Source organism: Streptomyces sp. NPDC059875, assembly GCF_042731085.1.
In the GTDB taxonomy this organism is placed as follows: Bacteria; Actinomycetota; Actinomycetes; order Streptomycetales; family Streptomycetaceae; genus Streptomyces.
Map to the genome: position 1 here is coordinate 155,757 of NZ_JBHWJZ010000009.1, position 84,443 is coordinate 240,199.

General features: G+C 72.1%; 71 protein-coding genes (1 of these 71 only partly in view). 47 read left to right on the plus strand and 24 right to left on the minus strand.

The window, feature by feature from the left end:
* The 6 genes from ACFV9D_RS14380 to ACFV9D_RS14405 form a co-directional block, all read left to right on the plus strand.
* A protein-coding gene (locus ACFV9D_RS14380; protein WP_385145185.1) for an NAD(P)H-hydrate dehydratase crosses the window boundary here: on the plus strand, positions 1-588 show its 3' end. 846 nt of this gene lie to the left of the window's left edge; the window shows 588 of its 1,434 coding nt (coding positions 847-1,434); its start codon lies beyond the left edge, outside the window; it ends in the stop codon at positions 586-588.
* A 205-nt stretch (positions 589-793) separates the two neighbouring features.
* Positions 794-1,714 carry a L,D-transpeptidase gene (locus ACFV9D_RS14385; RefSeq protein ID WP_385145187.1) on the plus strand — a complete coding sequence of 307 codons (921 nt, stop codon included), beginning with the start codon at positions 794-796 and terminating at the stop codon, positions 1,712-1,714.
* 20 nt (positions 1,715-1,734) lie between these two features.
* Complete coding sequence (gene alr, locus ACFV9D_RS14390) at positions 1,735-2,883, plus strand: alanine racemase (RefSeq protein WP_385145189.1); 1,149 nt, start codon at positions 1,735-1,737, stop codon at positions 2,881-2,883.
* Between the two features lie 25 nt (positions 2,884-2,908).
* Entirely contained in the window at positions 2,909-4,081 is a 1,173-nt protein-coding gene (locus ACFV9D_RS14395) for an alpha/beta fold hydrolase (protein ID WP_385145191.1), read from the plus strand.
* 10 nt (positions 4,082-4,091) lie between these two features.
* Positions 4,092-4,583, plus strand: coding sequence for a tRNA (adenosine(37)-N6)-threonylcarbamoyltransferase complex ATPase subunit type 1 TsaE (gene tsaE / locus ACFV9D_RS14400; protein WP_385145193.1), 492 nt, complete (start codon positions 4,092-4,094; stop codon positions 4,581-4,583).
* Between the two features lie 110 nt (positions 4,584-4,693).
* Positions 4,694-4,864 (plus strand): hypothetical protein, encoded by a 171-nt coding sequence (locus tag ACFV9D_RS14405; RefSeq protein ID WP_385145195.1) that lies wholly within the window; start codon positions 4,694-4,696, stop codon positions 4,862-4,864.
* A 109-nt stretch (positions 4,865-4,973) separates the two neighbouring features.
* Here ACFV9D_RS14405 and ACFV9D_RS14410 read toward each other — a convergent pair whose 3' ends face one another.
* A complete protein-coding gene (locus ACFV9D_RS14410; protein WP_385145322.1) occupies positions 4,974-5,513 on the minus strand; it encodes a hypothetical protein in 540 nt (179 codons plus the stop codon).
* 158 nt (positions 5,514-5,671) lie between these two features.
* Between ACFV9D_RS14410 and tsaB the strand changes: the two genes are divergently transcribed.
* The 8 genes from tsaB to ACFV9D_RS14450 all read left to right on the plus strand — a co-directional run bounded on the left by tsaB (position 5,672) and on the right by ACFV9D_RS14450 (position 11,574).
* Positions 5,672-6,325: a tRNA (adenosine(37)-N6)-threonylcarbamoyltransferase complex dimerization subunit type 1 TsaB gene (gene tsaB / locus ACFV9D_RS14415; protein WP_385145197.1), complete on the plus strand. Its 654-nt coding sequence runs from the start codon at positions 5,672-5,674 to the stop codon at positions 6,323-6,325.
* Positions 6,326-6,357: 32 nt separating this feature from the next.
* The gene (gene rimI, locus ACFV9D_RS14420) at positions 6,358-6,825 is read left to right on the plus strand and encodes a ribosomal protein S18-alanine N-acetyltransferase (RefSeq protein WP_385145324.1); all 468 of its coding nucleotides are present in this window, start codon (positions 6,358-6,360) and stop codon (positions 6,823-6,825) included.
* The gene (gene tsaD, locus ACFV9D_RS14425; protein WP_385145199.1) at positions 6,815-7,924 is read left to right on the plus strand and encodes a tRNA (adenosine(37)-N6)-threonylcarbamoyltransferase complex transferase subunit TsaD; all 1,110 of its coding nucleotides are present in this window, start codon (positions 6,815-6,817) and stop codon (positions 7,922-7,924) included. The genes rimI and tsaD overlap by 11 nt, the downstream gene beginning before the upstream one ends.
* Positions 7,921-8,175 carry a hypothetical protein gene (locus ACFV9D_RS14430; protein WP_385145201.1) on the plus strand — a complete coding sequence of 85 codons (255 nt, stop codon included), beginning with the start codon at positions 7,921-7,923 and terminating at the stop codon, positions 8,173-8,175. Before tsaD ends, ACFV9D_RS14430 begins: the two co-directional genes overlap by 4 nt.
* A gap of 99 nt (positions 8,176-8,274) precedes the next feature.
* Positions 8,275-9,066 carry a polysaccharide deacetylase family protein gene (locus tag ACFV9D_RS14435; RefSeq protein ID WP_385145326.1) on the plus strand — a complete coding sequence of 264 codons (792 nt, stop codon included), beginning with the start codon at positions 8,275-8,277 and terminating at the stop codon, positions 9,064-9,066.
* A gap of 108 nt (positions 9,067-9,174) precedes the next feature.
* Positions 9,175-9,534 (plus strand): YciI family protein, encoded by a 360-nt coding sequence (locus ACFV9D_RS14440; protein ID WP_385145202.1) that lies wholly within the window; start codon positions 9,175-9,177, stop codon positions 9,532-9,534.
* A gap of 68 nt (positions 9,535-9,602) precedes the next feature.
* The gene (locus ACFV9D_RS14445) at positions 9,603-10,853 is read left to right on the plus strand and encodes an RNA polymerase sigma factor (RefSeq protein ID WP_385145204.1); all 1,251 of its coding nucleotides are present in this window, start codon (positions 9,603-9,605) and stop codon (positions 10,851-10,853) included.
* A 58-nt stretch (positions 10,854-10,911) separates the two neighbouring features.
* Positions 10,912-11,574, plus strand: coding sequence for a hypothetical protein (locus ACFV9D_RS14450; protein WP_385145206.1), 663 nt, complete (start codon positions 10,912-10,914; stop codon positions 11,572-11,574).
* Here the strand turns inward: ACFV9D_RS14450 and ACFV9D_RS14455 are convergent.
* Complete coding sequence (locus tag ACFV9D_RS14455) at positions 11,519-12,694, minus strand: SAM-dependent methyltransferase (RefSeq protein WP_385145208.1); 1,176 nt, start codon at positions 12,692-12,694, stop codon at positions 11,519-11,521. The genes ACFV9D_RS14450 and ACFV9D_RS14455 overlap by 56 nt on opposite strands.
* A gap of 154 nt (positions 12,695-12,848) precedes the next feature.
* On the opposite strand from ACFV9D_RS14455, the gene ACFV9D_RS14460 reads away from it, so the two are divergent.
* The 3 genes from ACFV9D_RS14460 to groL all read left to right on the plus strand — a co-directional run bounded on the left by ACFV9D_RS14460 (position 12,849) and on the right by groL (position 16,200).
* On the plus strand, positions 12,849-13,739 hold the full coding sequence (locus ACFV9D_RS14460) for a polysaccharide deacetylase family protein (protein WP_385145210.1): 891 nt from the start codon (positions 12,849-12,851) through the stop codon (positions 13,737-13,739).
* Between the two features lie 405 nt (positions 13,740-14,144).
* Positions 14,145-14,453: a co-chaperone GroES gene (gene groES, locus ACFV9D_RS14465; RefSeq protein ID WP_016434667.1), complete on the plus strand. Its 309-nt coding sequence runs from the start codon at positions 14,145-14,147 to the stop codon at positions 14,451-14,453.
* A gap of 118 nt (positions 14,454-14,571) precedes the next feature.
* On the plus strand, positions 14,572-16,200 hold the full coding sequence (groL, locus tag ACFV9D_RS14470; protein WP_361667637.1) for a chaperonin GroEL: 1,629 nt from the start codon (positions 14,572-14,574) through the stop codon (positions 16,198-16,200).
* An 82-nt stretch (positions 16,201-16,282) separates the two neighbouring features.
* Here groL and ACFV9D_RS14475 read toward each other — a convergent pair whose 3' ends face one another.
* From ACFV9D_RS14475 to ACFV9D_RS14500, 6 genes are all read right to left on the minus strand, one after another.
* Positions 16,283-16,981: an ester cyclase gene (locus ACFV9D_RS14475; protein ID WP_385145212.1), complete on the minus strand. Its 699-nt coding sequence runs from the start codon at positions 16,979-16,981 to the stop codon at positions 16,283-16,285.
* Positions 16,982-17,132: 151 nt separating this feature from the next.
* Positions 17,133-18,161 (minus strand): hydroxyacid dehydrogenase, encoded by a 1,029-nt coding sequence (locus tag ACFV9D_RS14480; RefSeq protein WP_385145214.1) that lies wholly within the window; start codon positions 18,159-18,161, stop codon positions 17,133-17,135.
* A 26-nt stretch (positions 18,162-18,187) separates the two neighbouring features.
* Complete coding sequence (locus ACFV9D_RS14485) at positions 18,188-19,042, minus strand: carbohydrate ABC transporter permease (protein ID WP_385145216.1); 855 nt, start codon at positions 19,040-19,042, stop codon at positions 18,188-18,190.
* Positions 19,039-19,929, minus strand: coding sequence for a carbohydrate ABC transporter permease (locus ACFV9D_RS14490; RefSeq protein ID WP_385145218.1), 891 nt, complete (start codon positions 19,927-19,929; stop codon positions 19,039-19,041). Before ACFV9D_RS14490 ends, ACFV9D_RS14485 begins: the two co-directional genes overlap by 4 nt.
* A gap of 4 nt (positions 19,930-19,933) precedes the next feature.
* A complete protein-coding gene (locus tag ACFV9D_RS14495) occupies positions 19,934-21,250 on the minus strand; it encodes an ABC transporter substrate-binding protein (protein WP_385145220.1) in 1,317 nt (438 codons plus the stop codon).
* A 110-nt stretch (positions 21,251-21,360) separates the two neighbouring features.
* The gene (locus ACFV9D_RS14500) at positions 21,361-22,470 is read right to left on the minus strand and encodes a substrate-binding domain-containing protein (protein ID WP_385145222.1); all 1,110 of its coding nucleotides are present in this window, start codon (positions 22,468-22,470) and stop codon (positions 21,361-21,363) included.
* 177 nt (positions 22,471-22,647) lie between these two features.
* Between ACFV9D_RS14500 and ACFV9D_RS14505 the strand changes: the two genes are divergently transcribed.
* The gene (locus ACFV9D_RS14505; protein WP_385145224.1) at positions 22,648-24,465 is read left to right on the plus strand and encodes a DUF2264 domain-containing protein; all 1,818 of its coding nucleotides are present in this window, start codon (positions 22,648-22,650) and stop codon (positions 24,463-24,465) included.
* Between the two features lie 110 nt (positions 24,466-24,575).
* On the opposite strand, the gene ACFV9D_RS14510 is transcribed toward ACFV9D_RS14505, so the two are convergent.
* Together ACFV9D_RS14510 and ACFV9D_RS14515 are read right to left on the minus strand one after the other, a co-directional pair.
* Positions 24,576-25,349 carry an SDR family NAD(P)-dependent oxidoreductase gene (locus ACFV9D_RS14510; RefSeq protein WP_385145226.1) on the minus strand — a complete coding sequence of 258 codons (774 nt, stop codon included), beginning with the start codon at positions 25,347-25,349 and terminating at the stop codon, positions 24,576-24,578.
* Between the two features lie 39 nt (positions 25,350-25,388).
* On the minus strand, positions 25,389-26,066 hold the full coding sequence (locus tag ACFV9D_RS14515) for an MOSC domain-containing protein (protein ID WP_385145228.1): 678 nt from the start codon (positions 26,064-26,066) through the stop codon (positions 25,389-25,391).
* Between the two features lie 79 nt (positions 26,067-26,145).
* Between ACFV9D_RS14515 and ACFV9D_RS14520 the strand changes: the two genes are divergently transcribed.
* Complete coding sequence (locus ACFV9D_RS14520) at positions 26,146-27,039, plus strand: LysR family transcriptional regulator (RefSeq protein WP_385145230.1); 894 nt, start codon at positions 26,146-26,148, stop codon at positions 27,037-27,039.
* A gap of 156 nt (positions 27,040-27,195) precedes the next feature.
* Here ACFV9D_RS14520 and ACFV9D_RS14525 read toward each other — a convergent pair whose 3' ends face one another.
* Positions 27,196-27,537, minus strand: a complete 342-nt coding sequence (locus ACFV9D_RS14525) for a WhiB family transcriptional regulator (RefSeq protein ID WP_385145232.1) — start codon at positions 27,535-27,537, stop codon at positions 27,196-27,198.
* 453 nt (positions 27,538-27,990) lie between these two features.
* Between ACFV9D_RS14525 and ACFV9D_RS14530 the strand changes: the two genes are divergently transcribed.
* From ACFV9D_RS14530 to ACFV9D_RS14545, 4 genes are all read left to right on the plus strand, one after another.
* The gene (locus ACFV9D_RS14530) at positions 27,991-28,602 is read left to right on the plus strand and encodes a response regulator transcription factor (protein WP_003948568.1); all 612 of its coding nucleotides are present in this window, start codon (positions 27,991-27,993) and stop codon (positions 28,600-28,602) included.
* 270 nt (positions 28,603-28,872) lie between these two features.
* On the plus strand, positions 28,873-29,448 hold the full coding sequence (locus ACFV9D_RS14535; protein ID WP_137993884.1) for a sigma-70 family RNA polymerase sigma factor: 576 nt from the start codon (positions 28,873-28,875) through the stop codon (positions 29,446-29,448).
* Between the two features lie 168 nt (positions 29,449-29,616).
* Positions 29,617-31,119, plus strand: a complete 1,503-nt coding sequence (gene guaB, locus ACFV9D_RS14540) for an IMP dehydrogenase (RefSeq protein ID WP_385145234.1) — start codon at positions 29,617-29,619, stop codon at positions 31,117-31,119.
* 106 nt (positions 31,120-31,225) lie between these two features.
* Positions 31,226-32,350: a GuaB3 family IMP dehydrogenase-related protein gene (locus tag ACFV9D_RS14545; RefSeq protein ID WP_385145236.1), complete on the plus strand. Its 1,125-nt coding sequence runs from the start codon at positions 31,226-31,228 to the stop codon at positions 32,348-32,350.
* Positions 32,351-32,502: 152 nt separating this feature from the next.
* Here ACFV9D_RS14545 and ACFV9D_RS14550 read toward each other — a convergent pair whose 3' ends face one another.
* Positions 32,503-33,744 carry a nucleotide sugar dehydrogenase gene (locus tag ACFV9D_RS14550; protein ID WP_385145238.1) on the minus strand — a complete coding sequence of 414 codons (1,242 nt, stop codon included), beginning with the start codon at positions 33,742-33,744 and terminating at the stop codon, positions 32,503-32,505.
* Positions 33,745-33,969: 225 nt separating this feature from the next.
* Here ACFV9D_RS14550 and ACFV9D_RS14555 point away from each other — a divergent pair, with 225 nt between their 5' ends.
* The 7 genes from ACFV9D_RS14555 (at position 33,970) to ACFV9D_RS14585 (ending at position 48,608) form a co-directional block, all read left to right on the plus strand.
* Positions 33,970-35,676, plus strand: coding sequence for a glycerol-3-phosphate dehydrogenase/oxidase (locus ACFV9D_RS14555; protein ID WP_385145240.1), 1,707 nt, complete (start codon positions 33,970-33,972; stop codon positions 35,674-35,676).
* Between the two features lie 266 nt (positions 35,677-35,942).
* Complete coding sequence (locus ACFV9D_RS14560) at positions 35,943-38,147, plus strand: protein kinase (protein WP_385145242.1); 2,205 nt, start codon at positions 35,943-35,945, stop codon at positions 38,145-38,147.
* Positions 38,148-38,301: 154 nt separating this feature from the next.
* Positions 38,302-41,184 (plus strand): protein kinase, encoded by a 2,883-nt coding sequence (locus ACFV9D_RS14565; protein ID WP_385145244.1) that lies wholly within the window; start codon positions 38,302-38,304, stop codon positions 41,182-41,184.
* 135 nt (positions 41,185-41,319) lie between these two features.
* Positions 41,320-42,933 carry a protein kinase gene (locus tag ACFV9D_RS14570; protein WP_385145246.1) on the plus strand — a complete coding sequence of 538 codons (1,614 nt, stop codon included), beginning with the start codon at positions 41,320-41,322 and terminating at the stop codon, positions 42,931-42,933.
* Between the two features lie 154 nt (positions 42,934-43,087).
* A complete protein-coding gene (locus tag ACFV9D_RS14575; RefSeq protein WP_385145248.1) occupies positions 43,088-44,722 on the plus strand; it encodes a succinic semialdehyde dehydrogenase in 1,635 nt (544 codons plus the stop codon).
* Between the two features lie 43 nt (positions 44,723-44,765).
* Positions 44,766-46,580 (plus strand): GMC oxidoreductase, encoded by a 1,815-nt coding sequence (locus ACFV9D_RS14580; protein ID WP_385145250.1) that lies wholly within the window; start codon positions 44,766-44,768, stop codon positions 46,578-46,580.
* Between the two features lie 315 nt (positions 46,581-46,895).
* The gene (locus ACFV9D_RS14585) at positions 46,896-48,608 is read left to right on the plus strand and encodes a peptidase (protein ID WP_385145252.1); all 1,713 of its coding nucleotides are present in this window, start codon (positions 46,896-46,898) and stop codon (positions 48,606-48,608) included.
* 563 nt (positions 48,609-49,171) lie between these two features.
* On the opposite strand, the gene ACFV9D_RS14590 is transcribed toward ACFV9D_RS14585, so the two are convergent.
* The gene (locus ACFV9D_RS14590) at positions 49,172-49,462 is read right to left on the minus strand and encodes a chorismate mutase (protein WP_385145254.1); all 291 of its coding nucleotides are present in this window, start codon (positions 49,460-49,462) and stop codon (positions 49,172-49,174) included.
* Positions 49,463-49,795: 333 nt separating this feature from the next.
* On the opposite strand from ACFV9D_RS14590, the gene guaA reads away from it, so the two are divergent.
* From guaA to ACFV9D_RS14610, 4 genes are all read left to right on the plus strand, one after another.
* Complete coding sequence (guaA, locus tag ACFV9D_RS14595; protein ID WP_385145256.1) at positions 49,796-51,397, plus strand: glutamine-hydrolyzing GMP synthase; 1,602 nt, start codon at positions 49,796-49,798, stop codon at positions 51,395-51,397.
* A gap of 160 nt (positions 51,398-51,557) precedes the next feature.
* A complete protein-coding gene (locus tag ACFV9D_RS14600) occupies positions 51,558-52,346 on the plus strand; it encodes a class II aldolase/adducin family protein (RefSeq protein WP_385145258.1) in 789 nt (262 codons plus the stop codon).
* Positions 52,347-52,472: 126 nt separating this feature from the next.
* Positions 52,473-53,750 (plus strand): hypothetical protein, encoded by a 1,278-nt coding sequence (locus ACFV9D_RS14605; protein ID WP_385145260.1) that lies wholly within the window; start codon positions 52,473-52,475, stop codon positions 53,748-53,750.
* Positions 53,751-53,869: 119 nt separating this feature from the next.
* On the plus strand, positions 53,870-54,415 hold the full coding sequence (locus ACFV9D_RS14610) for a DoxX family protein (RefSeq protein WP_385145328.1): 546 nt from the start codon (positions 53,870-53,872) through the stop codon (positions 54,413-54,415).
* Here the strand turns inward: ACFV9D_RS14610 and ACFV9D_RS14615 are convergent.
* Together ACFV9D_RS14615 and ACFV9D_RS14620 are read right to left on the minus strand one after the other, a co-directional pair.
* Positions 54,325-54,585 carry a hypothetical protein gene (locus tag ACFV9D_RS14615; protein ID WP_385145262.1) on the minus strand — a complete coding sequence of 87 codons (261 nt, stop codon included), beginning with the start codon at positions 54,583-54,585 and terminating at the stop codon, positions 54,325-54,327. The two genes, ACFV9D_RS14610 and ACFV9D_RS14615, sit on opposite strands and share 91 nt — an antisense overlap.
* Positions 54,572-55,927, minus strand: a complete 1,356-nt coding sequence (locus ACFV9D_RS14620; RefSeq protein ID WP_385145263.1) for a PspC domain-containing protein — start codon at positions 55,925-55,927, stop codon at positions 54,572-54,574. The genes ACFV9D_RS14615 and ACFV9D_RS14620 overlap by 14 nt, the downstream gene beginning before the upstream one ends.
* A gap of 170 nt (positions 55,928-56,097) precedes the next feature.
* Between ACFV9D_RS14620 and ACFV9D_RS14625 the strand changes: the two genes are divergently transcribed.
* Complete coding sequence (locus ACFV9D_RS14625; protein ID WP_385145264.1) at positions 56,098-57,366, plus strand: PspC domain-containing protein; 1,269 nt, start codon at positions 56,098-56,100, stop codon at positions 57,364-57,366.
* Positions 57,363-58,070 carry a LuxR C-terminal-related transcriptional regulator gene (locus tag ACFV9D_RS14630; protein ID WP_385145266.1) on the plus strand — a complete coding sequence of 236 codons (708 nt, stop codon included), beginning with the start codon at positions 57,363-57,365 and terminating at the stop codon, positions 58,068-58,070. The genes ACFV9D_RS14625 and ACFV9D_RS14630 overlap by 4 nt, the downstream gene beginning before the upstream one ends.
* A gap of 30 nt (positions 58,071-58,100) precedes the next feature.
* Here ACFV9D_RS14630 and ACFV9D_RS14635 read toward each other — a convergent pair whose 3' ends face one another.
* Positions 58,101-58,508: a DUF3291 domain-containing protein gene (locus tag ACFV9D_RS14635; protein ID WP_385145268.1), complete on the minus strand. Its 408-nt coding sequence runs from the start codon at positions 58,506-58,508 to the stop codon at positions 58,101-58,103.
* Between the two features lie 80 nt (positions 58,509-58,588).
* On the minus strand, positions 58,589-59,671 hold the full coding sequence (locus ACFV9D_RS14640) for an NlpC/P60 family protein (protein ID WP_385145270.1): 1,083 nt from the start codon (positions 59,669-59,671) through the stop codon (positions 58,589-58,591).
* Between the two features lie 346 nt (positions 59,672-60,017).
* Between ACFV9D_RS14640 and ACFV9D_RS14645 the strand changes: the two genes are divergently transcribed.
* Positions 60,018-60,371: a hypothetical protein gene (locus ACFV9D_RS14645; RefSeq protein WP_385145272.1), complete on the plus strand. Its 354-nt coding sequence runs from the start codon at positions 60,018-60,020 to the stop codon at positions 60,369-60,371.
* 9 nt (positions 60,372-60,380) lie between these two features.
* Here ACFV9D_RS14645 and ACFV9D_RS14650 read toward each other — a convergent pair whose 3' ends face one another.
* Complete coding sequence (locus tag ACFV9D_RS14650; protein WP_385145274.1) at positions 60,381-61,544, minus strand: NlpC/P60 family protein; 1,164 nt, start codon at positions 61,542-61,544, stop codon at positions 60,381-60,383.
* Between the two features lie 272 nt (positions 61,545-61,816).
* Between ACFV9D_RS14650 and pcrA the strand changes: the two genes are divergently transcribed.
* A complete protein-coding gene (pcrA, locus tag ACFV9D_RS14655; RefSeq protein WP_385145276.1) occupies positions 61,817-64,273 on the plus strand; it encodes a DNA helicase PcrA in 2,457 nt (818 codons plus the stop codon).
* 66 nt (positions 64,274-64,339) lie between these two features.
* On the opposite strand, the gene ACFV9D_RS14660 is transcribed toward pcrA, so the two are convergent.
* Together ACFV9D_RS14660 and ACFV9D_RS14665 are read right to left on the minus strand one after the other, a co-directional pair.
* Positions 64,340-65,827: a M23 family metallopeptidase gene (locus tag ACFV9D_RS14660; RefSeq protein WP_385145278.1), complete on the minus strand. Its 1,488-nt coding sequence runs from the start codon at positions 65,825-65,827 to the stop codon at positions 64,340-64,342.
* Between the two features lie 291 nt (positions 65,828-66,118).
* Positions 66,119-66,928, minus strand: a complete 810-nt coding sequence (locus tag ACFV9D_RS14665) for an esterase/lipase family protein (protein ID WP_385145280.1) — start codon at positions 66,926-66,928, stop codon at positions 66,119-66,121.
* Positions 66,929-67,229: 301 nt separating this feature from the next.
* Here ACFV9D_RS14665 and ACFV9D_RS14670 point away from each other — a divergent pair, with 301 nt between their 5' ends.
* Positions 67,230-67,637, plus strand: a complete 408-nt coding sequence (locus ACFV9D_RS14670) for a cobalamin B12-binding domain-containing protein (protein WP_385145282.1) — start codon at positions 67,230-67,232, stop codon at positions 67,635-67,637.
* A gap of 171 nt (positions 67,638-67,808) precedes the next feature.
* Here ACFV9D_RS14670 and ACFV9D_RS14675 read toward each other — a convergent pair whose 3' ends face one another.
* Positions 67,809-69,395 carry a DUF5691 domain-containing protein gene (locus ACFV9D_RS14675; protein ID WP_385145284.1) on the minus strand — a complete coding sequence of 529 codons (1,587 nt, stop codon included), beginning with the start codon at positions 69,393-69,395 and terminating at the stop codon, positions 67,809-67,811.
* Between the two features lie 38 nt (positions 69,396-69,433).
* Positions 69,434-70,798 carry an SWIM zinc finger domain-containing protein gene (locus ACFV9D_RS14680; RefSeq protein ID WP_385145286.1) on the minus strand — a complete coding sequence of 455 codons (1,365 nt, stop codon included), beginning with the start codon at positions 70,796-70,798 and terminating at the stop codon, positions 69,434-69,436.
* Positions 70,799-70,915: 117 nt separating this feature from the next.
* On the opposite strand from ACFV9D_RS14680, the gene ACFV9D_RS14685 reads away from it, so the two are divergent.
* From ACFV9D_RS14685 to sucD, 5 genes are all read left to right on the plus strand, one after another.
* The gene (locus tag ACFV9D_RS14685) at positions 70,916-72,094 is read left to right on the plus strand and encodes an AAA family ATPase (RefSeq protein ID WP_385145288.1); all 1,179 of its coding nucleotides are present in this window, start codon (positions 70,916-70,918) and stop codon (positions 72,092-72,094) included.
* Complete coding sequence (locus ACFV9D_RS14690; RefSeq protein WP_385145290.1) at positions 72,091-74,403, plus strand: DUF5682 family protein; 2,313 nt, start codon at positions 72,091-72,093, stop codon at positions 74,401-74,403. The genes ACFV9D_RS14685 and ACFV9D_RS14690 overlap by 4 nt, the downstream gene beginning before the upstream one ends.
* Complete coding sequence (locus ACFV9D_RS14695; protein ID WP_385145292.1) at positions 74,400-75,578, plus strand: VWA domain-containing protein; 1,179 nt, start codon at positions 74,400-74,402, stop codon at positions 75,576-75,578. Before ACFV9D_RS14690 ends, ACFV9D_RS14695 begins: the two co-directional genes overlap by 4 nt.
* Positions 75,579-75,983: 405 nt before the next feature.
* A complete protein-coding gene (gene sucC, locus ACFV9D_RS14700; protein ID WP_385145294.1) occupies positions 75,984-77,162 on the plus strand; it encodes an ADP-forming succinate--CoA ligase subunit beta in 1,179 nt (392 codons plus the stop codon).
* Positions 77,163-77,182: 20 nt separating this feature from the next.
* Positions 77,183-78,067, plus strand: coding sequence for a succinate--CoA ligase subunit alpha (gene sucD / locus ACFV9D_RS14705; RefSeq protein WP_260229316.1), 885 nt, complete (start codon positions 77,183-77,185; stop codon positions 78,065-78,067).
* A 101-nt stretch (positions 78,068-78,168) separates the two neighbouring features.
* Here the strand turns inward: sucD and ACFV9D_RS14710 are convergent, their stop codons facing one another.
* Complete coding sequence (locus tag ACFV9D_RS14710) at positions 78,169-79,665, minus strand: sigma factor-like helix-turn-helix DNA-binding protein (protein ID WP_385145297.1); 1,497 nt, start codon at positions 79,663-79,665, stop codon at positions 78,169-78,171.
* Positions 79,666-79,784: 119 nt separating this feature from the next.
* On the opposite strand from ACFV9D_RS14710, the gene ACFV9D_RS14715 reads away from it, so the two are divergent.
* The gene (locus ACFV9D_RS14715) at positions 79,785-81,233 is read left to right on the plus strand and encodes a DUF6350 family protein (protein ID WP_385145299.1); all 1,449 of its coding nucleotides are present in this window, start codon (positions 79,785-79,787) and stop codon (positions 81,231-81,233) included.
* Positions 81,234-81,243: 10 nt separating this feature from the next.
* Here ACFV9D_RS14715 and ACFV9D_RS14720 read toward each other — a convergent pair whose 3' ends face one another.
* The gene (locus ACFV9D_RS14720; protein WP_385145301.1) at positions 81,244-81,969 is read right to left on the minus strand and encodes a hypothetical protein; all 726 of its coding nucleotides are present in this window, start codon (positions 81,967-81,969) and stop codon (positions 81,244-81,246) included.
* 243 nt (positions 81,970-82,212) lie between these two features.
* On the opposite strand from ACFV9D_RS14720, the gene purN reads away from it, so the two are divergent.
* Together purN and purH are read left to right on the plus strand one after the other, a co-directional pair.
* Positions 82,213-82,827, plus strand: coding sequence for a phosphoribosylglycinamide formyltransferase (gene purN / locus ACFV9D_RS14725; RefSeq protein ID WP_385145303.1), 615 nt, complete (start codon positions 82,213-82,215; stop codon positions 82,825-82,827).
* Complete coding sequence (gene purH, locus ACFV9D_RS14730) at positions 82,824-84,386, plus strand: bifunctional phosphoribosylaminoimidazolecarboxamide formyltransferase/IMP cyclohydrolase (RefSeq protein WP_385145305.1); 1,563 nt, start codon at positions 82,824-82,826, stop codon at positions 84,384-84,386. Before purN ends, purH begins: the two co-directional genes overlap by 4 nt.
* Positions 84,387-84,443 lie beyond the last annotated feature (57 nt).

Sequence of the window (84,443 nt, forward strand, 5' to 3'; positions counted from 1 at the left end):
CCAGAGACGCTGGTGCATGCGGGGCCGCCGGGGAAGGCGGGGCGGGTGCAGGCGTGGGTGGTCGGGCCGGGGCTGGGTGACGGGCCGGGGGTCGCGGACGTCCTGGCCTCGGACGTGCCGGTTCTGGTGGACGCGGACGGGCTGCGGGCCCTGGAGGCGTCGGTGGTACGGGAGCGGGCGGCGCCGACGCTGCTGACCCCGCACGCGGGGGAGGCGGCGGCGCTGCTCGGTGTCTCCCGGGAGTCGGTGGAGTCGGAACGCCTGGCGGCGGTACGGGAGCTGGCGGGGCGGTACGGGGCGACGGTGCTGTTGAAGGGCTCGACGACGCTTGTGGCGGAGGCGGGGGGTTCGGGTCCGGTACGGGTGAACCCGACGGGCACGTCGTGGCTGGCGACGGCGGGGAGCGGGGACGTGCTGTCGGGCCTGGCGGGGTCGCTGCTGGCGGCGGGGCTGCGGGCCCTGGACGCGGGGTCGGTGGCGGCATACCTGCACGGGCTGGCGGCGCGGCGGGCGTCGGGGGGCGCGCCGGTCGCGGCGGGGGATGTGGCGTCGGCGTTGCGGGGCGCGTGGCGCGACGTGACGTCGTAGGGCGTTGAGCCCCCACCCGACGTCGTGGGACGGGGGTTGCCCCGGCCCCTCACGGCCCCCCGGCCCATCACGGCCCCCCGGCCCCCCACGGCCCCCACCCCCGGTTGGGCGAACCCGTTGGACCAGGCGTGGGGTTGGGCGGGCGGGGTGGGGTGGGGGCGGGTTGGCTGGGTGGGTGATCAGATGGACCGCGCCCTCTCGTGCCGTGACGCTGCCGCTTCTGCTCGTGGCCGCAATCGCCCTTCCGCTTGCCCCCGCGCCTGCGCTCGCGCTCGCCGAGCCCGTGTCCCCCGCCGCCGCCGACTCCGCGCCCCCGGCCATCGCCGACTCCGCGTCCCCGGCCTCCGCCGAGCCCGCCCCCGCCGACCCCGACCCCCTCGTTCCCGGGGTCGCCGGGGCCGGGAAGGCCGAGTACCCCATGGATACGCCCGACCAGGTGTTGCCGCCGCTTCGCGAGGTGGGGGAGGGGGTTCCCGTGCCCGAGCCCGAGGAGGTCGTCGACGAGCTGGTCGAGTATCTGCCGCGCAGCGCTCTCGCCGCCGCCTGCACCACCCAGACCGGGTCCCATCAGCGGCGCGTCGAGCAGTTGCTCAAGCTCAAGGTCGACGGCAGGCAGTCCGCCGCCGACTGCAAGGTCATCCGCGCGTTTCAGGTACGCGAGAAGATCAAGCCCGCCCTCGGCTACGCCGGCCCCGTCACCTGGGCCCGCGCCGAGCTTCTCGCCGCCCGCGCCAACCCCAACGCCGCCGGGAAGTGCCCGGTCAAGACGTACACCGTCGTCTGCGTCGACCTGAACCGCGAGCTCCTGTGGGTACAGAAAGGCAGGAAGGTCACCTTCGGGGTGGTCAACATGCGCAGCGGGCGCCCCGGCTACCGCACCCGCACCGGCTGGAAGACGATCTACTGGCGCAACAAGAACCACTGGTCGTCCATCTACAAGACCCCCATGCCCTACGCCCAGTTCTTCGACGGCGGGCAGGCCTTCCACGCCGTCTACGGCCAGCTCGCCACGCCCACCGGCAGTCGCGGCTGCGTGAATCTCAGCCACGCCCACGCCAAGAAACTCTGGGACCTCCTGCGCAAGGGTGACCGGGTCTACATCTGGGGAAAGCGGCCCGGGAGCTGACACCTGAGAGACTGGGCGCGATGACTGAGACACCGCCGCCCCGCAGAGCCCGCGCCGAGATCGACCTCGGTGCGCTGCGTGCGAACGTCCGCACGCTGCGCGCCCGCGTCGCGCCCCACGTCCAGGTGATGGCCGTGGTCAAGGCGGACGCGTACGGACATGGCGCGATCCGTTGCGCCCGCGCCGCCCTCGACGCGGGCGCCGACTGGCTCGGTACCGCGACCCCGCACGAGGCGCTCGCCCTGCGCGCCGCCGGGATCACGGACGCGCGGATCCTGTGCTGGCTCTGGACCCCCGGCGACCCCTGGGCCGAGGGCATCGAGGCCGGTCTCGACATGGCCGTCAGCGGGATGTGGGCCCTGAGCGAGGTCGTCCAGGCCGCCAGAGAGACCGGGAAGCCGGCCCGTATCCAGCTCAAGGCCGACACCGGACTCGGGCGCAACGGCTGCCAGCCCGCCGACTGGCCCGAACTCGTCGGCGAGGCCCTCAAGGCCGAGAAGGACGGACTCGTCACCGTCACCGGACTCTGGTCGCACTTCGCCTGCGCCGACGAGCCCGGCCACCCCTCCATCGCCTCCCAGCTCGACGTCTTCCGCACGATGCTCGACTACGCCGAGAAGGCCGGTGTCGAGCCCGAGGTCCGGCACATCGCCAACTCCCCGGCCACCCTCACCCTGCCCGAGGCCCACTTCGACCTGGTCCGGCCCGGCATCGCCATGTACGGCGTCTCGCCCAGCCCCGAGCTCGGTACGCCCGGAGACTTCGGGCTGCGGCCCGTGATGTCCCTGATCGGCAGTGTCGCCCTCGTCAAGCAGGTACCGGGCGGGCACGGCGTCAGTTACGGGCACCACTACGTCACCGAGGGCGAGACCACCCTCGGGCTGATCCCGCTCGGGTACGCCGACGGCGTCCCGCGCCACGCCTCGGGCCGCGGCCCCGTTCTGGTCGGCGACCGGGTCCGCCGGGTGGCCGGGCGGGTCGCCATGGACCAGTTCGTCGTCGATCTCGGCGGGGACGAGCCCGAACCGGGTACGGAAGCGGTGCTCTTCGGGCCCGGCGACCGGGGTGAGCCCACCGCCCAGGACTGGGCCGAGGCCGCCGACACCATCGCGTACGAGATCGTCACCCGCATCGGGGCACGCGTCCCGCGCGTCTATGTGAACGGCTGAGCACCGACCGAACAGGGGAGCGGCAGTGAGCGAGTCCAGCACCGACAACTGGCGGCGAGCCGGGTTCGCCGGCGCCGCGATAGGCGTGCTCGCCGCCGGTGCGGCGGCCGGCGTCGCCATCGAGCGGCTCACGGTCGGGCGCGGTATGCGACAGAGGGCACGGCTCGCCCTCGACGCCTCCGGCCCCTACGGCTCCCTGCGCGGCACCTCCGGCAAGGCGCTCGCCGACGACGGCACCGAGCTGTACTACGAGATCGACGAGGTCGAGTCGGACGCGCCCGCCCCCCGTCGCCGGCGGCTCTTCGGCCGCAAGGCGCCCGCGCCCGTCACCGTCGTCTTCAGCCACGGCTACTGCCTCGGCCAGGACTCCTGGCACTTCCAGCGGGCGGCGCTGCGCGGCCTGGTCCGCACCGTCCACTGGGACCAGCGCAGTCACGGACGCTCGGCCCGCGGGGTCGCCCAGTCCGGGCCGGACGGCGTGCCCGTCTCCATCGACCAGCTGGGCCGCGACCTCAAGGCCGTCATCGACGCGGCGGCGCCCGAGGGGCCGCTGGTCCTCGTCGGACACTCGATGGGCGGCATGACGATCATGGCGCTCGCCGACCGCTACCCGGAGCTCGTCCGCGAGCGTGTCGTCGGTGCGGCCTTCGTCGGCACCTCGGCCGGCAGGCTCGGCGAGGTCAACTACGGGCTGCCGGTCGCCGGGGTCAACGCCGTGCGGCGCGTCCTGCCGGGCGTGCTCAAGGCGCTCGGTTCGCAGGCGGAGCTCGTCGAGCGGGGCCGCCGGGCCACGGCCGACCTGTTCGCCGGGCTGATCAAGAAGTACTCCTTCTCGTCCAGGGACGTGGACCCGGCGGTCGCCCGGTTCGCGGAGCGGATGATCGAGTCGACGCCGATCGACGTGGTCGCGGAGTTCTACCCGGCCTTCGCCGAGCACGACAAGGCGGCGGCGCTCGAGGTCTTCCGCGAGATCCCGGTGCTCGCCCTCGCGGGTGACCGCGATCTCGTCACCCCCAGCGCGCACACCGAGGCCATCGCCGACCTGCTGCCGGAAGCGGAGCTGGTCATCGTGGACGACGGCGGCCATCTGGTGATGCTGGAGCACCCCGAGGTGGTGACGGACCGGCTCGCCGACCTGCTCGCGAAGGTCGGAGCGGTGCCCGCGGCGGCGGCGAAGGCGGGTTCCGGCAGCAGTTAGGTTGGGCCGTATGGAACAACCGCACTCCACCGCCACCCTCGACATCGACTCCCCGGAGGAGATGCAGGAGATCGGCCGTCGCCTGGCCAAGCTGCTCCGCCCCGGCGACCTCGTCATGCTCACCGGTGAGCTCGGCGCCGGGAAGACGACGCTGACCCGCGGCCTGGGAGAGGGCCTCGGCGTGCGCGGCGCCGTCACCTCCCCGACCTTCGTCATCGCCCGCGTCCACCCGTCCCTGGTCGGCGGACCCGCGCTGGTCCACGTCGACGCGTACCGCCTCGGCGGTGGCCTCGACGAGATGGAGGACCTCGATCTGGACGTCTCGCTGCCCGAGTCGGTGGTCGTCGTGGAGTGGGGCGACGGCAAGGTCGAGGACCTGACGGACGACCGGCTGCACGTGCTGATCCACCGGGTCGTCGGCGACACGGACGACGACCGGCGCACGGTCGTTCTGCGCGGGATCGGTGCGCGGTGGGCCGACGAGAACCTCGGGCTGAGCTGAACGTACGTAGGTTCCGACAAGGTGTCGGGAAGATGTTGCGTCGGTCGTACGAGCCGTGGTGACATGGATGCACGAGCTGGTTAGGTGCACCTAACCTACGGGAGGCATGCATGGCGACGCCAGAGCGCGAGCGCGCGGACGAGAGCATCTCGATGAGTGAGCTGCTGGCGTCCTGTGCCGCGGCGAGCGCGGTGTCGACACCCCCGCGCGCGACGGACCCGGAAGCCGCCGCCGAGCAGGACGCGGAGCGGGACGACACCCTCCGCCGCGAGGCCGCGTAGGCGCGTAACCCGAATGGGGGACGGGTGAGGCGTGCCGCGCACGGCCCCCGAGTCAGGCGTGGCGCCGTACGGCCCCGCGCACCACGCGTGCCCGCGTACGGGCCCCGCGTTACGCGACGACCACGACCTTCGCGCCGATCGATGCGAACGTCCACATCGCGTCGCCGTCCGCCCGCTTCATGCGGATGCCGCCCGTCTTCCGCGCCGGGTCCGGTGTCGGCAGCGTGCCGTCGACCGCCGCGCTGAAGCCGATCGAGACGTCCTGCACGGTCGTGAACCGCACCACGTGCTCGATCTGCACCCCGTCCGAGCCGCGGACCGTGCCCGAGCGCGAGGACACGGTGTACGCCCCCGGTACCGGGTGGACCGTGCTCGGCATGACCGAGAAGGTGTGCGTGGCCTGACCCTTCGTGTCCACCAGCCACACCCGGCGCTCGGCCAGCGCGTACACCACGCGCGCACCGCTGCCCGAGTCCGCCGGGACGGCGAGGGGGTCCTTGGCGGGCTTCTCGGGGCCGCCGGTCACGGAGGCCGCCGGGGCCGAAGCCGTGGTCCTCGGCTTGGCCGACACGTCGGCGGGCGCGTTCGCCGACGCCTGGTAGGCGAGGAAGGCGACCGCGGCGACCGCCGCCGCCGTGAGCCCGGCCACGAATCCCGAGCTGCTCCGTGCCACCGTGCTGCCCACCTTCCTCCCCCGGAGCCTTCGGCCCGGGAGGTACCCCCATACATGTTCGACGTGACGGTAGCAGTCGCGGGCGACCGGGACGGGGCGCCGTGCGGACCGGCCGGGAGCCGTAGGCTGTTTGCGTGCTCTTGCTCGCCATGGATACCGCCACGCCCGCCGTCACCGTCGCCCTCCACGACGGCGAATCCGTCGTCGCCGAGTCGCGGCAGGTCGACGCCCGCCGTCACGGGGAGCTCCTGCTGCCCGCCGTCGACCGGGTCCTCAAGGAGGCCGGGCTGGCCCTCGACGCGGTCACCGGTGTCGTGGTCGGCGTCGGACCGGGGCCGTACACCGGACTTCGAGTGGGTCTGGTCACCGCCGCGACCTTCGCCTCCGTGCTCGGCGTGCCCGTGCACGGCCTGTGCACGCTGGACGGGCTCGCGTACGCCTCCGGGATCGAGGAGCCGTTCGTCGTCGCGACGGACGCGCGCCGCAAGGAGGTCTACTGGGCGCGGTACGAGAACTCCCGTACGCGCGTGACCGACGCGGCCGTCGACCGGCCGGCCGAGATCGCCGAGCAGGTCGCCGGACTTCCGGTCGTCGGCGCCGGCGCGCGCCTCTACCCCGAGGTCTTCCCGGACGCCCGCGACCCCGAGCACCAGTCGGCGGGCGCCCTGGCCGCCCTGGCGGCGGAACGGCTCGCGGCGGGCGCCGACTTCCTCGACCCGCTGCCGATGTACCTGCGCCGGCCCGACGCCCAGGTGCCGAAGAACTACAAGGTGGTCACCCCCAAGTGACCGCCGTGACCACCGCCGCGACCCTGCGCGAGATGCGCTGGTGGGACATCGAGCCCGTGCTCGTCCTCGAGCACGAGCTGTTTCCCGAGGACGCCTGGTCCGAGGGGATGTTCTGGTCCGAGCTGGCGCATGCCCGCGGGCCCCGGGCCACCCGCCGCTATGTCGTGGCGGAGGCCGAGGGGAAGCTCGTCGGGTACGCGGGGCTCGCCGCCGCCGGCGGCCTCGGCGACGTCCAGACGATCGCCGTCGCCCGCGACCAGTGGGGGACCGGGCTCGGCGCCCGGCTGCTCACCGATCTGCTCCAGCACGCCACCGCCTTCGAGTGCGACGAGGTGCTGCTGGAGGTACGGGTGGACAACACCCGGGCCCAGAAGCTGTACGAGCGCTTCGGCTTCGAGCCCATCGGCTTCCGGCGCGGCTACTACCAGCCGGGCAATGTCGACGCGCTCGTGATGCGACTGACCGTTCAAGGAACAGAGACTGATTCTGATGGCTGCTGACGAACCGCTCGTACTCGGCATCGAGACCTCCTGCGACGAGACCGGGGTCGGCATCGTCCGTGGCACGACCCTGCTCGCGGACGCGGTCGCCTCCAGCGTGGACACCCACGCCCGTTTCGGCGGAGTCGTGCCCGAGATCGCCTCGCGCGCGCACCTCGAGGCGATGGTCCCGACCATCGAGCGCGCACTGAAGGACGCCGGGATCTCCGCCCGCGACCTCGACGGCATCGCCGTGACGGCCGGACCCGGCCTCGCGGGGGCCCTGTTGGTCGGTGTCTCGGCGGCGAAGGCGTACGCGTACGCGCTCGGCAAGCCGCTGTACGGCGTGAACCACCTCGCCTCGCACATCTGCGTGGACCAGCTGGAGCACGGCCCGCTGCCCGAGCCGACGATGGCGCTGCTCGTCTCCGGCGGCCACTCCTCGCTGCTGCTCGCGCCCGACATCACCGCCGACGTCCGGCCGATGGGCGCCACCATCGACGACGCGGCCGGCGAGGCCTTCGACAAGATCGCGCGCGTGCTCGACCTCGGCTTCCCCGGCGGTCCGGTCATCGACCGGCTCGCCAGGGAGGGCGACCCGAACGCGATCGCCTTCCCGCGCGGTCTGACCGGCTCGAAGGACCCCGCGTACGACTTCTCCTTCTCGGGTCTCAAGACCGCCGTGGCCCGCTGGATCGAGGCCAAGCGGGCGGCGGGCGAGGAGGTGCCGGTGCGGGACGTGGCGGCCTCCTTCCAGGAGGCGGTCGTCGACGTGCTGACCCGCAAGGCCGTCCGGGCCTGCAAGGACGAAGGCGTCGACCACCTGATGATCGGTGGCGGTGTGGCGGCCAACTCGCGGCTGCGGGCGCTGGCCGAGGAGCGGTGCGAGCGGGCGGGGATCCGGCTGCGGGTGCCGCGGCCCGGGCTCTGCACGGACAACGGCGCGATGGTGGCGGCCCTGGGCGCGGAGATGGTGGCGCGCAACCGGCCGGCCTCCGACTGGGAGCTGTCGGCGGACTCGTCGCTTCCGGTGACGGACCCGCACGTGCCGGGCACCCACGGGCACTCCCACGACCACGACCACGTGCATGAGGTGAGCAAGGAGAACCTCTACTCATGAGGGTCGTCCTGATGTGGGAGGCGCGCGCGGTCCAGGGCCGTGGCGCCGAGCTCCTGGAGTGGGCGCGGGGGCAGATCCTGCCGTACGAGCCGCTGCGGCGCGAGACCTTCCGCGCCCCGCAGGACCGGGTGCTCGTGCTGACCTGGTGGGAGGCGCCCGCGCTCGACGCCGAGCTGCCCGAACTGCCGGAGCCGGCGGGGGACCTGCTCACCCGTCCGGTGCATCGTTGGCGTTTCGAGTCCGTGGACTGAGGCAACCTCCGGTCATTTTGTCGCATCATCCACCACGTGACACTCGGCGTGGACAAGAAGATCGTGACGTGGGCGGCGCTGACCGTCGCGGCCCTGCTGATGACGGGCTGCACCTCCGGTGCGGACGCCACTCCGCGTGAGGCGGGGGGCGGCGCTCCCGCGGCGGCGGCCCCCGAGGCGCCGAAGGCCCCCGACAAGGCGGCCCAGGCCGCCGCCGCGTACCGGAAGTGGGGCCTGAAGCCCTTCGCCGCCCCGCCCGCCCCGCCGAAGACCAAGCCGGTCAAGCGGGCCGTCGGCGGACCGGTCCCGGTCATCAGCGAGATCCCGACCGAGGACAAGGTCGTCTTCATCACGATCGACGACGGGGCCGAGAAGGACCCGGAGTTCGTGCGGATGATGGAGGACCTGAACGTCCCGGTGACGATGTTCCTCACCGACTCCGCCATCCGCGCCGACTACGGCTACTTCAAGCCGCTCACCGCCCTCGGCAACGGCGTCGCCAACCACACCCTCACCCACCCGAACCTGCGCACACTCGGCCCGGCCGCCCAGCGCCGGGAGATCTGCGGTCAGCAGGAGAAGCTGGCGAAGGAGTACGGGACGCCCCCGCGGCTCTTCCGTCCGCCGTACGGCAACTGGAACGAGGACACCCGCGCCGCCGCGGGCACGTGCGGGGTGGACGCGATCGTGCTGTGGCGCGAGTCGATGCAGATCAAGAACATGCAGTACCAGCGCGGCGACAAGAAGCTGCACCCGGGCGACATCATCCTGGCGCACTTCCGCGGCCCGTCCGAGCTCAAGGGCACGACGATGACCCGGATGACGGCCAACATGCTGCGCCACATCCAGGAGCAGGGCTTCACGGTGGCCCGCCTGGAGGACTACGTCTGAGACGTTCCCGGAAATTTCTTCGCGCGTGGTGTCGATGCGGGCGGAACCCGTTCGACGTATGAGTGAAAGGCGGGGAACGGCCCCGCCCGCCACGCAAGGAGACAGACCATGCCCCGCTACCTGACGATGATCCGCATCGAAGAGGGCGCCTTCCAGTTGGAGGACGCCGACCCCGGCTTCGACGAGCGGATGGGCGCGCTGTTCGAGGAGATCACCAAGGCCGGCGTGATGCTGGAGACGGCCGGGCTCAAGCCCACCTCCGAGGCCACCCGCGTGATCTGGGAGGGCGGGAAGATCGGCTACACCGACGGCCCGTTCACCGAGACCAAGGAGGTCGTCGGCGGCTACTCCATCACCCAGTGCCGGGACAAGGCGGAGGCCATGGAGTGGGCCAAGCGGTTCCTGGAGGTCCACCCGCCGCAGTGGAAGGTGACCTGCGAGGTGCGTGAGATCGAGGAGATGGGCTGACGGAGTCGGGCTGACGGAGAGGTGACGCCCGGGCGGGTGTGCTGTCATGGGAAACCGTGACAGCACCCGTGCCCAGTACCCCTCGTGCGGTGGAGACGGTCTTCCGGATGGAGTCGCCGCGGATCATCGCCGCCGTGACGAGGATCGTCCGAGATGTCGGCATCGCCGAGGAGATCGCCCAGGACGCGCTCGTCGCCGCCCTGGAGCAGTGGCCGCGGACGGGTGTCCCGGACCGGCCGGGCGCCTGGCTGACGGCCGCCGCGAAGAACCGGGCCGTCGATCTCGTACGGCGCCGCGAGACGTACGCGCGCAAGCTCGCGGAGGTGGGCCGGGAGCTCACCGAGGAGACGTACGACCCCGAGCCGTCGGGTCCCGAGGACATCGACGACGACCTGCTGCGGCTGATCTTCACCGCCTGCCACCCGGTGCTCTCCGCCGAGGCGCGGACCGCGCTGACCCTGCGGCTGCTCGGCGGGCTGCGCACGGACGAGATCGCCCGCGCCTTCCTCGTACCGGAGCCGACGGTCGCGCAGCGGATCGTGCGGGCGAAGCGGTCGCTGGCGAAGGCGGGCGTGGAGTTCGAGGTGCCGTACGGGCAGGAGCGTGCGGCCCGGCTCGGCTCCGTCCTCGAGGTCATCTACCTGATCTTCAACGAGGGTTACTCGGCCACGGCGGGCGACGACCTGCTGCGGCCGGCGCTGTGCGAGGACGCGCTGCGGCTGGCCAGGGTGCTCGCCGGGCTGATGCCGAAGGAGGGCGAAGTCCACGGACTGGCCGCCCTGTTGGAGATCCAGGCGTCCCGGTTCGCGACCCGGACCGGACCGGACGGGCAGCCGGTCCTCCTCGCCGACCAGAACCGGAGCCGCTGGAACCGGCTGCTGATCCGGCGCGGATTCGCCTCGCTGCAACGGGCGGGCGAGGGCGGTACGTACGGCCCGTACGCCCTCCAGGCCGCCATCGCCGCCTGCCACGCGAAGGCCCTGACGTACGAGGAGACGGACTGGCGGACCATCGCGGCCCTGTACGCCCGGCTGGCGGCCGTCGCGCCCTCCCCGGTCGTCGAGCTGAACCGTGCGGTCGCCGTCTCGATGGCGGAGGGCCCGGAGGCGGGTCTCGCGCTCGTCGACACCCTGGCCGGCGAACCCGGCCTGGCGGGCTACCACTTGCTGCCGAGCGTACGGGGCGACCTGCTGGCCAGACTGGGGCGGACGGAGGAGGCCCGGGCGGAGTTCGAGCGGGCGGCCTCGCTGACCCGCAACGAGCGGGAGCGGGCCCTGCTGCGGGAGCGGGCGGAGCGGGTGGGGCGGAACCCTCTCTAGGGGTTCCGGCGGGGCGTGGGCCGGGGGCGTGGAACGGCGGCTCGGTAGGCTCGGACGCATGTCCCGCCGCACTCCGCTGCCCCCGCCTCCGCCGCCCGCCGAGATACAGGCCTGGCCCGACCGCGAGGCGCGGCTCGTCGACCGGGCGCTGGCGATGGACGAACTCGGCCGCCGGCTGCTGGGCGGGCGGCGACTGGCGCTCTTCCTCGTGTGGTTCGTGCTGTTGGAGCTCGGCTGGTCCTTCGTCGGCGTCGCCCTGACCTCCTTCGACCACGGGCAGATCGATCCGATCACGCTGATGCTCGCGCTGTTCTCGACGTGCTTCGGGATCGCGATCCTGGTCCCCGCGGTGTGGATGACCGTGCGCGGGATCCTCCGCGACCGAGTGGCCCGCGAGCGGCTGGCCCAGTGGGCGGCCCTGGACCGCCACCCCGCCACCGACGCCCGGCTGCGCGCGCCGACGCTGGGCCTCTCCTGGGCGCTGTTGTCCTTCGCGATGTGCGCCGTCGGCCTGTGGATCTCCTTCGCCGTCCCGGCCGGCACGGGCCCCGAGGACGGTGGCTACGGGCTCGTCGCGTACGGGATGGGAGTCGGCCTCATCCTGTGGATCACGGGCCTCGTCGGGCTGACGAAGGCCGTGGGGCACTACCGATTCGCGGTCCGGCTCACCGGCCGGCCGGTGAGCCGATCAGCATCGTCGGGGCACCCGCGACCCGAGTGAGGAAGACCGTCGCGGCGTTCGGGCCCTTGGGCTTGACCCTGCGCCGGATCTCCTCGGGTTCGACGGCCGAGCCGCGCTTCTTCACCGTCAGTGTGCCCACCTCGCGTTCGCGCAGCAGGGCCTTCAACTTCTTGAGGTTGAAGGGGAGTTCGTCGGTGATCTCGTACGCGGTGGCGTAGGGGGTGGGGGTGAGGGCGTCCGCCGTGACGTACGCGATCGTCTCGTCGATCAGGCCGCCGGCCAGCTCCTCGGCGACCTCGGCGACGAGGTGCGCGCGGATGACCGCCCCGTCCGGCTCGTAGAGGTAGCGGCCGACCGGGCGCGGCGCGGGGTCGGGCAGGCCGCGGCCGGTCAGGCTCGCACCGGAGGGCAGGAGGGTGGCGCGGCGTTCGCCGGGGGCGGTGCCGAACCACAGGACGGCCTCCTTCACGTCCCCGCCGTCCGAGATCCACTCGGCCTCCGCCTCCTCCGGGACCGCCTCGTGCGGGATGCCGGGGGCGATCTTCAGCGCCGCGTGCGGGGCCTTGCGGGCGGCCTCGACCGCCCAGGAGAGCGGCGGGGAGTACGCCTCCGGGTCGAAGATCCTGCCCCTCCCCCCGCGCCGCGCCGGGTCCACGAAGACGGCGTCGTACGGGCTCGTGTCGATCTCGGTCACGTCCGCGCACCGCACCTCGATCAGGTCGGCGAGCCCGAGCGTGGTGGCGTTGGCGCGGGCGACCTCGGCCGTCAGCGGGTCGCGGTCCACGGCCAGGACGGAGATCCCGGCCCGCGCGAACGCGATCGCGTCCCCGCCGATCCCGCCGCACAGATCGGCCACGCCGCGCACGCCGAGCGCCCGGAAGCGCTCCGCGCGGTAGGCCCCGACCGTCGCCCGGGTCGACTGCTCGACGCCGTTGGGCGTGAAGTACATCCGGTGCGCGTCCTCGGCGCCGAACTTCGCCACCGCGCGCTGGCGCAGCCGGGCCTGACCGAGGGCGGCCGAGACCAGTTCGGCGGGGTGGTCGCGGCGCAGCCGTGAGGCGACCGCCAGTTCCTGGGCGGGGTCGTAGTCGCGCAGGGCGGCGAGCAGGGTCTGGCCCTCGGGGGTGAGCAGGGCGGTGAAGGCGGCGAGGTCGGTCATCCGTCCCATTGTGGGCCAGCCGGGGGATGGTGGGCGCCCGGCGACGGTGTCGACGGCCGTGTCGACGGCCGTGCGGGGCCCGGCGCTGACAGGATGCGGCGCCATGCAGCTAGTACGACAAACGGAAGAAATGTGCTCGAAGCGTGCGGTTCGCATGCGGCGCTCGGTGGGCGCGGTCCTGCTCGTCGCCGCCCTCGGGTCCGCCTGTGCGGGCCCCTCGGAGAAGGCGGAGGGCCCGGACAAGGGGCCCGCGAGCCCCGCCGCCGGACAGCCCAAGGCGCAGGGTGCCTCCGGCGCCCTCACCGCCTACGTCGAGAAGGTCCGCAAGCAGCGGGCCGCCCGTGTGCTCGCCGCCAAGAAGTGGGGCCTCGACCGGCCCCCGCTGGAGGCTCCGGCCCCGCCCGCCGTGAAGCCGAAGATCACCACCCGCAAGGGGTTCGAGACCGACGGCGAGGGCCTGCCGCCCGTCTTCACCACCGTGCCGACCAAGGAGAAGGTCGTCTTCCTGACGATCGACGACGGCGCGGAGAAGGACCCGGAGCTGATCCGGATGATGACCGAGCTGCAGATCCCGTACAGCGCCTTCCTGAGCGACTACCTCGTCAAGGAGGACTACGGCTACTTCAGGAGGATGCAGGACGCCGGCGTCTCCCTGCACAACCACACCCTCAACCACCGCTACATGCCCGGGCTTTCGTATGCCGCGCAGAAGCGGGAGATCTGCGGGATGCAGGACACCATCGAGAAGCGGTACGGGAAGCGGCCGCCGCTCTTCCGCCCGCCCTACGGCAACTACAACGAGTCCACGCTGCGCGCGGCGAAGGCGTGCGGGGTCAAGGCGGTGCCGCTCTGGGCCTCCGAGGCGTTCCCCGACCGGATGGAGTGGCGCGAGTGGGACCGGGACCTGCACCCCGGCGACATCGTGCTCACGCATTTCCGGGGCAAGAAGGACTGGAAGGGCTCGATGCCGGACATGATCCGGCGGGTGATGAAGACGATCACGGCCAAGGGGTACGCGGTCGCGAAGCTCGAGGACTACGTGTGACCCGGGCGCGCCGGCCGGCGGCCGGCCTCGCGCTCGCCGGCGTGCTCCTGGGGGTGTCGGGGTGTGCGTCGTCGGTGGATCCGATCGAACGTCTGGGGCGGAAGGCGGCGGGGGAGCTGCGGGAGCTGGGTGACCTGAAGGACCTCGGGCCCCTGAGGGACCTCAGGGGCCGGAACGATCCGGTCCGCGGCGCCGTTCTCGTACCGGCGCCGAACCGCCACACCGCACTGAATTGGCACTCCGCTTGACCGAGTGCTAATCGCGGTCATAGTCTCGGCTCTGGCACTCCCCACTGGAGAGTGCCAACACAGCGACGGGCAGGTCCGGCACCCGCGACGACGGATCCACCTGGTCGCCACCTCAGACAGTTAACCCCGTGAGATCTCCGAAGGGGGAGGTCGGATCGTGACGACCGCCAGCTCCAAGGTTGCCATCAAGCCGCTCGAGGACCGCATCGTGGTCCAGCCGCTCGACGCCGAGCAGACCACGGCCTCTGGCCTGGTCATCCCGGACACTGCGAAGGAGAAGCCCCAGGAGGGCGTCGTCCTCGCCGTGGGCCCGGGCCGCTTCGAGAACGGCGAGCGCCTGCCGCTCGACGTGAAGACCGGCGACATCGTGCTGTACAGCAAGTACGGCGGCACCGAGGTGAAGTACAACGGCGAGGAGTACCTCGTCCTCTCGGCTCGCGACGTGCTCGCGATCGTCGAGAAGTAATTCACCGAAGTACCGAAGTTGATGCTTTGAGCTGCGCCCCTGACCCCGCACCGGGCGTCCGGGGCGCAGTTCGTTTCACCAGTTACACCACGAATTCCGAGAGGGCTGAATCGCTCCCATGGCGAAGATCCTGAAGTTCGACGAGGACGCCCGTCGCGCCCTTGAGCGCGGCGTCAACAAGCTTGCCGACACGGTGAAGGTGACGATCGGCCCCAAGGGTCGCAACGTCGTCATCGACAAGAAGTTCGGCGCCCCCACCATCACCAACGACGGTGTCACGATCGCCCGCGAGGTCGAGATCGAGGACCCGTACGAGAACCTCGGTGCCCAGCTGGTGAAGGAGGTGGCGACCAAGACCAACGACATCGCGGGTGACGGCACCACCACCGCCACCGTGCTCGCCCAGGCGCTCGTCCGCGAGGGCCTGAAGAACGTCGCCGCCGGCGCCTCCCCGGCCGCCCTGAAGAAGGGCATCGACGCCGCGGTCAAGGCCGTCTCCGACGAGCTGCTCGCGACCGCCCGTCCGATCGAGGACAAGTCCGACATCGCCGCCGTGGCCGCGCTCTCCGCGCAGGACCAGCAGGTCGGCGAGCTCATCGCCGAGGCGATGGACAAGGTCGGCAAGGACGGTGTCATCACCGTCGAGGAGTCCAACACCTTCGGCCTGGAGCTCGACTTCACCGAGGGCATGGCCTTCGACAAGGGCTACCTGTCCCCGTACATGGTGACCGACCAGGAGCGTATGGAGGCCGTCCTCGACGACCCGTACATCCTGATCCACCAGGGCAAGATCTCCTCGATCCAGGACCTGCTGCCGCTCCTCGAGAAGGTCATCCAGGCCGGCTCCTCCAAGCCGCTGCTGATCATCGCCGAGGACGTCGAGGGCGAGGCCCTGTCGACCCTGGTCGTCAACAAGATCCGTGGCACCTTCAACGCCGTTGCCGTCAAGGCCCCCGGCTTCGGCGACCGCCGCAAGGCGATGCTCGGCGACATGGCCACCCTCACCGGTGCCACCGTCATCGCCGAGGAGGTCGGCCTCAAACTCGACCAGGCCGGTCTGGACGTGCTGGGCACCGCCCGCCGCGTGACCATCACCAAGGACGACACCACCATCGTCGACGGTGGCGGCAACTCCGAGGACGTCGCGGGCCGCGTCAACCAGATCAAGGCCGAGATCGAGTCCACCGACTCCGACTGGGACCGCGAGAAGCTCCAGGAGCGCCTCGCGAAGCTGGCCGGCGGCGTGTGCGTGATCAAGGTCGGCGCCGCCACCGAGGTGGAGCTGAAGGAGAAGAAGCACCGTCTGGAGGACGCCATCTCCGCGACCCGCGCCGCGGTCGAGGAGGGCATCGTCTCCGGTGGTGGCTCCGCTCTGGTCCACGCCGTCAAGGTCCTCGAGGGCAACCTCGACAAGACCGGCGACGAGGCCACGGGTGTCGCGGTCGTCCGCCGCGCCGCCGTCGAGCCGCTGCGCTGGATCGCCGAGAACGCCGGCCTCGAGGGCTACGTCATCACCTCGAAGGTCGCCGAGCTCGACAAGGGCCAGGGCTTCAACGCCGCCACCGGCGAGTACGGCGACCTGGTCAAGGCCGGCGTCATCGACCCGGTGAAGGTCACGCGCTCCGCGCTGGAGAACGCCGCCTCGATCGCCTCCCTCCTCCTCACCACCGAGACCCTCGTGGTGGAGAAGAAGGAAGAGGAGCCGGCGGACGCGGGCCACGGCCACGGTCACGGCCACTCCCACTGAGGCACCTGACTGACCACTGAGGCCCGGTGTCCCCGTCGCGGGGACACCGGGCCTCGGTGTCTCTACGGAGCCTCCGGGAGTCCTACGCCTCGACGGCGCCGAGCTGCCCCATGAGCCCGAGCATGTCGTACTGCCACCATCCCTCGGCGATCTTGCCGTCCTGGCGGAACTGGTGGATGGTCGTCCCGCTCATGGAGACCTTCATGCCGGTGGCCGGGAGCCCCATGAAATCGCCGGTGTGCGTGCCCACCCAGGTCCACCGCGTGCACACCCGGTCGCCCTCGGCGATCTGATCGTTCACGGTGACGTCGAAGTCGAACCCGCCCCTCCACATCTCCGCCTCGCGGCGTACCGCGTCCATGCCGATGACGTCCTGCTCGTTGGTCGGATCGTGGTCGTGATAGCCCTCGGCGAGGACCTCGTCGAGCGGCGGAAGCTCCCCCTTCGAGCTGATCAGCTCGAAGAACCGGCGGGCGTTGGCCTTGTACAGCTGGATGTCCCGCACGATGTCCAGGTCCGTGAACGTCGGCATCTCGTCACAGAGCGCGACCATCTCCCGGAAGATGCGATCCGTCTCGGGGAGCTGCGAATTCGTCATCGCCACCTCGTAGGAGGGGAACTCGACGATCTCCACGAGATGGTCCGAGTCGGAGCGGTCCTTGCCGATGACACTGTGGGTGGCCGTCCGCTTGCCCTTGGTCTGTTCGACCCACTTGTCCATGAGCCGGTTCAGATCGTCGAACCGGCTGGTCTTGCAGTCGATTATCTGTACGAATGTCATGACGCCTCCCGGACCGGGTGGGACCCTTCCAGTCTAGGTCCCGGGTCTTCGGGTGCCCTGGCAGCATGGGGTCATGCAGCAGGTGGCGCGCGGAGGCCTGGGCGGGCAAGACGGCGTTGCTTGCCTGGGAGCGCCTTTGGGCGGCGCTTCGCTAGGCCGAGCGCGTCAGGTCCGACGGCCGTACCGGATCCGCGAACGGCTCCCCCCGCCCGTACCGCGCCACCTCCTCCAGCGCCTGGTCCGCCATCCGGTGCAGTTCGTTGCCGAGCGAGCCCGCCACATGCGGGGTGAGCAGGACGTTGGGGAGGGTCCAGAGCGGTGAGTCCGTGGGCGGGACCTCCGGGTCCGTGACGTCGAGGACCGCGTGGAGGCGGCCCGATGCCACGTGCGGGAGGAGCGCCGTCTCGTCGATCAGGGAGCCGCGCGAGGTGTTGACGAGGGTCGCGCCCTGGGGCATCAGGGCCAGCTGCGGCGCTCCGATCATCCGGTACGTGGAGGGGAGTTGGGGCGCGTGCACGGAGACGATCGTGCTGCGCGCGCACAGGTCGTCGAGGCCCACCGCCTCCACACCGAGCGCGCGGGCCTCGTCGGCTGTCACGTACGGGTCGTACAGCAGCACCTCGAAGTCGAAGGGGCGCAGCAGCTCGATGACCCGGCGGCCGATCCGCGAGGCGCCGATCAGGCCGACCGTGCGCCGGTAGTTGCCCCAGGACGCCGACTCCGCCGTCCACGCGTCCTCGGCGCGGGCCTCCCCGTACCGCAGGGCCGAAGGCAGGACCTGCTTCCCGGCGAAGAGGATCGCGGCGAGGGTGTACTCGGCGACGGGCAGTGCGTTGGCCGCGGCGGCCGAGGTGACGGCGAGGCCCCGGTCCCAGCAGGCCTCGGTGACATGGTGCTTGACCGAGCCGGCCGCGTGGACGACAGCCCGCAGGCGCGGCGCGCGGTCCAGGACGGCGGCGGTCAGCGGCGGCGCTCCCCAGCAGGTGAGGAGGATCTCGGCCTCGGCGAGCGCGGCGGCGACGCGGGGGCCGGGCGCGGAGAGGTCGTGCGCGACGAGGCGGGGGTCGGTGCGGGTGAGGGCGGCGAGGCGGCCGCGGTGGGTGTCGGTCAGGAGGCGTTCGGCGACGCCCGGGCCCATGGAGAGGAGGAGTGAGGGGCGGTTGTCAGTGGCGTGCTGCATCGTGGTCATCGTGGGACCTGGGCTCCTCACTTGACGCTGCCGGCGGTCAGACCGGCCTTCCAGTGGCGCTGCAGGGAGACGAAGGCGACGACGAGGGGGACGACGGCGAGCAGGGATCCGGTGACGACGAGGGGGTAGAAGTCGGGTTCCGCGTGGGCGTTGCTGTTCCACGCGTACAGGCCGAGGCTCAGCGGGAAGAGCTTCTGGTCCGAGAGCATCACCAGGGGGAGGAAGAAGTTGTTCCAGATGGCGGTGAACTGGAAGAGGAAGACGGTCACGAAGCCCGGCATGATCATGCGCAGACCGATCGACCAGAAGGTGCGCAGCTCGCCCGCGCCGTCGATACGGGCTGCCTCCAGCGCCTCGTCGGGGATGTAGCCGGCGCTGAAGACCCGGGAGAGGTACACCCCGAAGGGGTTGACCAGGACGGGGATCAGCACGGCCCAGTAGGTGTTGACGATGCCCACCTCGCTGGCGAGGAGGTACATGGGCAGGGCGAGCGCCGTCGTGGGGACGAGCACGCCCAGGAGCACGAGGCCGAAGAGCTTCTCCTTGCCCCGGAACTCGTACTTGTCGAAGGCGTAGCCCGCGGCGACGCTGATCAGCGAGCAGGCAAGGGCGCCCACGCCCGCGTAGAGCAGGCTGTTGGCGTACCAGTGGAAGTAGACGCCGTCGTTGTACGCGGCGAGGCGCGAGAGGTTCCCGCCGAGGTCGAAGCCCTCGAAGGAGAAGGCGTTGCCCGCCAGCAGGCCGCCCGCGTCCTTGGTGGCGGCGGTCAGCAGCCAGACGAGCGGGAAGAGCATGTAGACGACGGCGAGGACGAGCGCTCCGTTGACGGCGGTCTTCGAGAGCCAGACGTTCGTGGGGCGGGGCTTGCTCATGCCGTCTTCCCCTTCCGGCGGCCGGTCAGTCGGGTGACGGCGAAGGAGAGCAGCGCGGCCGTCAGGGCCAGCAGGACGGACGCGGCGGCGGCCAGTCCGTAGTCGTTGCGGTCGAAGGCCGCGGTGTACGCGTACATGTTCGGCGTCCAGGTCGAGGTGACGGCGGAGCCCGTTCCCTTGTTGAGGATCAGGGGCTCGGTGAACAGCTGGAGGGAGCCGATGACGGTGAAGAGGCCGACCATCACGAGCGAGGCGCGGATCAGCGGGACCTTGATGCTGAACGCGATGCGCCAGGAGCCTGCGCCGTCGACGGTGGCCGCCTCCAGGACGGAGCGGTCGATGGCCTGCAGGGCGGCGTAGAAGATCACCATGTTGTAGCCGAGCCACTCCCACAGCGCGATGTTGACCACGGAGGGCAGGGCGCCCTCGGGCGAGAAGAAGTCGAAGCCGATGCCGCCGGCCTCCATCGCCTCGACGACCGGGCTGAGTTGGGGCGTGTAGAGGTAGACCCAGATCAGCGCGGCGATGATGCCGGGGACGGCGTGCGGCAGGAAGAGCGCGAGCTGGAAGAAGCGGCGGGCGCGGGCGAGCGCCGAGTCGAGCAGCAGGGCGAGGCCGAGGGCCCCGCCGAGCAGCAGCGGAATGTAGAACAGGCAGTATCCGAGCAGGACGCCGAAGCCCTCGCGGAAGGCCCGGTCACCCAGTGCCGCGGTGTAGTTGTCGAGTCCCGTGAACACCGACTCCGTGCCGCCGAAGCCGAGGCCCGACTGCTTCTCGGTGAAGAGGCTGAGCCAGACCGCGTATCCGATCGGCACCACCATCACCGCGATGAACAGGGCGAAGAAGGGGGTCAGCAGGAACGTTGCGGCACGGGTGCGGGCCCTCATCCGGTCAGCCCTCGACCTTCAGACCGCGCTTGGTCAGCTCGGCCACGGTCGCCTCGTGCCCGGTCCTGACGGCGTCGGCGATGGTCGGACCACCCTTGGTGATCTTGCCGAACTGGTCCTTGATGGCCGTGTTGGTGGTGCCGGTGGTGGGGCCCCAGGCCCAGTTCTGGTTGATGGAGGTACCGGCGTCCTCGAAGAGGGCGTAGATGTCTTGGCCGCCGTAGTAGCTCGCGTCGAAGGCCGCCTTGGCGACCGGGCGCAGCGCGCTCGCGGCGGGGAAGGCGCTGGAGGTGCCGGAGGCGATCCGGGCCTTGACGCCGGCCTCGGTGGTGGACATCCACTCCGCGAACTCGACGGCCGCGGCCTTCTTCTTGCTGTCCTTGGTCACGGCGAAGGTGGTGCCGCCGAGCATTCCGCTCGCGGGCTTGCCGTCCCAGCTCGGCATGGGCGCCACGGCCCACTTGCCGTTCTGCTCGGGCAGGGTGCCCTTGAGGACGCCCGCGCCCCAGGACGCGCCGAGGTAGCCGATCGTGGTGCTGTTCTTGAGCGAGCCGGTCCACTCGGGGCTGAACGAGGCGTTTTTGTGGACGAGGTCGGCGTCGACGAGGCCCTGCCAGTAGGAGGCGACCTTGGTAGTGGCCGGGTCCGTGGTGTTGATCTTCCAGGTGTCGTTCTCGGCCTTGAACCACTGGGCGCCGGCCTGCCAGGCCATCGCCTCGAAGGTGGTCGGGTCGTCGGGGAAGAAGGTCGCGATGCGGGCCTTGGCGTCGGCCTGCTTCACCTTCTCCGCCGCGGACCTGAACTCGTCCCAGGTCCGGGGCACCTCGACCTTGTACTTCGCGAACAGGTCCTTGCGGTAGAAGAAGGCCTGCGGGGCGGCGTCGAAGGGCACGGCCCAGGTCTTGCCGCCCAGGGTGGCCAGCTCGACCGCCTGCGGCAGCAGCTTGCCCCGGTCCGCCTCGGTGAACTCGCCGCCGATGTCCTGCAGGGCGCCGGCGCTGACGAACTCGGGGAGCGAGGAGTACTCGATGGAGACCAGGTCGGGCGCGTTGCCCGCCTTCACGGCGTTGGAGATCTTGGCGTAGCCGCCGGCAGTGCCGGAGGGGATCTCCTCGAACTTCACCTGGATGTTCTGGTGGGAGGCGTTGAACGCCTCCACCACATCCTTGGAGCCCTTGGCCCAGCCCCAGAAGGTGATGGTCACGGGCCCGTTCGACGACGCGTCGGCACCGTCACCGCCGCCGCCACAGGCCGTGAGGACGGCGAGGGCGGTGGCGGTGCCGGCTATGACACGGGACGTTCTGTTCCAAGTACGGCTCACGGCACGGCTCCTGAAGGCGGGCGGCTTGGGCGTTGTGGCCGCGATCCTTGGACCGTTCGTGACCGAAGTCAAGAGCGAAAGATTGATTGATCGAAAAAAGATCGAATCGATCAGGCGGGACGGACATCGCGGGGAGCCCCGCAGGAGGACCGCACCCGCAGCCGCGGCAACAGGCTCAGATGGCGCCGCGCCGCCTCCTCGTCCGGGGCCGTGGCCGCCTCCGTCAACCGCTCCACCAGCAACTCCGTGGCATGGCGCCCGACCTGACGCTTGGGCGGGGCCACCGCCGTGAGCGGGGTGTCGGCGAGCGCGGCGACCTCGTCGTCGTACGCGATCAGGGCCAGGTCCTCCGGCACCCTCACCCCCAGGTCCGCCAGGCGCTGGACGATCTCGATCGCGTCCACGTCGTTGTGCACCAGGGCCGCGCTCGCCCGGCCGGAGGTCACCGCCTCGTGCAGGGCGCGGACCGCGCGCTCGAAACCCTCCGGGTTCTGGTCGGCCGGCACGGAATCGATCACCGGGCCGGGCGCCTCCAGGCCCAGGGTGTCCAGCGCCTCGGCGTATCCGGCGCGCACCGCGAGCGCCGTCGGGCTGTCGCCGCGAGCCACGAGCAGCGGTGTCGCGTGGCCCAGGTCCAGCAGGTGGCGCAGGGCGAGCAGGACGCCGTGGCCGTGGTCGGAGACCACCCGGTCCAGGGCGTCGAGGGGGGTGCCGGGGTCGGCGCGGCGCTCCAGGAGCACGGCGGGTACGGGCAGTTCGGCGAGCCAGTCCCCGTACGCGAGCCGGTCCTCGGGGCCCCGCCAGCCGGGCGCGACGAGCACGCCCTCGGCGCCCGCCGCGAGCAGACCCTCGGTGCGCGCGCGGTCCTCCTCCGGGCGGTAGTCCGAGATCCGCAGCACGAGCCGGGCCCCGGCCCGCGCCGCGGCCTCGTGCGCACCCCGGATGACCTCGGCGAAGTAGTACGTGGCGGAGGGCGCGAGCAGCCCGAGCACGAGCCCCTCGCCGGCCCGCCGGGCGCCCGGGTCGACCTGGCGCTCCGGCCAGGAGACCTGCCCGTGCACCCGGTCGAGCAGGCCCTTGGCCGCCAGCGCCTCGACGTCGCGGCGGGCGGTGACGGGGGAGACCCCCAGGAGCGTGGCCAGGTCGGCGACGCGCGCCGTGCCGCGCTCGCGCACCAGGGCCAGCAGTCGGTCGTGTCGTTCGACGGCACTCTCGCGCACGGCGTGTCTCCCCCTTGCGGTGTGGTGGGTCGGTGATCCGCCGGCCCTGTCGTCAGAAGCTTCTCATGCAGAATGATCGAATCGAAGGTATTTCGATCATTCGGTCCGATCCATTGACGTTCGATCGAGGCGCGTTCATGATTCCCGGCGACGCCGACGTCCGCCGCAGGGAGCATCATGCCCACGCCGCCCGAGAACCGTGAGCTCAGCCCGTTCACCGGCTGGACCCGTGCGCACTGGGAGGACACCGCCGACCGCCTCCTCCTCGCCGTACGGCCGTACGCCTCGCCCCGCCACGGACTCGTCGACCTGCCGGGCCCCCGCCCCAGCTGGTCCGGCGTGCGCTCCGACGGCCTCGAAGGCCACGCCCGTACGTTCCTCCTCGCCGCCCTGCGCGTCGCCGGTGCCCGGGGAGAGGATCCGCACGGCCATCTGCCCCGCTACGCCGAGGGACTTGCCGCCGGCACCGAGGAACCCGGCTCGACCGGCCCCGACTCCTGGCCGCTCCTCACCGACGTACGCCAGGCCGTCGTCGAATCCGCCTCCGTCGCCCTCGGGCTGCGCCTGACCCGCCCCTGGCTCTGGGACGCCCTCGACGACCGCACCCGCCAACGCGCCGTCGACTGGTTGCTGCCCGCGCTCGAACCCTCCCCGGTCGACAACAACTGGTGGCTCTTCGGCCTCACGGTCGCCGGCTTCCTCCAGGACGCCGGCATCGAGACCGACCGCGCCGCCGCCACCATCGAGCGCTCCCTCGACCGCATCGAGAAGTGGTACGTCGGCGACGGCTGGTACAGCGACGGCGACAACCGCGCCTTCGACCACTACAACGCCTGGGCCCTGCACTTCTACCCCGTCCTGCACGCCCACCTCGCCGGCGACCGGGACCTCCTCGACCGCTACGGACCGCGGCTGCGCCGCCACCTCGACGACCACGTCCACCTCTTCGACGCCGACGGCGCCCCCCTCCCGTACGGGCGCTCCCTCACCTACCGCTTCGCCGCCGCGGCCGCCCCCTGGCTCGGGGCCCTCACCGGACACACCCCGCTCACCCCCGGCGCCACCCGCCGCCTCGCCTCCGGAACGCTCCAGTACTTCCTCGACCGGGGCGCCACCGACGAGCGCGGCCTGCTCACCCTCGGCTGGCACGGCCCGGACGCACCGGTCGTGCAGAGCTACTCCGGACCCGCCTCCCCTTACTGGGCCGCCAAGGGCTTCCTCGGTCTCCTCCTCCCCGCCGACCATCCGGCCTGGACCGACTCCGAGGAACCCCTCCCCGCCGAGCGCGCCGACACCGTGCGTCCCGTCGCCCCGGCCGCCCTGCTCATCCAGTCCACCGCCGCCGACGGACTCGTCCGCCTCCACAACCACGGCAGCAACCATGTGAGCAGCGACCCGTCCGGCGCCGACGACTCCGGCTACGCCCGCTACGCCTACTCCACGCGCACCGGCCCCACCACCCCGCCCGACCAGCCCGACAACCACTTCGCCCTGCTCGTCGACGGCCGGGTCACCCGGCGCGGCCCCGCGACGCCCCTGGGCACCGGACCCGGCTGGGCGGCCTCCCTGCACACCCCGCTCCCCGGCATCCGGATCCTCTCCGCGACCCTGGCCCACGGCCGCGCCGAGGTCCGCGCCCACCTCGTCCTCGGAGCGCCCGACGGAACTCCCGTACGCCAGACCGGCTGGGCCACCACCCCCGAAGGCCCCACCGCCCAGCTCCACCCGGTCCACGGCTACCCGCGGGTCGCCGAGCCCGTCGAACTCGCCACCGGCGCCACCCTCCAGGGCGGCCCGGACACCCGTACCGCCGCCCTGCACGGCGCCACCAGCGGCGCCGAGTGCCTCTTCGTGGCCCTCGCCTCGCTCACCGCCGAACCCGACCCCGCCCCCGTCACCACCCTCGCGGCCGTCCAGGTCACCGGCCGCACGCTGCACGTGACCTGGCAGAACGGAACCACGGCCCGACTCACCCTCGATCCGGAGGATCTGTGACCCTCCGCAACGACGTCAGCCGCGACGACGGGGCGGCGACGTCGATTCCGAATCGGTTCCGAACAGTGGGGCGTACGAGGGTCCCGGGACCGACTGGCCCCGGACGGCCGTCACTTGGGGCCGTACTTGCGGCCTGCCTTGGAGGACACCCCTCCGAGCAGGCCGCGAGGCGCCAGCTTCACCACGCCCATCAGCGCCTTGTAGCGGGGGTCCGGGATCGACAGCGTCTTCCCCCGGGCCAGATCGCTCAGCGCCGCGGCCACCAGCTTGTCCGCGTCGAGCCACATCCAGCCCGGGATGTTGTCCGTCCCCATTCCGGCCCGCTCGTGGAACTCCGTCCGGACGAACCCCGGGCAGAGCGCCATCAGCCGCACCCCGGTGCCCGCCAGGTCCCGCGCCGCGCCCTGGGTGAACTGCACGACCCACGCCTTCGACGCCCCGTACGTGCCCCGCGGGACGAACGCCGCCACCGAGGCCACGTTCACCACCCCGCCCCTGCCGCGCGTGCGCATCGACTCGGCCGCCGCCGACGTCAGCCGCAGCACCGCCTCGCAGTGCACCGTCAGCATCTTCAACTCGTCGGCCATGGACACTTCCAGGAAGCGGCCCTTGTTGCCGAAGCCGGCGTTGTTGACCAGCAGGTCCACCGGCTGTTTCGCATCGGAGAGGCGGGCCTCCACGGCCGCGATCCCCTTCTCCTCGGCCAGGTCCGCCGCCAGGACCTCGGCCTCGATGCCGTGCCGGTCGTGCAGCTCGGTCGCCTGCTCCCGCAGTCTCTTCACATCGCGGGCCACGAGCACCACGTCGTGACCGTCCGCCGCCAGCTTCCGCGCGAAGGCGGCCCCGATCCCCGCCGTCGCGCCCGTAATCAGTGCAGTCGTCATACGCGGCAACGTTAGTGCCCCGCGTCACGACCCCGGCGATCAGGAGCCGGTGCCGTACTTCTCCGCGTACGTGCGGGCGAGTTCGAGCAGTCCCGACTCCATCCACTCGGCCGCGACCAGCGTGCTCGGCAGCAGCGCGCGCTCGGTCGTCGCGGCCCGGTGCAGGAGGGCGACCGTGATGTCGTGTGCGGGGCGGTGGACGACCGTGACCGGGTCGCCGGCCCTGAGTTCACCCGGCTCGATCACCCGCAGAAACGCTCCCGGACCGGCGGTCGACTGCGTGAAGCGGCGGACCCACCCCTTCTCCTCGACGAAACCGGCGAACGTACGGCAGGGGATGCGGCCGCCCGTCACCTCGAGGAGCACGTCCCGGCCGACCCGCCAGCGCTCGCCGAGCAGGGCCCCGTTCACATCGAGCCCGAGCGTGGTGAGGTTCTCGCCGAAGGAGCCGTTGGTCAGCGGCCGGCCCAGTTCGCCCTCCCAGAGGTCCATGTCCTCGCGCGCGAAGGCGTAGACGGCCCGGTCGTCGCCGCCGTGGAAGCGCAGGTCGCACACGGCGTCCCCGGCGACCCCGCTCGCCCCGACCCGGGGCGGGCCCGGCGCCTCGACCCGTACCGGCCCCTCGACCGGTCGCTTGTCGATCCCCGTCCGCCCCACGGGGGCGTCGGTGTAGTTCACGGCCTTGGCCTGCCCGACGTTCACGCTCAGCACGTTCATACGGTCACCCTAAGCGACCTCTCTCAAAGTGTTGAGTGAATATTCTCCACGAAGCCCAAGACTCGCTTATGCTCGAGGCATGATCGAGGCCCGCCATCTCCGCGTCCTGCGCGCCGTCGCCGCGACCGGCTCCTTCTCCGCCGCCGCGCGCGAACTGGGCTGCACCCAGCCCGCGGTCAGCCAGCAGATGAAGGCGCTCGAATCCTCCGCCGGAACGCCCCTGCTGATCCGGACCGGCCGCGAGATGCGGCTCACCCAGGCGGGCGAGGCCCTGGTCCGGCACGCCTCGGGCATCCTCGCCGGCCTTACGGCAGCGGAGGAGGAGGTGGCCGCGATCGCGGGGCTGCGCGCCGGCCGCGTCCGCCTGGTCTCCTTCCCCAGTGGCAGCTCCACCCTGGTCCCCACCGCCCTCGCCGCCCTGCGCGCGGCGCACCCGGGCACCCGGGTCTCGTTGGTCGAGGCCGAACCGCCGCGCTCGGTGGAGATGCTGCGCGAGGGCGACTGCGACGTGGCCCTGGCCTTCCGCTACGGAGCGGGCCCGGGTGAGTGGGACGACCTCGTCGTCCGTCCGCTGCTCGCCGACCGCCTGGTCGGCCTGGTGCCGGAGGCGCACCGTCTCGCCGACGCGGAGTCGGTGGGCATCGCCGAACTGGCCGACGAGTCCTGGATCGCGGGCTGCCCGCGCTGCCGCCGCCAACTCGTGGACGTCTGCGAGGAAGCGGGGTTCACCCCGCGCATCGACTTCGCGACCGACGACTACCCGGCCGTGGTCGGACTGGTCGGCGCCGGCCTGGGCGTGGCCGTTCTGCCGGCGCTCGCCATCGAATCCGTACGCCCCAAGGGGGCGCGGACCGTGGCCGTGGAGCCGGCCGTGGAGCGCGAGATCGTCGCCCTTACGCTGCCGGACCTGGCGCAGGTCCCGGCCGTCGCGGCGACGCTCGACGAACTGACCCGAGCGGCCACGCGCGCGTAGCGCCTACCGGGCTCACCGTGCATGGCGCCGACGGGCGCACGGTGTCTCGTTCCGCGCCGCACGCCCCCGGGCCGCGTGCGGCGCGGCTCCGTGGGGCCGGGTGGGGTGCGGCCCCGGCCCTGTTCCCTTCCCGTGCAGAAACGTTCCTTCAGACGTTCAGGCGCGCCCCACGCCTGCCGAACTCGATGCCGATGCCGTAGCCGATGCCGTGATCAGGCGATTGCGGGCTCGTCCCATGAGCTCTTCGCGTTCGTCCTCGGTGAGGCCGCCCCATACGCCGTAGGGCTCCCGCACGGCGAGTGCGTGTGCCGCGCACTCCGCGCGTACAGGGCACCGCATGCAGACCTCTTTCGCCGAGTTCTCACGCGCACTCCGTGCCGCGCCGCGCTCTCCCTCGGGGTGGAAGAACAGGGAGCTGTCGACTCCGCGGCAGGCCGCGAGGAGTTGCCAGTCCCAAAGATCGGCGTTGGGTCCGGGAAGGCGGGAGAAATCTGCCATTGCGCTTGTCCCCTTGAAACCGTGTCGAACGGATAGGTGGTGACGGGTGGATGGCTGATGAACCGGGGGCCCTTCGCCCCCCGTGGGTCTCGGGTACCCGCTCTCGCGGGTTCGACCCGACCGTACAACTACTGTCTAAGTAGATGTAAATATGACTCATTGCGAATCTAGCCACAGACACCACAAAAAGGGAAGAAAACCCGCTAAATGGGGCATAGCTTCCGATGAAGGGTGGATGACCTGCGTCGCTCTCCTCCGCGCACGCTCCCTCACGTAGAGTGTCGAAGGCGGCCGCCCGACCCGTAACTCTTTCGAGTGACCATCGTTGAGAGTGCGGAGGCGGTTGAAGGAACAAGCGCTCGGGCAGGTGTCCGAGAGCGTCAACCGCACAGGTGACGATACGTACCAGCCCTGGAGGCTTAAGGTGACGCGCATCAGCTGCGGAGGGCGGCCATGACATCCGTCCTCGTCTGCGACGACTCCCCGCTTGCCCGAGAGGCGCTTCGCCGCGCGGTCGCGACCGTGCCCGGCGTGGAGCGCGTGACCACCGCGGCCAACGGCGAGGAAGTCCTCCGCCGCTGGGGCGCGGACCGCTCGGACCTGATTCTGATGGACGTACGCATGCCCGGTCTGGGCGGCGTGGAGACCGTCCGCCGGCTGCTGTCCGCGGACCCCGGCGCCCGCATCATCATGCTCACCGTCGCCGAGGACCTGGACGGTGTCGCGCTCGCGGTCGCCGCGGGCGCCCGTGGCTACCTGCACAAGGACGCCTCGCGCGCCGAGCTGCGGGCCACGGTCACCCAGGCCCTCGCCGACCCGACCTGGCGGCTCGCCCCGCGCCGGCTGCGGTCGGCGGAGATGGGTGCGGCGCCGACGCTCACCGCGCGTGAGATCCAGGTGCTCGAAGGCATGAGCCACGGCCGGTCGAACGCGGAGATCGGGCGCGAGCTCTTCCTCTCCGAGGACACCGTCAAGACCCATGCCCGACGCCTGTTCAAGAAGCTGGGTGCATCGGACCGGGCGCACGCCGTCGCCCTCGGCTTCCGGTGGGGCCTGGTCCGCTAGTCGAACCCTGCCGCGGCGGCCCTCACGTCCCCGCGGCGGGAGCAGCTGAGTCCCGCTGCGGGGCGGCTTCTGTCCCCGCTGCGGAGCAGCTTGTGTCACTTCCGCGTGGGATGCCGCATCCTTGAGGGTGTGGAGTTCCTCGGGGACGAGTCGATCGAGCGGAAGGGGAGGGCGCAGGAGATGAGTTCCGGCGCACCTGCTCATAACGCTTCGGTGCACAACTACGGACGCGGTGCCGCGAATCCTCAGGCGTCAAGGCACCATGGAGCGATGCGCGACGACGAGACCACGGTGATCGGTGCACTCGTTCACCGTGCCGTCGAGGGCGACGAGCAAGCGACGCACGACCTTCTGGCGCGCGTGCACCCTCTCGCCCTGCGCTATTGCCGTACGCGGCTGAACCGGTTGCCCGGTGATGCCCGCCACTTCGTCGAGGACCTCGCACAGGAGGTCTGCGTCGCCGTCCTGATGGCGCTGCCGCGCTACAAGGACACCGGCCGGCCGTTCGAGGCCTTCGTCTTCGCCATCGCCGGACACAAGGTCGCCGATCTGCAGCGGGCCGCGATGCGGCATCCGGGCTCGACGGCCGTGCCCTCCGACGAGATGCCGGAGCGGCCCGACGACTCCCTGGGTCCCGAGGAACGTGCGCTGCTCAGCGACGATGCCGAATGGGCCAAGAAGCTCCTCGCCAATCTTCCGGAGAACCAGCGGGAGCTGCTGGTCCTGCGGGTGGCGGTCGGGCTCACCGCTGAGGAGACCGGCCAGATGCTCGGGATGTCCCCGGGAGCGGTACGGGTGGCGCAGCATCGTGCGCTGAGCCGACTGCGCGCACTGGCCGAGCAGTAGCCGAGCCGGGGTCTGCGCCGGGCTGTAAGGGTCGGCGAAGGCCGGTGGCCCTCACGTACACGTACGAACGTCCAAAGCTGCTCTGGGATCTTGATCGTGGAATGAGACACGGTCGAGGCCCGTTAGCATGGACATCCGCACCGATCAAGGCCATTTGGGGAAGGTGTCATGACTGCCAACGTCGACGGAGTGCCCGAGAAATTCGCGACACTCGGGCTGACCTACGACGATGTGCTGCTGCTGCCGGGCGCGTCCGAGGTCCTCCCGAACGCGGTCGACACCTCGTCCCGCATCTCCCGCAACGTGCGCGTGAACATCCCGCTGCTGTCGGCGGCGATGGACAAGGTCACCGAGTCCCGCATGGCGATCGCCATGGCGCGGCAGGGTGGCGTGGGCGTGCTGCACCGCAACCTGTCGATCGAGGACCAGGTCAACCAGGTCGACCTCGTGAAGCGCTCCGAGTCCGGCATGGTGACCGACCCGATCACCGTGCACCCGGACGCGACGCTGGCCGAGGCCGACGCGCTGTGTGCCAAGTTCCGCATCAGCGGCGTCCCGGTGACCGACCCGGCGGGCAAGCTGCTCGGCATCGTCACCAACCGCGACATGGCGTTCGAGACGGACCGCAGCCGCCAGGTGCGCGAGGTCATGACGCCGATGCCGCTCGTCACCGGCAAGGTCGGCATCTCCGGCGTCGACGCCATGGAGCTGCTGCGCCGCCACAAGATCGAGAAGCTTCCGCTGGTCGACGACGCGGGCGTCCTCAAGGGCCTCATCACGGTCAAGGACTTCGTGAAGGCCGAGAAGTACCCGAACGCGGCCAAGGACGCCGAGGGCCGGCTGCTCGTCGGCGCGGCCGTCGGCGCCAGCCCCGAGGCGCTGGAGCGCGCGCAGGGCCTGGCCGAGGCGGGCGTCGACTTCCTGATCGTCGACACGTCCCACGGTCACAACAGCAACGCCCTGAACTGGATGGCGAAGATCAAGTCCAGCGTCGGCGTCGACGTCATCGGCGGCAACGTCGCGACGCGTGACGGCGCGCAGGCCCTGATCGACGCCGGTGTCGACGGCGTCAAGGTCGGCGTGGGCCCCGGCTCCATCTGCACCACGCGCGTGGTCGCCGGCATCGGCGTCCCGCAGGTCACCGCCATCTACGAGGCGGCGCTCGCCGCCCGCGCGGCCGGCGTCCCGGTCATCGGCGACGGCGGTCTGCAGTACTCCGGCGACATCGGCAAGGCGCTCGCCGCCGGTGCCGACACGGTCATGCTGGGCAGCCTGCTCGCCGGGTGCGAGGAGTCCCCGGGCGAGCTGCAGTTCATCAACGGCAAGCAGTTCAAGTCGTACCGCGGCATGGGCTCGCTCGGCGCGATGCAGTCCCGCGGCCAGGGCCGGTCGTACTCCAAGGACCGCTACTTCCAGGCCGACGTGGCCTCGGACGACAAGCTCGTGCCCGAGGGCATCGAGGGCCAGGTGCCCTACCGCGGCCCGCTGGCCAACGTCCTGCACCAGCTCGTCGGCGGTCTGCGCCAGACGATGGGCTACGTGGGCGCGGCCACCGTCGCGGAGATGGAGTCCAAGGGCCGCTTCGTGCGGATCACCTCGGCGGGCCTCAAGGAGAGCCACCCGCACGACATCCAGATGACCGTCGAGGCGCCGAACTACAGCAGGAAGTAACAGAGCGCGACGCGTGGGGGCGGTTCCGGCATGTGGCCGGAACCGCCCCTCACGCTTGTGTCGGGGATACTGGTAGGCGCAGACGTAGAGGGAAAGGCCACACATCGTGACTGAGATCGAGATCGGGCGCGGCAAGCGCGGCCGCAGGGCGTACGCGTTCGACGACATCGCCGTCGTACCGAGCCGGCGCACCCGGGACCCGAAGGAGGTCTCGATCGCCTGGCAGATCGATGCCTACCGCTTCGAGCTTCCGTTCCTGGCCGCTCCCATGGACTCGGTCGTATCGCCGCAGACCGCGATCCGCATCGGTGAGCTGGGCGGCCTCGGCGTGCTGAACCTCGAGGGCCTGTGGACCCGGTACGAGGACCCGCAGCCGCTGCTCGACGAGATCGCGGAGCTGGACGAGGCGACCGCGACCCGCCGTCTGCAGGAGATCTACGCCGCTCCGATCAAGGAGGAGCTGATCGGGCAGCGCATCAAGGAGGTGCGCGACTCGGGCGTCGTGACCGCCGCCGCGCTCTCCCCGCAGCGCACCGCGCAGTTCTCCAAGGCCGTCGTCGACGCCGGCGTGGACATCTTCGTCATCCGCGGCACGACGGTCTCCGCCGAGCACGTCTCGGGCGCGGCCGAGCCGCTGAACCTCAAGCAGTTCATCTACGAGCTCGACGTCCCGGTCATCGTCGGCGGCTGCGCCACGTACACCGCGGCCCTGCACCTGATGCGCACCGGCGCCGCGGGTGTCCTGGTCGGCTTCGGCGGCGGCGCGGCGCACACCACGCGCAACGTGCTCGGCATCCAGGTCCCGATGGCGACCGCAGTCGCCGACGTGGCCGCGGCCCGCCGCGACTACATGGACGAGTCCGGCGGCCGGTACGTGCACGTCATCGCCGACGGCGGCGTGGGCTGGTCCGGCGACCTGCCGAAGGCGATCGCCTGCGGCGCCGACTCGGTCATGATCGGCTCCCCGCTGGCCCGCGCCACGGACGCGCCGGGCAAGGGCCACCACTGGGGCATGGAGGCCGTCCACGAGGACGTCCCGCGCGGCAAGCTGGTCGACCTGGGCATCGTCGGCACGACCGAGGAGATCCTCGCGGGCCCGTCGCACACCCCGGACGGCTCGATGAACTTCTTCGGCGCCCTGCGCCGCGCGATGGCGACGACGGGCTACAGCGAGCTCAAGGAGTTCCAGCGCGTCGAGGTCACGGTCGCGGACGCGCAGCACAAGCGCTGACGTTTCACCGTCGCGCACGGATCTTCGTCGCGTAGGGATTTCCGTCGCGCACGGATCTGCGTCGCGTACGGAATTGCGTCGCGTACCGACAGGGGCCCCGCACCGGGTGGTGCGGGGCCCCTGTCGTGTGCGGGCGGGGTCGCCGGCGGATTTCAGAGGCGGTGGGCCGCGCCCGCCGGGGTGGCGCCGCGGGTGTCCAGGAGGAGTTGGGCCTTCACCGCCAGGCCTTGGAGGTCGTAGGTGCGGTGGGGTTGCAGAAGGACCGTCAGGTCGGCGTGGGCGGCGGCCTCGTAGAGGGAGTCGGCGCGGGGGACCGGGAGGTCGCGGACGCGCCAGTCCGGGACGTGCGGGTCGTGGTAGCTGACCACCGCGCCCAGGTCCATCAGACGGCGGGCGATCTCGTCGGCGGGTGAGCTCTCGCGGTCGGCGAGATCAGGTTTGTACGTGATGCCGAGCAGAAGGACCCGGGCGCCGCGGGCCGACTTGCCGTGCTCGTTGAGGAGGGTCGCGCAGCGCTGGATGACGTACTGAGGCATCCGTTCATTGACCTGGCCGGCCAGTTCGACCATGCGGAGCGGGCGGTGGGTGCCGATGGTGTCGACGGGGACGCCGTGGCCGCCCACGCCGGGGCCGGGGCGGAAGGCCTGGAAGCCGAAGGGCTTGGTCTCGGCGCAGCGGATGACGTCCCACAGATCGACGCCGAGTTCGTGGCAGAGCACCGCCATCTCGTTGACGAGGGCGATGTTGACGTGCCGGAAGTTGGTCTCCAGCAGCTTGACGGTCTCGGCCTCGCGCGGGCCACGCGCGCGTACCACCTTGTCGGTGAGCCGGCCGTAGAAGGCGGCGGCGGACTCGGTGCAGGCGGGGGTGAGGCCCCCGATGACCTTGGGGGTACCGGCGAAGCCGTGGGCGCGGTTGCCGGGGTCGAGGCGGCTTGGGGAGTAGGCGAGGTGGAAGTCGCGGCCCGCGCGCAGCCCCGAGCCCTCCTCGAGGAGGTCGCGGAGCACTCCTTCGGTGGTGCCGGGGTGGACGGGTGACTCCAGCAGGACCGTCGTGTGGGGGCGCAGCCTGGCCGCGAGCGCGCGGGCGGCGTCGGCGACGGCGGTGAGGTCGAGCGTGCGGTCGGGGCCGAGCGGCGTCGGGGCGCAGATGACGGCCGTGCGGACCCGGCCGAGTTCGGCGGGGTTGGTCGTGGGCCGGAAGCCCCCCGAGAGCATCCGGCGGATCTCCGACGCGGTGAGCGAGCCGTCGACGGGCGGTCGGCCGGCGGCGAGTTCGGCGACGGGTCGTGGGTCGGTGTCGTAGCCGATGGTGTCGATGCCGGCGGCGATCGCGGCCTGGGCGAGGGGGAGTCCGAGGTGGCCGAGGCCGATGACGGCGAGATCAGCGGGCATGAGGGTGGGCCGTCCTTCCCAGTAGCCGGAGGGGACGAGACGCGCAACCCCGGTGGACAGAACGGGGTGAGCGCAATGTCAGACTAGGCGTAAATATGACCGATACGCGGCATTGTGGGGCTGAAGGTCGCCGAGTGTTATCCACAGGCGGTGGCTGAAGTCGGAAGGCCGGGACAGAATCGAGTCTGTGAGCCCGACCACGCGGGGGGACGACGGGAGGCAGCGGTGAGGACAGCGACACTGGGACCCGCCGAGCGCGCCGAAGCGCTCGCGGCGATGGCCGAGCGCGAACTGGACGTGCTGGTCGTGGGCGCCGGAGTGGTCGGCGCCGGGACCGCCCTCGACGCGGCCACGAGAGGGCTGGCCACCGGCCTCGTGGAGGCGCGCGACTGGGCGTCCGGCACGTCCAGCCGGTCGAGCAAGCTGATCCACGGCGGCCTGCGATATCTCGAGATGCTGGACTTCGCGCTGGTGAGGGAGGCCCTGAAGGAGCGCGGCCTGCTCCTGGAGCGGCTCGCACCCCATCTGGTGAAGCCGGTGCCCTTCCTCTACCCCTTGCAGCACAAGGGCTGGGAGCGGCTCTACGCGGGCTCGGGCGTCGCGCTGTACGACGCGATGTCGGTCTCCTCGGGACACGGCCGCGGACTGCCGGTCCACCGCCATCTCTCCCGGAAGAACGCCCTGCGGGTGGCGCCCTGTCTGAAGAGGGACTCTCTGGTCGGGGCCTTGCAGTACTACGACGCCCAGATGGACGACGCCCGCTTCGTCGCCACGCTGGTCCGCACGGCCGCGAGTTACGGCGCGAACGTCGCCAGCCGGGCGCGGGTGATCGGCTTCCTCCGCGAGGGCGAGCGGGTCGTCGGCGCGCGCGTCCAGGACGTGGAGGCGGGCGGGGAGTACGAGATCCGGGCCAAGCAGATCGTGAACGCGACCGGGGTGTGGACGGACGACACCCAGGCGCTCATCGGGGAGCGGGGGCAGTTCCATGTACGGGCGTCGAAGGGCATCCATCTGGTGGTGCCCAAGGACCGGATTCACTCGAATACCGGACTGATCCTGCGGACGGAGAAGTCCGTGCTGTTCGTGATCCCGTGGGGACGGCACTGGATCGTGGGCACCACGGACACCGACTGGGACCTGGACAAGGCTCATCCGGCCGCGTCCAGCGCCGACATCGACTATCTCCTCGAGCATGTGAACAGCGTCCTGGCGGTGCCCCTCACCCGGGACGACGTCCAGGGGGTCTACGCGGGGCTGCGGCCCCTGCTGGCCGGCGAGTCGGACGCCACGAGCAAGCTGTCGCGCGAGCACACCGTCGCGCATCCGGTGCCCGGCCTCGTCGTAGTGGCCGGCGGCAAATACACCACCTACCGCGTGATGGCGAAGGACGCCGTGGACGAGGCCGTGCACGCGCTCGACCAGCGGGTCGCGGCCTGCGTCACCGAGGACATCCCGCTCCTGGGCGCCGAGGGGTACAAGGCGCTGTGGAACGCGCGGGCCAGGATCGCCGCGCGGACCGGCCTCCATGTCGTGCGCGTCGAGCATCTGCTCAACCGGTACGGGTCGCTGACGGAGGAGATCCTGGAGCTCATCGCCGCCGACCCGGGTCTCGCCGAACCGCTGACGGGTGCGGAGGACTATCTGCGCGCCGAGGTCGTCTACGCGGCCTCGCACGAGGGGGCCCGGCACCTGGACGACGTACTGACCCGGCGCACGCGGATCTCGATCGAGACCTTCGACCGGGGGACGCGCAGCGCGCGGGAGTGCGCGGAGCTGATGGCGCCGGTGCTCGGCTGGGACGAGAACCAGATCGAGAAGGAGGTGGAGCATTACGACAAGCGGGTGGAGGCGGAGCGCGAGTCGCAGCGGCAGCCGGACGACCTGACGGCGGACGCGGCCCGGCTCGGAGCCCCGGACATCGTCCCGATCTGACGCGCCGGCCGAAGTGGTTCTCCGACGGGGCCCGTTGAGGGAGGGTTGCGGCATCCTGTTGGTACGGACGGGGAACCCGAGAGGGGTGCCCCGGCGTCGGGTGCCATGGTGGGAGCGCTTTCCTCGGGGGCCGTCCTCTCGGAGTGCGGACCCGGGATCGGCATCGGTCGCTGGGTGAGAGACAATGAGCTCTCTTCCAGGGCGGGTTACCGCATCGCGCGGAAGCGGCGGACGCGGGCGGAGATCAGGGATCGCAGAGGGGACGCATGTCGGAGGCGGAGCAGTCGCGGGACACGGCGCGGGACCCTCGGCGGGAGGCCGCAGCGGGTGCCGGAACCGACGGCGACCGAGGTGTGGTTCCAGCGGCACGTGAGGCGGAGCCGGACGTGAAGTCCGGCAAGGAATCGGCCCCGGCGGCCGACGCCACCGCGATGGACGGTGCGGGGGCCGAGTCCGGCCCGAAGCCCGGCGGCGAGGCGCCCAAGGACGCCGCGCCCAAGGACGAGGCGTCGAAGGGCGCGGAGCCGAAGGACGCGGAGCCCAAGGAGACGGCACCCAAGGACGCCGCGCCGGCGCTCAAGAAGTCCACGGGGACGGGGCGGTCCGGGGTGGCGACGGCCGAGGGGCGTCTGCTGTCCGGGCGGTACCGGCTGGGCGCGGTGCTCGGGCGTGGCGGCATGGGCACGGTGTGGCGCGCGGTCGACGAGACCCTCGGTCGGACGGTCGCCGTCAAGGAGCTGCGCTTCCCCAACAGCATCGACGAGGAAGAGAAGCGACGCCTCATCACCCGGACCCTGCGCGAGGCGAAGGCCATCGCCCGGATCCGTAACAACGGCGCCGTGACCGTCTACGACGTCGTCGACGAGGACGACCGGCCCTGGATCGTCATGGAGCTCGTCGAGGGCAAGTCCCTCGCCGACGCCGTGCGCGAGGACGGCACGCTCACGCCGCACCGCGCCGCCGAGGTCGGCCTCGCGATCCTCGACGTGCTGCGCTCCGCGCACCGCGAGGGCATCCTGCACCGTGACGTGAAGCCGTCCAACGTGCTCATCGCCGAGGACGGCCGGGTCGTCCTCACCGACTTCGGCATCGCCCAGGTCGAGGGCGACCCGTCGATCACCTCCACCGGCATGCTCGTCGGCGCACCCTCCTACATCTCGCCCGAGCGGGCCCGTGGCCACAAGCCCGGCCCCGCCGCCGACATGTGGTCGCTGGGCGGACTGCTGTACGCGAGCGTCGAGGGCAGCCCGCCGTACGACAAGGGCTCCGCCATCGCGACGCTCACCGCCGTGATGACCGAGCCCGTCGACCCGCCGAAGAACGCGGGGCCGCTCCTGGAGAAGGTCATCTACGGCCTGCTCGCCAAGGACCCCGCCCAGCGGCTCGACGACGCGGGCGCGCGGGCGCTGCTCAGGGCCGTGCTCGACGCACCCGTCCCGGCGGTCGAGCCCGAGCCGTCGCCGGAGGCCACCCGGGTGGTGCCGCTGCCGCCGGTTCCGCCCACGCCGCCGTTCCCCTCCTCCGGTACGAAGGAGAAGGCCGGCGACGCGGCCGAACGCGTGCGCGGGGCTCTGAAGTCCGTACGGAACGCGGCCGCAGCGGCGAAGCCCGACCAGAAGGCCAAGCCGAAGCCGGAACCGCTGCAGGGTGGGAACCGGCCGGCGCAGCCGCGGGCCTCGCTCACCGACGTCGTGCCGCGCCGGACCCTGGTGATCATCGCCGCGGTCGTGGTCCTGGCCCTCCTCGGCACGATCCTGGCCGTCGCGCTGAACGGCGGCGAGGACGGCGCGGACGCCAAGGGCGGCGGCAAGGGCGGCGGGGACAAGGCGACCTCGGCCGGTGCCACGGCCGGGAACGGCGACGGCCAGGACCAGGGCACGACGCCGAGCAACCCCGGCCAGCAGGGCGGTGAGCAGCCCGGCAGCTCGGGCTCCGGCTCGGGCTCGGGCGAGCAGAGCGGTACGCCCTCCGGGAAGCCGGACACCGACGCGCCCGGAACGGGCGGCACGCAGCTGCCCGCCGGCTACACGATGGTGAGCAACGACCGCTTCCACTTCACGATGGCGATGCCGGCCTCCTTCCGGCTCAACGCCATCGCGGGCCGGAACTCGGGCGGGATATTCAACGCCGACGGCGGATACCCCCGCGTCCAGGTCGACTTCAACAGCAATCCGAAGGACGACGCGGAGAGCGCGTGGGCCGCGGCCGTGGCCGGGGTCTCCGCCAGCAGTAACGGATACCGGCACATCGGCATCAAGACCGTCTCGTACAAGGGATATCCGACCGTCGCCGACTGGGAGTTCGAGCGCACCGAGAAGGGCATGCGGGTCCGGATACTGAACCGCGGCTTCAAGGTGGACGCCACGCGCGGCTACTCGATCATGGTCAGCTGCAAGGCCGACGAGTGGGACGCCCCCGCGTGCAAGACGCTGCGGGACACGGCGTTCGCCACGTTCAGCCCCAAGGATTGACCGGCGCCACGTATCGTGAGAGGTCGCGGACCGTACGCAGCCGAAAGAGCCGTTAACTGTACGGGACCGGACCGGAATTGACGGTTTCGCACGATCCATGGGAACCATGGCGTCGGTGGGAATCGGGGGACAGCGCGCTCGGTGGGGAGGCGTCGTGGACGACTATGCGGGAAGGGTGCTCGCCGACCGCTATCGCCTGCCCCTTTCTCCCTCGGACCCGCACGAGCTCGTGGAGACGCGCGCCTTCGACACCTACAGCGGGCAGGAAGTCCGGGTCCGGCAGGTGCCGTTGCCGGAGGTGGTCGACGCCGAGTTCGTCGAGGCCGACGGGTCCGGCTACCGGCCGGACCGCGGCCGGGCCGGTGCGACCCGCAGGCCGGCCGACCCGGCGGTGCGGCGCGCCGTCGAGGCGGCCCAGGCCGCCGCGCAGATCCCGGACCACCCGCGCCTCGACCAGGTCTTCGACGTGTTCGCGGAGGCCGGTTCGCTGTGGATAGTGAGTGAACTGGTGCCGGCCAAGCCACTGGCCGCGCTCCTCGCCGAGCGCCCGCTCAGCCCGTACCGCGCGGCCGAGATCGGCTCCGACGTCCTGACCGCGCTGCGCGCCCTGCACGCGCACGGCTGGACCCACCGGAACATCACCACCCGGACCGTGCTCGTCTGCGACGACGGTCGCGTGATGCTGACCGGCCTCGCCGCGGGTGCGGCGGAGGAGGCGCTGTGCGGCTACGCACCGGTGCCGTCCGCCGAGGAGGACGAGCGGCGACCCGGAGCCGGGCTGCCCTCCACAGAGGAGGAATCCGGGCCGGGGACGGCCGTGCCGGGGGCGCGCGGGCGTACGGAGATCGGGGCGGGGTCGCGACCCGAACTGCCGGGAGCTGCCGGCACGTCCGGCGCGCCGGCGGTGAGCCCGGCCGCGGACGTACGGGCGGCCCGTGCGGGCGCCATCGCCGCCTATCGGGCGGGAGCGCGAGCGGCGGCGCGGATCGGCGACACGGGGGCCGTCCCGGTGCAGCGCCCGACCCCCGACACCGGTTACGACGCCGACACCGGCTCCGACACCGGACCCGACCTCGGCACCGCACCCCGCACTGGCTACGACGCCGGCACCGCACCCGACTACGACGCCGACAACGGCACCGCACCCCGCACCGGCTACGACGCCGGCACCGCACCCGGCTCCGGCTCCGTGCCCGATGTCGGGCCCGAAGCCGCATCTGACCGTTCCCTTCCCCACCCCCGGCTGCCCGCGCCCTCCACGCCCGCGCAGGGTCTCGGCCCGGAGCCCCAGTGGTGGTCCCAGGCCGCGGACGACGAGGACGAGGACGACGCCGACGACGAGTACCCGACCGAGTACCGGAAGAGGTACGGGAGCGGGTACGGGACCGAAGACAGCGGTCCGCCCCGCGCGTTGCTCGCCGGCAGTTGGAGCGACGGCCCCCATGCCTCGCGCGACAGCTCCGGCCCGATCCCGGCGGGCGGCGGCTCCGGTCGCGGCCGGAGCACAGGGTCCGGCCCGGCGCTCCCCGCGCTCCCGGCCGGCTACACCCCCGCGCCCGCTCCCGAGCCCGTACCCGTAGCCGCCTCCGGAGGCTGGGGCGATCCCGCGGAAGGAAGCGGCCCCGCGAGCGCCTACCGCGGCCCGGCCACCCGCCTCGCGGGCGAGCGGGCCCGGCAGGCCCGGATCGCGGTCGTCGGCGCCGTCACCGAACGCTGGGCACCCGAACAGGCCGGACCGGTCCACGAGAACTGGCGGCTCGCCCCGCCCATCGGTCCCGCCACCGACCTCTGGGCGCTCGGCGCGCTGCTCTACCGCGCGGTCCAGGGCCATGCCCCGTACCCCGAGGAGAACGCCGCCGAGCTCGTGCAGCTCGTCTGCGCCGAGCCCCCGGCCTTCGCCGAGGAGTGCGGGCCGCTGCGCCCGGTCGTCGAGTCCCTGCTGCGCCAGGACCCCACCGAGCGCCCCGACTTCGAGGAGCTGCGCGGCTGGTTGCGCTCCCTCGTACGGTCCGCCCCGGAGCCCGAGGCCGGCCTGGGGATCGTGCCGCTGCCCGCCGCGGACGCGACCCGGCTGCCCGTCGTGCGCCGCCGCGGCGAACTGGTGCGCAGGCGCCGCGGGGGAGCGGCCGGTGGCCGTCACCGCCACAAGAAGGGCAAGGAGCCCCGTGGCGTACGCCCCGACCGCCACGACGAGCCACGGCACGACCCACGTCACGACCGGAGTCACGACCGGCGTCAGGACCCGCGTCACGAGTTCCGGCAGGAGCAGTTCCACGAGGAGCTCCCGCAGCGTGCCCCGCGTGCGCCCCGCGCACCGCGGACCTCCGGCGGAGCCGGCTCCCCGCGCTCCCTCGGCCGTACGCTCCTGCTCCTCGTCCTGTTGCTGCTCGCCGGTGCGGTCGCGTACGCCGTGATGTTCATGCCCAAGAGCGGTGACTCCGAAGGTGCGCAGCCCAAGGGCGGTTCCACCGGGCGCCCCTCGGGGCAGCCCACCGGCCGGTCCGCGCCACCCGCCCGGCCGAGCCCCGAGTCCAGTACGGCGAAGACGACCCCGCCGGCCGCCGATCCCAGTACTCCCGCCCTCGCCGCCGGGTACGCCCTGCGCAAGGACCCGGAGGGCTTCCAGGTCGGTGTCGCCAAGGACTGGCGGCGCAGCCCGATCAACGACGCCGGACAAGTCCGCTACACAGGCGGCGACTTCACCCTGATCGTCGTCCCCGGCCGGGACACCGTTCAGGCCAACGGCGCCGACCCGATGGCGTACCAGCGCACCAAGGAGCGCGAGCTCCAGCCGTGGCGGGACTCCTCCTGGTCCAGCGCCTCCGGGCTGCGCCGGATCGACGTGGGGCAGCAGGCCATGGCGGTGGGCCAGTTCACCTGGCAGGACACCACAGGACGCGAGGTCTTCGTCCGCAACCTCGCCCTGATCGACCGGGGCCGCTACCACGTGGTCCAGGTCATCGGCCCGGAGAGCGAACGCGACAAGGTGTCGGAGATCTACGACCAGGCCGTGAAGGCGTACCGCTCCACCCGCTGAACCAGTGCGCAAGGGTGGCTGAAAACAGACGTATGCCGTCGGGCTGGTCACAGTGCTGTTCCTTTGTCAGCCCCGAGGTTCCGTCCCCCGTCCCTCCCTCCGTAACCTGGGATCCGAAGGAACAGGCGGGGGACAGTGGAACATTCGCGAAGTGCGGACACGGCAGCAGGGCTGCTGCTCGCGGGGCGGTACCGGTTGGCCGAGACCATCGGCCGTGGCGGCATGGGCAAGGTCTGGCGGGCGCACGACGAAGTCCTGCACCGGGTGGTGGCGGTCAAGGAGTTGACCGCGGGTCTGTTCGTGGCCGAGGCCGACCGGCTGGTTCTCCATGCCCGTACGCAGAAGGAGGCCCGGGCCGCGGCCAGGATCACGCACCCGGGTGTGGTCACGGTGCACGACGTGCTGGAGCACGACGACCGGCCGTGGATCGTGATGCAGTACGTCGACGGGCCCTCGCTCGCGGACGCCGCGAAGGAGGCCGGCACGATCGAGCCCCGCGAGGCGGCGCGAATCGGACTCCATGTCCTCGGTGCCCTGCGCGCCGCGCACGCGGCGGGCGTCCTGCACCGGGACGTGAAGCCCGGCAACGTGCTGATGGCCCGCGACGGACGGGTCCTGATCACCGATTTCGGCATCGCGGCGATCGAGGGCGACTCGACGATCACGCGGACCGGTGAACTCGTCGGCTCCATCGACTATCTGGCGCCCGAGCGGGTACGGGGCGGGGACCCCGGTCCGGCCTCTGACCTCTGGTCGCTGGGCGCGACGCTGTACACGGCGGTGGAAGGGACCTCGCCGTTCCGGCGGACCTCGCCGATCAGCACCATGCAGGCCGTCGTGACCGAGGAGCCGCCGCACCCCGCCAAGGCGGGCGCGCTGGCCCCCGTCATCGTCGCGCTGCTCCGCAAGGACCCGGCGGACCGGCCGCGTGCGGAGGAGGCCGAGCGGATGCTGCTCGACGCCATGGAGGGCCGTACGCCGGACGCCGCGCAGGCGTACGTACCGACGCGGCGGGTGGGGCAGGAGGAGCTGGTCTCCGCGACCGCCCAGCTCCCGGCGCAGGACCCGCCCGCTCCGACGGCCACCCCCGTCTCCACCCCCACCGTCGTGCCCCGGCCCGGACTCCCCGAGTCCAAGGGCCGCGGTCGGTGGCGTACGGCGGTCCTTGCGGCCGTTCTCGCCGGCCTGGTCGCCGGTGGAGCCGTCTTCGCCGCCATGAACCACTCCGGCGGCGGCAAGGCCGGGGATGCCGGTCACAGCACGCAGCCCGAGATGACGAAGCCGGCCAAGGATGCCCTCCCCGCCGGCTGGCACCGCGTCGAGGACCCCGAGGGTTTCAGCCTGGCGGTGCCCAAGGGCTGGAAGCGGCAGACGGACGGCGACAGCATCGACTACACGCCGGACAACGGACGCCACCGGATCCGGATCAGCATCGACCCCACGCCCGACTTCGAGAATCCGTACATGCACGTGCTGGACCTGGAGAAGACGCTGAAGAAGCGGCTCCAGTACAAGAAGATCAAGCTGAACCAGAACACCTACCGCGACCAGGTCCGCTCCGCCCGGTGGGAGTTCACCTGGTACGAGAAGCAGGAATTCCCGGGCCCGAGACACGCCATCGACCAGTTGTACTTCACGGACGACGGCACTGAGTACGCCCTGTACATGGCCTCGCCGGAGTCGAGCTGGGAGACCACCCGGGAACAGTTCGACATCGTCCTGCAGCACTGGCGGGCGCCGGGCGACTGACCGGGCCGGAAATCCGCGAAACCGCCCTCCCGGCCGCCGTAAGCCCCTGATCAGGGCTGATGTGCCAGTGATCGCTGGCGCGATTGTGCGCACCCGGTGAAAACGCGTTACCGACGGGTACCCAAAGACCGGAATGCGGCCTACTCTCGCCCTCATGACGGACTCGCAGGCACGCGCCACCACGGTCACGGCCACCACCACCCCCGGTACGAACCCCCTCGCGCCCTCGCCGGCCGGTGCCCGCACCGCCTCCGACGTGGTCACGCCCGAGGTGGTCGCCCAGCTCACCCGCGGAGTCGTCGGCTCCGGCCGTACCGCGAACCACACCCCCTTCACCGGGGAGAAGCTGGCCGAGCTGCCCGAGTCCACCCCCGAGGACGTCGCCGAGGCCTTCGCCCGCGCCCGCGCCGCCCAGGCCGCGTGGGCCGCGACCCCGGTCCGCGCCCGCGCCGCCGTGCTGCTCCGCTTCCACGACCTGGTCCTGGAGCGCCAGGCCGAGGTCCTCGACCTCATCCAGCTGGAGACCGGCAAGGCCCGGCTGCACGCCCATGAGGAGGTCCAGGCGGTCGCCGTCGCCGCCCGCCACTACGGCCGCAAGGCCCCCTCCTACCTGCGCCCCAAGCACCACACCGGTGTCGTACCGACCCTCACCAAGGTCACCGAGCTGCGCCAGCCGCGGGGTGTCGTCGGCCAGATCGCCCCCTGGAACTACCCCCTGGAGCTGTCGGTCGGTGACGCGCTGCCCGCCTTCGTCTCGGGCAACGCCGTCGTGATGAAGCCGGACACCGAGACCGCGCTCACCGCGCTGTGGGCCCGTGACCTGCTCATCGAGGCCGGTCTGCCCGCCGAGGTCTTCCAGGTCGTCATAGGCGAGGGACCGGTCGTCGGCCCCGAGGTCGTCAAGCACGCCGACTACGTCTCCTTCACCGGCTCCACCCGTACCGGCCGCGAGGTCGCCCAGGGCGCCGCCGCCCGGCTCGTCGGCGTCACCCTCGAGCTCGGCGGCAAGAACGCCATGCTGGTCCTCAAGGACGCCGACATCGAGAAGGCGGCCGCCGGCGCGGTCCGCGCCTGCTTCTCCTCCGCCGGACAGCTCTGCATCTCCATCGAGCGGCTGTACGTCCACGAGTCGATCGCCGACGACTTCGTCGCCCGCTTCGCCGCCCGCACGAAGGCGATGCGCCTCGGCAACTCCCTCTCCTACGGCGCCGACATGGGCTCCCTCGTCGGCGAGCGGCAGCTGGAGACGGTCACGAAGCACGTGGAGGAGGCCGTCGCCAAGGGCGCCAAGCTCGTCGCCGGCGGTGTCGCCCGCCCCGACATCGGCCCGCTCTTCTACGAGCCGACCATCCTCGACGGCGTCGAGGCCCCGATGGCCGTCTGCACCGAGGAGACCTTCGGACCGGTCGTCTCCATATACCGCTTCGAGGACGAGGACGAGGTCGTCGAGCTGGCCAACGCCACCCCGTACGGGCTCAACTCCTCGGTCTGGACGAAGGACTCGCGCCGCGGCCACGCCGTCGCCGCCCGGCTGCGCACCGGCACCGTCAACATCAACGAGGGGTACGCACCGGCCTACGGCAGCGTGCAGGCGCCGATGGGCGGCATGAAGGACTCCGGGCTCGGCCGGCGCCACGGCTCGGAGGGCATCCTCAAGTTCACCGAGGCCCAGACCGTGGCCCAGCAGCGGCTGATCCCGCTCGCGCCCTCCTTCGGGATGGACGACGAGAAGTACGCCGCGTTCATGAGCCTGTCCCTGAAGGCGATGAAGGCCCTGCGCCTGCGCTGACGTCCGCCTGCCCGTTCCCGCCCCTTTTCGTACGAGGAGAGCCATGACCGCGGTACCCCCTGCCCAGAATCAGGACGAGGACGACCTGGACTCGGCGTACGACTACGACGTCATCGTCGTCGGCTCCGGTTTCGGCGGCTCGGTCACGGCCCTGCGTCTGACCGAGAAGGGCTACCGGGTCGGCGTCCTGGAAGCGGGCCGCCGCTTCACCCGTACCGATCTGCCCAAGAACTCCTGGGACCTGAAGAACTTCCTCTGGGCCCCGACCCTCGGCCTCTACGGCATCCAGCGCATCCACCTGCTGGGCAACGTGATGGTGCTGGCGGGGGCGGGCGTGGGCGGCGGTTCGCTGAACTACGCCAACACCCTCTACGTACCGCCCGCGCCGTTCTTCAACGACCCGCAGTGGAAGGACATCACGGACTGGCAGGAGGAGCTGGCGCCCTACTACGACCAGGCCAAGCGGATGCTGGGCGTCCGGCTCAACCCGACGACGACCCCCTCGGACGTCCATCTGAAGGCGACCGCGCAGGCCATGGGGATCGGCGACACCTTCCACATGGCGCCGGTCGGCGTCTTCTTCGGGGACGGGGACGATGCCGACGGTACTTCCAAGGCGAAGCCGGGCACCGAGGTCGCCGACCCGTACTTCGGCGGCGCGGGGCCGTCGCGCAAGGCGTGCACCGAATGCGGCGAGTGCATGACGGGCTGCCGTCACGGCGCCAAGAACACCCTCAACGAGAACTACCTCTACCTCGCCGAGAAGGCCGGCGCCGTCGTCCACCCGATGACCTCGGTCGTCACCCTCACCGAGGACTCGCGCGGCGGGTACGCCGTCAAGACGCTGCCCACCGACAACAAGAAGAAGGGGGAGGGCCGTACGTTCACGGCGCGGCGGGTCGTCGTCGCGGCCGGCACGTACGGCACGCAGACCCTCCTGCACCGGATGAAGGACTCCGGGCTGCTGCCCCGGATCTCCGCCCGGCTGGGCGAGCTGACGCGTACCAACTCCGAGGCGCTGGTCGGCTCGCAGACCACCGACCGGCGCTACCGCAAGAAGCACGGCGCGGAGAAGGTCGACTTCACGCGTGGAGTCGCGATCACCTCCTCGATCCACCCGGACGAGAACACCCACATCGAGCCGGTCCGCTACGGCAAGGGCTCCAACGCCATGGGTGGCATGACGGTCCTCCAGGTGCCCTACGGCGCGCACCGGGTACGGAACTGGCTCCTCCAGATGGCGAAGCACCCCACGCTCGCGATCCGGTCCCTCTCCAACCGCCGCTGGTCGGAGCGGACCATCATCGGCCTCGTCATGCAGTCCCTGGACAACTCCCTGACGACCTTCCGCAAGCCCGGCGGCCTCGGCAAGGGCCTCCTCACGGCCCGCCAGGGCCACGGCGCGCCCAACCCGAACCAGATCCCGGAGGCGACCCGGGCCGCCTCCCTGCTCGCCGAGGAGATCAACGGCTTCGCCGGCTCCAACATCGGCGAGCTAATGGGCACCCCGCTCACGGCGCACTTCCTGGGCGGCTGCCCGATCGGCGCCGACGCCGAGTCCGGTGTCATCGACCCGTACCACCGTCTCTTCGGGCATCCGGGGATCTCGGTCGTCGACGGAGCGGCGGTCTCGGCCAACCTCGGGGTCAACCCCTCGCTGACGATCACGGCCCAGGCGGAGCGCGCGATGTCCTTCTGGCCGAACAAGGGCGAGGAGGACCCGCGACCGGGTCAGGGCGAGGCGTACGTGCGGCTCGCGGCGGTCGGCCCGAAGTCCCCGACGGTCCCGGCGGACGCCTTCGGCGCGCTGAAGCTGCCGTTCCTGGGAATGCCGGCCGTCCCGCCGAAGACGTCGTAGCGGAATCGGTCCTGGCCGGAGCCGGACACGGAAGAGGCGCTGCACCCCCCTCCGAGTGCAGCGCCTCTCCAGCTTCTGGGTGGTGCTGCATAGATGACCTGCGACCCGAGGGATTGGTTGCACGCCGATCACCGACTTCTTCGTGTGTTCCATGTCACATCGCTGGTGCGTACAACCTTTCGATGACACGTGTGGTCTGTACCTCCGCCGTCCTCCCGTGGATCTCAGAGGCCCCAGGACCCACGCCCGCCTCGAGGTCCCACCGGATCGCTCTGATCCCCGGCGGCACACCACACACGGACGAGAGGTGCCCAGATGAGACGCCTTACCACTGCCTTCGCCTCGGCAGGGGTCTTCGCCGCCGCCGGCCTCGGTGTCGGCATCGGCGTCGGCCCGGCCTACGCCGCCGACCCGGAGTTCACCCTGACGGGCCCCGCCGAGGTCGGCCTGCATCCGTACCCGGCGAGCGGTGAGCCCCAGTCGGCCACCGTCGACATCGACGTCGAGAACCCGTCAGAGGACGAGGAGAACGGTCGCTTCGACGGCACCGTCACCTACACGTTCGACCTCTCCGCCCTCGCCGGTGTCGCCGATGTCCGCTTCGACGCGGAAGGCAGTGGTTCGAGCGAGTGCAAGATCACCGGCACCACCGGCGTCTGCACCGACTACGGCGTGTGGCCCGGCCTGAGCACCGTCGCCAGGCTCGAGGTCACCGCCGCCAAGGGCAGCACGCTCGGAGCCGCCGGAGACATCAAGATCACCGGCAAGGCGGAGGGCGCGACCTTCGCCTCCCTCTCCACCAAGGTGACCGTCGGCGGCCCCGACCTGGTGATGAAGCCGCTGGCCCTCGACGCCGAGATCACGCCGGGTCAGCGCCAGGCGCTTCCCGTCAGCATCGCCAACCACGGCACCTCCGCCGTGGACGGCGTCCTGGTGAGCTTCCTCACCTCCCACGGGCTCCGGATCCCGGAGCCGTACTCCAACTGCGAGTACGCCACGAAGGACGGGGAGTACCAGGGGTACCGGCTCACGATCTGCCAGGTGGACGGCACCATCGAGCCGGGCGCGGTCTACGAGTTCGCCCAGCCGACGACCCTCGAGGCCGCACCGCACGCCTTCTACGAGGACTTCGTCGCCCGCGTCACCGAGAACACCCCGCAGCAGCGCGCGGCGCAGCGCGGCTCCCAGACCTTCACGCCCGGCACGGGCTCGGTCCTCACGCTGAAGCAGAAGACGGTCGCCGCGGCGCGGACCATGGACCTCGACCCGTGGAACAACCAGCAGGAGCAGGGGCTCCGCGCCAAGAGCAGCGCGGACTTCGTCGCGTACGGCGCCTCCGTCGAGAAGGCCGCCGCGGGCGAGACGGTGAAGGCGACCGTCGGCTTCCGCAACCAGGGCCCGGCGTGGGTCGCCTACCTCCGCTCCGGCGAGAGCATCGGCCACGTCGACGTCGAGATCCCGAAGGGTGCGCGGGTCACCGCCAAGCCCGAGGAGTGCCGGGGCGTCACCGCGGCCGGCCAGTGGCGTGAGCAGCAGCTCGGTGCGCCCCGCTACCACTGCTCCCTGTCGTACATCGTCTTCGAGAACGAGGACCGTGCGCTGACCTTCGAGATGAAGGTCGAGAAGGTCGTCGCGAACGCGACGGGCACCGTCGCCGTGGAGAACTGGCCGGAGGGCCACCCGGCCCTCGACTTCGACCCGTCCATGGCCAACAACACCGCCAAGCTCGTCCTCAACGGCAAGGCCGACGGCGGTACGGCGGGCGGTGCGGCCACCGGCGGTTCCGAGGGCGGTTCCGCGCAGGGCACCACCGGCGGCTCGGCCACCTCGGGCGGTGCGGGATCCTCGGCGGGCGGCAGCTCCGCGAACGGCACCTCCTCGACCGGTGGCGGCACGGCCGCGCAGGGCGACCTGGCCTCGACCGGCTCCACGGTCATGCTGACCGGTGCGGCGGCGGCCGCGGCCCTCGTGGCCGGCGGCGCCTTCGTGATCGTCACGCGCCGCCGCGCCGCGGCTCGCCGGGGCTGACCGTTCGGCGAGGCTGACGGTTCGGCGAGGCCGACGGTCCGGCGGTTCGCCGGGACTGACGGTTCGCCGGGGTGACGCGAACCCATCCGTACGCAAGGGCCCCGTGGCGCGATTCCGGTCGCGCCACGGGGCCCTTGGCGGTCGGCACCGGTGTCAGGGCAGCGGCGGTGCCGAGGGGGAGCGGCGCCGGGGGGTTGCGCCGCGTGGGGTGTGGAGGTGCTGGTGGGACACGGGGTGTGGGGGTGTCTCGCATCGTGCTGGACGGGTGCGGCCGGGCATCCGTCTGGACCGGTTGCGGGCGGTCCCGGGCGTCCCCGGGGCCGACCGCCCTTTCTGGGTGACCGGGCTGCTGTCCCCTGCCGTCCGGTCACGCGCGCTGGGGCGAGGTCCCACGACGTACTTGCGGTACGTCACACGCCCCAGCGAAGCCACGCGTGGATTTTTCGGGCCCGCCCCTGGCTGGCACGGACAACGGGACCAACGAAGCCGTGCCGGAGCCGGTCACGCGCCGTACGGGTGAGAGCGGCACCGAACTCAGGTCCGTACCCCCGCCCCCTGGGGGGTCAGATGCGGCCCCGGCACAGCTCCAGCATCGTCATCGCCAGCGCCGTACCCGGCTTGCCCAGCGCGTCCCGGTAGTGGCCGAGCACCTCCATCTCGCGCGCCAGGTTCACCCGGCGGCCGCCCGACCCGATCCGGGCCTCCTGGATCACGGCCGAGACGGCCATCCGTTCCTGGATCAGCCCGATGATCCGGTCGTCGAGCGCGTCGATGCGCTCGCGAGCGTCGCCGATGAGCGCGGCGGCCTCGTCGGTGCGGGCGCCGGTCTTCTCGGTCTTCGTCACAGCGGTCATGGGTGGGGCTCCTTGCGGTGTCGTCGGTGTCGGCGTCGGATGCCCCGGAGCGATACGGCCCGGAAACGACAGAACGCCCCGGGCCTTGTCGGCCCGGGGCGCCTGGGAAGTCGCTTGTCAGCTAAGCAACACGACCATGGCAGCCGGACGGGCCGGTGCCATAGGTAAAGACGAAGGTCGTGAGCTTGCGCATGGCGACAGTATGGACCCCCTCCCGGGAGCCGGGCCAACCCGGGTTCGGATGGTGAGACGAAAAGCGACCCCGGCGCGCCGGTAGAATCGACAAATAGCCCCCTTCGGGGGACCCCTCCCTACCGCCGGAAGGCCGCCGTAGTGTCATCAGCGACTCCCGCTGCCGCGCCCGACGTCACCAACCCGGACGTAGTCCTCGTTGTCGACTTCGGCGCCCAGTACGCCCAGCTCATCGCCCGACGCGTCCGTGAGGCGCGGGTCTACAGCGAGATCGTCCCGTCCACCATGCCGGTGGCCGAGATGCTGGCCAAGAACCCGAAGGCGATCATCCTCTCCGGCGGCCCGTCCTCCGTGTACGCGGAGGGTGCCCCGCGCCTCGACCGCGCGCTCTTCGAGGCCGGCGTCCCCGTCTTCGGCATGTGTTACGGCTTCCAGCTGATGGCGACCACCCTCGGTGGCACCGTCGACAACACGGGCGCCCGTGAGTACGGCCGTACCCCGCTGCACGTCTCCAAGGCCGGATCGACCCTCTTCGAGGGCACCCCGACCGAGCAGTCCGTGTGGATGTCGCACGGCGACGCCTGCTCCGCCGCCCCCGAGGGCTTCACCGTCACCGCGTCCACGGACGTCGTACCGGTCGCCGCCTTCGAGAACGACGAGAAGAAGCTGTACGGCGTCCAGTACCACCCCGAGGTGCTGCACTCCACGCACGGCCAGCAGATCCTGGAGCACTTCCTCTACCGGGGCGCCGGCATCGAGCCGACGTGGACCACCGGCAACGTCATCGACGAGCAGGTCGCGGCCATCCGCGAGCAGGTCGGCACCAAGCGCGCCATCTGCGGTCTGTCCGGCGGCGTCGACTCCGCCGTGGCCGCCGCGCTCGTGCAGAAGGCCATCGGCTCGCAGCTCACCTGCGTGTACGTCGACCACGGTCTGATGCGCAAGGACGAGACCGAGCAGGTCGAGAAGGACTTCGTCGCCGCGACCGGCGTCCAGCTGAAGGTCGTCGACGCGCAGGAGCGGTTCCTCACCGCGCTCGCCGGGGTCTCCGACCCCGAGGAGAAGCGGAAGATCATCGGTCGCGAGTTCATCCGCGTCTTCGAGCAGGCGCAGGCCGAGATCGTCGCCGAGTCGGCGGGCCACGGCGAGGACGTCGCCTTCCTCGTCCAGGGCACGCTCTACCCGGACATCGTCGAGTCCGGCGGCGGCACCGGCACCGCGAACATCAAGTCCCACCACAACGTGGGCGGCCTCCCCGAGGACCTGGAGTTCGAGCTCGTCGAGCCGCTGCGCCAGCTGTTCAAGGACGAGGTCCGCATGGTCGGCCAGGAGCTCGGCCTGCCGGACGAGATCGTCCAGCGCCAGCCCTTCCCGGGCCCGGGCCTCGGTATCCGCATCGTCGGCGAGGTCACCAAGGAACGTCTGGACCTGCTGCGCGAGGCCGACGCCATCGCCCGCGAGGAGCTGACGGCCGCCGGTCTCGACCGTGACATCTGGCAGTGCCCGGTCGTGCTGCTCGCCGATGTGCGCTCCGTGGGCGTGCAGGGCGACGGCCGTACCTACGGCCACCCGATCGTGCTGCGCCCCGTCTCCTCCGAGGACGCCATGACGGCGGACTGGACGCGGATGCCGTACGACGTCCTGGCGAAGATCTCGACCCGGATCACCAACGAGGTCGCCGATGTGAACCGCGTGGTGCTCGACGTGACGAGCAAGCCGCCGGGCACCATCGAGTGGGAGTAGTCGCTCCGGAGACTCCCGTACGTGTGTGAAGCCGCCGCCCCCACCATCCGGGGGCGGCGGTTTCGTCGTGTTCCGAGTGTTCCGAGTGTTCCGAGTGTTCGGCGGGTTCGGCGTGTGATCTCTCTGGTCAGTTGCGCGGCCCGGCGTTACCTTCCCGCGCATGAGCGAGACACCGGCACCCGTACCCGTCGAGCAGCTCCACGTCGCGATGCCTCCCGTCCACACGACCGTCGAGGAGGAGCGGACGTACCGCAAGCAGAGACTCGCGGGCGCGCTCAGACTCTTCGGACGGTTCGGGTACGAGGAGGGCGTGTCCGGTCATGTCACCGCCCGGGACCCCGAGTACGACGACTGTTTCTGGGTGAACCCCTTCGGCGCCCCCTTCGACGGGCTGACCGCGAGCGACCTCGTGCTGGTCAACGGGGACGGGCAGGTCGTGCAGGGCGGCTCACTTGTCAACCAGGCGGCCTTCGCCGTCCACGCCGAGGTGCACCGGGCACGGCCCGATGTCGTCGCCGTCGCGCACAGCCACTCCACCTACGGGCGGGCGCTCGCGGCCCTCGGCGAACTGATCGAGCCGATCACGCAGGAGGCCTGCGGCTTCTACCAGGATCACGCGCTCTACGACGCGTACACCGGGGTCGCCGTCGACCGGGAGGAGGGCCGGCGGATCGCCGCCGGGCTCGGCCCGTACAAGGCGATCGTGCTGCGCAATCACGGGCTGTTGACCGTCGGGACCTCGGTCGACGCGGCCGCCTGGTGGTTCATCGCGATGGAACGGTGCGCCAAGGTGCAGCTGGCCGCGCGGGCCGCGGGCAAGCCCGTGCCGATCGGGCACCGTGAGGCGGTGGCCACCCGTGAACAGCTCGGCACCGATCTCGCGGCCTGGATCAACTACCAGCCGCTGTGGCGCCGGATCAGCCGCGCGGAACCCGAACTGCTGTCGTAGAACGTGGCCTTAGCTGTCCTTACGTCAATGTGATGACGGTTCAATCACTCTCGCGCGGGGCGCTCGGAGCGACCGAGAGGCTCTTGGGTGCGGCACAATTCCCAGGACTCAACGGCCAGTTGACGGATGGGCCGGGAAGATCGGCATGATCGGGAAGATCGGGAAGTGAACGCCGTGGCGGTGCAAGAGGCGAGACAGTGCGGTGACCACGTGCGGTGCGCACAGGGCGGGCGCGCGGGTCACCGGCGGGCGGTCGCCGCCTTCCTCGCCCGGCGGGACGAGCTCGCCGAAGGTCAGGGCGTGCCCGCGGCCGTCGCGCACTCGCCGGGGGCCTCCCGGCAGTGGGTCTCCGACGAGCTCGCCCAGTCGGCCCGGACCGTCGCCGCGCGGGGCCGCGAGGCCGGCGAGGCCTGGCTCCGGCGGGTCCGGCGCGCCACCCTCGGCGCCGTGTGGGGCGCGGTCCTCGCCCTCCTCCTCGGCCAGGCGCTCACCGCGATCGGCACGGGATGGACGGGAGCGCGCACGGCCGGCCTGGTCGCCGCACTTCTCCTCGCCGTGCCGCTGACCGGTGCCGCGCACGCCCACCGGGCACGCGGCGGGGTCCTCGCCCCGCTGATCGGCGAGGACAACCGGCTCTCCACCTCCCGCGCGGTCGCGGCCGGCTGGCTGCTCTTCGCCGTCTACGCCGTGCTCTTCCTGGCCCTGCGCCTGGTCACCGGCGCCGACCGGACCGGGCTTCGGATCTCCCACGGGGCCGGACTGCTGGCCCTCTTCACCCTGACGTCGGCGGTCGCCGTCGCCACCCGCCGGATCGTGTGGGTACGCGTCGTGGGGCAGCGGCTGCAGAAGGTCCGCGCCGACCGCCCCCGCGCCGCCGACCTCCTCTGCGACGACAACGGGCGGGCCTGCCTCACCGACGTCGCGTACGTCCTGGTGTCGGCCGCCGCCCTCGTCGTCGGCGCCGTGCGGCTCGGCCGCGAACCCGACCGGCTGCCCGGTCTGCCCTGGTCCCTGGTCCTTCTCGTCGCGGCCGCGGCGGTCGGCTATCTCGCCGTGAAGTGCGTGGAGGGCGGCCGGCCCGCCGTCCTCTCCGTCGTCCGGTCCCGCGAGGCGGGCGATCTGGACGCCCCGATCCGTACGGGCGACGACATCGAGATCCGGGGGACCGGCTTCGTCCCGGCCGGCGCGAACGGCCCCGACCCGTTGACCCGACTGGTCGTGCGCATCGGATCCGTCCACGCACACGTCCCGCTGGTCCCTGTCCCCGGCGGCTTCGCCAACCCGACGGACTCCTCCCTGACCGTCCCGCTCCCCGTGGACGTGGAGCCGGGGCGGGTCGAGGTGTGGGTGGTGACGGCCTCGGGTGTGGAGACGAACCGGGTCACGATCGACGTCGTCGACTGAGCCGACCGAGCTCCTCTGAACTCTCCTGGCGTTCCTCGCGTATCCCCATGCAGGGGGTCCGGAGACAATCGGTTCTGCGGACAGAGGCGCGGAGAGGCAGGCCGGCGATGTCAGAACGAATGCACGGGACGACCGGGGCGTACGGAAGCGGAGGCGGCGGCTACGGCGGTTACGGCGGCCCGGGTGGATCCGGCCGGGTCGCCCGGTGGAAGGAATCCGCCTCGCGCTACGCCCTGCTGCCGCTGAGGCTCTTCCTCGGGATCACCTTCATCTACGCCGGGCTCGACAAGCTCACCGATTCCGCCTTCATGTCCGACACCGGCAGCGGGTCCATCGGCGAGATGATGCGCGGCGTCCGGGACACCTCGGCCATCCCCGCCCTCGTGGATCTGGCGCTCAACAGCCCCGTCGGGTTCGGCTACGCCATCGCTTTCGGCGAGCTCGCCGTCGGCATCGGGACACTGGTGGGCCTGCTCGCCCGGCTGGCCGCGCTCGGCGGCGCGCTGATCTCGCTGAGCCTGTGGCTGACCGTGAGCTGGCAGACCGACCCGTACTACTACGGGAACGACCTCGCCTACCTGATGTCCTGGCTGCCGCTCGTGCTCGCCGGCGCCTCCATGTTCTCGCTCGACGCCGTCCTCGCCGAGCGGCGCCGCAGGCGGTAGGCGACCCAGGTCGCGAGGGCGGCCGTGCCCAGGCCGCCGCAGAGGATCGGGAGCACTCCGTACCAGGGGGTCGCCCAGGCGTCGGCCGCGTCGCCCGCGTAGAGGACGGCCAGGGTGAGCGCGGTCGCGCCGGCGATCAGCCGGCCGGGACGGAACTCATGAAGCAGCACGGGTGACCTCCACCTGTCCGAGACCGACCTCCAGCGAGAGGTCCAGCGTTCCGGCCGGGGCGGTGCCCTCCGGAGGGGCGAGCGTCCGGGTCTCGTCGCGGTCCGGCGCGATGTCGATGTCGCCGGGTGCCTGCTGCGGCAGCTGGAGATCGCCCAGACCCACCTGGGCCCGCAGCTTCACCGTGACGTTCTTCGGGACGATCACTTCGAGCTTGCCGGCGCCGACTTCGGCCTCGGTGTCGACCGTCGTCCCGGCGGGGATCGCGAGACGGGACAGATCGAGCGTGCCGACGCCCGTGCCCAGTTCGTAGCGGGGCTGTACGGCGGCGACCGACGCGGGCTTCCAGGTCGTACGGGCCCAGTCGGTGGAGATCTCCTTCGGCAGCGCCGCCGCCACGGCGAGCAGACCCGCGGTGACCACGGTCAGGAAGATCGTGCCGAAACCGGTCCGGCCGAGGAAGCTGCTGACCACCAGGCCGAGGCCGAACACGCCCAGCGCGGCGACCAGTCCGATCTGCAGGCTGGTCCCGAGCGGATGGGTCTCCCAGGACAGGCCCGTACCGAGGCCGCCGGCCAGCAGCGCGAGCAGGAACAGCAGGCCGCCGATGGAGCGCGGGCCGCGCCGGACCGCCGCCGCCACGGGCCGCCGCCCGGCGTCCGCTCGGTCCGTGCCCCACTGGCTGCCGGGCACCGGGATCTCGCCGTTCTCGAGCCGGCCGTCCTTGTCCACCACCCCGTGCGGGCCCCAGAGATAGCCGACGGCGATCCTGCCGGTCGAGCCGTCCTTGACTATCGGGTCCTTCCACCAGGACGGGAACTCCAGCAGGGGCGGGGCCTTCGCCTCCGGCGGCGCCTCGGCGACCGCCTGGGCGGTCGCCGTGTCCATCCGGCCCTCGGCGTCACCGCCGACCGCCTGCATGCGCCGCTGCGACCAGACCGCGGCGCCGCACACCGCTATCGACAGCATCATCGCGAACGCCAGCGTCCCGCCGTTCCCGAGCATCGAGAGGAAGATGCCACAGCCGACCAGCGCCATCAGCACCGCCGCGAGCGCCGCCCCGTCGACCCGGCCGGAGAGCAGTCTGCGGCCCTCGTTCTCCTCCTCGCCCGCGAGCGGGAGGAGCAGCCATGCGAAGCCGTAGAAGATCAGCCCGATGCCGCCGGTCACGGACAGCACGCCGACCGCGATCCGGAAGATCACCGGATCGAGATCGAAGTGCCGGCCGAGGCCGCCGCACACACCGGCCACGACCTTGTGCCGCCGCGAGCGCCGCAAGGGCACGACGGGCGGGGCCTCCGCCGGCGGCGGGGCCTCGTGGTGGGAAGGCGTCGAACTCGTCATGCGTCCATGGTGACGGCCGCCGCCCCGCCGCGGCACCGGGGCCGACCCTGGCCCGACCCTGATATTCGGCGGGCGATCCACCCCGAGAAGCTCCTAGGGGCCGCTTCCTAGGGGCGATCTCAGGGCCGACCCTGATGTCCACGCCCGCCCGCACATGTGACGATCGGTCCATGCCAGCAGCCGCCCGCGTCACCGAGACCGACGAACCGCCCGTGCGCAAGCTCTACCGGAGCGCCGACGGCCGGTGGCTCGGCGGTGTCGCGCGCGGCCTCGCGGGACATCTGGGGCTGCCCGTCGTCTGGGTCCGTGCCCTGTTCGCGGCCCTGCTCCTCGCGGACGGCCTCGGCGCGCTGCTGTACGCGGTCTTCTGGATCGTCGTCCCGCTCGGCGTCGGCGGCCGCTCCGCGCCCCGGCCCGTGTTCGAGACCACCCCCGACGGCCGGCGCAGGCTGCGCAAGCCCGACCGGGGCCAGGTCTTCGCGCTGATCGCGCTGGCGATCGGCGCCGCGATCTTCGCGGGCAACATCGACTGGGGCAATCAGACGGACCGCTACGTCTGGCCGACGCTCCTGATCGGCGTCGGCGTGGTGCTCGTGTGGCGGCAGGCGGACAACGCCCGCCGGGCCAGCTGGACGGAGACGGGCCGCCGTCGGCGCACCCTGCAGCTCGCCCGCGGCTTCGCCGGAGTCGCCCTCGTCGGCATGGGACTGACGGTCTTCATGGTGGTCAGAGGCTCAGCGGCCCAGCTGGGCACGGCGCTGACCGCCGCGATAGCGGTGCTCACCGGCATCGCGCTCCTCGCCGGACCCTGGTTGGTGCGGATGTCGCAGGACCTCTCCGAGGAGCGGACCATGCGCATCCGCGCCCAGGAGCGTGCCGAGGTTGCGGCCCATGTCCACGACTCCGTGCTGCACACGCTCACGCTGATCCAGCGCAACGCGGACGAGCCCGGTGAGGTGCGCCGGCTCGCCCGCGCCCAGGAGCGGGAGCTGCGGAACTGGCTGTACAAGCCGGAGGGCACCGGCAAGGACGAGGGCGAGGAGCCCGAGACCCTCGCCGAGGCGGTGAAGAGGGCCGCCGCCGAGGTCGAGGACAAGCACGGCGTCCCGCTGGAGGTCGTCGTCGTGGGCGACTGCCCGCTCGACGAGAAACTGGCCGCGCAGATGCAGGCCGCGCGCGAGGCGATGGTCAACGCAGCGAAGTACGGTGGCGAGGGAGGGGCGGTGCAGGTCTACGCCGAGGTCGAGGGCCGCACGGTCTTCGTCTCCGTTCGGGACCGGGGACCCGGCTTCGACCTCGATTCCGTGCCCGACGACCGGATGGGCGTAAGAGAATCGATCATCGGCCGGATGCAGCGCAACGGCGGTTCGGCCCGGCTGCGGTCCGTGCCGGGCGGAGGCACCGAAGTGGAGCTCGAGATGGAGAGGGCGGACGCATGAGCGACGAGACCGGGACCGGGACGACGGGGGCGCAGACCACGGAGCGCCGGGTGCGGGTCGTGCTCGTCGACGACCACCGGATGTTCCGCACGGGCGTGCAGGCCGAGATCGGCCGGACCGAAGTCACCGGCGTCGAGGTGGTCGGCGAGGCCGCCGACGTCGACCAGGCGGTCACGGTGATCACCGCCACCCGCCCCGAGGTCGTCCTGCTCGACGTGCACCTGCCGGGCGGCGGCGGGGTCGAGGTGCTGCGCCGCTGCGCGAGCCTGATGGCGGCGCCCGAGGACCCGGTGCGGTTCCTGGCCCTCTCGGTCTCCGACGCGGCGGAGGACGTGATCGGGGTGATCCGGGGCGGCGCTCGCGGTTACGTCACCAAGACGATCACCGGCACCGACCTGGTCGACTCGATCTTCCGTGTCCAGGAGGGCGACGCGGTCTTCTCCCCGCGACTGGCCGGCTTCGTGCTCGACGCCTTCGCCTCCACCGACGCCCCGCCGGTGGACGAGGACCTCGACCGGCTCACCCAGCGGGAGCGTGAGGTGCTGCGGCTGATCGCCCGGGGGTACGCGTACAAGGAGATCGCCAAGCAGCTCTACATCTCGGTGAAGACGGTCGAGTCGCATGTCTCGGCGGTCCTGCGCAAGCTGCAGCTCTCCAACCGCCACGAGCTGACCCGCTGGGCGACCGCCCGCCGGCTGGTCTGAGGCGGCCGCCGTCCGGGCCCGAGCCGACTCCTAGGAGGCCGGCTTCTTCGCCGCTTCGTCGGCGAGTCGCCGCTTGGCCTCGTCCCAGCCGATCGGCAGCTGCTCCACCGGTACCTGCCAGAAGGTGAAGGTGGAGTCGCGCATCGTCGAGCGCAGTCCGCTCATGATCGAGCGGTGGGGCTCGGCGCGGGCGTACGCGTACAGGGCGTCGCGGTCCTCCCATGCCGAGAGCGTGTAGAAGGTCCGCTTCAGCGGCTGGGCGATCAGCGAGGCGCCCAGGGCGCCCGGCGCCGACTTCACCTGCCGCCAGGCGCTGAGCGACCGGAGGAAGAAACGGGGGACGTCCTTCAGGGAGCGCACCTCGAAGCGGGAGGCCATGACCTGAGCCTCCGTGCCGGGGCGGGCCGGGTGCGGAACGGTCCAGGGGAGCGTGGGCACGGCTTGTCCTCTCCACGATTGGATAGCGGCACTACCTATAGTAGATAGCGCCGCTATCCAAAGGTCAAGGGATTTCCCCCTCACGCCACCCGTGTCGCCCCGGCGAACGGCATCTCGTCGATCGGCGCGATCCGGATCGGGGCGCCCGGCCGGGGCGCGTGGATCATCTGCCCGCCACCGATGTACAGCCCGACGTGGGTGATGCCCGAGTAGAAGAACACCAGGTCACCCGGGGCCAGTTCGGAGCGCGACACCCGCTGCCCGGCGTTGATCTGCGTGTACGTCGTACGGGGCAGCGACACCCCGGCGGAGCGCCAGGCGGCCTGCGTCAGGCCCGAGCAGTCGTACCCCGAAGGGCCCGTCGCCCCCCACACGTACGGCTTGCCGAGTTGGTCCCTGGCGAAGGAGATCGCCTGGGCGGCCCGGCCGTTCGGCGCCGTGACCGGACCCCTCGCCACGGTGGCCCGGTCGGCCCGGTCCGCGGCCGCACCCGTTGCCCCGCCCGTACCGCTCCGCCCCGCACCGGCCGCCGTCGCTTCGTACCGCGCCCGCTCCACGGCGGTCAGCCGAGCCAGCAGCGTCCGCGCCTCCGCGAGCTTGCCCTGCACGGCCGTCTTCTGCCGCCGCAGTTCGGCCTCGTGACCGCGCAGCCGGGTCAGCCGCTCCGTCGACTCGGCGCGGAGCTGCCCGATCCCGGCGAGCTCACGCCGTACGGAGGCGATCGCCGCCGCCTGCCGGTCCCCGGCCTTCTCCGCGAGCGCGGCCCGCGCCAGGTACTGGTCCGGGTCGGAGGTCAGGGCGAGCTGGACGGCCGGATCGAGGCCGCCGGAACGGTACTGCGCCGCCGCCATGGAACCGAGCCCGGCGCGGGCGGTGTTGAGGCGATCGGTCCTGCGGGCGGCCTCGTCGCGCAGCCGGTCGAGCGCGCCCCGCGCCTCCTGCGCCTTCTCCTTCGCCCCGTTGTACTTCTCGGTGGCCACCTCGGCCTCCTGGTACAGCCGGTCGACCTTCGCCTTGACCTGCGCGGGGGTGAGCCCGGGCTCGGCGTGCCCGGAGCCCTCGAAGACGGTCGCCGTGGCCGCGGAGGCGAGGGCGAGCGTGGCGGCGGTCCGTGCCGCCTGACCACCGAGGGGCGAGTTCCTGGGCTTCCGGTGAGCTGCCACGAGGGCGGGTCACATCCTCTCCCTGTGGGGGTCGGTGCCCGCCGGGTCCGGCGATGGACCGCACAGGGGAGACGGCCCACCGCCGGATTTCTCGGCGGGGGCGGCCGACTGCCGCCGGAAGGACCGACGGTGGTGGGGAGCCGGCCACCTGGGGGAGGACGCTAAACCTCGGCGTCGCGGCGGCGAGGGGAGTTGACCGCTATTGGCGCCAGTTGGCGCTCCGGGACCGTTCGCTTCCGCCGCGGGCGGCGGGTGGGTGCCGTATTCCGGCCCGCCCCTGACCGATGCGCCGGACCGGCTGGACCCGGCCGAACAGCGGTGCTACGGTCCGGTTAGGCTCCGCCCCATGGACGTACTCATCAATGTCTTCGTCGCTCTGCACATCATCGGTATCGCCTCGCTCCTCGGCGGATTCCTCACCCAGATGAAGGCGATGGGCGCGGGTACGGCCCGCTTCACCCCCGCGATGCTGCACGGCGCGCTGACGATGCTGATCACCGGCGTCGCCCTGGTCGGCCTCAACCAGGCGGACGACCAGGCCGTCAACAACCTGAAGGTCGGCATCAAGCTGCTGGTCCTGGTCGTCATCCTCGCCCTCGTGTACGTGAAGCGGGACGAGGAGAAGGTCGCCAAGGGCCTCTTCGGCGCGGTCGGCGGCCTGACCGTGGCCAACATCTTCATCGCCACGCTCTGGACCTGACGAGACGGCTCAGGCCGGGCGCACGCTCCCGTAGATCGGCATGTAGTAGATCGACTCCTCGCGGACGTTGGCACCCGGCTTCGGCGCGTGGATCATCTTGCCGCCGCCGATGTACAGGCCGACGTGGCTGATGTCGTCGTAGAAGAAGACGAGATCGCCGGGGAGCAGATCCGCCGTCGCGACCCGGGTCCCCACCTCCACCTGGTCCCAGGTGGTGCGCGGCAGGTCGACGCCCGCGGCCTTCCAGGCGCCCTGGGTCAGCCCCGAGCAGTCGTACGAGCTCGGGCCCGTCGCGCCCCATACGTACGGCTTGCCGATCTGGGCCCGGGCGAACGCCAGCGCCTTCTCCGCCTTCGCCGCGTACGTCGAGCCGGTCGACCCTCCGGTCGTCGGCGGCTCGGCCGGCTCCTGGGGCGCCTCCTCCTGCCTGCGCCGCTCGGCCTCGGCCTCCGCCTCGGCCTTGGCCGCCGCTTCGGCCTTCGCCCGCTCCTCCGCCTTGCGCCGCGCCTCGGCCTCCCGCTTGCGCTCCAGCTCCGCGAGCCGGGCCTTCTCTTCGGCCGTCAGCCGGGCCAGGAGCGTCCGCGCCTCCGCCAGCTTCCGCTGGACGGTCTGCTTGCTCGTGCGCAGCGTCGCCTGTGACTCGGTGAGGGTCTCCAGGCTCTTCGTCGCCTCCGCCCGCTGCTTCGCCGCCGCGGCGCGCTTGCCCTCGTAGTCCGCCACCGCGCTGCGCTGCCGCTCGGAGAGCCGGTCCATGAGGTGGGTCTGGTCGAAGTACGACTGCGGGCTGTCGGCGAAGATCAGCGCGGCGGTCGGGCCGACCGCCCCCGCGCGGTACTGCGCCGCCGCGTACGAGCCGAGCGCGCGGCGGGACTCGTTGATCGAGTCCGTCCGCTTGGCCACGTCGTCGAGGATCCGGTCGACCTTGCGGCGCTGCTGGTCGGTGGCCTCCTTGGCCCGGTTGTACTCCTGCGTGGCCGTGCCGGCCTGCCGGTAGAGGTCGTCGACCTTCTTCTGGATCTCCTCCACCGTCGGCTTCGCCGGTGCAGCCGGTGCGGCCTGGGCACTCTGCGTGGACAGCAGCGTGACGGAGGCGATGGCGGCCGTCGTGACCCCGACGGCGGGGGAGTGCGGACGTGTGCTGCGCGGCTTGCGATGGGACGCCAAGACCGGCATCTCCTTCCGTGGCCGCCGACATGTGCGGGCCCAACTGGCTTCGGACAGGGCCGGATCGGCGTGGGCGGCCCGCTCGGCGCGATTCGCCGCCGGAGGGGACGGGCTGCTTGGGCGAGCACGCTAGCCAACCCGTGGGGCGGCTGTGAAGGCCGATGTTCGATATGCCCGATACATTTTCGTGACCTGAAGCGGACTGTCACCCTCCGTAAGATTCCGGTCACTTCGGGAGGTGGCGGCGGGCTGTCGGTGCGGCGGCCTAGACTCGTTAAGCGATGAGCAGCCTCTTTGACGACAGCTTCCTGGCGAGCCTCCAGAACCACTCCTCGGAGGAGCCTCCGCCCCCGCCCGAGGACGACGAGCACCACGCCCACGGCACCCCGGCCGCGGAGGAGGTCCCGCACGACCTCTTCGAGGGGCGCTTCGACGCGCCGCCGGCCAGGGACGCGTACTACCGCGACGGAGCCGCCCGCCCCGTCGTGGACGCCGCCGCGCTCCTGGAGGGGCTGAACGAACAGCAGCGCGCAGCCGTCGTCCACACCGACACCCCGCTGCTCATCGTCGCGGGCGCCGGCTCCGGCAAGACCCGGGTGCTCACCCACCGCATCGCCCACCTCCTGGCCACCCGGCACGTGCACCCCGGCCAGATACTGGCGATCACCTTCACCAACAAGGCCGCCGGCGAGATGAAGGAGCGCGTCGAGCACCTCGTCGGCCCGCGCGCCAACGCCATGTGGGTCATGACGTTCCACAGCGCCTGCGTCCGCATCCTGCGCCGCGAGTCGAAGAAGCTCGGCTTCACGTCCTCCTTCTCGATCTACGACGCCGCGGACTCCAAGCGCCTGATGGCGCTGGTCTGCCGCGACCTGGACCTCGACCCGAAGAAGTTCCCGCCGAAGTCCTTCAGCGCCAAGATCTCGAACCTGAAGAACGAGCTGATCGACGAGGAGACCTTCGCCGACCAGGCCGTCGACGGCTTCGAGAAGACGCTCGCCGAGGCGTACCGGATGTACCAGGCGCGGCTGCGCGAGGCCAACGCCCTGGACTTCGACGACATCATCATGACGACGGTCCACCTGCTCCAGGCGTTCCCGGACGTCGCCGAGCACTACCGCCGCCGCTTCCGCCACGTGCTCGTCGACGAGTACCAGGACACCAACCACGCCCAGTACACCCTCGTACGGGAGCTGGTCGGCACCGGTTACGAGGACCTGGAGCCGGCCGAGCTGTGCGTCGTCGGTGACGCGGACCAGTCGATCTACGCCTTCCGCGGCGCGACCATCCGCAACATCCTCCAGTTCGAGGAGGACTACCCGAACGCGACGACGATCCTGCTTGAGCAGAACTACCGCTCGACGCAGACCATCCTCTCCGCCGCCAACGCCGTCATCGAGCGCAACGAGAGCCGCCGCCCCAAGAACCTGTGGACCAACGCGGGCGCGGGCGCGCAGATCACCGGCTACGTCGCCGACACCGAGCACGACGAGGCCCAGTTCGTCGCCGACGAGATCGACCGGCTCACGGACGCGGGCGACGCGAAGGCCGGCGACGTCGCCGTCTTCTACCGGACCAACGCCCAGTCCCGTGTCTTCGAAGAGATCTTCATCCGCGTCGGCCTGCCCTACAAGGTCGTCGGCGGTGTGCGCTTCTACGAGCGCAAGGAGGTCCGCGACGTCCTCGCCTACCTGCGCGTCCTCGCCAACCCCGAGGACAACGTCCCGCTGCGCCGGATCCTGAACGTGCCCAAGCGCGGCATCGGCGACCGCGCCGAGGCGATGATCGACGCCCTCTCCCTCCGGGAGAAGATCACGTTCCCGCAGGCGCTGAAGCGGGTCGACGAGGCGTACGGCATGGCGGCCCGCTCCGCGAACGCCGTCAAGCGCTTCAACACCCTCATGGAGGAGCTCCGTACGGTCGTCGACTCCGGCGCCGGCCCGGCGGTCGTCCTCGAAGCCGTACTGGAGCGGACCGGGTACCTCGCCGAGCTGCAGGCCTCCACCGACCCGCAGGACGAGACCCGGATCGAGAACCTCCAGGAACTGGCCGCCGTGGCCCTGGAGTTCGAGCAGGAGCGCGGAGAAGAGGGCGGGACCCTCTCGGAGTTCCTGGAGCAGGTCGCGCTCGTCGCCGACTCCGACCAGATCCCCGACGAGGACGAGGAGGGGTCCGGAGTCATCACGCTGATGACCCTGCACACCGCCAAGGGCCTCGAGTTCCCGGTGGTGTTCCTGACCGGCATGGAGGACGGCGTCTTCCCGCACATGCGCGCGCTCGGCCAGGCCAAGGAGCTGGAGGAGGAGCGGCGCCTGGCGTACGTGGGCATCACGCGCGCCCGCGAGCGGCTGTATCTGACCCGCTCCTCGATGCGCAGCGCCTGGGGCCAGCCCTCGTACAACCCGGCCTCGCGCTTCCTGGAGGAGATTCCGGCGACGTATCTGGAGTGGAAGCGCACCGGCCCCATGGTCAAGCCGGCCGGGCCGACCTCGGGGATCACCTCGTCGCTCTCCTCCTCCCGCGCGCGCTCGGGCCCTTCGGGCTTCGCCACCCGCCGCACCACCGACAAGCCGGTGATCGCACTCCAGGTGGGCGACCGCGTCACGCACGACCAGTTCGGCCTCGGCACGGTCATGCAGGTGACGGGCGTCGGAGCCGACGCGCAGGCGACGATCGACTTCGGCGACGAGAAGCCCAAGCGGCTGCTGCTGCGGTACGCGCCGGTCGAGAAGCTGTAGGACGGATACGGGAGAGGGCCCCGGCTGTTCGGCCGGGGCCCTCTCCCGTGCATGCGTACGACTGTGTCAGCCGGTGGGGCTGAGGCCGTGGCCGCGCAGCCACGCCTCGGGGTCGATCGCCGCCCCGCCGCCCGGCCGGACCTCGAAGTGGAGGTGCGGGCCGGTGGAGTTGCCGGAATTGCCGGAGTACGCGATGACGTCACCGGCCTTGACCTTGCCCGAGCGGATCTTGGTGCTGCTCAGGTGGCAGTACCAGGTCTCGGTGCCGTCCGCGGCGGTCACGATCGCCATGTTGCCGTAGGCGCTGTTGTACTGGGTCCGGACGGTGCCGTCGGTCGCGGCCATCACCTTGGTGCCGTACTGGACCGGGAAGTCGATGCCGGTGTGCACGGACATCCAGTTGACGCCGGCCTGTCCGTAGCGCGCGCTGAGCTCGTGCAGCTTCACCGGAAGCGCGAACTTGGGACGCAGCGCCTCCTTGCGGGCCGCCTCCTCCTCGCGCTTCTTCCGCTCCGCCTCCTGGCGCTCCTTGAGGTCGATGCGCTCCTGGGTGCGGCTGGCGCGGTCGCCGAAGTCGCGGGCGTCGGCGCTGAGCGCGGCCAGCTGAGTGTCCAACTCGTTGTTGGCGGCGACCGGCTTGACCGAGGCGGGGTCGGCGGCGGCGAGCGTCGTCGTGTCGTCCTTGGTGTCGGCGTCGGCGAGCCCGCCGACCGAGGCGGCCGCGATCCCGGCGACGCCCATGACGCAGGCGGACGGGACGGCGACGGTCAGGAGCGCGGAGCGCTTGGCGGGCGTACGGCGTCGGCCGCGGCTGCCACCGGAGGAACGGCGCACCGGGCGGGCGGCGGCGGTGGCCGTCGCGGTGGCCGCGGACTCCGTGAGGACCTCGACGGCCGGCTCCTCGGACTCCGCCGGGGGCTCATAGCTGTACTCGTACGTGAACCCGTCGGCGTACGGGTCGTCGTACGTCTCGTCCTGCGTGACGGCCTCGAACTGCGCGGTGTGCTCGACGGGGAGCTCTACGGGCTGCTCGTCCGCCTGCTCGGCCTGCGGCTCCGCGACGAAGTCGTACGTGGGGGTGTACTGCTGCGGAACGACGGGGTCGGCGACCAGGACGTCCTGCTCCGGCGCGGCGTAGTTCCACGCGGTGGCGTCGTACGTACCGGTCTCGAAGGTGGGGGTCGTCCACTGGCCGGTGGTGTCGTACGAGGTGAAGTGCGCGGTCTCGTACTGCCCGGTCTGCTGCGCCTCGCTCCAGGCGGTGGCGTCCCACTGGCCGGTCGTGTCGTACTGGCCGGTCGTGGCGTACTGACCGGTGGTGTCGTACTGGCCCGTGGTGTCGTACTGCTGCGTCATCGGCTGCTGTGCGACGTAGGCGTCGTACGTGCCGGCGTCCCACTGGTGGCTGCCGCTCCACTGAGTGGTGTCGTACTGGCCGCTGTGGCCCGCCTCGTAGTCGCCCGGGAGGGCGCCGAAGAGCGGGTCCGTGGCGAAGCCGCCGGTGCTGTGGGCGTCGTCTCCGACGTACCCGGCGTGGGGGTGCTGGTCGTTCACCAACTTCTCTCTCGCCTCGGCGGCAGGACCAGTCCGGGGCGGGCCCGCAGAGGGGTGTCCCGGGGTTAAGCAGTGGCGCGACTGTACCCGGCGGTATACGCAAGCGACAATCTTCGAAGGGTTCTGGGTCCGCAGGAAACGGGCAATCGGCCGTGTTTCGGTGGGCTCGGGGAAGAGCTTTGGCTCTGTGTTCGAGGAACGTTCGAAGAACAGACACCTCCTGGCGGCCCGTCAGGCATTCGTGTGCCGAGAAGTGCGCCGGGTCGCGCGCCGGGGCGGGGGCGCGGGGGATCACGCCACGGACGCGGCTCCGGGCTCGGCTCCGGGCGTGGCGCCGGCCGTGTCCTCGTCGTCGAGGGCCTGCAGGATCCCGGCCACGACGGTCGGATGGACGGGCAGGGCGAGATGGCCGATCCCGCTGACGCGCACGTTGTGCACCAGCAGATCGGGGTGGTCGAGCCGCGCGGTCTCCACCGGGACCATCACCTGGTCGAGATCGCTCCAGAAGCTGACACAGCGCGTACGGCAGCCCGGCGCGGGCTCGGCCAGCTCCCCCAGCACCTCGGAGCCGGGGCGCATCTGGCGGATCAGGGGATGGGCTCCGACCCACGGGACGGCGGTGGTGCCGGCGTGCGGGGTGCCGAGCATGACCAGCGTGCGCACCCGTGCGTCACCGCCCAGGCGCTGTACGTAATAACGGGCGATGAGGCCGCCCAGGCTGTGGCCGACGATGTCGACCTCGTGGTGGCCGGTGCGGGCGCAGAGCGCCTCCACGTGGCGGCCCAGCAGGTCGGCGGCGGTGCGGAGGTCGAACGTGAGCGGAGAGTAGTTGAACGACTCGACAGGGCGACGACCGTGCCGGGTGAGGGCGCGGCGCAGGAGGACGAAGACCGAACGGTTGTCGACGAAGCCGTGGAGGAGGACGACCGGGCGTTCGGCGCCGGCTCCCGGGCCGCCGGGGTTTTCCGCGTCTTCCGGGCTCCGGGCGGGCCCGGGGCGCTCGGGGACGATCCCGGAGGGGTAGAGGATCAGATGGCCGGTGAGGATCGCCAGCTCCAGGGCGTTGGCCTTCAGCGCAGTCGTGACCTTGGTGAGCTCCATGGGGCGACCTCCCGAACGGCACGCGGGCGCCGAACGGTACTGCGGTGCGTCGTACCTCCGTGCCGTGCGGCTGACGGCGCGGAGGTACGACGACCCCGTTGCGGCTCCCTTGCGCACGACCCGTTTGCGGCTGGTGGGCCCAGGAGGAGGGCCCGGGAGGGTCCGGCGCAGAGCGAACAATGTCCCACCGTGTGATTTCCCCCTCGCTGCCCACCGCGAAACAGGCGCGTGCGGGATGCTGGCGATAACGTTCGTTCACCTCCCCGGCAGATAGGCGCGGGGGTCGCATGTGGAGGCAGTGATGGGTGTGACCGGTCCGATCCGCGTGGTGGTGGCCAAGCCGGGTCTCGACGGCCACGATCGCGGGGCCAAGGTGATCGCGCGTGCGCTGCGCGACGCCGGCATGGAGGTCATCTACACGGGGCTGCACCAGACGCCTGAGCAGATCGTGGACACGGCGATCCAGGAGGACGCCGACGCGATCGGCCTCTCGATCCTGTCGGGCGCGCACAACACGCTCTTCGTGAAGGTCCTGGAGCTCCTGAAGGAGCGCGACGCGGAGGACATCAAGGTCTTCGGCGGCGGCATCATCCCGGACGCGGACATCGCACCGCTGAAGGAGAAGGGCGTGGCGGAGATCTTCACCCCGGGCGCGACGACGGCGTCGATCGTCGACTGGGTCAACGCGAACGTCCGCGAGGCGGCGTAGCCGTCCGGCGACGGAGGGTGACGGGGGCGAGGGGGGCCGCCCCGGGCCGCCGGGTGTTCCCGGCAGCCTGGCGCGGGGTCGCCAGGCCACCCGGGTGCCGAGCCGCGCAGCGGCGGTGCCGTCGCGACCGACGGACCGTGCCTTCCGCTGGACGGCGGGCGGGCGGCCGGGTCAAGGGGACAGTTCCGCTCGCATCGCTGCGCGGAGGCGCAGCGTCGACACCAGGCGTTGGAACGCCTCGGACCAGTAGCCGCCGGCTCCTGGGGAGGCGTCCTCCTGTTCTGTGGGGAGGGCCGTCAGGGACTCCAGTTGGGGTGCCGCGTCCGGGGAGAGGCAGCGTTCCGCCAGGCCCATCACTCCGCTGAAGCTCCAGGGGTAGCTACCCGCCTCACGGGCGATGTCCAGGGCGTCGATCACCGCGCCGCCCAGCGGTTCCGCCCACGGCACCGTGCACACCCCGAGCAGTTGGAACGCCTCCGACAGGCCGTGCGCCGCGATGAACGAGGCGACCCAGTGGGCCCGTTCCTCGTCCGGGAGCGTCGAGAGCAGCTTCGCCCGCTCCGCGAGCGACGCGATGCCGGGGCCGGTCGCCGGTGGGGCGGCCGGGGTCCCGAGCAGGGCCCGGGACCAGGCGGCGTCCCGTTGCCGGACGGCCGCTCGGCACCAGGCGGCGTGCAGCTCCGCCTGCCAGTCGTCGGCCACCGGCAGGGCGACGATCTCCTCGGGCGTCCGCCCCCCGAACCGCGCCGGCCAGCACGACAGCGGCGCCGCCTCGACCAGCTGGCCCAGCCACCACGACCGCTCGCCCCGGCCCGCCGGCGGGGTGGGTACCAGCCCGTCCCGCTGCATCTCCTCGTCACATTCGTGCGGCGCTTCGACGACGACGGTCTCGGCCCCTTCCGTACGGTCGAGGGAGACGCAGGACGAGGCGCGCTCCGCCATCCGGCCCGCGAGCGCCGAGCCGGGCAGCGCGGAGAGCAGCTCGGCGGCCGTCGAGCGCACATTGCGACTGCGGTCGGACAGGGCCGTCTCCAGGAACTCCTCGTCCGCGCCGGAGAGTCCGGCTCGCAACGAGTCCAGGAACATCAGTCGGTCCTCGGCCCGCTCGGCCGTCCACGTCGAACGCAGCAGTTCCAGGGCCGCCGCCGGGTCCTCGGCCCGTACGGCCGCGAGCAGCGCGACCCGCTCGGCGAACAGGCCCTCCTCCCACAGCTCCCGGACCGCCTGGCCGTCCCCGGGGTCCGGGAGCGCGGAGCTTCCCCCCGCCCCGCGCAGGGCGAACTTCCACTCCGGGTTCAGCCGGGCCAGCCACAGCCCGCGCGGTCCGGCCAGCACCAGGGCCTGGGGCCGCAGATCCGTACGGGCTCGGGCGGCGTCGAGAAGGGCGGGCAGGGCCGAGGCCGGTGCCTTGTAGCCGTGTTCGTTGGCGGCGGCGAGCCACTGCGGGAGCAACTCCGCGAGGTCGGGCGCCGCCCCGCGCCGCCCCCCGGACGGAGCCGCCGCGGCGCGGCCGGCGAGGAGCTGGGCCAGCCGGTGGCGGGCGGGCTCCGGCAGGGGCCTGCGGGCGTCCTCGGACGCGGGCTCCGGCACCGCTCCGGCGGGCCCGGGCCGAAGCCCCGCCCTACGCCGTACGGTGTGCCGCGCCGCGGCGTCGAGCAGCGCGACGGGCGCGTCCCCGGCCGCCGCCCCGAGGAGCGCGGGCGGCCGGCGGTCGGTGCCGAGCAGCGCCGAGGTGACGAGTTCTTCCCAGGCGTCCATGGAGGTCCTCCAGGCTGTCGTCGGGCGGTCGTACGGAGTCAGTGGAGCGGGACCGTCTCGCCGGGGGCGTCGGCGGACCAGGCGGCGAGCGGGGTGAACCCGCGGTGCCCGCACTCCCCGAAGACGGTGACGGGCCCGCCCCCGGAGAGCGCGGCGAGCCGCCACAGTCCGGGCCGCCCGAGCGCGGGACCGCTGAGCGGCAGCGCCTCGCCGCCGCCCGTGACCGGCGCCGCGTCGGCCAGCTGCCAGCCGTGGTCCGTCGGTATCGGGACGACATCGGCCAGCGTCACCGGCCAGGAGTCCAGCCAGGGGTCCTCGCGCAGGGCGAGGCCGTAGGCGGTGAGCGCGTCACCGACCGTGCCGCCCGGGGGCGGGGTGTCGAGCGGGGCGGGCGCCGAGAACCGCTCGCCCAGCTCGGCCCGCAGCGCGCCCGCACCCGCGTGGAGGGTGAGGGCGGCGTCGACCACCACACCTACCGGAAGGGCCAGTTCGGGCGCGCGCCCCGCCGCCCCGAAAGAGAGGAGAAGCGCGGTGCGTCCGGTCTCCCGCCCGTGCACCCAGATACGACGGGTCGTCAGCTTGCCGTCCGTGGAGTCGTACTGGGCCAGTACCAGCCAGCGGTCCCGCACCGAAGTGCCCTCCGCCGGCGCGGTCAGGCCCACCCGCGTGCGGACCGTCGCCGCCAGCGGGGCGGGGAGCCGGTCGACGGAGAGCCAGGCACGATCGAGGAGGTGGGTGAGTGCGCACTCCTCCAGGAGCCTGACCGGCCAGCCGGGCCCCGAGCCCGGTATCGCGCCCAACTCCTTGACCCGGCCCGCGAGTCCGGGGGCCTGGGCGTCGACCATCCGGGCCGCGGTCTCCTCCCACAGGCCGTATCCGGACTGGTCGGCCGAGGCCAGGCCACCCCGCAGCAGATCGGTCAGCCGCTGCTCCAACTCCTCCGCGCCCGCGGTGATCCGGGCCGCCCGGCGCTCCGCCCGGCGACGCGCGGCCTCGGGATCGGCGGGGGCCGCCCGGCCAGGACCCTCCGTCTCGCGCGCCCGCGCGCCCTCGGCGCGCTTGCGTCTGCCCTCCAGCCACTGCTCCGCCCAGTCCGGCGCGTCGCCGCCGCCCACGGCCTCTTCGCCCTCGGCCCAGAGCAACAGCAGCCCCAGCGCGTGCTTGCACGGGAACTTCCGGCTGGGGCAACTGCACGAATACGCCGGGCCCGCGGTGTCGACGACCGTGCGGTACGGCTTGCTGCCGCTGCCCCGGCACAGACCCCAGACGGCCCCGTCGCCGCTGCTGCCCGCGCCCGACCACGGCCCTGCCGTGCCGAGCTTGCCACCCGCTCTGCGTGAGGCGTCGTCAGGAGCCAGAGCCAGCACCTGATCCGCCGTCCAGCGCACCCCCTGTGTATCCATGCCCACGACGGTAGGGTGCCGCACTGACAACGACCCTGACCTGCGGCGACGGTCCGTTGTCAGTGGCATGGTGCACGGTGGATCACACATCGGGTCGAACGATCTGGAGGGGGATCCATGACCGTGTCCGAAACCATCGCGAGCGCCGTGCCCGGTGCGGGAATCGACACCGGGGCGGCCGCCCCGGCCGACGCGGAGAACGGCGTCGGAACCAACGCCGAGGCCCTGCGTCCGCACGCCGAACACGCCTTCGCGGACGAGCTCAAGGCGCTCGCCGCCGCCGACGACCGGCCGCGGCCCGTCCGCTGGCAGCTCTCGCCCTGGGCCGTCGCCACCTATCTCCTCGGCGGCACGCTCCCCGACGGGACGGTGATCACACCGAAGTACGTCGGACCGCGCCGGATCGTCGAGGTCGCCGTCACCACACTCGCCACCGACCGGGCGCTGCTCCTGCTCGGCGTGCCGGGCACCGCCAAGACCTGGGTATCCGAGCACCTCGCCGCCGCCGTCAGCGGCGACTCGACCCTGCTGGTGCAGGGCACGGCGGGGACGCCCGAGGAAGCGATCCGCTACGGCTGGAACTACGCCCGGCTGCTCGCCCACGGCCCCAGCCGCGACGCGCTCGTGCCCAGTCCCGTCATGCGGGCGATGTCCGAGGGACTGACCGCCCGCGTCGAAGAGCTCACCCGCATCCCCGCCGACGTGCAGGACACGCTCATCACGATCCTGTCCGAGAAGACCCTGCCCGTCCCGGAGTTGGGCCAGGAGGTGCAGGCCGTCCGGGGCTTCAACCTCATCGCCACCGCCAACGACCGCGACCGCGGGGTCAACGACCTCTCCAGCGCGCTGCGTCGCCGCTTCAACACCGTGGTGCTGCCGATGCCGGCCACCCCGGAGGCGGAGGTCGACATCGTCGCGCGCCGCGTCGACCAGATCGGCCGCTCCCTCGACCTGCCGGCCGTCCCCGAAGGGGTCGAGGAGATCCGCCGCATCGTCACCGTCTTCCGGGAGCTGCGCGACGGGGTCACCACCGACGGCCGCACCAAGCTCAAGTCCCCTTCGGGAACGCTGTCGACGGCCGAGGCCATCTCCGTCGTCACCGGCGGCCTCGCCCTGGCCGCCCACTTCGGCGACGGGGTCCTGCGCCCCGCGGACGTCGCGGCCGGCATTCTCGGCGCCGTCGTCCGCGACCCGGCCGCGGACCGCGTCATCTGGCAGGAGTACCTGGAGACGGTCGTCCGGGAGCGCGACGGCTGGAAGGACTTCTACCGCGCCTGCCGCGAGGTGAGCGCGTGACGACGCCTTCGCCGGTACAGGGCGGCGCGCCCGCGACCCCGCCCGCCGGGCCGCTGCTCCTCGGGGTGCGGCATCACGGTCCCGGGTCCGCGCGGGGTGTGCGGGCGGCCCTCGAGGCGCGGCGGCCCGCTTGTGTGCTGATCGAAGGGCCGCCCGAGGCGGACGGGCTGCTCGCGCTCGCCGCCGACGACGGGATGCGGCCGCCGGTCGCGCTGCTCGCCCACGCCGTGGACGATCCCGGGCGGGCCGCGTTCTGGCCCTTCGCCGCGTTCTCGCCCGAATGGGTGGCGATCCGCTGGGCCCTGGCCCACCGCGCCGCCGTCCGCTTCATCGACCTTCCCGCCGCCCACAGCCTCGCCGCCACCGACCCCACCTGGGGCGACGGCGACGAGGCCGAGCAAGGGCTGCGGATCGACCCGATCGGCGAGCTCGCGCGGGCCGCCGGGTACGACGACCCGGAGCGGTGGTGGGAGGACGTGGTCGAGCACCGCGGCACCACCGCCCCCGCCGACCCCACGGCCCCGTTCGCGGCGCTCGCCGAGGCCATGGGCGCCCTGCGCGAGGCCCACGGCGACGGCGGCCACGCCCGCGACCTGGTCCGCGAGGCGTACATGCGGCTCCAACTACGGGCCGCTCGCAAGGAGTTCGCGGACGACGTGGCCGTCGTGTGCGGGGCGTGGCACGTGCCCGCGCTGTCCCTCAGGACGACCGTCGGCGCCGACCGCGCCCTGCTCAAGGGCCTGCCCAAGGTGAAGACCGAGATGACGTGGGTGCCCTGGACCCACCGCAGGCTCGCCCGCCGCTCCGGGTACGGCGCGGGCATCGAGGCGCCCGGTTGGTACGGGCACCTCTTCGCCGCCCCCGACCGGCCGGTGGAGCGCTGGATGACCAAAGTCGCGGGCCTCCTCAGGGCGGAGGACCGGATGGTGTCGTCCGCCCATGTCATCGAGGCCGTACGGCTCGCCGAGACCCTCGCGACGATGCGCGGCCGGCCACTGGCCGGGCTCGGCGAGACCACCGACGCCGTACGCGCCGTCATGTGCGACGGCTCCGACGTCCCGCTCGACCTCGTGCGCGACCGCCTTGTCGTCGGCGACGTCCTCGGCGAGGTTCCGGCCGACGCCCCCGCCGTACCGCTCCAGCGCGACCTCGCCCGGCTCCAGCGTGGGCTCCGCCTCAAACCCGAGGCGCAGGAGCGGGAGCTGGAGCTCGATCTGCGCAAGGAGAACGACACCGCCCGCAGCCGACTGCTGCACCGGCTGCGGCTGCTCGGAGTCGGCTGGGGCGAGCCCGTCGCCGGCCGCGGCAGCACCGGCACCTTCCGGGAGAGCTGGCGGCTGCGCTGGGAACCCGAGCTGTACGTCCGGGTCGCCGAGGCCGGCGTCTGGGGCACCACCGTCGACTCCGCCGCCACCGCCAAGGCCGAGGCCCGCGCGGTGGAGGCCACGGCACTCGCCGAGGTCACCGCGCTCGCCGAGCAGTGCCTGCTGGCCGGACTCGGCGAGGCCCTGCCCGTCGTCATGACGGCCCTCGCCGACCGGGCCGCGCTCGACTCCGACGTCGGGCACCTCGCCCAGGCCCTGCCCGCGCTCGCCCGCTCCCTGCGCTACGGAGACGTGCGCGCCACGGACACGGCTGCGCTCGGCGAGGTCGCCGCCGGGCTCGCCGAGCGGATCTGCGTCGGCTTCCCCCCGGCCTGTGCCGGACTCGACACCGACGCCGCCACCGAGATGCGGGGCCATCTCGACGCGGTCCACGGAGCCCTCGGACTGCTCCCCGACAGCGCGGAGCTGACCGACCGCTGGACCGGAGTCCTCCGCAGGCTCGCCGCCCGCGACACCGTCCCCGGGCTCCTCCGGGGCCGCGCCGCCCGGCTGCTCCTCGACGAGGGGCGGCTGGACGAGGAGGAGGCCGCCCGGCTCATGGGCCTCGCCCTGTCACCCGGGACGGCGCCCGCCGACGCCGCCGCCTGGATCGAGGGCTTCGTCGGGGGCGCCGCCGGAGGCGGCATGATCCTCGTCCACGACGAACGGCTGCTCGCCCTCGTCGACGACTGGCTGACCGGCGTCCCGGCGGACACCTTCACCGACGTACTGCCGCTGCTGCGGCGCACCTTCTCCGCGTACGAACCGGGTGTCCGGCGCACCCTGGGCGAGCTGGTCGCGCGCGGCCCGTCCGCCGTCGCGAGCCGTCCGGAGGCCGGAACACCCGGCTTCGCCGCGGGCCTCGACGAGGAGCGGGCGGACGGAGTCCTGCCGGTGCTCGAGCTGATCCTGGGAGACACGGACCTCGTGGGGGTGGACCGATGAGCGGAACGATCGACGGGGCGGGGCGCGACGAGCGGCTGCGGCGCTGGCGCCTGGTCCTCGGCGGCGGTGAGGCGGACGGCACCGGCTGCTCCCTCGCCGGTACGGACGCCGCGATGGACGGAGCCCTGTCCGCGCTGTACGGACGCGGCACGAAGAGCGCCACCGGGAACGCTGGCGGACGCGACCGCTCGGCCGGCCTCGGCGCCTCGGCCCCGTCCGTCGCCCGCTGGCTCGGCGACATCCGGACGTACTTCCCCAGCTCCGTCGTCCAGGTCATGCAGCGCGACGCCATCGACCGGCTCGGCCTGTCCACCCTGCTCCTGGAGCCCGAGATGCTGGAGGCCGTCGAGGCGGACGTCCATCTCGTCGGCACGCTCCTCTCGCTCAACAAGGCGATGCCGGAGACGACCAAGGAGACGGCCCGAGCCGTCGTACGGAAGGTCGTCGCCGACCTCGAGAAGCGCCTCGCGACCCGTACCAAGGCCACGCTGACCGGCGCGCTCGACCGCTCGGCCCGGATCAGCCGCCCCCGGCACCGGGACATCGACTGGGACCGCACGATCCGCGCGAACCTCAAGAACTACCTGCCCGAGTACCGCACGGTCGTCCCCGAGCGCCTCATCGGCTACGGCCGGGCCGCGCAGTCGGTCAAGAAGGACGTCGTCCTCTGCATCGACCAGTCCGGCTCCATGGCGGCCTCCGTCGTCTACGCGTCGGTGTTCGGCGCCGTCCTCGCCTCGATGCGCTCGATCGCGACCCGACTCGTCGTCTTCGACACGGCGGTCGTCGACCTGACCGACCAGCTCGACGACCCGGTCGACGTCCTGTTCGGCACTCAGCTCGGCGGCGGCACCGACATCAACCGCGCCCTGGCGTACTGCCAGTCGCAGATCACCCGCCCGGCCGACACCGTCGTCGTTCTCATCAGCGACCTCTACGAAGGGGGCATACGCGACGAGATGCTGAAGCGGGTCGCGGCGATGAAGGCGTCCGGGGTCCAGTTCGTGGCCCTGCTCGCGCTCTCCGACGAGGGCGCCCCGGCCTACGACCGCGAGCACGCGGCCGCGCTCGCCGCGCTCGGCGCCCCCGCGTTCGCCTGCACCCCGGACCTCTTCCCGGAGGTGATGGCGGCGGCGATCGAGAAACGCCCCCTGCCGGTGCCGGACACCCTCTAGAGGGTGCGGAAGGGTGCGGAATCCGTAGCCCCGGCACCACCCGACCGGGCGCGTGCGGGCGCACTGAGGCCCATATCACAACCGGGTCCACGGGGCCCTCACCTCGCGGGCGGGCGCGTCGTGAGGCGCGCAACGCCCTGTCCCCACCTGTGCCGTGGGCCCCGAGGCCACCCCCGGGGCCCCCTACGGAACGCCCCCCGACCCCTACGATCTGTGACCCGTATCACCGCTCCGTTGTGATCTGCGATTTAGGGACCTACGTCCCTCGGGGATAACCTGCGAGACGGACATGCCGCGTCCACGGACACCGTGTACGCCTCCCTTGTGACAGCGCAGTCACGTTGCCCTCCGCGGCACGCCCACGCAGACAACGAACCGCGATCATCAGAAAAGGGACGGACGCGCGTGGACCTGTTCGAGTACCAGGCGAGGGACCTCTTCGCCAAGCACGGTGTACCGGTGCTGGCCGGTGAAGTCATCGACACGCCTGAGGCGGCGCGCGAGGCCACCGAGCGTCTTGGCGGCAAGTCGGTCGTCAAGGCGCAGGTGAAGGTCGGCGGCCGCGGCAAGGCCGGCGGCGTCAAGCTGGCCGCCACCCCGGACGAGGCCGTCGCCCGCGCGACGGACATCCTCGGGATGGACATCAAGGGCCACACGGTCCACAAGGTGATGATCGCGGAGACCGCTCCGGAGATCCTCGAGGAGTACTACGTCTCGTACCTCCTCGACCGCACCAACCGCACCTTCCTCGCCATGGCCTCCGTGGCCGGTGGCATGGACATCGAGGAGGTCGCCGCGACGACCCCCGAGAAGCTCGCGAAGGTGCCGGTCAACGCCGTCGAGGGCGTGACCATCGAGAAGGCTCGCGAGATCGTCGCCCAGGCGCAGTTCCCGGCCGAGGTCGCCGAGAAGGTCGCCGAGGTCCTCGTGACCCTGTGGAAGACCTTCATCGCCGAGGACGCGCTCCTCGTCGAGGTCAACCCGCTGGCCAAGGTCGCCTCCGGCGACATCCTGGCCCTGGACGGCAAGGTGTCCCTGGACGCCAACGCCGACTTCCGTCAGCCCGAGCACGAGGCGCTCGAGGACAAGGACGCAGCCAACCCGCTCGAGGCTGCTGCCAAGGCCAAGAACCTCAACTACGTCAAGCTCGACGGCGAGGTCGGCATCATCGGCAACGGCGCCGGCCTGGTCATGTCGACCCTGGACGTCGTCGCGTACGCCGGTGAGAACCACGGCGGCGTGAAGCCGGCCAACTTCCTCGACATCGGCGGCGGCGCCTCCGCCGAGGTCATGGCGAACGGCCTGGAGATCATCCTGGGCGACCCGGACGTCAAGTCCGTGTTCGTCAACGTCTTCGGTGGCATCACCGCCTGTGACGAGGTCGCCAACGGCATCGTCCAGGCCCTGGAGCTCCTCGCCTCCAAGGGCGAAGAGGTCACCAAGCCGCTGGTCGTGCGCCTCGACGGCAACAACGCGGAGCTGGGTCGCAAGATCCTGTCGGACGCGAACCACCCGCTCGTGCAGCGTGTGGACACCATGGACGGCGCGGCCGACAAGGCCGCCGAGCTCGCGGCTGCGAAGTAAGGGACGAGGTCAAGCACACCATGGCTATCTTCCTCACCAAGGACAGCAAGGTCATCGTCCAGGGCATGACCGGTGCCACGGGCATGAAGCACACCAAGCTCATGCTGGGTGACGGCACCAACATCGTCGGTGGCGTGAACCCGCGCAAGGCCGGCACGTCCGTCGACTTCGACGGCACCGAGGTCCCGGTCTTCGGCTCCGTCGCCGAGGCGATGGAGAAGACGGGCGCCAACGTCTCCGTCCTCTTCGTCCCGCCGGCCTTCGCCAAGGCCGCCGTGGTCGAGGCGATCGACGCCGAGATCCCGCTCGCCGTCGTCATCACCGAGGGCATCGCCGTCCACGACTCCGCCGCCTTCTGGGCGTACGCGCAGTCGAAGGGCAACAAGACCCGCATCATCGGCCCGAACTGCCCCGGTCTCATCACCCCGGGCCAGTCCAACGCCGGCATCATCCCGGGCGACATCACGAAGCCGGGCCGCATCGGCCTGGTCTCGAAGTCCGGCACGCTGACGTACCAGATGATGTACGAGCTCCGTGACATCGGCTTCTCGTCCGCCGTCGGCATCGGTGGCGACCCGGTCATCGGCACCACGCACATCGACGCCCTCGCGGCGTTCGAGGCCGACCCCGACACCGACCTGATCGTCATGATCGGCGAGATCGGCGGCGACGCCGAGGAGCGTGCGGCGGACTTCATCGCGAAGAACGTCACCAAGCCGGTCGTCGGCTACGTCGCGGGCTTCACCGCGCCCGAGGGCAAGACCATGGGCCACGCCGGCGCCATCGTCTCCGGCTCCTCCGGCACCGCCCAGGCGAAGAAGGAGGCCCTCGAGGCCGCCGGCGTCAAGGTCGGCAAGACGCCGACCGAGACGGCCAAGCTGGCGCGCGCGATCCTCGCGGGCTGAAGCGGCATCGTCTGAACCGCACAGGTGGGCCCCGCCCCTCCCGGGAAACCGGGCGGGGGCGGGGCCCACTCGCATACCCACCCATGCGGCGCCGTGCGCGCCTACCCGGGCTGCGGGATCAGCCGCTCCGGGCCGTGGTGGGGCTGCGAGCGCAGCTGGTCGCGCAGCTGTTTGTCCTCCGTGGTGAGCTTCTGCGAACCGCCGCGGACCGGGACTCCGTCGACCGTCTCACCGGGGTGGTTCACCGGCAGGTACTGCGTGGGCGCGGTCACCGCCGTGAAGGCCGTCATGCCGATGAGCGCCGCCGTCACGCCGAGCACCGCCCGGGTCCACAGCCGGGCGCGCCGCTCGCTGCCCGTCCGTACGGCCAAGGCCCCCGAGAGCGTCGCCGTCGGCGCCTCCGACACCAGGGCGACGAGCCGCTCGTGCAGGGCGTCGGGGTCGGCGAGTTCGGGCACGCGCTGCCCGATGACGGTACGCGCGTGCAGCAGCCGGTTGGCGGCGGCGGGGGTGCTCGCCTCGGTCTCGGCCGCCGTGTCGGGCAGGTCGAGGCCGAGCCCGTCGTAGAGCAGGACCGTACGGCGGTACGGCGGCGGCAGCTCGAGCAGGGCCGCGAGCAGGTCCCGCCGCCCGGCGTCGGTGGGCGGGGCGTCGGGGTGCTTGTGGGAGCGGCGCAGCCGGTGCCAGGGGGAGAGCGCGTAGTCGTACGCCGCGGCCCGCACCCAGCCGACGGGGTCGCGGTCCACCGCGACCTCCGGCCAGTGCTCCCAGGCGTGGTGGAAGGCGCGCTCGACGGACTCCCTGGAGAGCCGGCGACGGCCGGTCAGCAGGTAGGTCTGGTGGACGAGACCGGGAGCGGCGTGGGCGTAGAGCGCGTCGAAGGCCTCCTCGGCCGTGAAGGGCGGCTCCGCCGGGGGCTCGGGTGCGGGCGCCGTCTCCGCGGGTTTCAGCCGCTCCAGGGGCTGCTGCGCACCGGCGCCGCCGGCCCGCACGGGCCGGGAGGCCTTCCGGCCGAGACCGGGGCCGGGAGCGGCGGACGCCGGGGTCTTGGGCGGCTTCGCGGCGCGCTTCGCCGCGGCCTTCGGGCGGGTGCTCGCGGGGGGCGCGGCGGGCGCCGCGACGGGCTTGCCGGGCTTGGCGCGCGCCGGTTCCTCCGCGGAGGCGCCGATGCCGGCGACGGGGGCGGTGGGCGACGTGGCCCCGGCCCCCTGCTCGGAGCCCGGCCCGGCGTCGACGTCGGCCGCGGAGCCGGGTGCCTGCCCGGTTCCGGTCCCGGTGTCGGCTCCTGATCCTGTTCCTCGCTCGGGTTCCGACTCCCACCCCGACGTACCCGACGAGGGTGGCGCGGCAGGCGTCGTGGAGGGCGTGAGGTCCTCCTCGTGCGCGGTGATGAGCTTCGCGTACGCGTCCCGCTTGCGTCCGCGTGGGTCGGTGCGGCCGGTCTCCCAGGACCGGACGGTGGCCCGCGTGACGCCGACCGCCTCGGCCACCTGCTCCTCGCTCAGACCCCTGGCCTCCCGCAGCCGGCGCCGTTCCTTGGGAGACGGCAGCGAGACGGCGGATTCGGAATCGGCTGTTCCCCGACTCGTCGGACTCATCGGCGACGACCTCCCGCAGAGCTGCTCCGGGCGGAAAAGTACATAAACGTATCTTGAGCGACACAACGGCGGTTTGCCTGTTACGCGTGAAAAGCGCGTGTCGTTGGGAGCATGGGCGCGTGACCCACCTGACCGAGCACAGCCCCTTGCCGACGGCCGATCCGCTGGTCCAGGGCGGCCGTTCCGCCGCGCTGGCGACCGCCTTCGTGCGGGGCGGGGTCGCGGCGGGGCTCGGGCTCGGCGCGCTTGCGGTGCTGGTCATGGCGGCCTGGATCGGCTCGCCGTACCCGGACAGCGGGCCCGGTGGGGCCCTGCACACGGCAGCGGGGCTGTGGCTGCTCGCCCACGGAGTCGACCTGGTCCGCACGGAGACCCTCTTCGGGGTGGCCGCGCCCCTCGGCATCGCCCCGATGCTGCTCATGGTCCTGCCCGGCTGGCTGGCGCACCGCGCCGCACGGGACACGCTGGAACCGGACGAGGGGAGGCCCAGGCCCTCCGCGGGCGGTGCGGTGGCGGCGGTGTCAGGGGGATATCTGCTGGTCGCGGCCGGTGTCGTGCTCTACTCGGCGAGCGGCCCGCTCCCGGCGGACCTGCTGAAGGCCGCGTTCTGGCTGCCCGCGACGGTGGCGGCCGCGGCGGGCCTGGGCGTCTGGACGGCCAACGGCCGCCCCCTGCCGGAACCGGAACAGGCGGCCGTGGCGCTGCGCTCGGCCGGGACGGCGCTCGTCGCCCTGTTCGGTGGTGGGGCGGCGCTGTTCGGGGCCTCGCTGGTCTGGCACGCGGGCGCGGCGCAGGAGTCCTTCGCCGGGCTCACGGGGGAGTGGTCGGGGCGGGTCTCGGTCCTGCTGCTGGCCGTCGTGCTGGTACCGAACGCCGCCGTGTGGGGTGCGTCGTACGGTCTCGGGCCCGGGTTCGCGCTCGGCGCCGGTGCCTCGGCGACGCCGCTGGGTCTCACCGGTACCGCCGCTGTTCCGCCCTTCCCGCTGCTCGCCGCCCTCCCGGCCGAAGGCCCCGGCACCTGGCCGCACTGGAGCGCGGGCGCGATCCCTCTGGTCGCGGTGGTGGTCCTGGGCGGGACCGTGGGGCGTTCGGCGCGGACCTGGACGGGCCGGGAGACGGCGCTGACGGCCCTGGTCGCGGCCTGGGCGTGCGGCGCGGTGGTCGCCGTCCTCGCGGCGGCCGCGGGCGGCCCGCTCGGCTCGGGCCGGCTCGCGGAGTTCGGTCCGGTGTGGTGGCAGGCCGGGGCGGCGGCGGTGTTGTGGAGCGCGGTGGTGGGGGTGCCGGTGGCCCTGGGGGTACGGGCCTGGGCGCGGCGCGGCCTGAAGCCGGCGCGCGGCACGAAGCCGGAGCGCGCCGCGCTCGCGCCGGAGGCCGTACCGCTCGCGTCCGCCGCCTCGGCGTCCGTACGCGAGCCGCTCGTCGAGGAGGACGAGGACGAGCCCGGCTTCGAGCCGTACGACTTCCTCCCGGCGGCCTGGGAACCGACACTGCCGCCCCCGCCCCCGCCGGAGAAGCCCCAGCCGGAGGAGCCCCAGCCGGAGACGCCCCCGGCGCCCCACGAGGACTAGCCAGAACCTCCTACTCCCGCACCCCGAACACGTCCCGCAGCGGTTCCGGCAGCAGGTCGTTGCAGGCCAGCTGGCCGGACTTGGTCAGAGCGTCGTCGGCGCAGGTGTAGAAATCGCGGTACACGAGCTGGATGGTGAAGCTCCCCGCGACGATCAGCAGGGAGAGGGCCGCGGCGACCAGGCCGCTGACGGCCGCCGTGCGCTGCGCCCGGGCGGGGGCCGTGGCAGCGGGCGCGGTGGTGGCCGGGGAGGCGGCCGGGGTCGTCGGCGTGGCCGCGGTGCCGGGCGCCGGCGGAGCGGAGAGATCCGCGGCGGCCGCCTTGGGCTTGGCCCGCAGCGCGCTGATCGCCCAGTACAGGCCGAGCGCGCCGAGGAGCAGCGCCAGTTCCTGGATCTCGAAGATGGCGAAGAAGAACGCCCACATGCCCGCGAGGAGCGCGTACCGGGCCCGCCGCTGCGCCGGGTCCGTCGGGTCCCACTTCGGGCCCGGCCGCAGGCCCTGCTCCGGGCCGCCCTGGCGCTCGGGGCGGCGGCCGAAGCCGTCGGAGGAGCGGCCCGGCTGGCGGCTGCTCCAACGGCCACCGGAGCCACCCGAGCCACCCGAGCCGCCGGAGGACCCGGACGACGCGTCGTCGTCCGAGCCCTCCGGCCGCCGCGGCTGCCACGGCTGGTCCGGCTGCCCCTCGGGCGGCGGCGCGAACGGGTTGTTGTCGTCCGTGGACTGGCGTTCCGGCATCTGCTGAACGTCTTCCCTCTGTCGTCGCAACTGCTGTCTCAACTGCCGTCTCAACTGGTGTCTCAGCGGGTGTCTCAAGTGTCGTCGAACCCAGACGCTACCCCCCGGCCACGCCCCCGTCCCGTGGGGGCTGTCCGGTGTGCCGGTATCGTTGCTGACGGTCGGGCCCTTCGTAGGGTTCCCCGTATCCGGAGGCACGATTCCTTTGTGCGACCGTACAAACACCACGGAAAGAGTGACCGAGTGGCCGCCGCCCGCCTCGTCGTCCTGGTCTCCGGGTCCGGCACCAACCTCCAGGCCCTGCTCGACGCCATCGCCGCCGACCCCGAGGGGTACGGAGCGGAGATCGTCGCCGTCGGCGCCGACCGCGAGAACATCGCCGGCCTGGAGCGCGCCGAGCGCGCCGGACTGCCCACCTTCGTGTGCAAGGTGAAGGACCACGCGACCCGCGAGGAGTGGGACCGCGCCCTGACCGAGGCCACCGCCGCGTACGAGCCCGACCTCGTCGTCTCGGCCGGCTTCATGAAGATCGTCGGCAAGGAGTTCCTCGCCCGCTTCGGCGGCCGGGTCGTCAACACCCACCCGGCGCTGCTGCCCAGTTTTCCCGGTGCCCATGGAGTGCGGGACGCACTCGCGTACGGCGCGAAGGTCACCGGATGCAGCGTCCACTTCGTCGACGACGGTGTCGACACCGGCCCGATCATCGCCCAGGGCGTGGTCGAGGTCCGGGACGAGGACGATGAAGCCGCGCTCCATGAGCGCATCAAGGAAGTCGAGCGTTCGCTGCTCGTCGAGGTCGTGGGGCGTCTGGCCCGGCACGGCTACCGCATTGAGGGACGAAAGGTAACAATCCCGTGACCGCCGAAGGTACGAAGCGCCCCATCCGCCGCGCACTCGTCAGCGTCTACGACAAGACCGGCCTTGAGGACCTGGCCCGCGGCCTGCACGAGGCGGGTGTCTCCCTCGTCTCCACCGGCTCCACCGCCTCGAAGATCGCCGCGGCCGGCGTCCCGGTCACCAAGGTCGAGGAGCTGACCGGCTTCCCCGAGTGCCTGGACGGCCGCGTCAAGACCCTGCACCCGCGCGTCCACGCCGGCATCCTCGCCGACCTGCGCCTGGAGGACCACCGCAACCAGCTCGCCGAGCTGGGCGTCGAGCCCTTCGACCTGGTGATCGTGAACCTGTACCCGTTCAAGGAGACCGTCGCCTCCGGCGCCACCCCGGACGAGTGCGTCGAGCAGATCGACATCGGCGGCCCGTCGATGGTCCGCGCCGCCGCCAAGAACCACCCCTCCGTGGCCGTGGTCACCGACCCGGGCGCGTACGCCGCCGTCCTCCAGGCGGTCAAGGAGGGCGGCTTCACGCTGGCGCTCCGCAAGCGGTTCGCCGCCAGGGCCTTCCAGCACACCGCCGCGTACGACGTGGCCGTCGCCTCCTGGTTCGCCGACGACTACGCCGCCGACGACGACAGCGGCTTCCCCGGCTTCCTGGGCCACACGTACGAGCGCTCCAACGTGCTGCGCTACGGCGAGAACCCGCACCAGGGCGCCGCGCTCTACGTCGACGGCACGGGCGGCCTCGCCGAGGCCGAGCAGCTGCACGGCAAAGAGATGTCGTACAACAACTACACGGACACCGACGCCGCGCGCCGGGCCGCGTACGACCACTCCGAGCCCTGTGTGGCGATCATCAAGCACGCCAACCCGTGCGGCATCGCGATCGGCGCGGACGTCGCCGAGGCGCACCGCAAGGCGCACGCCTGCGACCCGCTGTCCGCGTTCGGCGGTGTGATCGCGGTCAACCGCCCGGTCTCCGTGGCGATGGCCGAGCAGGTCGCCGAGATCTTCACCGAGGTCATCGTGGCCCCGGGCTACGAGGACGGCGCGGTCGAGGTCCTGGCCAAGAAGAAGAACATCCGCGTCCTGCGTGCCGAGGGTGCCCCTGCCAACGCGGTCGAGGTCAAGCCGATCGACGGCGGCGCGCTCCTCCAGGTCACCGACCGCCTCCAGGCGGACGGCGACGACCCGGCGAACTGGACGCTCGCGACGGGCGACGCGCTGTCGGAGCAGGAGCTGGCCGAGCTGGCCTTCGCCTGGAAGGCCTGCCGCGCGGTCAAGTCCAACGCGATCCTGCTCGCCAAGGACGGCGCCTCGGTCGGCGTCGGCATGGGCCAGGTCAACCGCGTCGACTCCGCGAAGCTCGCGGTCGAGCGCGCGGGCGAGGAGCGGGCGCGTGGCGCGTACGCGGCCTCGGACGCGTTCTTCCCGTTCCCGGACGGCCTGGAGATCCTCACGGCGGCGGGCGTGAAGGCGGTCGTGCAGCCGGGCGGATCGGTGCGCGACGAGCAGGTGGTGGAGGCGGCGAAGAAGGCGGGCGTGACGATGTACTTCACGGGCACGCGTCACTTCTTCCACTGATCGCGACTGATCTCCAGCGATACGGATGACGGGGCGGCCCGCCGGTACGTCACGTAC

Bases quoted from the DNA above. Each gene is read 5' to 3' on its own strand.
- ACFV9D_RS14645 (WP_385145272.1), top strand. From the start codon at position 60,018: ATGGACGTACTCATCAATGTCTTCGTCGCTCTGCACATCATCGGTATC.
- sucD (WP_260229316.1), top strand. From the start codon at position 77,183: ATGGCTATCTTCCTCACCAAGGACAGCAAGGTCATCGTCCAGGGCATG.
- ACFV9D_RS14630 (WP_385145266.1), top strand. From the start codon at position 57,363: ATGAGCGACGAGACCGGGACCGGGACGACGGGGGCGCAGACCACGGAG.
- ACFV9D_RS14585 (WP_385145252.1), top strand. From the start codon at position 46,896: ATGAGACGCCTTACCACTGCCTTCGCCTCGGCAGGGGTCTTCGCCGCC.
- ACFV9D_RS14480 (WP_385145214.1), bottom strand. From the start codon at position 18,161: ATGCAGCACGCCACTGACAACCGCCCCTCACTCCTCCTCTCCATGGGC.
- ACFV9D_RS14510 (WP_385145226.1), bottom strand. From the start codon at position 25,349: ATGACGACTGCACTGATTACGGGCGCGACGGCGGGGATCGGGGCCGCC.
- ACFV9D_RS14490 (WP_385145218.1), bottom strand. From the start codon at position 19,929: ATGAGGGCCCGCACCCGTGCCGCAACGTTCCTGCTGACCCCCTTCTTC.
- ACFV9D_RS14450 (WP_385145206.1), top strand. From the start codon at position 10,912: ATGTCCCGCCGCACTCCGCTGCCCCCGCCTCCGCCGCCCGCCGAGATA.
- tsaD (WP_385145199.1), top strand. From the start codon at position 6,815: ATGGCTGCTGACGAACCGCTCGTACTCGGCATCGAGACCTCCTGCGAC.
- ACFV9D_RS14405 (WP_385145195.1), top strand. From the start codon at position 4,694: ATGGCGACGCCAGAGCGCGAGCGCGCGGACGAGAGCATCTCGATGAGT.
- ACFV9D_RS14435 (WP_385145326.1), top strand. From the start codon at position 8,275: ATGACGGGCTGCACCTCCGGTGCGGACGCCACTCCGCGTGAGGCGGGG.
- ACFV9D_RS14485 (WP_385145216.1), bottom strand. From the start codon at position 19,042: ATGAGCAAGCCCCGCCCCACGAACGTCTGGCTCTCGAAGACCGCCGTC.
- ACFV9D_RS14710 (WP_385145297.1), bottom strand. From the start codon at position 79,665: ATGAGTCCGACGAGTCGGGGAACAGCCGATTCCGAATCCGCCGTCTCG.
- ACFV9D_RS14675 (WP_385145284.1), bottom strand. From the start codon at position 69,395: ATGGACGCCTGGGAAGAACTCGTCACCTCGGCGCTGCTCGGCACCGAC.
- guaB (WP_385145234.1), top strand. From the start codon at position 29,617: ATGACTGCCAACGTCGACGGAGTGCCCGAGAAATTCGCGACACTCGGG.
- alr (WP_385145189.1), top strand. From the start codon at position 1,735: ATGACTGAGACACCGCCGCCCCGCAGAGCCCGCGCCGAGATCGACCTC.
- ACFV9D_RS14625 (WP_385145264.1), top strand. From the start codon at position 56,098: ATGCCAGCAGCCGCCCGCGTCACCGAGACCGACGAACCGCCCGTGCGC.
- ACFV9D_RS14525 (WP_385145232.1), bottom strand. From the start codon at position 27,537: ATGGCAGATTTCTCCCGCCTTCCCGGACCCAACGCCGATCTTTGGGAC.
- ACFV9D_RS14600 (WP_385145258.1), top strand. From the start codon at position 51,558: ATGAGCGAGACACCGGCACCCGTACCCGTCGAGCAGCTCCACGTCGCG.
- ACFV9D_RS14680 (WP_385145286.1), bottom strand. From the start codon at position 70,798: ATGGATACACAGGGGGTGCGCTGGACGGCGGATCAGGTGCTGGCTCTG.
- ACFV9D_RS14550 (WP_385145238.1), bottom strand. From the start codon at position 33,744: ATGCCCGCTGATCTCGCCGTCATCGGCCTCGGCCACCTCGGACTCCCC.
- ACFV9D_RS14515 (WP_385145228.1), bottom strand. From the start codon at position 26,066: ATGAACGTGCTGAGCGTGAACGTCGGGCAGGCCAAGGCCGTGAACTAC.
- ACFV9D_RS14460 (WP_385145210.1), top strand. From the start codon at position 12,849: ATGCGGCGCTCGGTGGGCGCGGTCCTGCTCGTCGCCGCCCTCGGGTCC.
- ACFV9D_RS14580 (WP_385145250.1), top strand. From the start codon at position 44,766: ATGACCGCGGTACCCCCTGCCCAGAATCAGGACGAGGACGACCTGGAC.
- ACFV9D_RS14720 (WP_385145301.1), bottom strand. From the start codon at position 81,969: ATGCCGGAACGCCAGTCCACGGACGACAACAACCCGTTCGCGCCGCCG.
- rimI (WP_385145324.1), top strand. From the start codon at position 6,358: ATGCGCTGGTGGGACATCGAGCCCGTGCTCGTCCTCGAGCACGAGCTG.
- ACFV9D_RS14520 (WP_385145230.1), top strand. From the start codon at position 26,146: ATGATCGAGGCCCGCCATCTCCGCGTCCTGCGCGCCGTCGCCGCGACC.
- ACFV9D_RS14440 (WP_385145202.1), top strand. From the start codon at position 9,175: ATGCCCCGCTACCTGACGATGATCCGCATCGAAGAGGGCGCCTTCCAG.
- ACFV9D_RS14650 (WP_385145274.1), bottom strand. From the start codon at position 61,544: ATGCCGGTCTTGGCGTCCCATCGCAAGCCGCGCAGCACACGTCCGCAC.
- ACFV9D_RS14535 (WP_137993884.1), top strand. From the start codon at position 28,873: ATGCGCGACGACGAGACCACGGTGATCGGTGCACTCGTTCACCGTGCC.
- pcrA (WP_385145276.1), top strand. From the start codon at position 61,817: ATGAGCAGCCTCTTTGACGACAGCTTCCTGGCGAGCCTCCAGAACCAC.
- ACFV9D_RS14695 (WP_385145292.1), top strand. From the start codon at position 74,400: ATGAGCGGAACGATCGACGGGGCGGGGCGCGACGAGCGGCTGCGGCGC.
- ACFV9D_RS14665 (WP_385145280.1), bottom strand. From the start codon at position 66,928: ATGGAGCTCACCAAGGTCACGACTGCGCTGAAGGCCAACGCCCTGGAG.
- ACFV9D_RS14560 (WP_385145242.1), top strand. From the start codon at position 35,943: ATGTCGGAGGCGGAGCAGTCGCGGGACACGGCGCGGGACCCTCGGCGG.
- ACFV9D_RS14505 (WP_385145224.1), top strand. From the start codon at position 22,648: ATGCCCACGCCGCCCGAGAACCGTGAGCTCAGCCCGTTCACCGGCTGG.
- ACFV9D_RS14475 (WP_385145212.1), bottom strand. From the start codon at position 16,981: ATGACATTCGTACAGATAATCGACTGCAAGACCAGCCGGTTCGACGAT.
- ACFV9D_RS14530 (WP_003948568.1), top strand. From the start codon at position 27,991: ATGACATCCGTCCTCGTCTGCGACGACTCCCCGCTTGCCCGAGAGGCG.
- ACFV9D_RS14455 (WP_385145208.1), bottom strand. From the start codon at position 12,694: ATGACCGACCTCGCCGCCTTCACCGCCCTGCTCACCCCCGAGGGCCAG.
- ACFV9D_RS14430 (WP_385145201.1), top strand. From the start codon at position 7,921: ATGAGGGTCGTCCTGATGTGGGAGGCGCGCGCGGTCCAGGGCCGTGGC.
- tsaE (WP_385145193.1), top strand. From the start codon at position 4,092: ATGGAACAACCGCACTCCACCGCCACCCTCGACATCGACTCCCCGGAG.
- ACFV9D_RS14620 (WP_385145263.1), bottom strand. From the start codon at position 55,927: ATGACGAGTTCGACGCCTTCCCACCACGAGGCCCCGCCGCCGGCGGAG.
- ACFV9D_RS14605 (WP_385145260.1), top strand. From the start codon at position 52,473: ATGGGCCGGGAAGATCGGCATGATCGGGAAGATCGGGAAGTGAACGCC.
- ACFV9D_RS14610 (WP_385145328.1), top strand. From the start codon at position 53,870: ATGCACGGGACGACCGGGGCGTACGGAAGCGGAGGCGGCGGCTACGGC.
- ACFV9D_RS14685 (WP_385145288.1), top strand. From the start codon at position 70,916: ATGACCGTGTCCGAAACCATCGCGAGCGCCGTGCCCGGTGCGGGAATC.
- ACFV9D_RS14590 (WP_385145254.1), bottom strand. From the start codon at position 49,462: ATGACCGCTGTGACGAAGACCGAGAAGACCGGCGCCCGCACCGACGAG.
- groL (WP_361667637.1), top strand. From the start codon at position 14,572: ATGGCGAAGATCCTGAAGTTCGACGAGGACGCCCGTCGCGCCCTTGAG.
- ACFV9D_RS14575 (WP_385145248.1), top strand. From the start codon at position 43,088: ATGACGGACTCGCAGGCACGCGCCACCACGGTCACGGCCACCACCACC.
- ACFV9D_RS14670 (WP_385145282.1), top strand. From the start codon at position 67,230: ATGGGTGTGACCGGTCCGATCCGCGTGGTGGTGGCCAAGCCGGGTCTC.